This window comes from Pseudoalteromonas piscicida (assembly GCF_002744175.1).
Taxonomy (GTDB): Bacteria; Pseudomonadota; Gammaproteobacteria; order Enterobacterales; family Alteromonadaceae; genus Pseudoalteromonas; species Pseudoalteromonas piscicida_B.
The window spans coordinates 1-102,283 of sequence record NZ_NKHF01000041.1; the positions used below are offsets into that span (position 1 = coordinate 1).

The following is a 102,283-nucleotide window of genomic DNA, read 5'->3' on the forward strand; positions in this document are numbered from 1 at the left end:
TTTGTTTTTTACGGGCAGTCGCCATCGCTTTTTCCTCAATCCTTTGAGTTCAGAGTTAGAGCGTAGACGACATCTAAGAGGCTTGCAAATTTGAAAAAAGTTGAGGTGGGTGTCAGTTTAAAAAAGAAGCCGCTAAATGCTCATGATACCTTCTAAATTAGTTTTCGGTTTTATTTGATTTCAACAAGTTGAAGAGAGTTGAAGTGGGTGTCAGCTTTAAAAAGAGTTATGAGGATGCGGAAACCTGCTTTTAATTGCTGCTTGTTAAGTATCCACCATCCTTGGTGGTTTGTTAACTTACTGGATCTGTTGTAATGCGCTGTCACCGAAGCCGACTAACTGGTTATTTTTGAATACCAGCGGTGTGCACTCATCTTTGGTTACTTTACCATCTGAGTGTTTGCTGTTGGTTGCATAATAGAGTACTTGATAGTTATCACCGTCTTTAGACACAAGCTCGCTAAAGTCAGGAGTTGCGAACATATCTTTTACTGAAGCGTAAGATACGCCCATTTCTAGATTCGCAATCTTTTCACGGTTTTTACGTTGTTTGTGTTCCCAGTTAGACGAGTTGTATTCTGATGCCCAACCGTGCTCTACTTCACCGTCGGATACAGCAACGATACAGCCTGATAATAGAGTAGAGCTAAGCGCAGCAACTAACATTAATTTCTTCATTGTTGTTTTCCTTTTTTGAATTTTCTCGCCATGCAAATGATGCTATAAGCGGTTTTATTTTGGTCTTTATTTGCCTTGGATTTTGCAAGCTTTTTGCCAATTTAAAAAATATATTAATATCAAGTGTTTGTTGTTTTTTATTCAATTTTGATTTTAGTTTTTTCACTAAAAGTTAGTGATATTGCTCACTTAAAATATAAATTACACCACTCGATTTCTCGCTATGCCCATTACAAAACTATCAATATTGGTGGCTATCTCTGCAATTAGTCTTACGATTGCTTCTTTACTTGCCCAAGCCGTGTGAGGTGTTAGTAGTAGATTCTCGCCTTGGTACTGAATAAGTGGGTTACTTGCATTTGCTGGCTCTTGTGTGAGTACATCGACCGCGGCCCCTGCAATTTGATTGTTGCCAAGCGCTGCTACTAGCGCCTGTTCATTGACTATGCCACCTCTTGCTGTGTTTACAAGGTAAGCGTGATCAGGAAGAAGCGCAAAGGCATTAGCGTCAATAAGATCAGTGGTTTCAGGAGTCTGTGGGCAATGAATAGAAACGATATCCGCAGCACGCAAAGCATCTTCGAATGCAACTCGTCCAGAGCGAACCGTTGATGCTCCTTTTCGTTCAGCAATCATGACATGTGCACCAAAAGCTTGCGCTACTTTTGCTACCGCCTCTCCTAAAGTACCATGGCCAACAATCACGAAGTTTTTGCCTGAGATCTCTGCAATATTATAGTCCAAACGACAAAACATATCGCTCTGTTGCCAAAGTCCAGCACGACAGTCTTGTTGATAGCGATGAATATTAGTCATCAAATTACCCAGCATGGTAAACGTGTGCTGTACAACAGAAGGGGTAGAGTAACCAGCTACATTAGCGACGGCAACTTGATGCGCTTTCGCTGCCGCTAAATCTATATTATTCACGCCAGTAGCTGCCACACAAATTAACTTTAAGTGAGGTAAAGAAGCGATGATGTCGGCATTTAACTTTACCTTATTGGTTATAATCACGTCTGCATCTTTACTGCGCGAGAGCACGTCTTCACTAGAAGTGGTGTCGTAAGACGTTAAAGCACCCAACTTTGCGATCGGGGAAAGGTCGGTTCCGGCTAGCGTTTTAGCGTCTAATACCACGATTTGCATTATTTTTATCCTTTACTTGACTTTGGAGTTAACTCTAAGGTTTATACTTATCACGTCGACTAGGATAATCTTCAGGACTTGGGAGTGTAAAGTGGTAAAGATTGGTGAGCTAGCAAAGCGACTAAACGTATCAACTGACACGTTAAGGTATTACGAAGCAAACGATTTACTTCACCCTTGCACAAGGAGTGAAGGCGGCTACCGCTTGTTTGATGAGCAAAGTGAAAAACAGATGCGTTTTATTCTGCGTGCTAAAGAAGTGGGGTTTAGCCTCAAAGAAGTGCAGGATCTATTGAAAATTAAGTTTGAAAAGCATCAACACAGCTGTGAAGAAGTAAAAACGCTGACGATTACCAAGCGTGATTTAGTGAGAGCGCGCATAGCAGAATTACAAAAGTTTGAACGATCGTTATCGACGCTGGCAGAGCAATGTTGCGGCGGTAAGGAGGCGGCAGTGAGCTGCTCGATTTTAACAGCCTTGGAGGCTATCGATGAATGAACTGATATTAAATTTTTGGCAGCTATTTTTAGTGTCTGCCCCCTGGTTATTACTAGGCTTAGTATTGGCTGGGTTACTCAATGTCTTTATTCCAAAAGACTTATTACAAAAGCACTTAGGAAAAGAGGGGTTTTGGACCACGATAAAAGCCGCATTAATTGGCGCCCCTATGCCGTTGTGCTCGTGCGGTGTGATCCCAGCAGCGGTGGGACTCAGAAGAGCGGGGGGATCAAAAAGTGCGACCACGGCTTTTTTAGTCTCTACTCCAGAAACCGGTGTTGACTCTATTTCTGTCTCTTATGTTTTGTTAGGGCCATTCATGGCGGTGATTAGACCAATCGCTGCTGTGGCCAGTGCCATTGCCGCAGGGCTATTAGTCGGCAGTGAAAAAGACGACAAGCCCACAACAGTAAAAGACTTACACAACGCTGACGAAACAGAGAGTTGCTGTAGTTCAACCAAGGGGGCTGAGTCAAAACCGCAGCCTACCAAGTCCTGTTGTGAGAGCAAACCGGTCGCCATGCAATCTGCTAGTACAAGTTGCTGCGCCACCGCGGAGCCACAGCTAGCAATGGCTGGTGTAGGCGGGGGCTGTTGCGAGACTGCTACACCAGCAACTAGTAGCTGCTGCGAAGCAACAGCAGATACTTCAAGTTGTTGTGAACCCACTCCAGCCGGAGAAACACAAAGTGTATTTGCGAAAATAATAGAAGCGGTGAAGTTCAGCTGTAATAAGTTACTTTCAGACACCGCAGTATGGCTATTGATAGGCTTATTCTTTGCCGCTTTAGTACAAACTTTTGTTCCTGAGTCATTTCTATCACAATGGGGCGACGGCATTCTAGCTATGTTGGCGGTCATTTTAATTAGCATTCCTATGTATATTTGTGCCACAGCTTCTACACCTATTGCCGCTGGTTTACTTATGGCGGGTGTATCACCAGGTGCTGTCTTGGTCTTTATGCTTGCTGGCCCTGCGACCAACATCGCGACAATAGGGGTTGTAGGTAAAGAATTAGGGCGTCGAGCTGTATTTGCCTATTTAGGCGGTGTGATAGGTGTCGCGCTGTTCTTCGGCTATTTAACAGATTACTTAGTGACAACCTACGGCTTTGTCGTGACACCCATGATAGGCGAGGAGCATGAGGTGCTACCACACTGGCTTACGGTATCGATGGGCATGCTATTAGCGGCGCTCTTGCTCAGGTTGGCTATACTCAAAATCGGTAAAGTTGTTAGAAGATAGATAATTGTGGTACTTTTTACCGTATTACAATTGAGTTACGTCTAAGCATTTTATGTTCCAACATAACGCATCACTTCGGTGGTCAGACATGAAATGCTTAGCGTCTGTTTATCTGACACGATAGAATGCAACAAAGTATTCGTTAATCCGACAATTTGAGAAGTAGAGTGGATAAATACGCTGACATTAGACCGTATAATGATGATGAAGTAGTGCCAGCTTTGGCACGTCTGCTAGGTGATGACCAGTTTATTGATGTGATCGCTAAATATAACTTGCCTGCATGGTTGAATGCTTGGCCCGCAATCGCACGCCCACTAGTACGAATGAAGCTAAAAAAGAAGTGGGGAGACTTTTGTACGATTGAGCAAGTACAGAATGAAGTGGCGTACTACCTGCAAATCTTAATTAACAAAACGACTTCTAAAGTCACCTATTCGGGCCTTGAAACATTGGACTCGAACACTTCGTATTTATTTATTTCAAACCACCGCGACATCGTCTTAGATCCCGCATTAGTGAATTGGGGTCTGCATCAGCAGGATATGCGTACCGTACGTATTGCTATCGGCGACAACTTACTGCAAGTGCCTTATATCACAGAGCTTATGCGGCTAAATAAGAGCTTTATCGTGAAGCGGTCGGCAAAAGCGCCCAAAGAAATGCTAAAGGCATTAACGCAGTTATCGGCGTATATTTTTGATTCGCTCAGTGAGGGTAACTCAATTTGGATTGCGCAAAAAGAAGGACGTGCCAAAGACGGTGTTGACCTTACCGATCCAGCTCTACTTAAAATGCTACAATTGCATGGCCGCAAACAAAAGCTGGAGTTCTCTGACTACGTAAAGCATTTGAAAATAGTGCCTGTAGCGATTTCATACCAGTATGAACCCTGTGCTGTTGCTAAGGCAAAAGAGCTATATCATAAGCAGCAGTTTGGTCAGTATGTAAAAGCTCAAGGTGAAGACATTGCTAGTATTGTAGAAGGCTTTAGCTCGGACAAAGGACACGTACATATTGCCTTTGGTGACCCAATTACTGACGATGTAACAAACCCTGATGAGCTTGCAGCTGTCATCGACAAGCAAATTTTAGCTTTGTATCACCTGCACTCAACAAACCATTTAGCCGCCGGTGATGACGCACAGGTGAGCTCAAAAGACAAAGAAGACTTTATTACCAAACTTGAGTCCGTCCCTGAAGAGTTAAAGCAATTGGTACTTAGCATGTACGCAGAGCCGCTTCGTCGCAAAGGAATTTAATACCTTTGGGTACGTGCAATAACGGTATTATACCCTTCAAATTAATTTTCTCGTCAATTTGAAGGGTGAAATATCAATTTAGCTTCGTAAAAAGCTCCTTATTTAGAACAACTAAGTAGCAAAATTTTTGGCTTGCCTATACCTATATGGATATAGATACCTTGGCGCTAGCAGGACGCTGGAGTTAAGGTTATTTCCCCGCTTCAAAATAGCGAGTGTACTTAATACCATTGATATTAGAATGTTGTGCTTAACTGACAGGTTTGTGGTAATAAACAACCTCCATATCCCCTAGAATATCGGTGTGGATCCCTTTTTTAATATAGGTCATCCCGAGTTTTTTCATGATGTTGATAGAGCCAAGGTTTTCTTCTTCGGCAATTGCACTAAAGTGTGTCAGGTTGGGATTGGCGACAATTAGTTCTGACATGACTTGCTGCGCGGCTTCTGTTGCCAAGCCCTTCCCCCAGAATGCTTGTTTGAAGCGCCAGCCTAGCTCTAAATCTTGATCATTTCTTTGCTCAGTAAAAAAGTGGGCAGGGCGAACCAAGATCCAGCCAATAAAGTGCTCACCTGGCAATGCAAAGCAGCCCCATAGCCCCCAGCCTTTGGTATCATTCGTAAACTGCTTTAAGCGAGGTATATACACGGTCTTTACTTCTTCCAGTGAATTAGTTTGACCGCTCGTAATGTACTTCATGACTTCGGGGTCACTATCGAGATCGGCGAGTAGCTGGGCATCTTTTGCCGTGAGTAGGCGATAACTCAACCTTGCAGAGTCCTTTACTTGCATTTTTATATACTCCTAACAAAACCCTAGAGTACAAAAGGCGATGTGGGGAGTAAAGGTGAAAAAGGTTGATTAAGTTTACATAGACGCAGGGCGAGTGCTTTACTAAAATACGCCGGCATTTTTTGATGGGGAACAGAGTGAAAAATTCAGTATTAGCGCTTAGACAGCGCCAAATTGCCGCGGCTCAACGAGAATATAAAGCCAGAGGCTCTAAACTGGCGCGTTGTGAATGCTGCTTATTGGCGACCACTCTGTGTATTTGCGAAAAAGTTCAAATAGCAGACGCCAATTGTGCAGTGTGCTTGCTAATGTATCATAATGAAAGCTTTAAACCCTCGAATACCGGACGCCTAATCGCGGATGTGATCCCCGACAACCATGCTTTTCGCTGGGATAGAACCGAACCTGACGCAGCGTTATTGTCACTACTTTCGGACGAACAATACGCACCGATCGTGGTATTTCCCGAACAAGGCGTTGAGCCGGAGCGAGTGATCACCAAAATACAGCGACAGGAAAATAAAAAGCCTTTGTTTATCTTTTTGGATGGGACCTGGCGAGAAGCAAAGAAAATGTTCCGAAAAAGCCCCTACTTAGACAATTTACCTGTGTTATCAATTGCCCCTGAAAAGCTCTCAGATTATAAACTGCGAGTGGCACCACATGAACATCAGTTGGGTACTGCTGAGGTCGCTTGTGTGTTATTTGCAGAGTCGGGTGAGCAAGACGCCGCGGATAAATTGACTGCTCATTTTATCGACTTTAGAGATGCTTACCTAAAAGGAAAGCGTAGCAAGTTGTAGTCGGTTGTGGGTGGAGTCAGCCAAAGTTAGCACTTAAATGGATGCGGGGTGGACTTTATCAAGAGTTGTCCAACTCAAGTTAAACAAATAATCAAAGCAAGTAATAGCGATTAGCTTAACTAACCCGATAAATAAGAAGAGCGCGACCCATTTCTGAGCCGCGCTTACGGAATCTTCTAAATGCTTCCTGCAAAGTTGAGTGGTTCAACGTCCTGAATCTTTCCTCATCCATGGCATCGCTTGGTGTTCTCGTTTTGCGAATAAAGGCATCTTGCCCTGTGTCCATCTTCCTTTTACACGTCCGCTGTCTTAATCCTGTGCCGTCCCATTGCTAAGAACAAACCTTTGTTCTAATTGTCCCTGATTGCTACTTTCCAAAATAGCAGTGCCAATAATCACTTTGCTTACCTTGGCACTTGGTAGCCTGAACCTATTGCTTCAAGCTAGGGGTTGCGTTATCAACCGCAACGATTGGCATCTCCTAAGCCACTTGTTACTAGTACATCCGATGTACCTTCCTTCCTCATCCTTAACCACCTGTATATCCAATACAGCAACGCTAACCCTTAGCGTTTGGCTTCTCCCCTGAAGCAATCCCTCGGTTCATCATGAACCGCAATCATTCCTTGTCCTTACTGTTTCACTCCTTGTGAAAACGATCTCGCTCTATTTACCCTATTATCCTTTAAGTGGGTGCCTATCCATCGGCAAGTCCTGCCCTGAGCGTATTCCTGAAATCCTTTCTCTCTCTTCCTGAGATGTTGTTAAGTATAAGCAGACCACAAAAAATAGGGAGTGGTAAAATCCAATCTTTTTGTTGACGTCTTTTAGTAATAATTAATAACTTTATATTTATTAGTTGGTTAACCTTGTTTTGAGTGTTATTTCAGCGCTGCTTTACTCAATTTCTTGCAGCTAAGTGAGATATATCTCACAGCTGATTTTCCAGTTTTCTACAACACTAATTTTGTGGCTGCATCGAGATAAAGATTCAGGGTGTAAAACTGCACAATTACAGGTAGAATTAGTTGATAATAATTATTGTTTACTAAATGGAGTCTTTATGAAAAAAGCACTTGTTACTTTACTAGCGACGCTGACTTGTCTACCAGCAATGGCTGCAGGGGAGGTTAATATCTATTCGTTTAGACAGCCCTTCTTAATTCAGCCTATTTTGGACGATTTCACCAAGCAGACTGGTATTAAGACTAATGTGGTTTTTGCAAAAAAAGGCTTAATTGAACGAGTTAAGCGTGAGGGAAAACATAGCCGTGCAGATCTAGTTCTTACCTCAAACTTCAGTGCTTTGATTCAGCTTGAAGATGAAAATCTAACCCAAGCAATTAACAGCGACACAGTAACCAAGAATATTCCTGCTAACTTTAGAGATCCAGAAGGGCAGTGGGTTGCACTTACCAAGCGTGTACGTAATGTATATTCAGCAAAAGAGCGAGTGGGTAAGTTAGATACACTCACTTATGAAGCGCTCGCGGATGAACAGTATCGTGGCAAAATTTGTACGCGTTCAGGTAAACATCCTTACAATCTAGGTTTAGTCGCGTCTATGATTGCGCACCACGGTGAAGCAAAAACCAAAACATGGCTTGAAGGTGTAAAGAAAAATTTAGCACGTAAACCTCAAGGTAACGACCGCGCACAAGTTAAAGCGGTAAAAGAAGGGTTGTGTGACTTGGCTATCGGTAACAGCTACTACTTTGGTAAAATGATGGAAGATGAAAAGCAAAAAGCTTGGGCTGAAGCCGTGTATATCAACTTTCCAAATCAGCAAGATCGCGGCTCACATATCAACGTTTCTGGCGTTGTCTTAACCAAGCATGCTAAAAATACTGAAAATGCCTTGAAACTCATTGAGTTTATGACCGACAATAAGGCGCAAAATATGTATGCGTCGATGAATATGGAATACCCAGTTAAACCTGGCGTCGAGTTATCGAAACTTGTGGCATCTTGGGGTGAGTTTAAGGAAGACAGCCTACCATTGTCAGAGATCAGTAAATACCGTCCATTAGCACTTAAGCTAATCGATGAGGTAAAATTTGACCTTTAATGCAATTATCATTTTCACTGTCTAAATGGCAGAGTTTTGCGTGGCTGATAGGGCTTAGCCTATCAGTCCCGCTGATGTTTTTAATCTTTGAGTCGCTTCAACCTGACTCCGAAGTCTTTTCTCATCTATGGGATACGGTCCTTTGGGATTACGTTAGCAATACGGTTTGGCTTATTGTGGGTGTCTGTGCACTTTGTTCCCTCATTGCCTTACCACTTGGTTGGTTAACCGCCTATTGTGAATTTCCGGGCCGACGCTTCTTCGAGTGGTCGCTCATGCTGCCACTGGCTATGCCAACTTATTTGATAGCCTACGTTTATACCGATTTACTTGATTATGCAGGTCCAGTACAAATAGCCCTGCGAGAGTGGTTTGGTTGGCGCTCACCTGATGACTATTGGTTTTTTGATATTCGCACTTTGCCTGGTGCGATCACTATGATTGCATTGGTCTTGTATCCCTATCTGTTTTTGATTTTTAGAACGGCACTAAGAGAGCAGTCATTTAAACTAGTACAAGCAAGTCAACTGATGGGTAAGTCGCCGTCGCAAAGTTTTTTTAAGGTTAGCTTACCCCTATCGCGAGGTGCGATTGTGGCAGGGCTGGCGCTGATCGCCATGGAAAGTATGGCCGACTTTGCAACCGTCCATTATTTTGCCGTGAGTACGCTCACCACAGCCGTTTACGATACTTGGCTAGGTTACTATTCGCTTACTGCTGCGGCTAAAATTTCCGGTATTATGTTATTGTTTTTGTTTTTAGCTTTAACGCTGGAGCGAGTGAGCCGCCCAACGCAAGTTGTGCACGAACGCCAATCGAGTGTGAATAGCACCACTTTATACTATCTTAAAGGGCCGCAAGCTTGGCTCGCGAGTGCCTTTTGTTGGTTTATTCTGAGCGTTGCCTTTATTGTGCCTACTTGGGTGCTAGGGGATTACGCCATCGACTATTTTGACCAAGCCTGGAATGATGACTTTTTCTTGTACGCATGGCAAAGTTTGAAAATTGCGTGTTGGGTTAGCGTCGTGTTAATCATCATGAGTATGCTAGTGGTCTTTAACCAACGCGTGAGTAGTGGCAAACGCGTAACCTTGCCAGGAAAGCTTGCCAGTACTGGATATGCGCTGCCTGGTACCGTTTTGGCCATTGCGGTGCTGATCCCATTGACACTATTAGATGATAAATTGAACAAGTGGTTTGAAGGCACTTCATTTGAACCTGGACTGTTATTTAGCGGTACGATTTTCGCCTTGGTCTTCGCTTATGTGGTTCGGTTTTATGCCATTGCCCAAGGTGCGGTTGAATCGAGTTACCAGCGGATCAGCCCGAGCTTAGATATGGCCAGTTTTTCCCTAGGTCGCAATCGTTTTAGCACCTTGCTATCGATACATTTACCCTTGCTGCGTCGGGGGATTTTAACCGCAGCTTTATTGGTATTTATTGAATGTATGAAAGAGCTACCTGCTGCACTGCTCCTGCGACCGTTTAATTATGAAACGCTAGCCACCCATGTTTTTCAATATGTCAGTGATGAACAGCTGGAGCTGGCCTCAGTGTCTGCGTTATTTATTGTATTGGTTGGTTTAATTCCGCTTTATGTCGTAAACCGTTCTATGGAGCAGCGAAGTTAATGCATAGTCTAGTACTAGAAAATCTTTCTTATCGTTATGATGGTGAACCGGTTGTTGATAGCCTGAATCTATCTGTAGAGCAGAATGAAATTGTGTGTTTGCTCGGAGCCAGTGGCTGCGGTAAAACCACCACATTAAAAGCGATTGCGGGGTTAATTGAGCCATTTCAAGGCTCGGTGAGCATATTGGGCAAAGCCATGAATGGCAAAGGCGCTTTTGTCCCCCCACAAAAGCGTAATATTGGTATGATGTTTCAAGATTATGCGCTTTTTCCACATCTCACTGTGGCACAGAATGTGGCTTTTGGATTAACCGCAAAAAGCAAGCGTGAGCGCCAAGACAGAGTGATAGAGATGCTTCACTTGGTACAGTTGCAAGATTATGGCGAGCGCTTTCCTCATGAGCTTTCAGGGGGACAACAACAGCGTGTCGCGATAGCGCGTGCATTAGCGTACAAACCAAATTTACTGTTGCTTGATGAGCCGTTTTCAAATATTGATGCGCAAGTGCGATTTCAGCTCATTAACGATATTCGCCGTATTATTAAAGATCAGCAAGTTTCTGCAATTTTTGTTAGTCACTCCAAAGAAGAAGCGTTTGCTTTTGCTGATCGCTTGGCCATCATGGATAAAGGAAAAATTGCCCAAGTGGGTGAGCCACGAACGTTGTTCCAACGACCAAAGAGCAAAATGGTCGCCGAGTTTTTGGGTCAGGGGATTTATATTCCCGCGCAGCGAGTGAATGGTGCGTCGGTAGAGACTCAGTTTGGTGCCGTAAAATCCCTAGTTGAACTTGGTAATATCGACGCTAAAGGCGAGATGTATGTTCGGCCGCAGCATATTATCCTTGAAAACAGCGAGCAGGGCAGCGTGCAAATTCTCAATCAACGCTTTATGGGAACTGAGTATATTTATCGTGTTGCGATAGAGGGACAAGAGCTAGAGGTGCCACATCCTGCCCATGAGCCACTCGACTTAAATCAACCAATCTCTTTAAAAATTAAGGCACATGCTGTAAATTTCTTTTCTTAATAGCAAATGAATAAAGCAGGGAGTAGAGCATGGCGCTTGCCCAATCTGGTGTGTGTGCTGAAGCCAACTTACATGGCTTGCACTTGTTCTTCAATGTGCTTGAAGGGCAAGATGAAGCGTTAAGAGCGGCGCTTGCCAATTGTGGGCGGTTGCAAGAGGAGCTGGAAGACCGATTTTCTGAGTCTATGCTGTCGAGCTTTGTGGCCATTGGTGCTCAGTATTGGCCGCATATCTACCCCGAGTTTATTCCCAAAGAGCTTAAGAGCTTTCCACACATTGTTGAGGCTGAACACACCGTGCATACTCAGCCCTTCGACCTACTTTACGTGATCCGTTCCGACCGTGAAGATGTCAATCATATCTTTGCCCAAAGCGTGCTGCATATGCTCAATGGTTTAGTCGAGATGGTGGCCCATGTTCGCGCTTTTCGTTTTTTAGATGGTCGTGACTTTAACGGTTTTATTTATGGAGCAGATACGCCAAGAGGGCGCAGTAAGCGCGAAGTAGCCCTTGTACATAACCCAAACGCGGCTGATCATCTGGGTAGCTACATTCATGTGCAGCGAGTAAAATTTGACTTAATGCGCTGGCAGACATTGCCGCTTACAGAGCAAGAGCAACTGATGGGGCGCACACGTCTAGACAACGATTTGATTGAAGATTGCGACCCCTGCAACCATGCTGCGTTAACTGAATTAAAAGACGAAAACGGTCAATCGCTGTTACTGAATCAGAGTATGCCTTTTGGTGATGTATTTGAGCAAGGGAACTTGTATCTAAGCTGCAGTGCTAAAGGGGATGCGTTCGAGCAAGTGCTTAGAAGCCGATTGGGTGAAGGAGATGAGTACGACCCCATATTGGATTATTCCACGGCTGATATGGGATCTGCATTTTTTGCACCGTCTCTCGAGTTTTTGGCAGTCATGGCGAAAATGCCCGAATAAGAAGTAACCTGAGCTTCGAATAATTAATGCCTTTCTAGCAGCCAGTTTTAGCATTCGCCTTGCCTACAAGGATGTAGGTACTTGGGCGGTAGCAGGACGCCTCTCTGGCTAGATAAGGAAATAATGTAATGTGAATTAAAAAACAATGAGTTAGCTCATTTCTTATCCAAACCTCAGGTTAAGTTAGCTCGCCATTTTCCTCTTCAAATTGATTGCAGAGTTAATACAATTAGCATTACCTGCCATGTTAACTCTTTATAGCCCATCCATGGGCATGACTAGCTAACGGTCGCTACAGCATATACGGATTTTTTGCGGGCGAGCCGTTGCTAACAATCGGCCTTGATTGAATATCCTCAAGCTTTTGCAAAATGTCTTTGAGCTGTTGTTGCTGGGCTTGTTCAGCACTTGAGTTTGCTAAGGTATTCGCCAGCAGCGTAGTGATGGCTTCGAGTGCTTTTGCACTGCTGTCATCAACATGATTGTCAACTTGAACACTAGGTTGTGCCACCGCTTCTAGACGCTCAGTTAAATTTGCAAATAGCGTATTCTGCTGCTGACCTTGTTGACCCAATGCTTGCTGTATTTGCGCTTGCGTGCTGAGCAAGTCGTTAAGCTTGGTAAGGTTAGTGAGTAGCTGCTCATGGCTTGAGGTTTGTTTGATAGCCTGTTGCAGCTCAGTGACTCCTTGAGCGACTTGCTGCTGTGAGGCTATCAACTGTTTTAGTGGCGCAGCATAGCGCTGCTGCGATAAGGTTTCTCGCAAGGCGGTTAATTCTGGGGCTAATCCTTGCTCGTCTAACACTTGAGCCAGTTGTTGCAACAGCTGGCTATAATCAAAGCTAAGTTGCTCTTTATCTAGCTTAGACGCGATTTGGGAAAGATATTTATTAACAAAACTCAACTGCTCAACGGCAAGCTGTGCAGGGCTGCCTTCATCGCTGTTTCGATGTAGGCGCGCATACTCAGCCTTGATCTCACACCAGCGTGCCGCTTCTTCATCCGTTAGGGTGCCGCGTAATTCTGCCAATTTTAGTAGGTTTTCTTCGCTGCCTTTGCTAAGCGTTTGTGCTTCACCACGATAGTGATCTTGGATCAGGTTTTCAAGTTCATTGGCATTCATGGCAGCAACGACCTTTTCAGCCATCTTATTCATATTACGATAGCTGCCTTGTAACTTAAACGGCGGCTCTGTACGGTAGTTATCATCTTGTGCTGCAGAGGCAATATATTGCGCATTTACTTTTAAGATGGTGTCACGAATGGTGAGCAGCTTTTTCAGAACGCTGACAATCTCATTCACTTGTGCTTGAGAATAATTAAATTCCAATTCATTGATAGAAATGTCTTCGCCTTGGGCAATACGTACGAGCTTGTACAAATCTTCCATGCTACGGTTGGCAAGTGGCGCAAGCACCGCATTGGAGGTAAGCGTATTTTCAATAAAGCTCATGGCAAACTCTTGCTCACAGCCACTCAGGGTGTCACCAAGGTTATAAATATCGGCACGGTTGGCGAGCATATCTGGGATCTTAAATGACTCACCAGACTCGGTGTAAGGATTTCCAGCCATCACCACAGCAAATTTCTTGCCTCTTAAATCATAGGTTTTACTGCGACCATTCCAAACACCATCAATGCGTCTTGAACCGTCACACAAAGAGATGAACTTCTGCAAGAACTCTGGGTGGGTATGCTGAATGTCGTCTAGATACAGCATCACATTATTACCCATTTCAAAGCTTTGGTTAATCTTCTCAATCTCTTTTGCGGCAGTGGCATTGATGGCTTGAGCAGGATCTAAAGATACTTGGTCATGACCAATAGATGGACAGTTGACTTTAACAAAGGTAAGTCCCAAGCGGTTGGCTACATATTCTATTAACGTGGTTTTACCATAACCTGGGGGCGAGATAAGCAGCAACATCCCCATCAAATCGGTGCGCTTGTTGTTCCCTGCAGCCCCAATCTGTTTAGCTAAGTTATCGCCAATAATGGGGAAGTACACTTTGTCGATCAGCTGGTTACGCACAAATGAACTGAGTGGTCGTGGCTTAAATTCATCTAATTGTAGGCGCTGTTTTTGCGTCTCCAGTACTTGCGCTTTTAGCTGTTGATATTGTTTGTAGGCCGGAACATGAACCGTAAGATACTCATTACTACGGGCAAAAAAGTCTGCGTAATCTAGGCGTAGCACTTGGTTATCAATACGTGGGTGTTGTCCCATTAGGCCTGATATTTCAGTTGTTATGTCGACTTCTTTCACTTGGTAGACAATGTCTAGGTGCGTTGCCGCTAAAATACTGTTGGCTGCTTCGAGCAGCGTTTCAGTACTTTCATTTTGTCTACTGCCATAGGCGCGTAGCCAGCTGCTTAAAAGGCGGCATTTGTCAGCAAGTTTAGTTAAGTGTGTTAATGAGTCTTCAAGCTGTTGCCATACGCCTTTGGTTTTAGCCATTGAGATAAACTGCTCGCTGGCGTTTTGTGCGGTCGCAGCTAGATCAAACTGGCGTGGCTTGGCCTGTTGTGCAAGCGCTTTGATTAAATACGTTGCACTTAACTCCCCAGAAAAGCGGCTTAATTCGTCCATATAACTCGACAAGTTTTGCTGGCAAAAGGTACTGATCCGCTCGCTTAATTCTTTACTTAATTGTTGACTAAAGCTGTGATCATCGAGCTTAGTTGCCATCAGCTCCGCCTGTGTTGCCTGAAATGTTAGTTCAGACAATTGAGCTTGGCTTTGCTGGGAGTAAAATAATTGCGCCGCTATCCGACAACTAGCGGGATAGATGAGTAATCCAAGCTGTTGTTTTTGGCCTAATAAGTTAGCTAAAATTAGGCTAGCATCTTGATCATGAATGCCTTTTTCATAGCCTTCTTGGTATCTGGGTTCAGCAAACTTTTGTACGATAGCCAGTAAACTTCCATCATTAACGGCGAGCTCAAGATCGCTATGGGTAAAGTCGTTGCCGTCTTGCTCTGCGGCGGCCAATACTTGCGCTGCTAGATATTCTCCGCGATAGAAATGACGATTTTCTGAGATCAGATTTTGCTGCCAATAGGCACTTGCGTCATTAAGTAGTTGATTGGTTTTAGGATCAGCAATGGTATCAAAATACTCTGTACCGGTAAGATGTAGCATCAGTTGCTCATCACGCGGTAGCAAGGTCAAATCAAGGATCTGTTTGTTAACACTAAACGCATGCTTGCCGACTTTTACGGTATTGCCACCGTCAGTGTAAATATCTTGCTTGTCTCGCAAAGAGCGGATCGCTTGATCTTTACAGGCTTTAAGTTTGGCCTGAATATCATCAGCTTTCACTTCATCGCTGAGGCTTTTCAGCTCTTGCGTTAAGTCTCGAAGCTTGCCAATCATAGGGTCAGAGGCAAAGTAGCTGTTGATGTCGTCTAAGGTTTTAAAGCTTTGTGTGCGCCGTGTTACCCCTTGCAAAATACGCTCGGCAGCGCCTGCAAGACTCAACGCACGACGCTGTCTCTCGTCAATGAGCTGCTGTTTGTGGGCTTCAAAGCTTTCATAAACGTCATCACGCTTGGCTAAGATCTCCGTTAAAAACTCATCGTACTGACTAAATTGAGACTCTAACTCTTCTAGCTGAATAAGTAAGCGAGATAGCTGATCGTCACACTGCTCAGGGGTTTTAGCAGCACTTAAGCCACTGGTAATACTTTGACTGAAGAGCTTAAAGCGCGCTGCAAATTCAGCCTTAGCCTCAACACTGCCGACGCTTTTTTTCTGAATTTCCAGGGCCGCTTTAGCGCGATTTACTTGACCATAAATAGCACTGACATCTTCCAATATTTTGGTCCGAACCCGGCTATCTTCAATGTCGAGATCCAGCATAGTATGGTTGAGTAAATCCAGCTCAGCGCTTAAGGTTTCCAAGGTCGCTAAAAAGCCGTTTAGTTCCGTCACGCTCTCGGTTTGTGCTCTGGCTTCTTCTAAGCTCTCAAGTTGTGCGTAATAGGGCCCTAATGCACTGTCTTGTTGTAAGAATTCGGCAGTCTTATGGCTTAAATTGACAGTTTGTTCATCAATTTGTTGCTGCATGGCTGATAGCGCTTCAAGATTGATGTATTTCACCTCTTCAAGGCTTATTACTTTACCTTTTAAGCGTTTTAGCGCTTCTAAACTTTGCACAAACTGCTCAGCTTTTTTAAAGCTGTCTGGACGTACTTCTCGCAGTACATCTTGTAAAGACTTTTCTATGTCGGCTTCTGCACGTCTGGCATCGGCCTCAATTTGGCTTACCTTTTCAAATTCATCTAAAACCTGCTCAGAGGTTTCAAAAATCTCGTGCAGTTTTGCTGTTACGTCGGCGAAATCTGATTCGGCAAGCCAGTGGTAACGGTCTAAAATACTGCGAGTGAGGGCTATTAAATCTTCATAATGAAAGACAGTTGGGCTTTGCTCATTGATAGCTTTGAAGACACTGTATAAGTCGGAGATTGCACGTACTAAATCTGGGTTGCCGATACGCCCAAATAACCCTGTGGCTCGAGGGGCCTGTGCAGCAAATTCGCTGCCACAAAATGGGCTTTGCCAGATCTGAATAGGGTGCACGCGTTCAGGTTCAGGCTCCGCTTTAAAGGTCAGCGCTAAACCGTCGTCATAAATACCATAGCCATGACAATAAATAGGGTTTTGCAGGTTTTTCTCGATAATATTGTAAGAGAAGAGTGCATAACGACCATCATTTGGCTCATAGAAGATATACAGCACGTCTTCACCATTGGGCGATTTGATCTGACGATGAAAAATCAAATCATCCAGTTGGTCGTCAAAGTAGCGAGTTTGCCCGGATTGTAAATAATAGCCGCCAGGAAAAATAATCCCCTGGTTCTCAGGTAATTGCACACATGCGCCGCCCAGTGCATCTTGGCGTAATACCTGCTGGGTGCGGCAATTATAAATAAAATAACGCCACTGTTTTTCACGGTAAGGTAGTAGTTTCAGAAGCACCATTTCGCCCACTTCGGCAAAACGTAAGTCGCAGTCTGCGAGCGATTGGCTAGCATCATCGACCTCTTCTTGGTAAATCCCTTCACCGCTTTGGGTATTGTTTTCAACTTTAACGGTGAGTTTACCGCGAGAGACCTCAATAAAAACCTTATCATTTACATTAATATGCGGGTGGCGACCCTCAACATGATCAGCACGGTCGGTTTTTTGCCACTCAAAGTCGAAGTTTTCCACTTCGCCCAAGTCACGCTCCCCGCGGTTGTCGATATAATCTAAGGTTTCGTCTTTGGCGATTTGCCAACGAAATACACGAACATCAGAGAGCTTCTCACCAATTTGGAATAGCGCAAAAAGTTTGTTCGATTTGACAAACAGGTGCTGTAGCCGAGTCTCTTTGTAGTAAGTGTAAAGCTCATCAAAGTCCCGTAAGAAACGTTGGTCGGTAAGGAATTTAGTTTCCTGTGGGTAAGGCTCTATTTCGTAATGGTCGTCTTGCAGATGTAACTTTTGTACCGTGAATACATCGCTAACTTGGGTGTTTTGCTTAAGCCCCATAAACACATTATAAGCAAAGATAAGCTTGTCGCCGATCAATACTATGTCTCGCGGTACGCAGTTATGCTCAGTGCGAACTCTGGCCCGACCTTTCACCTTGAGCTCAGTACTGCCAAAAGTATCAACACGTTGTTGGTTGAGTTGGTCTATTTGGCTTTTTAGCTCATTACCAAAGTTGCTAAGTCGGCGTTTAATGAGTTGATAAGAGTCTTGTTCGAGCGTTCGCTCTGGCGCTTGTTGCGTTGCTTCCGTCATGTTTTGCTTTCCTATGTGCGCTGTCGCAAATGGGGAAAGGAGCCATTGTTGGCTCCTGTTATTTGATTACTCTAGTGGTTCGCTTTGTTTACTGCCGTTCAAAGAACCACCCAGTAACTTGAGTAATTGCTGTTTATCCGCATCTGAGCTATTGCTTAACTGTTGGAAAAACTTACTCATATTGATGTTTTTTAGTGTTTCAGAGGACGCATTGGCACCAGCAAGCACCCCTTTTAGGTCGTCCATTAAGTTTCGCTCACCATTCAAATGATCTTTGAATACCGTTTGCACTGTTTTGCTTTCACCAACTAAGCCATCGATTGACTTACCTACCGTAATGGCATTCATGAACTGGTTAAAGAACTGACCGTCGCCACCCATAAAGTTGATATCAGCACCACTTAGCGCTTTACCTAATACTTCCGCTTGGCTTGCAGAAACGTGCTTGTTCGCTTCGATATTCGCAAGCGTTAGCTCTTTTTGCTGATTTAGCTGTAGTGTAAAGGCTTCGTATTCACGGGCCTCTTTGTCCATCTTATTAAGTGCTTCAAGTTTTTCTGTAAGTCCCTTGGCTTCTGCGGACATCTTACGCTCAAGATTGATGGCTTCTGCTTCACCTTGTTTTTCAATTGCTTCGGCCATAGCGGATTGTATCTCAGCTTCAGCCATGCCAATTTCACGTTTACCTTGTGCTTCGGCTTCGCTTTGTTTCTTCGTCGCTTCTGCCATTGCCGCTTGTACTTCGGCTTCTGCACGGCCAATATCACGTTTACCTTGTGCTTCGGCTTCAAGTTTTTGCTGCAGCACTTTCGCGTCAGTCTCACCTTGTAGTGCGCTTGCTGTCGCTTTCGCTTTGATGATATCCGCTTCTGCTAGTCCAGGGGCTGCGGCTTCAACTTGTGCAGCTTCTGCAAGAATTTTCTTAGATTCTGCTGTTTGATTAGCAATGCGCAGTTCGGCCGCTGCCATTTTTTCCATTTCGCGTGCTTTGAATTCGGCTGCCTGCTCTTTGGCTTTAGCCGCTTCAATATCTTTAACCAGTGCTTCTTCGGCTTCTGCTTGCGCAAGGATAATTTTTGCTTGCTTCTCACGCTCGGCTTCGGCGATACATTGCACGTCCTTGATGCGCTCTTGCTCTTCGGCAACGGTTTTTTCAACCGCAACGCGTTCGCGCTGTACATCTGCAATTTCTTTTTGCTCGACTTCTAGCGCTTTGGCTTTTTGAATACGTAAAATCTCTGTTTCACGCTCGCGTTCGATGATTTCAATTTCACGAGAGCGTGCCACTTTTTCTTCTTCAATAGCTAGCAGGCGAAGGCGGTTTTGCTCTGCAACGTCGATTTCCCGCTGTTTATTATGCTCGGCAATCGCGATGGCTTCGTCTGCTTTGAGACGAGCTTCTTCGGCCTTTAAACGCTCTTCGTGTTTAACGCGCTCTGCTTCTGCTGCCTCTCGAGCACGCACTGATTCGATTTCTCTGCGTTGTCTTGCGCTGGCATCTTCTCGTTGACGCTCTACTTCCGCTGCCTTTTCAAACGCCGCTTGATTTTGGTTATCAATTTGCGCTTTCTCATCGCACTTAAGTTGGTTAGTTTCAACGTTTTGACGTGCAGTTTTTTCGGTAATACGTCGAATACCTTCAGCATCAAGGATATTATTTGGATCTAGTTTATCGATGGAAGTCTGCTCAAGATAATCAATCGCCACATCTTCCAATGTGTAGCCAGATAAATCCTGACCAATCACTTCTTTAATCGAATCGCGGAACTCATTACGGTGGGTAAATAGTTCCTCAAAATTCATCCGTTTACCAACGGTTTTAAGGGCCTCAGAAAACTTAGCCTCAAATAATGCTTGTAACGTTTCTGGTGCAGACGCGCGAGCACAGCCAACCTGTTTTGCAACACGGAGGATGTCTTCTTTGTTTTCATTTACGCGGATATAAAAAGTAATGGCAATATCAGCACGGATATTATCTTTACAGATAAGACCGCTGTTTTCGCGGCGCTCTAGTACCATGCGGTTAGTGGAAATGTCCATGACTTCCATTTTATGGATCACGGGTAATACAACACCACCTGTAGTTGTGACATCTGGCTCGTTTTTCATCTTGTTGATGATCAACGCCTGACCTTGTTCGACCTTACGGTAGAACTTTCCAATCAAAAGTAGAATGGCGAATATAATTACAATGGCTATCCCCGCGATTGCGAGTACCGGTCCGAGGTTGTTTAGAAATTCCATGCTTGTTCCTGCTTTTCGCTATATTATTTTGAGTCAGAGTTGCGTTGTACAACACTCACTCTTGCCTAAATTCAGTTATTTTTTGTGTTAAACCAATCACATTTAGTCAATCAGCGTATTCATCCAGCCAATCGAATAAATAAATAGGGCTACCAAGGTTTTGCGACGATGGTGTAGCTATGAGTTGACTCATCATGTTCGATGAGTAGCGCACTGTCTCCTAGGGTAAAGGTGTTGTCTTCATCTGAGCGCACTTCAATTAGTTGCTCAGTTCCTTGAATATAGACTCTGGCTTGGCCAAAGCTGTGACTAACTCTAGAGGTGGCGATGGTGCACTCGAGCCCGATAAGTGCATGTTTGGATGTCGTCTCTTGGCTTTCAAAAAAGCGTCGTAATGGTCTAACCAAGAGGGCTGTGAGTGGCAAGGCAGCAATAAGGCTTGCAATCATAAATGCAGTGCCCGTTAAATAATAAAAAAAGCCATCACCGAGTAAGTAGGCAAAAAACTGCTGGACATAGAGGCTGATAATCCAGCCTAATGAAATGATAATACTCAATGAGATGCTCAAAGGAACGCCACCAAATGCTAGTTCCCAATATGAGCTACTTGAAGCACTCTCGGCTTCAATATCGACGTCACCTTCTAACATATCGAGATCTGCTAATCCAAGTAGTGCGATTAACCAAAACAACAGCACAATGATTAGTAAGGTCGAAAAAATGACCGTAGGAAAGGTAAATGCGGTATTCAAAAACTCCATTTGCGCTCCTTAATTCCTTGAGTTTGCAGTTTGATCTGCGAGTGTTTAGCTTGGCTCAGCGTGATCAAGTGCAGGTTAGTTTCTCAACGTGGTTGAGCTTAGCATCATATTGATAATGGGATGATCTGGTAACGTGAGTAGCGAGTGCGCCGGTAAGAATTGTGACGCTGTAGGAACGAGTCCGAGAGGCTAATCATTCAGCTTAACAATCATCCATGCATAGGGGAAAAATTCACCTTGCGTATCTAAATTTGCCACAGGTAGACATATTATGTCAAACAGTTTTTGCTGTTGTAATAGCCAGTTTATTCAAGTCAGTGCAACAGTTGGTTTTGTTTGTAGTAAGCGCTAACAGGTGTCATTAGCGCTAAAAACATGGCAGCTATATTTATACGTTATCGAACAGGGTTTTCACTTTATCTAATGTAATATCAATTTCAGAAACTTTTGCTGGTGCGATAAAGATAGTGTCATCCCCTGCAATGGTGCCAAGCACGCCATCAGCAGTTCCAAGAGAGTCCAACAGCCTAGCAATAAGTTGTGCAGCGCCTGGACTGGTACGGATGATGATCATCATTTCATTATGCATGATATCAACAACTAACTGACGCAATGGGCTTTTCGCAGTAGGAACACTCATTTCAGCGGGCAAGCAGTAAACCATTTCTTGTTTGGCATTGCGTGTACGCACGGCGCCAAATTTACTCAGCATGCGCGACACTTTACTCTGACTGACATTGTCAAACCCTTGTTGTTTTAGAGCATCAACAATTTCACCTTGAGAACCAAAGTTTTCTTCTTTTAAAATCGCTTTAAATGCTTTGATCAGTGCTTCTTGTTTTTCTTGCGGCTGCATAGTCTGTCTTCTTTTACGGCTAATCTTTAAATTCTACACAAAACTACTGGGATTCCCAAATTTGCGCGACCAAAATGGCTGTCGTAAAGCGTAAGTGTACAAAGTGTCGCGATCTTTACACTTTTATTTAAGACATTAGTCAAAAAATCTCGAAAATAACCGTGATTAATTTGTGTTTAACAGCGCTTTTCATTATCTTTACTGCACACTCAATTCCACCTTCAAATTATGGAGAATTCAAATGAAAGTTGCTGTATTAGGTGCCGCTGGCGGTATCGGTCAAGCTCTATCTTTATTGCTTAAAAATGGTCTTCCAGCTGGCTCTGAGTTAGCGCTTTACGACGTTGCACCTGTTGTACCTGGTGTTGCAGTTGACTTATCTCACATCCCAACTGCGGTAAAAGTAGCGGGTTACGGTAAAGATGACCTAGACCCAGCTCTTGCTGGTGCTGACGTAGTGCTTATCCCTGCGGGTATGCCTCGTAAGCCTGGTATGGACCGTGCTGACCTTTTCAATGTTAACGCTGGTATCATCAAAACACTTGCTGAAGGAATTGTTAGAAACTGTCCTAAAGCTCTAGTTGGTGTCATCACAAACCCAGTAAACGGCACTGTGCCAATCGTTGCTGAAGTTTTCAAAAAAGCAGGCACTTACGACCCAGCTCGTGTATTCGGTGTTACTACACTTGACGTTATCCGCGCTGAAACCTTCATTGCAGAACTAAAAGGTCTAGATGTTTCTGAAGTTAAGATCCCAGTAATTGGTGGTCACTCAGGTACTACTATTCTGCCGCTTCTTTCTCAAGTTGAAGGCGTTGAGTTCACTGATGAAGAAGTAGCAGCACTAACAACTCGTATCCAAAACGCGGGTACTGAAGTTGTTGAAGCTAAAGCGGGTGGCGGCTCAGCGACACTTTCAATGGGTGCAGCAGCAGCACGTTTCTGCTTCTCACTCGTCAAAGGCCTACAAGGTGAAGAAGTACTTGAGTATGCATACGTTGAAGGTAACACAGGCGATGCAACATTCTTCGCTCAGCCAGTTGTTCTTGGCAAAAATGGTGTAGAGAAGCTACTACCTTACGGTGAGCTAAGCGCGTTTGAGCAAAAAGCAAAAGACGACATGCTAGCGACACTAGAAAAAGACATCAAAGAAGGTGTTGATTTCATGGCGTAAAAGCCAGATTGAAAAAAACCAGTCACTTTCCAGTGACTGGTTTTTTTATGTGTGATGCTTTTTAGTGAAGTATGCGGGCTCTTAGTGTGCCTTCCACAGCGCTTAGTTCTTTCAATGCAACTTCAGAGTGGTCGCTGTCTACATCAATAACAACATAACCAATTGACTCATCGGTTTGCAGGTATTGCGCTGCGATATTGATCCCGTGTTGAGCAAATGCTTGGTTAATCTGAGTGAGTACACCAGGGCGGTTAATGTGCACATGCAACAACCGACTTCTGTTTGATAGTTCAGGTAGTGAAACCTCTGGGAAGTTCACTGCGGTGACGGTGGAACCATTATCAGAGTACTTCGTCAATTTACCCGCTACTTCTACGCCAATGTTTTCTTGTGCTTCTTGTGTTGAGCCACCAACGTGTGGGGTGAGTAGTACGTTGTCAAACTCACGTAGCGGTGATACAAATTCCTCATTGTTAGACTTAGGCTCAACTGGGAATACATCTATTGCTGCACCGGACAATTTCTTGGCCGCTAATGCTTCTGCTAAGGCATCAATATCAACCACAGTGCCGCGAGAGGCGTTGATTAGGATCGCGCCTTGTTTCATGACTTCGATTTCAGCCATTCCAATCAGGTTTTTTGTCTGCGGAGTTTCTGGCACATGTAAACTAACCACATCTGCACGTTGCAGCAGTTGGGTTAGCGTAGGAAGTTGAGTGGCATTTCCTAAGGTTAGCTTGTCTTCAATATCGTAGAACTCGACATTCATACCGATATTTTCAGCCATAATACCAAGCTGAGTACCGATATGGCCATAACCAATAATACCAAGTGTTTTGCCGCGAGCTTCGTAAGAACCGTCGGCTGATTTATCCCACTCACCGCGGTGTGCCTTAGCATTGCGTTCAGGGATGCGACGAAGCAACAGTAAAATTTCGCCAAGTACTAGTTCTGCGACGGAACGGGTATTTGAAAATGGGGCGTTGAACACCGCGATGCCACGCTTTTTAGCCGCATCTAGGTCTACTTGGTTAGTACCAATACAGAAGCAGCCAACCGCAACTAGCTTTTCAGCTTGCGCTAATACTGCTTCCGTTAGATGAGTACGTGAACGGATCCCAACGAAGTGGGCGTCTTTGATCCGCTCGATAAGCTCAGGCTCCGGTAAGGATGTTTTAACATAGTCTATGTTGCTATAACCGTTGCGTTTTAGTGTTTCTACGGCACTTTGATGCACGCCTTCTAACAACAAAATTCGAATTTTATCCTTTGATAACGAAACCTTGCTCATCTGTAATCTCACTAGTTGATTTTAGGCCCTTCAGGAGTGCCTGTTATGACAATGTCGGCGCCGCGAGCGGCAAATAGGCCATTTGTTACAACGCCAACAATCTGGTTAATTTTTTCTTCAAGCGCTTTAGCCGCGCTAATTTCAAGGCCATGTACATCTAAAATAACATTGCCGTTATCGGTGATCACACCTTGGCGATAAACAGGATCACCACCGAGTTTTAGTAACTCTCTTGCCACGTAGCTACGCGCCATTGGGATCACCTCAACGGGTAATGGAAATGCGCCTAGTGTCTCGACGTGTTTGCTACTATCAACAATACATACAAATTTTTTCGCAACAGCAGCGACGATCTTTTCTCTTGTTAACGCTGCGCCACCACCTTTAATCATTTCATTGTGGCCGTTAATTTCGTCTGCACCATCTACATAAACTGCCAGCTCTGATACATCATTTAATTCAAATACTTCAATACCAAGTGCTTTTAGCTTTTCGGTTGAAGCTTCTGAGCTCGAAACCGCGCCCTTTATTTTGTCTTTGATGCTACCAAGGGCATCGATAAAGTGGTTAACGGTAGAACCTGTGCCAACCCCAACAATGGTATTTTCTTCTACGTAATTTAATGCTGCCCACGCCGCGGCTTTTTTCATTTCATCTTGAGTCATAACGCTACACTTAGTTGTTATTGAAGTTGCACAGAGTATAACTCAATCAAAGTGCTAGCGTCATGGTCAAAAGCAGCTCAAAAGGTGCTTAGCTTGTTGCACTTAATTATTTCTTTGGCCAAGTGTATAAGCGGGTTGGGGTAAGGATCATTGGTAATGGCACATCCCAAGCTTCTGTCGGCAAGCTTGAAACGCGCTGACAGTCATGAGCCAGACCTATCAACACTGGCTTATCTCGCTGCTCAGCATAATGCTGCGCCAATGTTCTATCATAATACCCGCCGCCCATACCTAAGCGGTTTCCATGCTCATCAAATGCAACCAAGGGCATCAAGAGAAAATCTAGCGATGCAAGAGGTGCTACTGCTGAGCAATCTAACTTAGGTTCCAAGATAGCATAGCGATTTGACTTCATGGGTGAGTTTTTTTCATATTTCTGAAAGAGCAAGTTAGCGCCATTGAACGGGTGTATTAAGGGGAGGTATACACTGTGATTTTCTGACCAAAGTGATTGAATTAAAAGAGAAGTGTCTAGTTCGCCATCGTTTTGTGTATAGAGCCCAATACGGGCCTTTTTTGGTGGTTTTATGTGTTGAAAAAAATTAAAGTTGAGTTGGGTTGCTGCTGTTGACTGCTCCGCGTCTGTTAGCGAATTTCTTAGGCTTCTTATCACTTTTCTCAACTCACCTCTTGTAAGTTGAGATTTATTAATGTTGGTATTAAATTTACTCATTCTAAAGTAAGCAACTCAGGGAAAAACAGACTAACGCCCAGTAAAATAAATAAAATAATCAGTACGGCAAGTAAATAATAAAGCCATGTTTTCGATTTAGGAGGTGGCGCTGGATCGTACTCTAGCTCGTCGAATAACTCTTTCGACTCCCACTCGTCTTCCATAGTGTCGTCTATTTCACTATTTTGATTTGTGCCAAGGCGTTGCTCAATATCTTCTAAGCGTTCTTCAATCCGAATTAAGCTGCTAGTGATATAGTCTAGCGCTTCAAAGACTCGCTCTTGATCTGGATTGGTGACAGCAGAGGGCGTTTGGCTTTGCAGCTTCGCATTAATGCCAACACTGGCAAGTAGTTTTACCTGCTTCAGTGCTTTTGCTTTATCTGCAGGAGCAAACAGTGTTTTACCAGCATAGAATTGCTGGATCTTGGAAGGTGAGGTTTTCAGCCGTTGCGCAATTGCGGCTGCTGCGCTTTGCTGATCCTTACCGTCGGCCATGCCAACGAAGACGACTTTAAACTGCTCGTTCATGGTGCGTGCCTAAGTTGTGGTTGATAATACTGAGTATATCTAGATTATAGGTAACTGTAGAAGGATAAAAGGAAATTTTTACGATTTAAGATAAGTGACCGCTTGCGCGGCCACAGGTTGGTGGGAATTTAGTACAACGCAGATTGTTCTGCTTTGGGTATTGTTTTTAAAATAAACTCACGCAAATCGTCATTCGACTTTTGTAAGTCTTCATGACGCAGGTACATCATATGTCCCGAACGGTAGCCTTTAAAGCTGAGGCGATCACGCATCTTGCCACTTGGATCGAGTTGCCACATGTTATATTTGGCATCAAAGTAATTCGTTGCCCCATCATAATAACCTGACTGGATCATGACATTGAGGTATGGGTTTTGAGCCATAGCCAAACGTAACTGTTCCCCGACATTGTTATCGCTACTATCCCATGGGTGAACGGAGCCAAACATGTTGTATTTTACGTCCGTTTTATAATTGAGCTCGGTGGCAAAGTAGTGGTTAATCGCCGGTGTAAATGAGTGAAGCCAAGATGTGAGCTCTGGCCAATAATCAGGGCGAGAGCCTGCATCTCTTTTATCAATACCAAGGTAACGAGAGTCTAGTCGGCCAAGCGTAACGCCACGATCACGCAATAGCTCTTTCCAAAACGCTGCGGTAGGAATATCTAGATTGTTTTGGGCAACAAATAATTCGCTCAAGCCACTATATTTCGCGACCGCTGTAATAACACTTTGCTTTTCTTGCTCACTGATAAACGAGCCCTTTGCTAAGGCAGGTAAATAGTGATTAATTGTGTATTGCTCAACTTCTTCTAATACTTCTAATAAGTCTTTGCGCTGAAGCTCGGTTGGTAATGCTTTATGATACCAAGCTGCGGCAGCGTAATAAGGTAAACGGTTCGCTGCTTTAACTGGGCCTTGGCGCTTGATCCCGATATCAGTAGGTGAGACTAAAATAACACCGTTTAGGTATAACCATTGGCTATTTTGCATAGCATGCGCAAGCCCTGAAACACGAGTGGTGCCGTAGCTTTCGCCGATCAAGTATTTAGGAGAGAGCATGCGCTGGTTACGGTGAATAAAGGTATTTAGCCATTCTGCTAAATACTTTACGTCAGCGTTGACACCAAAAAATAGCTTGGTTTGCTCTGCTTTACTTGGGTATTCACCCTCAGCATTTTTTAATACGCGAGAATAGCCTGTATTGACTGGGTTTACATACACTATATCGGCAACATCCAGCACTGAGTATGGGTTATCCTTTAAACCATAAGGCTGTAAAGGGTAACCTTCGTCATCAATTTTTAATACTCTTGGACCAGTATAGGCAATGTGCATCCAAACTGAAGCAGAGCCAGGACCGCCGTTGAATGAGATTAACAGTGGACGCTTACTCATGTCTTTTACTTTGGTACGTTTGTAATAGGTGTAATGTAGGGTTGCAATTGCATCACCATCTTCATTCCATACTGGTTGCGTACCAGTCGTTGCGGTGTAGTTGATGCGTTCACCCTTGATTTCGGCTCGATGCTCGGTTGTGATTTTATGATCTATCTCAATTGCGCGGTTGTGTTCATCAGCTATGCTAGGCATTGATAATAAAGCACAACTCACAAGCAATAGGGGTAGTAGTTGTTTCATTGCTTCCTCGGTATTGCATTAGTTATCTCTGCATTAAAGAAGTATTTCAGGTGAAATTCAAAGCCATTGAGACAAACTGGATGAAAAAAACGGCAAGCGTGAAAATGCTGGTTCTCATCTTGTTTATCATTGCGTAACAAATTTGAGCTGATTTGGTTTTTTTTAGTGCTAGATTCGCGTATATTTAATACTTAATTATGTAGTAATAAAGTATTTAGCTTCGTTAAATTCTTGTTTCACTGCGCTTCTCGTTGTACTTAAGAGATTTCATTCCATGCAAAGAATTTTAATTGTTGAAGACAGTAAGGTCGTGCAGCAGGTATTGCGACACCTTGCCGCTCAGCATCTAGATGTCGAAATTGATTTTGCTTGGTCACTCAAGGAAAGTAAGGCCTTCTTAGCTCAGCATCAATATACTTTGGCGCTGGTGGATTTAACACTACCCGATGCGATGGACGCAGAGGTGGTGCAGCTTACCCTTAGTCAGCAAATACCCACTGTTGTTTTAACTTCTAAAATTGATGAATATAGCCGGCAGCAAATGCTGGAGATGGGGGTAGTCGATTACGTGATCAAAGATAATCGCGACTCATACTTATATGCGGTTAAACTGGCCTCTCGATTGCTCAGAAACCAAGGGTGCAAAGCGCTTATTGCAGATGACTCAGTTATCAGCCGAGCGGTTATGAAGCAAATGCTAGAGAAGCAGCTGTTCACTGTACTAGAGGCGCAAGATGGTGAAGAGGCGCTAGATATGCTGCTCTCAGACCATGACATCAAGCTGTTGTTGACGGATTTTGCAATGCCAACGATGGATGGTTTTGAGTTGGTGAAATCGGTGCGAAATAGCCGTGGCCGCGATGAGCTTGCCATTATTGGCTTATCAGGGGCAGGCAGCCATGGACTGTCGGCTAAGTTTATTAAATATGGGGCAAACGACTTTTTAGCAAAACCGTTTATGAGCGAAGAGTTTCACTGCCGTATTATGCAAACGATGGAACAATTAAACCTGATCGCTGAAATTAAAGAATACGCGCACCGTGATTATTTGACCGGGCTTTATAATCGTCGCTATTTCTGTCAACAAGCGGAGCGTTTAATAAAAAGTAAGCCAAATCAGTATACTCTGGCGCTACTAGACTTAGATCATTTTAAATCAATTAATGACCAATATGGTCATGAGAGTGGTGATGATGTTCTCCAACAAGTTGCAGACTTACTACGTAGTGCTTTTGGTCATTATATTGTTGCGAGGATCGGTGGTGAGGAGTTCGCCTTGTTGATCCCAAGCTCAGATATTGCGCTTGCAAAACAAATGTTGGAAGATTTTCGCGAGCGTCTGGCAAAACAAGCCTTTGCTATCACACAAGGTCAGTATTTTTGCACTATTAGTATCGGCGTTGCCACCTGCCAATCAAAAAGCTTGAGTGAAGTGATGCGCAAGGCTGATAAAGCCCTATACCAAGCCAAAGATAAACAACGGAATTGCGTTATCGCACATTAGTTTTGCGCAAGGTGTCCATTTTTGCACCAACTCAGTTCAGGCTTTAAAACAATGCACCTTAATGGTGCATTTTTTATGCACAAAAATCGTCATTTGGTTTTAATTCATTGTTAATTAAGGACTAAAAAATTTGGCACAAAGGTTGGATTACAGCATGTAACAGGATCAACTGTCCTAAGGGGACTCAGCATGAAAATGATAAGTGCAATAATAAAACCATTTAAGCTCGATGAAGTACGTGAAGCTTTAGCCGATCTGGGGATTGAAGGGATGACAGTGGTTGACGTTAAGGGGTTTGGACGTCAACGCGGTCACACGGAGTTGTATCGTGGCGCCGAGTATCAAGTCGATTTTATACCAAAAATAAAAATAGAAATTGCGACATTAAGTGAAAACGCAGAGCGCGTTGTTGAAACGGTGACCAAAGCAGCCTTCACAGGAAAAATCGGTGACGGCAAAATTTTTGTGTATGACCTAGACCAAATCGTGCGGATCCGTACCGGCGAACTTGACGAAGAAGCAATTTAAGGGGATCCCAACGATGGAAAATGCAATCATAGAACTACAATTTTCGTTAAATACCTTTTACTTTCTGATCTCAGGGGTGCTGGTTATGTGGATGGCGGCAGGGTTCGCCATGCTTGAGGCCGGACTCGTTCGTTCTAAAAATACCACAGAAATATTGACTAAAAACATCGCCTTGTATGCCATTGCTTGCACTATGTATCTGCTCATTGGCTACAACATTATGTATGTTGATAATGCCGAGGGCGGTGTCCTTCCAAGTCTTGGCGCACTAATTGGCAGTGCTGCTGCCGATGCTGATCATGCCTTACAGTCTGACTTTTTCTTTCAAGTTGTGTTTGTGGCCACCGCCATGTCTATTGTGTCTGGTGCCGTAGCCGAGCGAATGAAGTTGTGGGCATTTTTAGCGTTTTGTGTGGTACTCACCGGTTTCATTTATCCGCTAGAAGGGTATTGGACTTGGGGGGGAGGCTTCTTATCTGAACTTGGATTTGTGGACTTTGCAGGATCAGCCATCGTTCATGGTGCTGGCGCTGCAGCGGCGCTAGCAGGCGTGTTGTTACTCGGGGCACGTAAAGGCAAGTATGGTAAAAATGGCGAAATCTATCCAATCCCAGGCTCTAACATGCCCTTAGCTACGCTCGGTACTTTCATTTTATGGATGGGATGGTTTGGTTTTAATGGGGGATCTCAATTATTCCTAGCCGATAAAGAAAACGCTATCGCGGTTAGCCAAATTATGCTCAATACCAATGCGGCTGCGGCAGCTGGTGCAGTAGCGGCACTGTTGGTGTGTAAAGTGATGTGGGGCAAAGCTGACTTAACCATGGTACTCAATGGTGCACTAGCGGGTCTTGTAACAATCACGGCTGAGCCTGCTTCTCCTACACCTGTGTTAGCGCTTATTCTCGGTGCGATTGGCGGGGCACTAGTCGTATTTAGTATTGTTGCGCTAGATAAGGCGAGAGTGGATGATCCGGTAGGAGCAATCTCTGTTCATGGTGTGTGTGGTGCGCTAGGGGTAATGATGGTGCCATTTTCAAATTCAGACGCTACATTCCAAGGGCAGGCTGTGGGCTTAGTGACTATTTTAGGGTTTGTTTTCATCGCATCTTATATTGTGTGGAGCGTGTTAAAGGCGAGTATGGGGATCCGTGTTGGCGAAGAAGAGGAATTAAGCGGAATGGATCAACATGACTGTGGTGTAGACGCCTATCCAGAGTTCGTGACAGTTCGCGGACAGTAATACCAATTGGCTCTCGGTCAATTATAAAGTTCTCGTTGTCTAAACAAAGTGAGTCCGGTGGGCTCACTTTTCTTTTTGAAATATTATTCTGCTTTCAGCAGTTGTTAATTTAGGTTACCCTACTATCTTGCGATTCATTTTTCAGTTTTACTTGGGTCATGACGGATAAAAAGAAAAAAACACCTACCAAAAAGTCAAACGTCAAGGCGAGCACATCGCGTAAAAACAATACCCAAAAAAACGTTTCTAAGGTGCAAAGAGTTAAAAGCCGCGTATTGAGCACGTTGTGGTCTTTATTTTGGAAAGGCACCATTGCGACCATCTTTGTGGTGGCGATCTACGTTATTTATCTCGACGCCAAAATTAGCAGGCAATTTGAAGGCAATAAATGGGAGTTGCCGGTCCAAGTGTATGCCCGAGCTATGCAGTTTTTTCCGGATCAATTCTTAAATGAAGAAGAAGTGCTTTGGGAGCTCAAACGACTAAATTACTCAAGAGTGAATCGTATAAGTAAAACGGGGCAATATACCGTTCAAGGCCGTACTATCACGATCCACAGACGAGCATTCGAGTTCTACGATGGTCCAGAAAGCGCGCGTATTTTTACCCTGAATTTCGGTGGTAAGAAGCTAGCCAGTATTGTCGATAATCAAGGAAGACGCATAGCGAACGCCCGTTTAGAGCCTGTACAGATTGCACGAATTGGCAATGAGACTCGCCAAGATAGAGAATTTGTACCGTTTGATAAATTTCCAAATATCTTAAAAGAAACGTTATTGGTTGTTGAAGACCGCAACTTTTATGAACATCACGGCGTTTCTGTTTTATCTATTTTGCGTGCGCTTTATACCAATATTAAAGCAGGCCGTACCGTGCAGGGCGGAAGCACGCTCACCCAACAGCTAGCCAAAAATTTCTACCTTACTCGTGAACGAACCTTGATACGTAAAATTAATGAAGCTTTTATTGCGCTGATATTAGATTTTCGCTATAGCAAAGATGAAATTCTCGAAGCATATCTGAATGAGGTCTTTTTGGGCCAAGCATATAATCAAGGTGTGCATGGTATGGGGTTGGCGGCAGAGTTTTATTTTGCCAAACCGGTTGATGAATTGGAGTTTGATCAAGTTGCTATGCTAGTGGCCATGGTTAAAGGACCTTCATTTTATAACCCCAGACGTTACCCTGATAGAGTAATGGAAAGGCGCGACCTAGTCTTGAGGTTGATGGTTGAAAATGGCTTGATCACAACCCCAGAATACCGTGCATCGCTTGCTAGGCCAATTGACGTAGAGCCACTAAAAGCAAGTCGCCTGCAGTCTTATCCAGGTTACTTAGAGCTGGTTAACCGTGAACTGAAAAAGCTTGTGCCGGATGATGATATGGTGGATTCTGGCTTACGGATCTTCACCTATTTGGATTTGCAAAAACAAACCGCGATGGAAGACGCAGTGAAAAAGGGGCTACCTTATCTTGAACGTCGTTTAAAACGGATGAATTAGAAACCGCAATGCTCTCGGTTAATGTCGAAAAGGCGGGAGTATCAGCGCTGGTTGCGGGACGACAGTTAAAGTTCTCAGGCTTTAACCGAGTATTAGATACCGAGCGAAACATCGGTTCGTTAGTTAAACCTGCTATTTATCTGAGTGCGTTGTCAGATCCAAATTATCACCTAGGCATGTTACTTGATGATAGTCCTCTTGAGGTAACAGATGGTTCTGGAAAGGTATGGTCGCCTGAAAACTTTGATCATAAATTCAGAGGCCAAGTGCCCATGTTTGAAGCTTTCAGTAACAGTATTAATATTCCGGCAGTAAACCTTGGCTTGGATGTTGGCGTAAATCGTGTGGCACAAACTCTGAATGAACTAGGGGTTGATAAGTCTATTCCACTTTATCCATCTTTGTTACTTGGCGCGCTGGAATTATCTAGCTTTGATGTTGCTGAAGCATACACTACCCTTGCAGCTGACGGTAAACACAGTGAATTGACGAGTGTTATGGCCATTACTGATTCGGTAGGCAAGCTACTTTTCGAACATTCAGCTCAGAAAAGTCAGACACTAGATAGTGATGCGGTGTATATGACCAAATATGGTATGAAGCGAGTAACAAAAAAAGGCACGGCTAAGCGACTCAATTTGCATTTCCCGTCTATTCAACTGGCAGGTAAAACTGGGACGAGTAATGACTTACGAGACAGCTGGTTTGCGGGCTTTGATCAAAACACGGTTACCGTTGCTTGGATCGGACGAGACGACAATACTCCCACAGGGTTGACGGGGAGTAGGGGGGCACTGGAACTTTACATTCGCTACCTGAAACCACTGAACCCTCAGGCGATTGTGGATGAGCGTCCAAGTTCAATTCGTTGGGCCTTTATTAACCCAAAAACAGGCAAGCAATCTCCACCTAGTTGCGGGCCTGTATTACAGTTACCTATCCGAGCTAGCATGTTTGAGCCAAGACCTGAGTGCTGAACAGGGTCTTGGCGTTTGCTCATGCTTTAAACTTGTCGATTTCTTGGTTTAAAGTATGGGATAACTGACCGAGCTTTTGTGCATCACTTTGGGTTGCTCTTGCCGAGCCTAAAGTATGCTGAGCCAAATTACTAATTTCTGATGACTCACTTAGAGCATGCTCAGTGGCCTGGGTTTGCTGCTGCACCAGCTGGCTGATCAACTTACCTTGGTCATCGATGTCGCGCATGCTTTGTTCTGCGTGCTGAAGCACTTCATTGGTTTCATTGGCTGCGATAACGCTTTGAGCCATATTATCTTCACTGCTTCGCATTTTATCTTGTGTGTCTCTCGACGCTGCCTGCAAAGACTGAATAATATTGTGGATCTCTTCAGTTTGTTGTTGGGTTCTTTGTGCAAGGGTACGCACTTCATCAGCCACAACTGCAAACCCTCTGCCTTGTTCACCTGCTCTAGCAGCCTCTATTGCTGCATTCAGTGCCAGTAAGTTGGTTTGTTCCGCTATCTCTCTAATCGCAGAGCTAACTTGGCTGATATTTTGTGTATCCTCTGCAAGTTTATCCAGCGCGGCACGGCTTTGTTGAAACTCGGCTTGTAACTCAGTCATTTGCCCTGCCAGCGCGGTGGTATTAACACTGCTTTGTTTCACTTGGGTTGCCGCTACCGATGCCAGCTCAGTGGCGCTGAATGCCGCTTCTTCAACAGAGCGAGCAGACTGAGCCATGTTTTCTAGCGAATGATGGATAGATTGAATTTTATTTTCCTGTTGCGCGACGTCTTTTTCGGTGTCTTGGCTTATTTTATTGAGAGTTGTTGTTGCTTGCTGCAGTTCATCGCTCGTCAGCCTGACATTGCCAAGCAACGAGATAAAGGCCGTAAGGACCGCATTAAATTGTTCAATAATTTGGCTTAACTCATCTGAGCCTGTTGTTGCGGCTTTGATGCTTAAATCCCCTCGAGAAGCGCTTTGTGCTGCCTTTGAAAATGTGGTGATAGTGCCCATAAACGATAAATAAAAACCAATCATGAGATAAATAGCTATTAACAGTGCAAAGACAGAGGCCAATGCGACGGTGTTTCTGATCCACTGTTGTTGACTTTGTTTTTCAGCAACTAACGTAGCTAGTGCCGGTGTGGCGGTATTAACAAACTGTTTGATGGCATCGCTGGCGCGTTGGTAATGACGCGTAAATTGAGCCTGTGAGAGTGCCAGTTCGTCTGGGTCGAGTAACCCAGTTTTAACGGCGTTTTGATAATCCAATAAGCTAGACTCAAGTTCACTCAACGGCAGGCTTAACAGCTTGTTGAGTCGCGGATTATCATTCATGGCGATGCTTAACTTACCAGTAAATTGTTTAGTAACCGCAGGTAAGCCCTTATGTAAATTGGAAAGTGCGATAAAGCTATCTGGTGTAAAGCTGCCTCGGCTTAGTACGGCGCTTGCTTGTACTTCAATTTGATTGATTTGTGCTATCAAAGTCGGTGTCGATTCAACCAGTGTTCGGTTGAGGTAACTACGGCCCAGATCATCGTCAACAGCTAATTGTGAAGCAATGGAAAGTTGCTCCAGCGCACTAGCGTTTGGCGCAGTGACCTTAGGGAATGTTGCCCGATTAAGTAAATTAGAATTATCGGCGATATTACCGTCTAAAATATTTTCCAGCATGTTAGGGTAGAGTTTAAGCCCTTGACGCTGTGTTTCACTCACAGTAATAGAGTGATTAAGCACACCATTTAGAAAAAATAAACTGAGGCTCAAGGGTAATAATAGCAAGCCAAACACCACCGCCATTTTGGTTTTATATTGCAACCTTGCCATCAAGCGAGTTGCAGGCTCTATGAGTGTATTAAATCCAGCCATCACTTCCTCTGTATGTTCCGTTTATCGTAGGTGCTGAAAAGCACGTTCTTATACCACTTAGTCTTGATACCTATTTAATTTGAGATAGCAAGCCAGACGCTAACTGCGTCTACATTTTTTATTTAACCAGATGTTTGGATAAGAAATGAGGTAACTCATTGTTTTTAAAATCACATTAAATTATTTCCTTATCTAGCCTAGGCAGAGCGTTTTGGGGATAACTCCGCTCTCGCGTCATGCTACCGCCCTGATACCTACATCCATGTAGGCAAGGCGGATTTACGCACCAATAGCTGGCTATTGGCAGTGAATTCAACGCATTTGTCGACAAGATTTTCTCGCCTCAAGCTAGATCACTTTATTAAGCAAACTGACATAAGTAGACCGAAGCTTTTAATAAGTTTATTCAAAGGGTAGCTGAAAAAACAAAAAAAGCCCTGAACGGGCTTTTTTTAATATGATTAATTTTGCTTATAGTTTGGCAAATGCACGCTTTGCAGCGTCGATGGTTTTTACAATTTCTTCGTCAGAATGCATTGTGCTTACGAAGCCAGCTTCGAATGCCGATGGTGCTAAATAAACGCCTTCTTCTAGCATTAGATGGAAGAACTTTTTAAAGCGCTCTAAATCACATTCCGTTGCCTGTTGGTAGCTAGTTACTTTTGTAGCTTCGGTAAAGAAGAAGCCAAACATGCCGCCTGCGTAGTTAGTCGTAAGCGCGATACCCGCTTCATCAGCAGCGGCTTGGAAGCCTTCACACAGTGCTTTACTCTTTGCTTCAAGCTCTGCGTGCAAGCCCTCTTCTGACAGTAGCTCTAGCGCCGTTAAACCAGCAGCCATGGCGATTGGGTTACCAGACAGCGTACCGGCTTGATAAACAGGGCCAACAGGGGCAATGTAATCCATAATCTCTTTTTTACCGCCAAACGCACCGACTGGCATACCGCCACCAATCACTTTACCTAAACAGGTAAGGTCTGGTGTGATATTGTAGTACTGCTGAGCGCCACCGAGTGCAACACGAAAACCGGTCATGACTTCATCAAAGATAAGCACACTTTGATTGTCAGTACATATTTCGCGTAGCCCTTCTAAGAAGCCTTCCACAGGTGGAATACAGTTCATGTTTCCAGCAACAGGTTCGATGATCACACAAGCGATTTGATCTTTGTACTGATCAAAAATCGCTTTGACTTCATCAAGGTTATTAAATGAAACCGTTAACGTATGTTTGGCAAAATCGGCTGGGATACCTGGTGAATTTGGTACGCCCATGGTCAGTGCACCAGAGCCTGCTTTCACTAGCAGTGAGTCAGCGTGGCCATGGTAACAACCTTCAAATTTTAAGATTTTATCGCGGCCTGTGTAACCTCGAGCAAGACGGATCGCACTCATTGTTGCCTCTGTACCAGAGCTAACCATGCGTACTTTTTCAATTGATGGTACAAGTGCTTTTACTTTTTCCGCCATCAGGATCTCGGTTTCCGTAGGCGCACCATAAGATAGGCCGTTTTCAACCGCTTCAAGCACAGCTTGCTTAATTTTAGGGTGGTTGTGTCCTAAAATCATTGGGCCCCAAGAACCAACATAGTCGATATATTGTTTACCGTCGGCGTCATAGGTATGAACGCCTTCTGCTTTGGTAATAAATAGTGGCGTACCACCAACACCATTAAAAGCGCGCACTGGAGAGTTTACGCCTCCAGGGATTGAATCTTGGGCGCGTTTGAATAAGTCTTGACTGAGAGTCATAGTCGATCCTTTTTAGCTTTCACGTTTGCGGCTAAACCAAGGTACTTCTACCTCGTATTTTTCCACTTGGTTTTCAACACCTAGCGTCAGGGCAAAAAGTGCCATACGGATCAATACACCATTTTGAACTTGGCGGAAGATAGCTAGGTTGTCGTTGTTATTTAGGTCATTGTCTAGCTCGTTTGCATCACTGCGGCTGTCGCGTGGTAATGGATGCATTAACACTGAGCTAGGTTTACAGTGGGCGTCATAAATCGCTTGGCTAATTCTAAAGCCGCCACGGTATTTATTTGCCTCTTCTTGAGAAGGGAAGCGCTCTTCTTGAATACGTGTTTGGTACACAATATCGGCAGCTAGGTTACCTTCCATCTTAGATACCACTTCGATACGGTGGCCGGCATTGTCAACCACATCTAAAATAGATTGCGGCATTTGTAAGCCATCCGGTGCAACCATAGTAAAGCGAATATTCTTGTAGTGACTGAGTAATTTAGACAGTGAGTGAACGGTGCGGCCGTATTTTAAATCACCAACGAGTGCGATATGCATACCATCAATGCCAGCCCCAAAGCGGCTAAGTTCTCGGTCAATCGTCAACAGATCTAGGAGTGCTTGAGTAGGATGTTCATTGGGGCCATCACCACCGTTGATCACTGGCACATCAGAGCCTGTTGCAAACTCGGCAACAGAGCCTGCGTCTGGGTGACGCATGGCAACTGCGTCGGCATAGGCAGAAATAACACGCGCAGTATCATAAAGAGATTCGCCTTTCGCCAGTGCAGAGCTTTGCATACCTGTAGTTTCACGTACTAAGCCACCTAAAAGGTTAAACGCAGTACCAAAGCTAACACGGGTTCTGGTGCTTGGTTCAAAAAACAGATTTGCCAAAATCGCCCCATCGAGTACTTGGGTACGTTTTTGCTTTTTTGCATAAGGTTCCATTTTTTTAGCAATGGAGAAGATGTGTTCAATAGAATCTCTGTCTAGTTGATTGACAGAAAGAATGTTTTCACCTTGGAAACTGAACATTTGGCGATTCCTAAAGACAAATTGACAACCGGGTTGCAAGGTTGCTCACCCAACCAGATAACACGCAGATTGTGGGCGGTTACTTGGGCGTATATTATACCCAAGTACCCCCAATAATGCACGGTTACAGTGCAGGTTTTAACACCGCAAGAAAGACGATGGCTAGCAGGATAAGTACGGGGAGTTCATTGAAATACCGGTAAAACTTGTCGCTTCTACGGTTTCGATCATGTTTAAAGTCAGCCAATAATTTAAAGCAAAACCCATGATAAATATAAAGCAAAATCACTAAAGTGAGCTTGTAGTGTAACCACATGCTGTGTCGAAACCATTCGCGTCCGTATTCAGTGATAGTTAACACGCCAAACACCGCAGTGAGAATGGCAAAAGGCGTAACAAAATAGAGTAAACGTCGCTCCATGATTTTGAGCATTGAGCTGCAAGACTTTTCTTCTGTCATAGCGTGATAAACAAACAAGCGTGGCAGATAGAAAATCCCAGCAAACCAGGCAATCATAAAAAAGATATGTAAGGCTTTATACGTTAGCAATAAGCTCATTATAAGTTCCACTTTTTAAACTAGAGTAAACTATTTCTGGTCGTGAGTATGTGACGAATTTGGTCCCATCGCAATAACCCAAGTATTTGTTTATCATCCTTTTGATTGTAAATGTAAACGGCGCCTGAGCGTTTGTCTTTAAGTACATCAAAGGCGTCGGCTAGCGTGGCCTGGGTACTTAATCCTTGCAACTCAATATAGGATACCGATACGCTTTCTTCAGAGATTAGGTTCAAATCGTACTCAGCTAAACGGTAGCCACTTTGTTCATCATAAACAATTAGCGGAGTTTGGCTGTCAACGGCCGAGAGCGTTTCTTTAATTTGCTCTTTGTCGTCGGAATAGAGCAGCTTAAAGTTTTCATCCATCTCGGCCACAATCCCCACCTTTTGTAACGCTTCTTTTGCTGGTGACACTTGGTAAGGCAAGCCCTGAAAATCAAGCTGTTGGATAAATATGGAGCGGTTGCCAAATGCTTGCAATGCGGTGACATAAGCGGTTGTGATCACAAGCATTGCAGGAACGATTATTTTTGGATTGGAAGTCAGCTCCATCACGGCGGTGAGCGCGGCCAATGGCGCGTGTAAAGTTGCGGCAAGCAGGCCAGCCATACCCAGTACGCCATAAGTCCCTGCGACATCAACACTCGGCTCAATAAATTGTGCAAAGAAGGACATCAGGGTGCCCATAATAACACCCAGCCCGATGACTGGGCCGATGAGCCCGCCTGGAATACCTAAACCGATAGCAAACAAGGTTGCCATGAGTTTCGCAATTAAAATTGTCGTCAGCAGCTGTAGATTGTGCGGAGACTCTACTGCTTGAGTAATGGCACTCATACCGGAGCCCATAGCTCCGGGCACGGCATACCCAATTAGTCCAGCAATGAGGCCTGCCAATAATAGGCGAGGAAACATGCTGATCGGCTTGAACGTCTTGATGATCATCATCAGGTTTTGATTAAAGGCAAAAGCAACAGCACCTAATGCGGCACCACAGATAATTAAATAGGGGTAATGCCAAAAGCTTAAGGGCGTAATGTGGATAAGCGCCAGCTCTGAGCTATTGCCAAAAACATATTGCGTACTCATCGCACCGATAACGGAAGCTAACATCACTGGAACAAAAATATGGATCTTGTATTCCCTAAGGACAACTTCCATCACAAATATAACGGCTGCAAGAGGGGTATTAAATGAAGCTGCGATACCTGCGGCAACACCACATCCAGCGAGTGTTCTTGCCGCATTTAATGGCAAATGTAAGCGCTCTGATAAGACGCTTGCAGCCGTTGCTCCCATGTGCACAGATGGCCCTTCTCGGCCAACAGAAAAGCCACTAATTAAGGCCACGGCTCCGCCAAAAAATTGGTTCGCAGAATTCCAGATTGGCATATGACCGTAATGATGCTTGATGCGATTAATAACGTAAGGAATACCGAGTCGGTAATGTTTAAACCCCGTTAAAGCGGCGAATACGGCAATCAGCAGGGCTGCCAGTACGGGTAAAAATAGCCGGTGTAATTCAGACAGTTCCGTAAAGTCATCTGGCTTATCTAAAAAAGTGCCTTGCACCAACTCTATCGTGAGACGAAATGCGATAATTAACATGGCCGCAAGCAAGCCCGCCCCGGCACCAAGTAGGCACAGTTGCGCTGAAGTTTTTGGTTTTGCTAGGCTTCGTCTTAGTGCATCCAGTGACATGAACGTCATTCCACAATAATTAACTTCATAAGAATACCAAATTTTTTACATTAAGTCCTTGTGCTGGCGCAACTTACACACAAACCATAAAGCCCTCTTGAAATTCTGAAACGGGATGGATGCTATACTTGATTAAAATACTCAGGTATTAGATAATTTAAAGATTACAGGATTAGGGGTCTAAATCTATGTCTGAACAGTTACCAATTCAGTTTTCTGACGCAGCAGCAAGCCGCGTAAAAGAGCTCATTGAGGAAGAAGAGAATACCAACCTGAAGTTGCGAGTGTATGTAACAGGTGGTGGTTGCTCAGGCTTTCAATATGGTTTCACCTTTGACGAAAAAGTAAATCCAGGTGATTTAGAAATCGTAAAAAATGGCGTTACTATGGTCGTTGACCCAATGAGTATCCAATACTTATTAGATGGTATTGTTGACTACACTGAAGGGCTTGAAGGTGCGCGTTTCTTTGTAAACAATCCAAATGCAACAACAACTTGCGGTTGCGGTGCGAGCTTTAGCGTTTAGTCAAGTTATACGGATTTTCTGAGTAAAGAGCCATGCTTTATGTCATGGCTTTTTTGTTTTTGCACTTTACCACTCACATCGTTTAAATTTGCCTACAGGCTCCCCGTTAAATACATCATCACGACAAAAAAGCCGAGCACAAACGTCGAAAACCCTAAGATGTAGATGAATCCTTTTTTGCCTTGTTTAAGCGGAACACCGTTAGAGCGCAGAAAATAGTACCAACCCAGACAGAGTAAAATTGGTAGCAAAAACAGTAATCGAATCATCTAACATTAGCCTCTTTTTTAACCTATTAGTAAATTCTAGCTGTAAGTTTTTATTTTTTAAAGAAAAATAATTTATTTCAAATACTGGTACATTTTTTAAAAATTTGATTAAAGTGTTACTGCATATTACAGCGCTTAATGAATTAAGAAAAAGTAAAAAATTAATTAGGTGTTACTGTTTTTTTAGTCTATACCTAATTGGGTACATAGGGACAAGTTAACATTTTGTCTACGTGTTACTATTTTTGGCACGAATTTATTCTGACTGCTGGTAACTTGTACCGTAAACAGGGTAAACTGTGCGCTTGATCTAAGTACTGACTAGTTTGGTTTTAAGTTCATAAGAATGTAAGGCCTTACATAGTATAGTGTTACGTTCAAGCATAGCTGTAATATTAAGTACAAAGCTAAATGAGACGGGCATATTTCATTTAGATAATTTTAGTCTTTCATCTAGTAGGAGATGTTTATATGATGGGTAAAACGGTTTCTTCTGAAGAAAACAGCAAGCTAACTAAGTGGCTAAAGTCAAAACGCCATGAGAAAGGCCATACAATGCGTAGCCTTGCTCAAGTGTTAGGTACACCACACTCGTTTATCGGTAAAATCGAAAACCAAGAGCGCCGTTTGGATGTGATTGAGTTTTTACGTTACTGTGAAGCGTTAGAAGTTGATCCGTATGAGGGCCTACAGCTAATTAAAGAAGAGCAATAAGCATTCTAGTTAGCAAAAACGCCTAGGGTGCAAGGATCTGCACCTCTAGTTTTTGTTAGCATGGTATGCCTTTTCAATAGCATAAAGCTTGTGCCTAATCAGATATAAGAATAATAACGATGGCAGCACCATAAGCGCAGTTAGCGCAAAGAAGAGTGCCCAATTACCTCCAAGCAAATCATCAATCACAAAACCACTATAACCTGACAGCACAGTTCTGCTAAGGCTTCCAAGGGAAGCAAGCAGGGCGTAGTGGGTTGCGCTAAATGCGCGGTCACATAGCATAGAAATAAATGCAACCATAGCTACCAATGACCAAGCCTGTGTAAAGCCATCGACCACAATTGCGAGTGCGTACAGATGCTCCTGTGGGCCAGCAACCGCTATCCAAGAAAACATCAAATTAGAGGCTGCCATAGCGACACCGCTAATAAACAAGCCTTTCACTATGCCGTATTTATGGTTAAAAATACTACCTAAAAAAGCAAAAATGATGGTGATAACACCTGTGCCTAATTTGGAGTATTGGCCAATTTGCGTATTGGTAAAGCCAATTTCTTTATAAAATACAATAGACATCCTAGCTAAAAAGGCTTCACCTATTTTAAATAAGAATATAAAGGCGAGTAGGGCTAGTGCCGTTTTTACCCCGTTATTTTCAAAGAAGCGTTTAAACGGTTCAACAATGGTAACGGCAAGCCATGCAAAGACTTTTTTCTGTGTAGATGAGGAGTTAATTTGGTTTAGCTTTTGCTCATAGCTTTGTTGCAGTTGAGCCTGAACCTGTTCTCGATGAGATATTGGCTCTTTTGCAAGTAGCGTAACGCACAACAACCCAAAAACAATGACACTGAGTATTTGGTATATCATTGGCCAACTAAAACCGGGCAAGTCGGCAATAAAAAAGGGGATTGCGCCAAGCAGTGCGTAGCCCGACCACCAACCCGATGTTGCCATCGCGGCAGCAGCGGTTGCTTTCTCACTTTCATTTTCTGGCAAAATATCAATGCGGTAAGCATCGATAGCAATGTCTTGCGTTGCTGAGAAAATTGCAATAATAAAGCAGAGTAATGCAGCATGCGATAAGTGATCTTTAATTGAAATACTCGCCAACAAAAAGGTGGCGATAATAATGATCACCTGACAGCTTGCTATCCAACTACGACGCTGCCCAAGCTTGCTATTCAACCATGGTAATTTAAGGCGATCTACCAGTGGAGACCACAAAAAGTTGATAGTATAAGCACCATAAACTAAACCAAAAAGCCCTATAGTACTGCGGCTTAACCCTTCATCTTTAAGCCAAGCTGACATCACCGAGCCTATCAATACCCAAGGGAAGCCGCTACTTATGCCAAAAGCAAAAACAGTTAATAGGCGTTTGTCTTTATAGTAACTAAGGTATTGTGAGAAACTAGATGATATCAACATAACAGCGCGTTACTCAGGCTGCTTCAATACTTCGATTGAAAGGATCACAACCGGCTCTTTAGGGATAAAGGTATAACCCAGCTTCTCGTTGTATCCTGTTTCAACCTTCATGATGGCATCTAGTGTTTCATATCCTTCCATAATATTACCAAATACTGCAAAGCCCCAGCCTTTGCCGGGATTCAAGTGGTCGTTGTTATCCATATTAAAAAAGAACTGCCTAGTTCCTGAATGTGGTTTGTTGTCTTGGTAGGCCATGGCAATGGTGTACATGTCGTTTTTTAGGCCATTACCACTTTCATTAAAAATCGCTTCACGTTCAAACATGCCATCATATTCTTTGTCGTAACCACCACCTTGAATAACAAAGTCTTTATCATTGGCTTCGTCACGCTCAACCCGATGAAACACCGAACCATTGTAGTCTTTGTTAATGACATAGGTCAGGAAGTTATTCACCGTGATAGGGGCTCTTGATCTATCTAGCTCAACGACAATTGGGCCTTTTGTTGTATTGATCTTCACCTGCGGGAATAAATTATTTTTCTGTACAAACTTGCCATTCATCTCGGCAAAAACATTCATACTTAACAGTAAGATGGTTAAACTTAGTATTATTTTTTTCATTAACGTCCTCTCACAAATTGAATAAATTCTGGATCTTGCACAACACGGGTAACCACTTGTTGAGCTAGGTTATTAAGTTGCTCTTCTACCTTGGCTTGGTCGTGTTTTAATGGGCCGGTTAAATTTGCACTTCCTTTATATTGCTTTTCGAAACTGCGGGACCCTTGTTTGATTTGTATTGTGACATCAGTGTGTGCATCGCTTTGATGTTGTGATAGCGATTCTTCAATGATGGCTTTAAAGCGGTTAATATTAACAATAATTTGGGTGTTGGCAATTGGAGTAACTTGCGCACCGTGGGCTGCCAGTGCTTGCTCGAAAACTTGATTTAAGTTTACCGGTAGATTGGCATCGGGCATATACAAAGCCGGTTCTTGATTTTTGACTCGAATAGTATATTTGGTAGTACGAAGGTCATTCACCTGAAGCGTGACATTAGTAGCCAGTGCATTCGATGATGGACCTTGATATTGTGGGTGCAGTATCACGCTTCGAGGCGTACTCTCACATCCGACCAATGCTAGAGTTAGCAAAGCAATGAGCAATGGAAAACGCATTTTTTAGCTCCTTTTTATCGCACTTAGTACAGTGAATTTCTTATTGTTGCCAAGTATCTTAGCGTTACCGAACAGGCGTTTTAGTTTGTCATCGTATTCAAGGTGGCGGTTTCCGATTATTCTCAGCTCCCCCCCTTGACGAAGTGTAGCCTTGGCTTGCATAAACATCTGCCAAGCAATGTGATCGGTAATTGCATTTGCTTGGTGAAATGGCGGGTTACACAGTACCAGATCCGCGCCTTCGTTTTCAAAGCCGCTAAGACAGTCGTTTTGTACAAAGCGACAGTCTTTGACTCGCTCTGGTAAGTTATGACTGATATTGTGTTTAGCACTATGTACAGCCATTGCCGATTCATCGATAAAAGTGACCGATGCATTGGGCATTCTCGCTAAAGTCATCAACCCGATTACACCATTGCCACAACCCAAATCAATGACCTTTAAGGGCTTTTTACCCATAGGTAAATAATTTATGAAAAACCGAGCCCCGATATCGAGAGAATCTCGAGAGAATACATTCGCTTCATTCGATAAAGTGAAATCCGTTTTCTCCAAAGGCCAAGACACTGGGAATTTACTATCGATTGCTTTCGCTGACGTTCTGCTGAATACCAAGCGTGATTTTTTAACCGCCAGACTGGTTGTCGGCTCAGTTAAAAAGTGAGTAAAGCTTTTGAGGGTTGAGGTGTGGATCTCTTTGGCTTTACCTGCTGCAATTACAGGAATATCTGCTGCCAGCTTGCTCAACTTAGCCAATTGCGATTGCAAGAGCCCTGAGTTTTTAGGGATCTTTATCAAGATAAGATCAAGGTCTTGCGGATAGGGGTCCATGCTAGTTAACACATTAATTTGTGTATTGCTTAGCGCGTTGGCGTGCAAATTATGTTGATACGCTAAGGTACTCACGTAGGAGTCAGTTACTACCGTGCAATGCTTGTCGGCGAGTGCACAGCATAATGCCCCGAAACTATCGTTAAGAATTAAGATTCGATTTGCGTCGTGGTGGTGTTCAAAGACATAATCTAGCAGGTATTCGTCGGCTGAATCCCAAGCTTGTAAGCTACGATTTTTTTGATCGAGTGGAAACCTGTGTAGCGTAAAAGGGTTTCCAGCTAGAATTGCATCAGTCGTCATGAGAGTATTCTGTAAATAAAAGCAGCGGGTAGTTTAACATGAGAGCAGTAGACAAAGCACGGAACTTGCCGACAGGTTTTAGCTACCAGCCGCAAGCCATTAGCTTTGACAAGAGTCTAGCTTTGTATGATGCGTTGCTTGCATCGGTGCCTTGGCAGCAAAATACCATCACATTATTTGGCAAAACACACCAAACTCCGAGGCTTGAACGTTTTATTGCCGACCCAGGTGTGCGTTACAGTTACTCTGGCAAGTTACTCGAAAATGCTCCTTGGCCCCCAATGTTACTGGGGATCAGAGCAACTTTAGAGCAGCGTTTCAATGTGACATTTAATGCGGTATTGGCAAATTTTTATCGTGATGGTCAAGATAGCATGGGCTGGCATAGTGATGATGAGCCTGAGCTCGGCCCCACTCCCGTGATTGCATCGTTGTCACTTGGGGCGACACGCAAATTTAAAATACGTCACAAAAGCAACCAATCGGTGACCGATATTTTGCTCGAAACTGGTAGTCTCCTTGTGATGCAAGGTGATAGCCAGCGGGACTATCAGCATGCGTTACCTAAGCAAGCAAAGGTCACCCAAGGGCGCATTAATCTGACTTTTCGAAGTGTTGGAAATACGGGGTGATAGGCGTATAGTAGCGACACGAATTGCTCTAGGAGACACAATACAATGTCAATGCAATCACAGATTTATGACAAAATAGCAGAGGCGCTTGCGTGTAAACACCTCAATGTTATCAATGAAAGCCATATGCATAGTCGCGGTGAAGACTCTCACTTTAAGGTGATTGTTGTTAGCGAACAATTTATTGGCCAGCGTTTACTCCAGCGTCATAGAAAAATCAATGAAGTGCTAAAAGATGAACTACAGAATCACATCCATGCTTTAGCAATTCACGCCTACACGCCAGAAGAGTTCTCAGAAAAAGAGGGGCAGGCACCGGCGTCACCTAAATGCTTAGGTGGGTCGAAGCTCGACAGCTGATCAGATGTGTATTTTGCATATCTACCAGTACACTACGCAGTAATTTTAATAAAGTGAGGGTAATCTCACTTTTATTTTGTATCAAATCAATGGATAGGATCTCTTATGGTCATTAAACCAAAAATTCGTGGATTTATTTGTACCAATGCACATCCAGTAGGCTGTGCTGAGCATGTAAAAGAACAGATTGACTACGTAAAACAACATGGGCAAATCGAAAATGGCCCTAAGAATGTGTTAGTGATCGGTGCATCAACAGGTTACGGCTTGGCATCACGTATTACCGCCGCTTTTGGTGCAGGCGCGAAAACCCTAGGTATCTTTTTCGAAAAAGAAGGTACAGAGAAGAAAACTGCTTCTGCTGGTTGGTACAATACCGCTGCATTTCAGCAAGCGGCTGAGGAAGCCGGGTTGTGGTCTAAGAATATCAACGGCGATGCGTTTTCTGATGAGCTAAAACAAAAAACCATCGAAACCATTAAAGCTGAACTTGGTAAAGTTGATTTAGTGGTATACAGCTTAGCGTCTCCTCGTCGTAAAGACCCTAAGTCTGACGAGGTTTATTCTTCGACACTTAAGCCTATCGGTTCTTCGATAACAACCAAAAACCTCAACACATCAAAGCGTATTATTGATGAAGTTACTGTTGAAGCTGCCAATGAAGAGGAAATTGCCAATACGGTTAAAGTGATGGGCGGCGAAGACTGGGAACTTTGGATCGACGCGCTGAAACAAGCTGATGTGTTAGCTGATGGCTTTAAGACAACTGCCTACACTTACATTGGTAAAGAACTTACTTGGCCTATTTACGGTCACGCGACGATCGGTAAAGCCAAAGAAGATTTAGACCGTGCAACACAAGCAATTCGTGAAGCAACGGCCGATATCAATGGTGAAGCTTATGTTTCTTCATTGAATGCTGTGGTAACTCAAGCAAGTTCGGCGATCCCGATTATGCCTTTATATATCTCTGCACTTTTCAAAGTGATGAAAGGGGATGGTACGTATGAAGGCACAATTGAGCAGATCCATGGCCTATTCACTGAAAACCTATACGGACAGTCACCACGCTTTGATGAAGGTGGTCATTTATTCCAAAACTATAAAGAGCTAGAAGACGGTGTTCAGGCTCGAGTGCAAACCATTTGGGATACCGTAGATACGGATACCATTGATGAATTGACGGATTATGTTGGCTATCACAACGAATTCTTGAAATTATTTGGTTTTGGTATCGACGGTGTTGATTATGACGCAGATGTGGATGCTGACGTAAAGATTAATCACATACTCTAAGGTTAGTTAGGGGGAGGGGAGAGTGCCCTTATTGTTTGTGACACTCACCTTTTATTTTCTCCATACTTGGAAAACTTGGTTGCCGCAGCGCAGGTAGCCAAGTTGAATATGCTGAATAAAAAAATGGGTGAGGTACTACCGTACTTCACCCATTTTTTTATTCGGTCATTATTATCATGCGTTAATAAAAATCTGAGTCACTATTCGAATTTTGCTTATTTTTCGATAATCGAGTAAGAAAAATTTTATCTATGCAACTTTGGTCTATACTCCTTCCAGTGATGGATTTTTCAACTAATCTAAATCCACGTTAAAGTCGTATTAATTTCATAATTCCACTCGCATACTCAGTACGATTAATGTTAAAATCAGAGAAATATGTGAGGACTTTTATCACGACGCTGCTTTTTTGTGCGCGTTGAGGGGTATTTTGGCAGGGCTTGTTTGGGAACCCTATCCGGACTCATAACTTACTGCTCTTTATACCTAATACTTAGTACAAACGAGGTGGCGCTGTGGTGACTAAAGATATTTTCAGTTTCTTTCCGTTAATGTAATGCAAGTGCGTATGATCAACATAAAAAAAGGTCTGGACTTACCAATAGAGGGCGCACCTCAGCAAGTTATTCATGATGGTTCTGCTGTCAAACGAGTGGCTGTGCTAGGTGAAGAATTCATCGGTATGCGTCCTACCATGCATGTTCGTGTGGATGACCAAGTCAAAAAAGGCCAAGTTCTTTTTGAAGATAAAAAGAACCCAGGCGTCAAGTTTACTGCGCCAGCTTCTGGTGTAGTTAAAGAAATCAACCGTGGTGCTAAGCGTGTACTTCAGTCCGTTGTGATCGAAGTTCAAGGCGACGAGCAAATCACTTTTGAGAAGTTTTCGGCTGCTGAACTAAGCAACCTAGACTCTGATAAAGTGAAGGAAGTGCTAATCGAATCTGGTCAGTGGCCAGCCCTTCGTGCACGTCCATTTAGCCGTGTCGCTGTGCCAAGTGCAACACCAAGCTCAATCTTTGTGACAGCAACAGATACTAATCCGTTGGCAGCAGATCCTGCTGTTATCATCGCAGAAAACGTGGAAGCGTTTGAAGCGGGTCTAGCGGTAGTATCACGTCTGACTGAAGGCAAAGTATTTGTGTGTAAGAAGGCCGGTGCTAACGTACCAAGCTCTTCAATCTCACAAGTAGAAGTACATGAGTTTGCAGGTGTTCACCCAGCAGGTAACGTAGGCACTCACATTCACTTCCTAGATTCTGTAGGCACAAACAAGCAAGTTTGGCACCTTGGTTATCAAGATGTCATCGCGTTTGGTAAATTGTTCCTAACAGGTGAAATCTATTCAGACAGAGTAGTTGCGCTAGCAGGACCTCGAGTTAAGAATCCTCGTCTAGTGAAAACTCAAGTCGGTGCGTCGCTAACAGATTTAGTTGCAGGCGAGCTTGAAGACGGTGATAACCGAGTCATTTCTGGCTCTGTGTTAGCTGGTAAAACAGCAACCGGACCTCATGCTTACCTTGGTCGTTACCATACTCAAGTTTCAGTATTACTTGAAGGTCGTGAGAAAGAGCTGTTTGGCTGGATCGCACCGGGTAGTGACAAATTCTCAGTGACACGTACATTCATTTCACACTTAGCACCTAGCCGTTTGTTCAAAATGACAACGTCTACAGGTGGCTCTAAGCGTGCAATGGTACCAATCGGTAACTATGAGCGTGTTATGCCACTCGATATTTTGCCAACACTATTATTGCGTGATCTTATTTCACGTGATTTAGACTCTGCGATTTCGTTAGGTGCACTAGAGCTAGATGAAGAAGATTTAGCACTATGTACTTATGTATGTCCGGGCAAATATGAGTACGGTTCAATCCTACGCGATTGCCTGACTACTATCGAGAAGGAAGGTTAAAAATGGCCTTAAAGAAATTTTTAGAAGACATTGAACCTCACTTTGAACCTGGTGGTAAACACGAGAAGTGGTACGCGCTTTATGAAGCCGTAGCAACTATCTTTTATACTCCAGGTTATGTAAACAAAGGTGCAACGCACGTTCGTGATAACATCGACCTAAAACGTATTATGATTTTAGTGTGGATGGCGACGTTCCCAGCGATGTTCTTTGGTATGTTCAACATCGGTCACCAAGCTGCGATGGCACTAGGTAATGGTTTTGAACTGGCAAACACATGGCAGGTAGCTATTTTCCAAGCGCTTGGTGGTGAGTTAACTGCTGATGCAGGTTGGGGCGCCAAGATGTTCTATGGTGCGTGTTTCTTCCTCCCTATTTATGCGACGGTTTTTGCTGTTGGTGGTTTCTGGGAAGTATTATTTGCATCGGTACGTAAGCACGAAGTGAACGAAGGTTTCTTCGTAACGTCAGTACTGTTTGCGCTGATCCTGCCTGCGACGATCCCACTTTGGCAAGCCGCTTTAGGTATTACGTTTGGTGTTGTTATCGCGAAGGAAATCTTTGGTGGTACAGGCCGTAACTTCCTAAACCCAGCACTTGCTGGCCGTGCGTTCCTATTCTTTGCTTATCCAGCTGATATTTCTGGTGATACAGTGTGGACTGCCGTTGACTCGTTCTCTGGTGCCACTTACTTAGGTCAAGCGACTGCAGGTTCACTAGACTATAGCAACATGGACCTTTGGTTTAACGCATTCTACGGCTTTATTCAAGGCTCTGTAGGTGAAACATCAACGCTAGCAATCTTACTTGGTGGTTTGTTCCTGATTTATGTTCGTATCGCTTCATGGCGCATCGTACTAGGTACATTCATTGGTATGGTTGTAATGTCATTCGTTCTAAATGCAATTGGTTCTGAAACAAATGCTGCGTTTGCTATGCCTTGGCACTGGCACTTAGTACTTGGTGGTTTTGCATTTGGTATGTTCTTTATGGCAACAGACCCTGTATCTGCGTCTTTCACAGACAAAGGTAAGTGGTTATACGGTGCGCTAATCGGTGTAATGGTTGTGCTTATCCGTGTTGTTAACCCGGCATACCCAGAGGGCATGATGTTAGCTATCCTATTCGCTAACCTTTTTGCTCCACTATTCGACCACTTCGTAGTGCAGTCAAATGTGAAGAGGAGATTGGCACGTGTCAACTAATAATGAATCAATGGGCAAGACGCTCGGCGTAGTTGTTGGCTTATGTTTAGTGTGTGCAATCGTAGTATCTTTTGCTTCGGTTCAGCTTCGTCCTATGCAGCAAGCAAACAAAAACGAAGATATTCAACGCAACATTTTAGCCGTTGCAGGCTTCGATAAAGTTAAAAATGTATCTGAAATTTTTAACCAAAACATCGAGTCACGCGTTGTTAGTCTTAAAACGGGTGAGTTTGTAGAAGACGTTAAAGCAGAGTCTTTTGACTTTGAAGCGACTAAGTTTGATGCCAAACGTAGTTACAAGCTTTCAAAAGAAGAAGATAAAGCGGGTATTCAACGTATCACGAATAACTCTCCGGTTTATTTTGCAAAAGATGACCAAGGTAAAGTGTCTACAATCATTCTACCAATCCAAGGTTATGGCCTTTGGGGTGTGATGTATGGTTTCCTTGCACTTGAAGCTGATGGTGAGACGATTAAGTCAATCAACTTTTATAAGCACAGCGAAACTCCAGGTCTTGGTGGCGAAATCCAAAACCCTAAGTGGACTGCACTTTGGGATGGTAAAGCGCTTCCTATTGACGTAGTTAAAGGTAGTGCTGGCGGAAACGAACACAAGGTAGACGGTCTATCTGGTGCAACACTAACGTCTAATGGTGTTGATCACACAGTTGATTTCTGGACAAGCGACAAAGCGTTTGGTCCATTCCTTGCGAAAGTACGTAAAGGAGCATTGAACTAATGGCTAATGCAAAAGAAATGAAGGAAGTCTTGTTTGGTCCTGTTTTTGCGAACAACCCAATTGCGTTGCAAGTACTGGGTATCTGTTCTGCACTAGCGGTAACATCAAGCCTTAAAAATGCACTTATCATGTCAATTGCATTGACTTTGGTTACTGCGTTTTCAAGTTTATTTATCTCAATGATCCGTAACCACATTCCTTCAAGTGTGCGTATCATTGTACAAATGACGATTATTGCATCTCTAGTAATCGTTGTAGACCAAGTGCTTCAAGCCGTTGTTTACTCAACAGCAAAAGAGCTATCGACGTTCATCGGTCTTATCATTACTAACTGTATCGTAATGGGCCGTGCAGAAGCCTATGCAATGAAGTCACCACCAACGATGTCATTCCTTGATGGTATCGGTAACGGTCTAGGTTACTCTGTTGTGCTTCTAACTGTTGGCTTTATCCGTGAACTATTCGGTGCTGGCACATTGTTCGGTGTTGAGATCCTACCGCTTATCTCTGAAGGTGGTTGGTATCAGCCTATGGGTCTACTAGTTATGCCGTTCAGCTCATTCTTCATCGTTGGTGCTTTCATTTGGGCACTACGTACTTGGAAGAAAGAGCAAGTAGAAGCGAAGGCATAAGGGGAGAGAGATGGAACAATATATCAATTTATTCATAAAAGCGGTTTTCATTGAAAACTTAGCTTTATCTTTCTTCTTAGGTATGTGTACTTTCTTGGCAGTATCTAAGAAAGTAACTACATCACTAGGTCTAGGTATTGCGGTAGTTGTAGTACTTGGTATTTCTGTACCAGTTAACAACCTTGTTTATCACGCAGTATTGGCACCAGGTGCGCTTGAGTGGTTAGGCTTCGCAGAAGTGGATCTTAGCTTCTTACGCTTCTTGACGTTTATCGGTGTAATCGCAGCACTTGTTCAAATTCTAGAAATGACATTGGATAAGTTCTTCCCTGCACTATATAACGCACTTGGTATTTTCCTACCACTAATCACAGTAAACTGTGCGATTTTTGGTGCGGTATCATTCATGGTTGAACGTAACTTAAACTTCGGTGAGTCGGTAGTTTATGGTCTAGGTTCAGGTGTGGGCTGGGCACTTGCTATCGTATTGTTAGCGGGTATTCGTGAGAAGATGAAGTATGCAGACGTTCCAGATGGACTACGCGGCTTAGGTATTACCTTTGTGACTGTAGGTCTGATGGGCTTTGGCTTCATGTCATTCTCTGGTATTTCACTGTAAGGTAGCGAGGAAACTATACGATGGAAACTATTGTATTAGGCGTAAGCATGTTCATCGCTATCGTTGTGATGTTAGTGCTTATTATCATTGCAGCGAAATCGAAGCTTGTAGCAAGCGGTGACGTGACAATTGATATTAATGGCGATCCTGAAAAAGCGATCAAGACACCTGCTGGCGGTAAGCTACTAGGTGCACTTGCAAACGCAGGTATTTTCGTATCGTCAGCGTGTGGTGGTGGTGGCTCATGTGGCCAGTGTCGCGTACATGTTAAAGAGGGTGGTGGTGACATTCTACCAACCGAACTTGACCACATCTCTAAAGGTGAAGCGCGTGAAGGCTGTCGTCTAGCGTGTCAGGTTAATGTTAAAAACGACATGGAAATCGAAGTTGAAGAATCAATCTTCGGTGTTAAAAAGTGGGAATGTACTGTTATCTCTAACGATAACAAAGCAACCTTCATCAAGGAGCTTAAGCTTGGCATCCCTGAAGGTGAAGTTGTACCTTTCCGTGCTGGTGGTTACATTCAGATTGAAGCACCTGCTCACCATGTTAAATATGCAGACTATGATATTCCTGAAGAATATCGTGCTGACTGGGAGCGTTTTGGCTTCTTTAAGCTAGAGTCTAAAGTTGACGAAGAAACGATCCGTGCATACTCAATGGCTAACTACCCAGAAGAGTTTGGCATCATCATGCTAAACGTACGTATCGCAACTCCGCCGCCAAATAACCTAACATTGCCTTGTGGTAAGATGTCATCGTACATTTGGTCACTTAAAGAAGGTGATAAGGTGACTATTTCTGGTCCATTCGGTGAATTCTTCGCGAAAGACACTGATGCAGAAATGGTATTCGTTGGTGGTGGTGCTGGTATGGCGCCAATGCGTTCACACATTTTCGATCAGCTTAAGCGTCTAAACTCTAAGCGTAAGATGTCTTTCTGGTACGGTGCTCGTTCTAAGCGTGAAATGTTCTACGTGGAAGACTTTGACGGTCTAGCAGAAGAAAATGATAACTTCGAATGGCATGTTGCACTTTCTGATCCTCAACCAGAGGATAACTGGGAAGGTTACACTGGCTTCATCCACAACGTACTTTATGAAAACTACTTGAAAGATCATGAAGCACCTGAAGATTGTGAGTTCTACATGTGTGGTCCTCCAATGATGAACGCGGCAGTTATTAACATGCTTAAAGACTTAGGTGTTGAAGACGAAAACATCCTACTTGATGACTTCGGTGGTTAATTAGGTTTCGGTCTAACAATGAACTTAAGTTAGAATATAAGCCCTCAAGCAAAACCTTTTGCTCGAGGGCTTTTTTATACCCGTTGCTACTAAACTCAGGAAGTTCTGATGCAAGCAAGTTACGCTTTTTTATCTCGATTTATTATCATTTCGTTTTTATTCGTTTTTTTAGCAGGATGCCAAGACGCAAAACCTGAAGCCAAGGAAATTGTACTGTCTGGTAAAACTATGGGCACGACCTACAACATAAAGGTATTTCCTGGTGAAAAGCCGCTTTCACAATCACAACTACACGATGAGGTTGAGCAAGCATTAAAGGTTGTTAACCAATCTATGTCTACCTATATTCCAGATTCTGAGATTAACCAGTTCAACCGTTTAGCCGCAAATACCGTTATGCCTATCAGTGAAGACTTTCGCTTGGTTGTTGCAGAATCTATCCGTCTTGGAAAGTCGACTAAAACGCTTGATGTTACGATGGGGCCGCTTATCGATTTGTGGGGATTTGGTCCTGACAAGAGACCAACAATGCGTCCGTCACAGGCTGAGTTAGACGATATGCGTACTCGTATCGGTGTCGATAAGCTTATTTTAAATGACCGTGGTCTTGCGAAAACAGTTGTGGGGCTTGAATTATCATTCTCTGCAACTGCTAAAGGTTATGGCATAGATAAGGTCGCTGAGGTGATTGAGAGTCATGATATTCATGACTATATGGTTGAGATCGGCGGCGAACTCCGCGTTTCTGGTAAAAAGCCGGATGGTGAGTGGCGTATTGCCATCGAAAAGCCCGACGCGCCTGTTGGTCAACGTCAAATTCACCGCGTTATCGAACCTGGTAATAATGGCATTGCTACCTCCGGTGACTACCGTATTTTTTATGAAATGGATGGTGAAACTTTTACACACCTTATTGACCCTACAACGGGTCGCCCAGTTAAGCATGAGTTAGTGTCGGTAACGGTACTGCATCCATCTGCAATGACAGCTGATGGCTTAGCGACTGCATTGACTGTGATGGGCACGGAGCGTGCAAAAGCGTATGCGCAACAGCACCAGTTACCTGTATATTTGATGTACAAGAGTTCTGAGGGCATAAAGAGCTACGCAAGCGACGCATTTCAGCCATACTTGAATTAAGCAGTGCATCACCCCATAATTTAATTGTGAGTGACGTCATGAAAGCGTATAATTTGTCCGTCGTCACTCAATTCAATGTAGTAATAAAAGGGGCTAGATAATGTCTTTATTCCTCCTTACTTTCGGTTTACTTATGCTTATCGCTGTCGCGATGGCTGTAGGCGTTATCGTGCAAAAGAAATCTATGGCCAGTAGTTGTGGTGGGTTAGGCTCAATGGGCATTGATAAAATCTGTGATTGCGACGACCCTTGTGACAAACGTAAAAAGCGGTTGGCAAAAGAAGAGATGTGGAAAGAAAACCAGATCCTTTAAGCATCGAAATAATCTAATCGAAAACGCAAGCTAAGCTTGCGTTTTTGCGTTTTGGTTAACGAATTACAGGAACAGTAGCAATGCAGCGACAGTTATACTTTGTTCGTCATGGTGAAACGACCATGCCTAGGCATTTGCTTGGTGTCACCGACCCTGAGCTTAGTCCCATAGGCGCCCAGCAATTGCTGCAATCGTTAACTGGCCTAGTTGGGGTGAAACGTATTATTAGTTCGCCACGAAAGCGCTGTCTAAATATCTCTAACGTCTTTGCAGCGCAGCATCAACTCGACCTTGAAATCGAGCCCAATCTTGCCGAATTTGACTTTGGATTATGGGATGGAAAACCCTACGATGTGCTTTGGCGCGAAACGCAATCTCCGAGTATTGGCGATTTTTGGCAAAACCCCTGGCAGCACACTCCCCCAAAGGGTGAATCAATGCATGAATTTCATCATCGGGTGACAAGTTGGTGGCGTGGTATTTTGAATTCGCCTAGTGAAGAGTGTGTCGCCGTCGTAGCACATGCAGGAGTTATAAAAGCGCTTATTGCTCTTATTCTTGGCTTGCCAGCTGAATTCACAGCACACCAATCAAGGCTAGATATCCCTTATGCGGGTATCGTAAAAGTTGAGGTATTTTACGACGACGATCAAACAGCTTGGTCAAAAGTTGTATTTTAGACGTCTAGACTTCATAATATTGCAAATTTCGTGATAGGCAGATATTGGGAATGAGGTGTGAGTCCTCAACTGTCCCCGCAACTGTAAGTGCTTGAGCCTAGTCTCTTGCATAAGTCAGATACCAAGGCCTATTTACATAGCCTGAGTTTTGGATGAAAAACGAGCTATCCGAAGGTCAGATTATTTACTTAAGCGGGCAGACTTAAGCCAAAGTAGCAGTTTCTTTTATAGCAATTTACTTCCTTAAATTGAGTAAGTTGATATAAGTGCTGTGTCTTTGCCGTGCCCAATCAGAGGTGCTATGGCAGTCACTCCCCAGTTTCAAGTCGATAAACTTAGCGTGCAGCTCGGTGGTAAAGCCATCTTAAAAGCACTTAGCTTTGCTATTAACAGTGGTGAATTTATTGGTTTACTCGGCCCTAATGGTGCAGGCAAATCGACGTTACTTCGCACCCTATATAGGTATATTTTGCCAAGCTCTGGGCTTATCAGCTTTAATGGCCAGCCATTATCTCACTATGGGCGAAAGGCTTATGCCAGTGATGTTGCTGTGGTACTTCAAGAGATACCAACAGAATTTAATTTACCCTTATTTGATATGGTGCTGATGGGCCTGACGCCAAACAAGTCACTATTAGCGACCATTACTTCGGATGAGCGGCAAGCGGTTTTACAGGCAATACAGCAAGTTGGATTAAGCCACAAAATTGAGCAATGCTTTAGCTCGTTATCTGGTGGGGAAAAGCAACGCGCAATGATCGCTCGGGCGATGGTACAAGCACCACAAGTCTTGATAATGGACGAACCAACAAGCCACTTAGACATTCAATACCAGATCCAAATTATGGAATTGGCTAAGCAGTTTGGCGTTACAATTATCGCCTCTTTTCATGATTTAAATTTAGCCAGCGCCTTATGCGATCGCTTACTTGTGCTGAATAAAGGTGAGCTTGCCGCTGAAGGGACGCCACTTGAAGTCATAAACGAAACCCTGTTGAGCCAAATTTTTGGTGTCTGTGCCGAAGTTTCTACAGTCCGTCACCCGCCAAGTAACAGCGAGATCCCACACATCCGCTTTCATTACGGGTATCAGTTATGATTGCACCACAGCGCATAGGGTTTATCTCTATATTGCTAGTGAGTCTATGCTGCTTCAGCATGCTCGCGGCACTCAAAATCGGCGCAATTGAAATATCTTGGCACATGGTGATTCAAGCACTGTTTGATTTCGACCCCAGTAGTTTGCAGCAACAAGTAGTGGTTGAGCTGCGTCTACCAAGAACTCTTCTGGCGATGAGTGCTGGAGCAGGGTTGGCGATTGCTGGGCTTATTTTGCAAACGGTTACGCGTAACCCACTTGCAGACCCTTATTTATTTGGAATTTCTTCTGGGGCTTCATTTGGTGTTGTGGTGCTTATTGCACTCTTTGGGGCACAGTCCAGCTTGATGATGTCAGGTGCTGCGTTTGTGGGGAGTTTATTGTCTATTTTGCTGCTGTTATTTGTGGCTAAACGAAGTGCTGTGCAGCAGGTAGAAACCATGTTGCTGGCAGGGGTGGCATTGTCATTTTTGTTTAGTGCACTGACCAGCTTATTACTGTATTGGAGCGACCCTCAAGCCATCAGTGCTATTTTGTTCTGGAATTTGGGTTCGTTTGCTCGTGCAAGTTGGCAGTGGCTATGGTTGCCATGTGTTGTCGTGGTGTTGAGCTTTATCATCCTGTTAGTGATGCGACGACCGCTTAGTGCTCTTCTGCTTGGAGATGAGAGTGCTACCACTTTAGGTGTGAATGTTGGTCGAGTTCGTATTGCGATGTTGTTACTTAGCTCCCTACTGACTGCCGTGCTTGTAGCGGCGTGCGGGGGAGTGGGGTTTGTTGGTTTGATGATCCCACATATCGTGCGATTCTTCATTTCTCAAGCTAAAGTCATCGGCCTTGTTGCCACAGCGCTTTGCGGTGCGTTGTTGATGCTGTGGGTCGATGTGTTATCTCGAACGGTGATCGACAATCAAGAACTGCCTGTTGGCGTGATCACCGCAGCTATCGGCAGCGTGTTCTTTTTGGCATTGCTTATTTTCAAAAAGCGCCGTGGCGCTGTATAGGAATAATTCATGATTAAACCGTTAGACACAAGCTTAAATGCGCGCATTCAACAGATCATCGATTTAAAAACTAAACCACTTGGCGCCCTTGGCAAACTTGAAGGGTTAGCTGCACAGCTAGTTCAGATCTTGTCACAGGGGCAAGCGCAATTAGACCTTCATCAATTGGCAATAACAAATCCAGCGATGTTGGTATTTGCCGGTGACCATGGCATTGCAAGTCAGGGAGTTTCTATCGCACCAAGTGAAGTGACAGGGCAAATGGTCGCAAATTTTGTGCAAGGTGGGGCGGCTATTAATGTTTTTTGTCGACAGCTTGGTTGGCAGTTAACGGTAGTCGACTGCGGGACCTTAGTGCCATGTGAACCAGCAGCTAACTTGCGTTTGCAGCGGCTTGGCGATATCACCCATGCTTTTCATGAGCGACCAGCCATGAGCGAAACGCAGCTCAAACAAGGCATGGAATTTGGTGAACAAGTGGTGACGTCAGTCATAGAAGCAGGTAGCAACGTGATTGCTTTTGGTGAGATGGGGATTGGTAACACCAGCTCTGCTGCGGCTATTCTAGCTGCACTTAGTGGGGAGAGTGTCTCGCTATGCGTAGGGCGTGGCACAGGCATTGACGATAAGGTGCTTAGTAAAAAGCGGGCATTGATTACACAGGCGTTAAATTATCATCAAGGCCAGTTATCAACACCTGAACAAATTTTGCAGCGTTTAGGTGGCTTTGAAATTGTACAGATGGTTGGTGCGATGCTGGCGGTAGCACGGGCACAAAAGGTGATAGTCGTCGATGGTTTTATTGCCACTGCAGCTGCACTTTTGGCGTACAAGATAGAGCCGAATAGCAAACAATATATGGTGTTTGCGCATGGCTCGATGGAGCAGGGCCATAAGCTGATGTTACAGCAGTTAACTGCTGAGCCATTGCTGCATTTAGAGATGCGATTAGGTGAAGGTACGGGCGCGGCCTTAGCCTTGCCATTACTGCAAGCTGCGCTGGGCTTTTTTACTGATATGGCCAGTTTTGCCGATGCGCAAGTAACACAGGTAGTAGACGCCTGATGCAATGGCAACAAGAATGGCGGCTATTTAAGCTTGCCATGGTCTTTTTAACCCGTGTGCCCATTCGTCTGCGTCCAGCTCCCTCGCCTGATGAACTTAACGAAGTGAGCGGTTACTTTTGTTTGGTCGGCGTATTGATTGGCGCGATCTCAGCTGCTTTTGGTTGTGTTGCCAGTGATTATATTTCGCCTATGTTTGGTGCGGTTGCAGCCCTTTCAGCCGGAGTTTTACTGACAGGGGCCTTTCATGAAGATGGTTTTGCCGATGTCTTCGACGGCTTTGGTGGTGGCTGGACTAAAGAACAAAAGCTCGAGATTATGAAAGACAGCCGCCTAGGCACTTACGGAAGCTGTGCACTGTTATTACTGCTACTTGCCAAGTTTTCTTTATTGACGATGCTATTCGAAGACCTCCTTATGGCATGGGTGTCACTGCTCTTGGCACACAGTCTGAGCCGCGCTTTGGCTGTTTCTTTGATTGGCTCGTTAGGGTATGTACAGGCGGATCAGCTCAGTAAAGTGAAACCGGTAGCGAAGCGGTTATCGGACGCCGCTTTGACTCGCACAGTAATTACTTCCAGTTTGATCTTAGTTGCTTGCTGGCCATGGCTGGCATTGTCATTGATAGATTTATTGGTATTGCTCGTTTGGCTGTATTTGCTGAGATTAGCATGTATTAAATGGTTTCATACTCAGCTTGGAGGCTATACCGGAGACTGCTTAGGTGCGGCGCAGCAACTCGGCGAACTGGTTATTTTGCTTTTTATTGTAGGTACTCTCTAATGGCACAAATACATCTAATTTTGGGCGGTGCGCGTTCAGGCAAGAGCCGATTTGCAGAGCAGTGCGCCACAGGCTTGTTGGAACAGGGGCAAGTGAAGCAACTGTATTATGTGGCTACGGCGAAAGCACAAGACAGCGAAATGCAAAGTCGTATATTTGCACACCAAGCTAATCGCGACCGTCGCTGGCAATTAATCGAAGAGTCATGGCATATCGATAAGTTGATTCGTGAGGCAAATGAACAGGCGTTGCTCCTTGTAGACTGTTTAACTTTATGGCTGAGCCATGGCTTGTGCGAGCAGGGCAAAGCTGCCGCCATAGATAAAAAAGCACAACTCCTCAGCGCACTTGAAAACACCAAAGCCACAGTCATTTTAGTGAGTAATGAAGTGGGCCATGGAATTGTACCTTTAGGTGAGCTGAGTCGCGACTTTGTGGATGAGTCCGGTTGGCTCCATCAAGATATAGCCCGTTTAGCGGATAGAGTTGATTTTGTTATTGCTGGTTTGCCGCAATGCTTAAAAGGTGAAAATGTATGAAAACCTTAATGGTGCAGGGCACTACCTCAGATGCCGGTAAAAGCACGTTAGTTGCTGGGCTATGCCGTGTACTCCAGCGTAGAGGGTTTCGCGTAGCGCCTTTTAAACCTCAAAATATGGCGCTAAATAGTGCCGTAACGCCCTGTGGAGGCGAAATCGGCCGGGCACAAGCGCTGCAAGCCGAAGCCGCGAAGGTATCACTTTCAACTGATTTTAACCCTATTTTACTAAAACCGAATTCAGACACCGGGGCACAGGTGATCATTCATGGTAAAGCCATTAGCAATATGGAAGCCGCCGCATATCACGATTACAAAAAAGTGGCTATGGATGCTGTATTGAGCTCTCATCAGCGGCTTAGCAAAGCATTTGAGTTGTGTATGGTCGAAGGTGCAGGGAGCCCTGCTGAAATTAATTTACGCGAAAACGACATCGCTAATATGGGGTTCGCCTGTGAGGTTGCTTGCCCTGTGATCATCATCGCTGATATCGACAAAGGTGGTGTGTTTGCTCACTTGGTTGGTACGCTTGCGCTGTTAAGTGATTACGAGCAGAGCTTGGTTAAAGGATTTGTGATTAATCGCTTCCGTGGCGATATTGCTTTGTTGCAATCTGGATTGGATTGGCTAGAGCAAAAAACGGGTAAGCCAGTGTTAGGTGTGCTGCCATATTTGCACGGTCTAGCGTTAGATGCAGAAGATGCAGTGACGATGGAAAATATCTGTGAACCGGGATCGTTACGTATCCGAGCTTTACTCTTTCCCCATATTAGTAATCACACGGACTTCGATACATTGCGCTTAAACCCCGAAGTGGATTTTCGCTATGTAAGCTATCAAGAGTCCATCGACCCCTGTGATTTAATCATCCTCCCGGGCAGTAAAAATGTGTTGAGTGACTTAACCTTCTTACTTAATCAGGGCTGGGACGAGGAAATAAAGCGACACCTAAGATATGGTGGCAAGGTGTTAGGAGTTTGCGGAGGATTGCAAATGCTTGGTCAGCTTATCAAAGATCCAAGCGCAGTGGAGTCAACACTAGGCGAAGTTGCCGGACTTGGCCTAGCTGATTTTGCAACGACACTGTCAACAGAAAAAGTACTAACACAGGTTTCTGGGACTTGCCGACTGAATGATCAACATACAGACATCAGTGGCTATGAAATTCACGCTGGAGTTTCCTTTGGACCTGCATTGGAAAATCCATTTTTATTTTTTGATAGTCACCCCAATCAGTGTGCAAAAGATGGTTTTATCTCTTTGGATAACCAAATTGCCGGCACCTACTTACATGGTCTATTTGACACGGTTGCTGCAACTCAAGCGATTTTAACTTGGGCAGGTGGTCAGCAGGCAGCCGCCACTGCTATTGATTTGGCTGAACACAGAGAGCGGCAAATAACGCGTCTTGCCGATAGCTGTGAGGCACATTTAGATTGGCAAAAATTGATGAACATAATTGAGGAATAGCATGAGCGAACAACAAGATAAACATCAACAACGACAACAAAAAGTAAAACAAAAAGTCGATGAGAAAATTGCAGCGGCGCAGCAAGAGCAAGGAATTTTGCAAGTGATCACGGGCAATGGTAAAGGCAAGTCGACGTCGGGCTTTGGTACGGTTGCTCGTTGTGTCGGTCATGGCATGAACGCGGCGGTCGTACAGTTTATTAAAGGAACTTGGGACTGTGGAGAGCGCAATCTGCTTGAAAAAGTGGGTGTCCCGTTTGCGGTTATGAAAACAGGCTTTACGTGGGAGACGCAAAACCGTGAGACCGACACCGCAGCTGCGCAGGCGACTTGGCAGCAAGCCAAACAGTGGTTGCAAGATGAAAGCATTGACTTAGTGCTACTAGACGAAATCACTTATATGCTAAGTTATGACTATCTTGATTTGGAAGAAGTGATAACAGCATTACAGCAGCGTCCTAAAATGCAATCTGTGATTGTAACGGGGCGTGGGGCACATCGACGCTTAACCGAGCTTGCAGATACCGTAAGTGAAGTGCGCAATGTAAAGCATGCCTTTGAGGCTGGTATCAAAGCGCAGAAAGGGTTTGACTACTAATGAAAAAAATAGCGCTGTTTATGCTGCTTGGCTGCACCTTAAGTCTTCAGGCCAAGCCCGCTGAACGGATCATTGCACTTGCCCCCCACATCGTTGAAAACCTCTATGCTATCGGAGCAGGTGACAGAATAGTTGGTACTGTAGCCTATGCCGATTATCCACAGGCAGCCAAGCAAATTCCACAAATAGGTGGATATCATGGTATTCAGTTAGAAAAAGTATTGGCCCTTGAACCAGACTTAGTAATAGCGTGGCAAACTGGCAATAAAAAGGCAGATCTTGAAAAGCTGGAACAGTTAGGGATCCAAGTTGTGTACAGCGAGACCAAAGCGATTGAGAAGGTGGCTGATGAGTTGATTAAGTTTGGTCAGCTCACAGGCCTTGAAGCGCCAGCTAGAGAGAAGGCGCAGCGCTTCACTCAACGCCTTACAGGGCTACAAAAACAATACGCACAAAGCAGCAGTATCAAGGTCTTCTATCAGCTTTGGCCTGCTCCTTTAATGACTGTCGGTGGTGATAGTTGGGTGCAGCAAGTGCTTGAAATTTGCCATGCAGACAACGTCTTTGCCGATTCAACCACTGATTATCCGCAAATAAGCATCGAGAATGTATTACTGAAATCACCAGAAGTTATGGTCATCCCAAATGAAAAAACCGAGCAAGATATCAAACCGATAGATTGGCATAAGTGGCCAAGTATTCCAGCAGTTAAACATCAACAAAGCATTTCCGTTGATGCAGACCTATTACATCGATATAGCTATCGTATGCTCGAGGGGATACTGATTTATGTGGTAAACTTGACAGCTCTCGAGCCTACTATAAAACGATGAAAAGGGTGAAACATGACAACGTGGAGTGACGTGTTAGGTCAGGAAAAGCAACAAGACTACTTTAAGCAAACTATGGACTATGTGGCTGAACGTCGTGAGCAAGGCGTGAATGTATTCCCGCCACACGAGCAAGTGTTTGAGGCGTTTAAAGTTACTCCGTTTGACCAAGTTAAGGTAGTGATTTTAGGTCAAGACCCCTATCACGGGCCAAATCAAGCGCATGGTTTGTGTTTTTCGGTATTACCTGGGGTAAAACCGCCACCGTCACTTAATAATATGTATAAGGAGTTGGTGCAGGATATTGCGGGTTTCACCATACCTAACCATGGCTACCTCATTGACTGGGCTAAGCAGGGCGTATTATTACTCAATACCGTACTCACAGTAGAGCAAGGACAAGCACATTCACACAAAAACCTAGGATGGGAGCGCTTTACCGATGTAGTGATCGATAAACTAAACGCCAATAGTGAAGGCGTTATCTTCCTACTGTGGGGAGCTCATGCCCAGAAAAAAGGCAAGAACATAGACAAAAACCGTCATCATGTTCTACACGCACCACACCCGTCACCGCTTTCTGCGCACCGCGGATTCTTTGGTTGTGGCCATTTCAGTAAAACAAACCAGCTGCTCACACAAATGGGTAAGCAGCCAATCGACTGGCGATTGACCGAGCTATAGCTGATAAAAACCAAAAAGAGCGCCGTGAAGGGCGCTCTTTTTAGTTAAAATCAAATTCGTCTAAATCAACATTGTCTGCGAAAATATCTAATTCCTGTAGTTCTTTGCGTAGTCGCTGTTTATCTTTTAGCGCTTCAATTTCGCGCCATTTTCGTTTTTTGCCCTTAGATGAAGTTTTTTTCTTAGCCTCTGGACTTTCTAATAATTCTAATAACTCGTCTAGGGTATCCATGAAAATCTCCTATTGATAAAAACAACCTAAAGTGGCATTTGCTTTGGCTGTTAGCACTACAACTGCAATGACACCGTTGATTTCTTCATACTATTTGGCAAACCTCTAATGAGGGAACCGTTAAAAGTCTGATAGCTAAAGTACGCTACAAGCAACCCCGCGCTGCTCGCTTTTTGCACCAAAACCAGAAAGTAGCGGCATCAATTTTCACTTCAAGTGACATTGATATACCACAGACGGAACAAAAATAAAACACAATTGTGTCTTTCGAGTTAAAACAACGTGACAGTTTGATGAAGGTCAATTAATACCAAATGTATGAAGTAAATGCGCTATTTCATCTTCCAAATTGATTAGAGAATTAATTCAATTGGTAGTTGAGGTGGAGTGAATTGATGGATATTAGTGGGTAGGGTTTCACCATGTTCTGAGGCTACAAAAAACGCCGCATAGCGCGGCGTTTAAGTATTAATAGCGTTACCGGGTAAACGCTTTATAGTGCTTTGAAACGAGCCACAAGCGTTTCTTGGGCATCGGCAAATGAGCGAATACCTTCGGCTAATTTTTCCGTTGCCATCGCATCTTGGTTATGTAACCAACGGAACTCACTTTCTGTTAATGGTGCAGGCTTTTCTTTGGTTTCGAAGTTTGCTTCTAACAAGTAATCTTCGTTTGCTGGCATGCTTGCAAGCTCTTCAAGTAGCGAAGGGCTAATCGTCAGTTTATCACAACCAGTCAGTGCTAAGATCTCGCCTGTATTTCTGAAGCTTGCACCCATCACAACTGTTTTGTAACCGTGCTGCTTATAGAATTCAAAAATACTGCGAACAGACTGTACGCCCGGGTCTTGTAGTGGATCAGTTGGTTTTTCTAGACCATTAGCGACATGCCAGTCAAGAATACGGCCAACAAACGGCGAAATTAAGAATACGTTAGCATCGGCACATGCTCGGGCTTGTGCTTCACTAAACAATAGCGTTAAATTACATTTTACGCCTTCTTTTTCAAGCGCTTCTGCTGCTTTAATACCTTCCCAAGTTGAGGCTATCTTAATTAAGATTTTATCTTGGCTCACACCTTGTGCTTCATATAAGCTCAGTAAGGTTTTGGCTTTTGCTATGGTGGCTTCGGTATCAAAAGATAAACGCGCGTCTACCTCTGTTGAGATATAGCCAGGTACTGAGTTGGCAATTTCTTTACCAATCACCACTGCAAAGTAGTCACACGCAAGCGCTAATTGCTTGTCAGCGTCACTTTCATTGGCTTTGGCATAATCCCAAGCTTCTGTTAGATAAGGCTGATAAGCAGGCATCTCTGCCGCTTTAAGTAAAAGAGAAGGATTAGTTGTTGCATCCTCAGGCTGTAGCTTGCGGATGGCTTCAATGTCACCGGTGTCAGCGACAATTGATGAATGTTGTTTTAGCCTATCTAATGCTGAAGTCATGTGTTCCTCATTCCAATATTGATAACAGCGAAGTGATATTAGACGCCTTATGTTGCAACACCATTAAATAGCTGGATAGGTCATATGTCCGTATCGGTTACATATCACCGTGTCTATTTGGGTTATTGTTATATAAGGTCGAGTTGTAAAGCGAAGCTACGTTTTTGTGTAGCGAATTGCTTAAGCCCAAGTCCAAAGCGGACAAACACTTGAAGTTACTTGGGGATAGTGTTGAAATTGACATTAATTACTAGCTAAGTCAATAGGCAAACCATGATCACAGTTATCTCTCCAGCGAAAAACCTAGACTATGAAACACCGGCACCAATTACGACTCATACCCAGCCAGAATTGCTGGAGCATAGCGGGTCATTAATCAACGTTTGTCGCGATTTAACGCCACAACAAATCGGTAGTTTAATGAAAATAAGCGATAAGCTAGCAGGCTTAAACGCGGCAAGATTTACCGAGTGGTCTGAGCCTTTTACCCAAGACAATGCTAAGCAAGCGATTTTTGCTTTTAATGGTGATGTCTATGTTGGGTTAGACGCTCAAAGTCTGAGTGAGGCAGATTTAAATTATGCGCAAAATCATCTACGTATCTTGTCTGGGCTGTATGGGATCTTAAAACCACTTGACTTGATGCAGGCCTATCGTTTAGAAATGGGTACAAAGTTAAGTAACCCACGTGGCAAAAACCTGTATGAGTTTTGGGGTAGTATCATCGCTGAAAAGCTCAATGAGGTCATGGAAGGGGCGCAAACACAATACTTGGTGAACTTAGCTTCAAACGAGTACTTTAAAGCCGTGGATAAAAAAGCCTTTAACGGTGAAATTATCACACCTGTCTTTAAAGATTGTAAAAATGGTCAATACAAGGTGATTAGCTTCTACGCTAAAAAAGCGCGAGGCATGATGGCCAGGTATATCATTGAGAACCAAGTGTCGGATCTAGAAAGTCTAAAAGCGTTTGATATTGCTGGTTATTATTTCAGTGAAGAAGCAACGCAAAAGGCACAAGAGCCGGTGTTTCTAAGAGCAGAGCAATGACAACAAAAATACTATTAGCCACGGCTGTCGCTGTGGTATTAATGAGCGGCTGTAGCGGAAAATTCACAACTAGAGTGAGTAATGTGCCAGTGGATTGTGAGAGTGATTCACGTTCTTGTTCACTTACTTGTCGCAAGGATTATTCGGATCCTATGCAAGTGCAAAACTGTGAAGACAGATGTTTCCAACAGCAGAATCAATGTCGAGTGGACAGACCAACACAAGACAAATGGGAAATTACGGACGAATCACCGACGTATCCCACTTCGTTTTAACTCATTAACCTGAATTCGGGAAACCGCTGCTAGAGTACCAGTTGTTATCCCGAGTTCTGGTTCATTAGGTTACGCGCCTTTTGGTAGGCTCATGTAAGCGCGTACTACTCTATCTCTAAACGCCATATCTCCAGCTTTTTGAGCATTTCTGTATAGTTGGCAAAAACCTTCTGGATTTCCTGTTTGCAGTAGAATTTCATCTGGTGACTTAATAGTTTCTAAAGTTTTCCTCCAACGCGATACAATACTGGCGTCGGGCTCAGGAAGTTGCTTTAGAATTTGTTCTGATAACTGGAATTCGCTGCTGGTGGCCACCTTGATCATGTCATCATTAGCTGCCGCTAACCAAGTTGCGCCTTTGGCGTCGACACAAATAAGCGGTAAATAGGGGGAAATCGCTGGAAATGCAGTATTTTTGTATACTTCGACCTGCCAGTAAGACTCAGCAATGTTAACGAATTGCTCAAAGCTAGTGATGGCCGAAAACCCTGACTGCGCAATCGGTTTGATTTCAACTCTTGGCTTATTTGCATTAACGGTATCGTTTGCAGTATCGATATACCACTCACCTACAAATATGGCATTTTGAAAGTATTCATCACGCAAAGAACCCCAGACTTTCTTGAGCTCTGCATTTTCTGCCATCATATATTTTTTTAGCACCGACAAACATTCTGAGTTTTGTTTGAGTTCAGCGGTGACGAGTTTAAACATTTCGTCTCGAATTTCTAGGCAACGGCCAAGCGGGTAGGGCTTATCCGAGAAATAAGGGTATTTAGGAGCGAGTGTGAGATCGGCTTTAAGTCGTAAGTTTGCGAGTTCAAAAGCGAGTAAATCTATTTCTTGTTGATCCAAAAGAAAACCACTGGGTCGATACGAGATAGTACTAGTATAACCGCAGTGGCAATTTTGACCTATTTAATTGAAGAAATTAAATAACTTAGGATCGTATCAGGCTCTGGATCTCGGCTGCTATCAGGAAGGTACTTGGGTCTTGTAAATATCCCTTGTTCCACCAATGCATCCAGTGCGTCTAAGTGCGCAATACCGGTTTTACCAAGATATAAATTATCTAAGCTGCGGCTATTAGCAAGCTGTACAATGTCTTTAAAGCCTTTTAAGTAAAGGTGATCTTTAGTAAAGCCGCCACCACGGAAGATACGTGTAGTAAGTGCAAATGCTTCGTTGACGTTCAGCACACCAGAATCAGCCAGAAACTCGTACACTTGATAGAACTTATCGCCCTTCAGCAGCATATTCACTGCAATTACCCTCAGCGCCAATACCTTGAGGCGTGTTAGGTTTATTTGTCCTGATTGATATTCGCGATAAATCGCCAATCCTTCTTGGGTATAGGTATTACCAGGTAGACCTAAATGTAGCACCTTAAGTTGTTGGGCGTCGGCATTTAAGGTTGTGAGCAAGTGGACCCCAATTTCATGTTCTATCAAGGCATTGATATCAAGCTCTGATAGCATTGCACTGCTATTAACGAGTAGTAACCGCTTACTGTTGTCGACCATTGCTTTAGCAACCAGTTTACTTGAAATTGCCACTTTGCAAGGTAAGCCCATGGTTTCAATGGCTTGATTAAAGCGTACTAGGGCCTGCTCTGCGGTAATGTCTTTTTTCGGCAGTGTTTCAGTTTCGCGCGCGTGCAGAAGGAAAGTCGCATTATTGATATCGTTATAGTCTGGTTCGCCATAATAACGCAGTGAGTTATACAAAAAAGCTTCGCGGCCAATTTGGGTGATCAACTCGATTTTAGTGGCGTAGCTGTCGATGACTTTGCGGTATAAATCCTTGACGATAGGGTCTTGAATTTTACCAACCGGTAAGCGGTAAAGCTGCTCTTTAAACTCATAAGGGTCAATTTTAAGTGGGCGATACTTAAATATTGGCTGATAATGACGTTTCGAGAAAAACCGACGTTTCTCTTGCGCAATATTGCTCGGGTTAACGTAATGCAGCGTTTCGAGGTTTTTAGCAATACGATACAGCGCAGCGTCAACGTTTATTAGTGCAGGGTCAAGTAGCGACGTTGATTTTGCTTTTCGAAGTGGCTTATAGCAATGATTCTTGGCAAATGTTTTTGCTGTTTTACTCAATGCGACATGCATATTACGCTGTAGCTTTTCAAATACTACAGGGAATAACTCGCCGCTATTTTCATCCATAAAGACCTTTTTCACTTCCAGCGGTATCACTAAAGTGTTGTCAAAATGGCGAGTAATATAATTTGCTTGATAACCATGACCCTGAAAAACCGTATTCTCCGCACAGTCCACCAGCTGGCCTGCGAGCTTTTTCAACCCAAGCTGTTTTTTTAGTTCGTCTAGTACGGTGCGAAAGCGCAGCGTGTCGAGTTGTGCTGTACCAATATTAAAGGTAGGCGCATAAGCGTGACTACGAATTTGATAGTTGTAACTATGGACATCAAATAGCACACAGGCACCAAACTTACGCTCAACAGTAGTAAGTAGGGCCGATAGCACCCGGTAATATGCTGCATGTTTCGACAAGCTGACGTCGACCTCCGCATTGGGTAATGCCTCCGTCCATACCTGTTTGCCCCACGCTTGTGTGTAGATTGCCTGCTCTGGTGCACGATTTAAATCATATTCATAACGGGAGTCTCGAGCGATTAGAGTGATAGGCAAAGACTCAATCATGCCATCGGTAAATGGGTCTTCTTCTTGCAAACGCTCGGCATCACTGATGGCGTACCAGCTCTTTAAGCTGGCACGAGTACGGTGTCCGGCGTGCACGGCGGTAGCAATATAGGGTACATACTCTCTCACCTCGAGATGAAAGGCGCCCTCTGCAAATTGTCCACTGATTGGTTTACCGGCCTCAAGTGCGGCAATAATGGCTTGTTCAGATAGCATGAGCGTCTTCTATTACTTGGCGGAATTGATTTTTGCGATGTGTTACAAGTTCTTTGGCATGTACGACACTCTCAACAAAGTCGATAACCTGTGTTTGCAACTTACACCGGTTTAAGCGGTTAATACGAGTGATCCCGCCAGGAGAAAGTACGTTCACTTCAATGAGTTTTCCGCCGATAACATCAATGCCGACAAAGTACAAACCGTCACGTACAAGCTTAGGACCAATATGTTTGCATAATGCCTTTTCTTGGCTGGTGAGTTTATGCTTCACTACTTTACCCCCTGCATGTACGTTGGCACGCACTTCGTTCGCCGCAGGTACTCGCTTCATGGCGCCAATTGGCTCGCCGTTGAGCATAAGAATACGAACATCGCCTTCGTCGGCGCCCTCTACATAGTCTTGTAAAATGACATAGTTGCTACCCTTGCCGGACTCGTCACCGCCAATATAAAACTCAAGCAATGAGCTAAAGCTTTGTTTTGCGCGTTTTTCCACTACAATCACACCACGACCACCAAAACCATCCAGTGGTTTTAAGATCATCTTCTCTTGTTCTGATTCAGAGAAAATACGCTCCAAATATTCTTTGTTTTTGGATACATGAGTATTGGGAATAAACTCTCTTGCGATACCTTGAAAAGAGGCGGTATAGAGCTTGTTATTTGCAATCCTAAGCCCATCAATATCATTCACAATAAAGGTATCATCACGTACCGAGTCCAGGAAGTTCATGGCAAGCGTATCTAGTGGTGGGTTTGCACGCATAAATATCGCGTCAAAGCCCGCCAGAGGTAGCTGTACTTTTTTAAAGCTGGCTTTATTGTAAAAGCTGACGAAATTGTCCGGTACTTTTTGTCCGGCAACAAATACATCACAAAAAGCACTGGCAACGCTTTCACGAATGGTGAGGTTGTTAACTGTGGTGATTGCAACCACATGACCGCGAGATACGGCTTCGTGGATCAGTCTAAGCGTGCTGTCGTTTTCGGCTTCAACGCGCTCCCAAGGGTACATAATAAAGCAAATTTTCACGGGCTATTTTTGGCTCAAGCAAATAATTTTGCAATATAGCGGTAAAATAGCCTTGATGCTCACGGATTATTTTTATCGACAAGATAAGCAATATCAATCATCTATACACAAAGGGCACAGAGCACATTGGCTGCGCTCTGTGGGTGTCCATCATACTTTAAAACGTGCCACTATGTCACTGAGCTCATGGCTCGCTTGAGTTAACTGCTCACTGGTGTTGTTAAGGGAGTGGGTGGTGTCTAGTGAGTGGTGAGTTGAATCGGATAATTGCGAAATCCGTTCATTCACTTCTTGTGCCGCTAGACTCTGCTCGTCGGTGGCTTTTGCGATATGGGTATTCATGTCTGAGATGGCGTCGATGAGCTTTTCTATCTCTGTCAGCGCAGTATCAGCGAGCTGGACTTGCTCTACCGTTTGCTCGGAGATCTGCTGACTGATCTTAACAGCAGCAACGGCCTGTTGCGCCTCCTTTTGTAGCCGTTCTATCATATGATGAATTTCGTCAGTGCTTTGTCCTGTGCGACTAGCAAGCGTGCGAACTTCATCTGCTACAACGGCAAATCCTCGTCCTTGCTCACCTGCTCGGGCGGCCTCAATAGCCGCATTAAGCGCCAGTAAGTTGGTTTGCTCTGCGATCCCCCGAATAACATCTAGTACTGAGCCGATATGTTGACTTTCTTGGTCAAGGCGAGTTGTGGTTACACTTACCGACTGAATTTGTTCAGACAGCTTCTTAATTGCCGAAATAGTCTCAGAAATAGTTTGTCGACCCTTTTCACTGTAATTTCGAGCGTCTGCCGCTGAGTGTTCCGCGGTGTCCGCATTACTACTAATTTCACGAACTTGCATAGTCATTTGTTCTGCGGCGGTGGCCACTTGTCTGCTATTGTCGTTTTGTGATTCGATAAAGGCTAAGTTTTCTTCTCCGGCGCTTTTGACCTGATTAGCCAGTGTCTCTACTTCTTTTGCGTTATGAGCGACGGTGGCGATGGAGTGGCGCATCTTTTCGGTGTAAAGGTTAAAGTATTTAGCCAGTGCGGTGATCTCATCTTTGCCGCTTTCATCAAGTTGCCGAGTCAAGTCGCCCTCACCTTGAGCAATGTCCTTCATCATGTCTTTGGCTTGGTTGATTGGGGCAATAATACTCTTACTGATAATGGCGCTGAACGGAAACAATAAAACAATCAGTACCAACATCTCAATCAATAGTAAGTTACGAATATGCGCAAACTCAGCTTCTATGGTATCTAGATAAACGCCAGATCCGATTATCCAACCCCAAGGTGTAAATGCTTTAACGTAAGAGATTTTTTCGACCGGAGCGTCTTTACCAGGCTTTGGCCAAAGGTAGGGGACAAACCCAGCTCCATGTGCTTTTGCTACTTCAACCATATCGATAAAAAGGCGTTTGCCATTGGGATCGGCAGATTGACTAAGATCTTTACCTATGAGTTCCGGTTTAAATGGGTGCATAACCATTTTGGGCTGATAATCATTGATCCAAAAGTAGTTATTTCCCTCGTATCTTAGTGCCGCAACGGCATCTAATGCCGCTGTTTTAGCCTCTGCTTCAGGCAGCTTCCCTAATGCGAACTGCTGATGAAAGTAAGCGACTAGGCTGTAGGCGTTTTCCACAAGATTTTGGGTCTTATGGTACTGCTGTTGTTCTAGTGCATCGTATTGTTGCGTGAGGCTAACCACACTTTGCACAATAACACCGATGATGACAACGGTAATCAATAATGCCAGTCGTTGAAAAATTGAAAGGTGCCTTAAAAACTGTTTGGACATAACGCAATCCTTATGTCGTTCTTATTATGTGGGTTGATAGCAGGCGCGAACGCTTTGTTGATACAAATCCGCAAAACTGTTTGTAATACCAGTTGAATTAATTCGCTAATCAATTTGAAGGATGAAATAGCATATTAGCGTCGTAAAAAATTCTCATTTAGCGCAACTAAATAGCAAAATTTTTGCCTAGCTACTAAAGCCATTTCTGTGCTTCAAATAGCACATTGACTTAATACATTTGGTATAAGAGCCCTGACGTATAGGTATCAGCTATATTAATTAACTTTTGCCGTAATAAATTGAGCTAGCACAATAATTTCAGTTTTTCTTAGTCTGAGGCAATAAACAATTAGACCAATGGATTAGAACCAAATGAAGAGATAAGGGAAAGAAACGCCCAGCCTACAGGAAGCTGGGCGTTATTGAGTGTTTACTTCGGTTCAACGTCAAAGTGACGGTTGAAAAAGTCAGTAATGGTTTGATGTAGGTGGGTTTGTACTTTTTTGCCCCGCAAGCTGTGCTTAGAGCCTGGATAAGTCATCATTTCAAATGGCTTTGCCTCGTCTTGCAACTGCTTAAATAGTTTCGTTGCATGGGTAAACAGTACGTTGTCATCCGCCATGCCGTGATAAATCATCAGTGGGCCTTTTAGCCCATCGGCGAATGGAAATACCGCGCTTTGCTCATAGCCTTTCGCATTTGTGTCTGGGTGACCCAAGTAACGCTCAGTGTAATGGGTGTCATACAAAGCCCAATCGGTTACTGGCGCACCAGAAACACCGGCTTTAAAGTAATCGCCAGCTTTAAACATCGTCATCAGCGCCATGTAGCCGCCATAGCTGTGACCATAAATACCAATACGCTCAGGGTCGACGTACTCTAGTGTACGCAAGAACTCAACGCCTTTAATTTGGTCAGCCACTTCTACTACACCTAAGTGCTTATAGATTGGATCTTCAAACTTTTTACCACGGTTATATGAACCTCGGTTATCTAATTGGAAAATCACATAACCTTGTTGTGCAAGGTATTGGAAGTACAAGTTTTTGCTACGCCAGCTGTTGGTCACGCGTTGTGCGTGAGGGCCGCCGTAAACGTTCACAATCACAGGGTATTTTTTACCGTCTTCAAGCTTTGCTGGCTTAAACAAACGGTAATACATGGTTTGACCATCTTCCGCTTTAAGTGTGCCATATTCTGGCGTGGCTAGATTGCTCAAATAAGGCGTTAACGGATGGTCGTTATTCAAGGCGTTTTCTTCAAGCCAAGTAACAAAGTCACCATTCACTTTGCGCAGCGCAACGGCTGGTGGACGGTTTACAGAAGAACTTTTATCGATAAAGGTACGGTTATCTTGTGCCAGTACGACACTATGATAGCTGCCTTTTTCGGTAATACGTTTTGCTTCACCATCTTTGAAAAGTGGTACGCTGTATAGGTGGCTTTCAAGCGGCGTGTCTTTGCGGCCCGAGAAGTATACGATACCTTTTTTCTCATCAACTCCCTGAAGGCTTTCAACAATCCAATCGCCTTTGGTTATTTGGCGTACCAGTTGGCCATTGGTTCTGTAAAGATAAAGGTGTTTAAAGCCATCACGCTCAGATGCCCATACGAAATGCTTTTTGTCCTTTAAGAATTTAAGGTCAAAGTGTAGGTTAATCCAAGTATCACTGGTTTCGGTCAGAGCGACCTGTTGCTTTTTACTTTTGGTATCGTAAAAGCGCAGTTCTAGTTTTTGCTGCGAGCGGTTTTGCCACTGGTATGATAACGTTTTGTTGTCTTTTAACCAATTTGCCCGAGCAATATAGATGTCTTTATCTTCGCCTAAATCAATCCAATCTACTTTTTGGTCATTGATCTTTACGACCCCTAATTCAATCTCAACATTGGCTGTTCCCGTGTAAGGATAACGTTGATTGAATAGCTTAACTTCTTCGGCATAGATTTCGTTACGAATAGCTTCTTGAACTGGGCTTTCATCAATGCGAGTAAAAGCAATTTGTTGCTCGTCACCCGACCACCAGTAGCCCGTCATACGGCTCATCTCTTCTTGGGCAACAAACTCAGCCATGCCGTTTTTAATTACGCCACCGCCGTCTTTAGTTAATTGCGTTTCTTTGCCTGATTTGAGATTAATGGTGTAGAGGTTTTGCTCACGAATAAATGAAACAAAATTGCCTTTTGGCGAGAAGCGAGCGTCGGTTTCGAACGCTTCAGTTTCTGTTAGTTTCTTGCTCTTGCCCGAAGCGATTTCATAGTAGTATAAATCGCCATTAAGCGGGAAAAGAAGCGCTTTGCCATCTTTTGACCATTTGTATTCTAAAATACCACGGCCAAAAATACGTTGACGCTCACGACGTGCCTTTTCTTCATCTGAGAGATTCTCTGGGCCAGAAAACAGCGCCGCAGAATCTACTAACAAGCGGTTGGTATTGTCTTTTAAGTTGTATTCCCAAAGGTCGTAACGGTTATAGTCTTCTTTTTTACCTTGAAGATACGTAACGCGAGAGCCGTCTGGAGAAAATTGCAGTTTTACAGGCGCTTTACCAGAAAGAGACGGGTCGTCAAAAAGTCGCTCAAGTGTTAGTTGCTCTGCGTTAGCGGCGACAGAGGCAAGTGCTAACGGAAGCGCGATGGTGTAGTGTTTGATGCGAGAGTGCACGATAGCCACCTTATTATATTTTTAAAGTCTGACAGGATGGTAATGAAGCCGCTTTGCAATAGCAACAAATTCGGATAGAGTGCCGAGTAATTAAGACTTAAAGTATCCAATTATGACATTTGAATTAGCCAAAGAATTACAACGAGATTGTATCTTAATTACCGAGTGGCCACTGTGTAGTGTGTTGTTAATGAATGATACTCAATACCCTTGGTTTATCTTAGTACCTAGGGTTGCGGGCGCGAGAGAAATTATTGATTTACCTGAGTCGCAGCAAGCTCAATTTTGGCAAGAGTCAGCCAAACTTAGTCAACTGTTACAAGATACCTTTGCGCCTGATAAATTAAATGTGGCTGCGCTTGGTAATATGGTGCCGCAACTACATGTGCACCACATCGCGCGATTTAAAACCGATATTGCATGGCCAAAACCGGTTTGGGGACTCTATCCAGCAAAACCCTATAGTGATGAGGAAATTGCAAAATTAAAAACAAATTTTGGATAGATGTATTATATCACTTAGTAACTACCGTTTAGCGTTAATGAATAATGGCGGGGGTACAGGTACACGTGGTGGTGTACGTTACGAATACCGAGAGAATTAATTCAATAGCTATTCAACATTGCGCAGGCCACTTAGGCCTGCGTATCAATTAATTGAGTTTCTTGAGCTTTTAAAAATGCTACCGCTTTTTCCTGATACTCTTTAAGGAAGGATTCGGAAGTGATGAGCGCTACAGTTTCTTGTTGCTCTTGAGCATACCCTAATACACCATGAAAAGAGCGGTAGTTCTCTTCTTCCATATTTCTGGCTTCATCTACTGACTGCCCATAAAATTGTGAAATGTTGATTTTTTCATCAGGCTTTATTCCTTGCTTCTCATAATTTACACCTTCCAAAGAGCCCTTAACAGACATCACATCATGCCAAAATGTATCACGTAAACTTCCCGTATTACCACTAGCACGTTCTATATCAAACTCTAAGGTTCGAATCGCATCAACAACATCGTAAAATTCATTGAGGGACATATTGTCAAAATCAAAACCTTCTGGGTTTAATAGTGCATTGTAAGGTGAACTATTGGGAATATCACCAGTGTAGGCTGCAATAGCATTTGACTTGTCTGATGGTTGTTGTGCTTCACCTCTTCTGGAAATGATAGCTTCTGACGCTGCTTTCACTTGTGTAGCAGCAGGCTTTGCGGGTGCCATAGTCAGTGATGCAGAATGGATGCGAAAGTTCATTGTCATAAAAACTCCTTTTTGTTTTAACACAATGTTTGTTTTCTATCGGCCTTGTTCCTAATTTACTTTAGGTGATGTCGCGATTTTTATTTAACTTGCAGTGTAATGGGGTAAGTCATGCCATAGGCGTTTAGCTTGCGCTTCAGTCACTATGGCATGGTGCGCTTGTTAGTACTAGAGTCCTAGCACCTGCTTACCTTGCTTAAAGGTAACATCGACAGGAATGTTTGCTTTAGAAAGCTTATCTAGGTCTTTTTGTAGTTCTGCTTTAATATCGCCGTGCGTGGCGATCAGTTGATCGACTTTTTGATAGTCGCCGTCACCTTGTAGCGTTAGGATAAGGTTAGACAGTTTCTCCATCGCTGCGCCCATCTTCTCCATGTTCACTTGATATAGACCGTCCGTGTTTTTAGAAAATGCGCCTTCTTCTTTAAAGAAGTTAAAGCGGATCATGTTCGCTTTACCATGTGCACTGGATGCGCCAAAACGTACTGAGCGGAAGATACCCGCCATAAAGGTGATGTAGTAATCCTCGAGCGTACCCTCAGTGATCTCGCCTTTTTTAAGCAATTGCTCGACCATATATAGGCCTAGAATATCTGCTTTGCCTTCTTCAAGTGCACTTGCGTGTTCTTGTAGTGACTGGCGCACGGTGCCTTTACCTGTAATGGTATTTTTAATGCCCAGACCATGGGCTACCTCATGGAACATGGTATTAGCAAAGAAAGCATCAAAGGTGATGTGTTTACGTTGCTCTGGGACGATAAGTTGATCGGCGATTGGTACTAAGATCTTATCGAATTTTGCGCGCATTGCGTTTTTAAGCTGTAGGCGACGCGTGCCTTTTTGGAGTTGCACTTCTTCGTCATTTGGTAGGTTAATCGCAATGGTTTTACTACCCGCGTTTGAATGGCCTGCATAATAAATGACGTCATATGCGTTTAGGTCGGCATCAGATCCAGGCACTTCTTGCTTGTATTTATCGTCAACTGGCAAGCCGGTTTGTAGCTCAGGTAAAAAAGCGGCAAATTTAGCGAGACGCTCACTCCATGCCAAATCTTTAACCAAAACATAAGACTCAAAAGCGGCGCGATAGCCAAATAGCTGGTCTTCATAGGTTTCAATTGGGCCAATCACTACATCAATTGGATTATTCTTCATGTCCATCCAAGCAAAATCAGACGCTTGGTAGCTATTATTGACTAATGCATCTGCGCGCAAGTTTAAGTAGTTTGCAAACTCTTTGTCTTGTGCCAAGTTACTTGCTTGACGTAAAAGCTCGGCGGCTTTATCCAACTCAGCTTTGTAGGCTGATGAATATGGGATGCTATAGAGTTGGCCATTTTCATCGCGACGGATCACAGAGTAAAGTCCTGTTTTGTCTTTTACTTCCGCGTTATTTAGCTCATCTTTGGTGATGTCGCTTGGATAAAACTCGGCACCCAGTGCTTTTTCTTCAAAGCCAGAAAGAAACACTTGGTCGCCATTTAAGCGATCCCAAGGCCCATAGTTAATGTCTGCAAATTGGCGTACTTTGTCGTCTGAGATTTTACCAAGAAAAGTCGCTCTATCTTCGCCAAACGCCTGTTGCCAGAATAAGTCGTCCATAATCACCGACGCATCGATAAGTAACCCCAGCATTTTCTTCTGGTTATCACTTAGGTGGCTTAGGTCGGTTTTGAGTGTAACAGGCGTATAAATATCGAGCCTATCTTGCGTTGCGTTGACCAACTGGTAACCAGATTTTGCTTTCTCGGTTTGTGTGTTGTTTGCTTTTGTGTTGGTGGCTTCAGCGGTATTTGTAGGCTCAGAGCAGCCAGATAGGGCTATGCCCGTTGCAAGTGCGATTGCAACATGAATCATAGTGTGTTTCATAATGCTCCCTTGTTGTCATTGTGTTCTAATTATGTGGTCGTTACCTTACACGATTTTTTAAAACTATTCTTAGTAAACTTTGAGTAATTTGATGCAATTGAGATGAATGGGCGAGAACAGAGTTTATCTGTTTTAGCCTGCAAGCACTGGTAAATTTGCACTGTAAAAAAGAGCATTAAGCTAGGACCTAGCTGGTACAAATATCAATTCAAACTGCTACAAAAACAAGCTTGGAATAACAATTAGCTCTAAACAAAGAGAGCGTGAATGAGCAGAGATAAAATAAAATTTTATTTTATCGGTTTTCTTAACTTTATCCGAAAGTTAGACAATACTTACAGCTATATTCTAAACATAATTTGTGTGACTAGTTGTAAGTAATAATGGTGCAGGCTGCATTAGCGCTCATTTGTCGACGAGTCTTTCATTCAGTTTTTAAGGGATTTGGTTTCATGTCTACAGAAAATGCTTTGCTCACAATTCTCACTGACAGAATTAACAACGATACACTGGTGCTTCCCACACTGCCAGAGATAGCAGTTCGTGTGAGGCAAGCTGCCGATGATCCTGAAATTAACTTGATGCAAATGGCTGATGTTATTTCTCATGATCCCGCGTTAGCCGCACGGATGATCAAAGTTGCGAATAGCGCTTTTATGGGCCGCTCTGTAAAGGTCAACACATTAAATCAGGCTGTAACACGCATCGGTCTTAGGCAGATAAAAAACATAGCGACAGCGATGGCGATGGAGCAATTGTTTGTCTCTAATAATAAGCTGATAAAAACGTATATGGATAAAGCATGGCAAAAAACCCTGAAGGTAGCATGCCAAGCTATCACCTCAATGGACTTTTACCTCCGGGTGAATAAACATACATCTCTTAATAAAGATACAATCACACTGGCTTCTTTGGTATTCAATATTGGTGTATTACCTATTCTGACTGAAGCTGAGCGTCACCCTGAGGTATTTGCCAATCCAAGCTTTTTAGCTCATGCCATCCAAAAATTAGGCGGTAAAATTGGGGGGGCAATCATGCGCGAGTGGGACTTTACAGATGAATTTGTAGAAGTCGCCGAGTCATGGGCTAACCCAAACTATAAGCCTGAGCATGTGTGCTACGTCGATTTTATTCGAGTAGGCGCGATTGTTGAGGGTATTTTACAGGTGTCAGATAAGTCGGCTGCTCTAAAGCTCTATGAGGAAAAGGGCGTGATCAGAGCGGTGAATATATTTGCAGATGAAGCTTACCTTGAAACGCTAGAAGATGTAAAAACGATGTTTGCTTAATTATTAATGCTTGAACATTGGCGGCAAGTAAAAGACCTCTTTTGAGGTCTTTTTGCTTTGTGCATCAAGATGGTAAGGCAGGTTGCGGTTTTACTAGTATTTTTAGCAGTCGTAAACCGATGACCGAAACCGTTAGACCAAAGAGGATTAATCCCGCGCCAATGATTTCCAACAGGGTGAGTTGCTCATCAAGCAATAAAGCAGAGCCAAGCATACCAACGATAGGGATCAGTAATGCAAAAGGAGTAACTGAAGCCGCTTTGTGCTCTTTCAACAGCCATCCCCAAATTGCAAATGCTATCAGCGTCGAAATATAACCGACGTAAGCAACAGCTAGCCAAGCTTGTGAGGTGGCTTTTTGTATAAGCATAAGCGGAGAGTCGGTTTCGATAAAATAAGAGAGGATAAAGAGTGGCAGTGGCGGTACGAGACTGGCCCAAACAATAAAGTGAAGTAAATTTACTCCTTGTAGCCGCTTCATGATGAGGTTTGAAAATGACCAAAATAGTGCAGCCCCGAGTATCAACATAGCGCCGAGTACTGTTGTTGAGCCAGAAGCATTGATAAAAAATAAACTGAATCCAACGGTCGCGATACCAATGCCCACCAGTTGAAATCTGTTCAAAGTTTCTTTTAACAATAAAACGCTCAGTAGAATCGTGAAAATCACTTGAGCCTGTAAAAGCAAAGAGGCAATGCCTGCCGAAGCGTTAGACTCCATTGCAATAAATAACAAGCTAAACTTAAGTACGCCCAAAAAGAGTCCAACGCCAAGTACGTTCCATACCGAAGTTTTAGGTAAAGGAATAAAAAATATGGCAGGGATCGCCACCACAAAAAAGCGCAAACCTGAGAATAAAATAGGTGGCAATTCCTCAAGACCAAATTTAATGACTGAAAAGTTGAGTCCCCAAATAATCACTACGATTAAAGCTAATAAAATGCTTTTTACATTCACTCGTGTCAAACTCCATTTAGCTAATTTTACTTACCTTATAATACCACTAAGGGCTGATACCTTTTTGCTTTAATACTCGTTCAATTTGAGACAAAAAACTAGACGAGTTTACGCACTAATAGCCGGCTATTGGAAGTGAATTCAACGCAAAACTTTCTGCTAGAAAGGCATTAATTATCCGAAGCTCAGGTTATTTAGCGCAACTAACATAGCAAAATTTTTGCCTTGCCGATATGGACGTCAATATTTGGTATGAGCAGGGGCAGTTGTGGGATTATTGACAAGATTTTCTCGCCCTAAAATAGCTCACTTTATTAAGCCAATTGGTATAACTTTTTACCTTTAGTTCAGGTTAAATAATGAATAAAGCGCGATAAATGCGTTGACCGCCGACTGGAAAAGACACTATGTGGAGCGCTGGGGCAAAATCAGCAAGTAGAAGAGGGGGGTAAGCGATATTAAAAATGCGGTTTAAAAAACACTAAAAGAGGAAAGGTGATTGCCCACCTTCCCTCGGCAAAACAATAGGCTAAGACTCTAGGCCTTCATCATCGCCAAGACCCTGAGTTAGCTCTTCGAGTAATTCTTTGATCTCTTCCGAGACCAAAATAAAGTCAGCATCAAGCTTAACGGCTAAGTCTTCTTTTGGAATATCTGCATTTTGGTCTTTAAGTGCTTCGGCATAACTTAAGCGTTTCAATGTGCCATCATTTTGTAAGATAAACTTCACGCGCTCACGCCAGTCGAGTGCAAGCTTTGTCACTCGCTTACCATTTTCTAGGTGTGTTTTGATTTCATCAGATGAAAGGTCATGTTGTTTTAACTTTACCTGCGCGCCGTTGTCGTCAGGCTCTTGCAACTCAGCGTCGGTTCCGATAGCAAAGCCCTCTGGTGCAGTAAACTCTGTTAGCCAGTGTGTTAGCTGTAAGTCTAAGTCATAGTTAGCAAATGCTGGTACTACAGGTAGTGTGCCCAGAGACTTACGTAGTAGTGCAAGTAGTTCTTCCGCTTTATTGAAGCTGGCGCTATTTACAATTACCCAACCTGATTTTTGGTCAATAAAAGCAAATTGTAGACTCGATTTTTTGAACGCTTGAGGCAATAAAGTAGCTAGGATGTTTTCTTTAATGTCGTCCTTTTCTTTTTTCTTTACTGGACGATTCTCTTGTTGCTCGATTTGCTCAATTTTCTCCGCCACCATTTCATTGACTACGGCGGCAGGCAGCACTTTTTCCTCGCGCTTAGCACAAACTAAGATACTGTCTTGAGAAAAGTGTGAAAGCATTTGACCATGTTTACCAAAGGCTTTTGTCCAGCCAAAAGTGGTCATGTCTTGGCTACCACAAGGACGAAAAATATCTTGTTCTAGCGCCTTTTCAAAGTCTTCTTGTGTGTAAGTTACATCTTGTTTGAATTTGTAGCAGATTAAGTTACTGAACCACATAGAATTATGCCCGTCTGGAATAAAATTGTGGTCATCATAGCAAAAACGTCAGGGCTTGTATTCCACTAGATGATGTTTGATGGAGGGGAAGATATCTCGCTCCAATACACCAATTACAAGCTTAGCGTATTGGAGGTGAATTCTACGCAGTTAGCGCTACAGCTGGCTGCTAGAAAGGCATTAATTATCAATGTTCGGGTTAGTTAGCTAAACATGGCCATTGGCTTTTGTAAGTCTTTGGGAAAACTAATGTAATAGGTTAGTCCTTGCCCTTCGTCGCTGGTCACTTCAATGTCGCCATTTAATGTTTGTTTGACTAGATTAAGTGTTATGTGCGTGCCTAGGCCACTGCCACCCTGATCACGTTTAGTCGTAAAGAATGGGTCAAATAGGCGCTCAAGTTGTGCTTTGGTTACCCCCTTGCCATTGTCTTTGTAGACAATATTGACCGTACCTTTATCTTCTTTAATATCAATATCAATCACACCCTGATCTTGATTCTCAAAGCCATGGATCAGCGAGTTCATAATTAAATTGGTAAAGATTTGGCTGATCGCACCCGCAGGTAAGTTCAGCGTCATATCCTCCGGACACTCGATATTTACTTGGTGATGGGTTTTCTTCAGCTTAGGGTGTAATGAACGGATCACTTCCCCTAGATATTGCTTAAGATTAATGGTCCGCACAGCCTCACTTGCCTGGTCCACAGCTATCTGCTTAAAGCTGGCCACCAATTCAGACGCTCGGTCTAGGTTAGTGGTGAGTAAGCTCGTGCTTTGTTTTGCTTCACTAATAAACTCTTCAAGTGCTTTTGGCGATAGAGTTTTAGCATTATATGCCGTCTCTAGTTGATCTAAACGTTCTTGTAAGAAAGAAGTCGCGGTAACTCCAATGCCAACGGGCGTATTAATATCGTGGGTGATACCTGCAACCAGCCCGCCCAGTGCGGCCATTTTCTCTGAGCCCACCAAACGCTCTTGCGCCATGTTGAGTTCATCAACGTATTTTTCTAACTCTTTTTGCTTGGTTAATAGCTCTTCTTCTGTTTGCTTTCTTAAATCGATTTCTTCGGTCAGCGTTAGTTTTTGCTTTTCAAGTTCATATTTTTGTTGCTGTAAATCCATCATAGCCTGGCTAAGATTGGATGTTTTACGTGCAACCTCTTGTTCTAGCTGAATATTATGTTGATCTAACTTCTCATTGCTAATAATCAACTCTTTTTGAGTTTGATCGAGCTTTTTGCGGTACTCAGAAATTTTATCAATTAGTTTATTGAAAGCCTCTTCCATGATTTTTAATTCATTCCGCTCTTTGGCATCAATATCGATTTTATGGCCATCGACATTATCTATTTCAAATTCCTCTATTTGCTCAGTGAGAGCCCCGAGTGGCTCAGTTAACAGTTTTCTAAAGGCGATTAAAAATAGGATGATCAAAAAGGTTGTCTTGATCATTGCGTTGCCGATCAAGAAGTAAATGGAAATCATGATCCGGCTGAGCACGACTTCTCGGCTTGAGAATAGTGTGACATCGCCAACTTGCGTGGCGCGGCCCGAGAATTCGAATATTAACGGAAAGGTATAACCAAACAAACCTGAGGGGGTATCTTCGATTATTGCTTCCTCTTGAACAAGCTGCTGGCTATACAACTCATGGATATCAAGCGAACGTCCCAGCTGAGAAATGATCTCACCGCTATCATCACGCACAATGATACCTTCAATCATCGGGATCGCTAGGAGCCCCTCTGCGGTGGTTACGGTTTGCTTTGTGTTCAATTCCCAAATCGCACGGGTTAAGCTGCGGCTGAATGTCTTTTGCAGCATAGTAAGCTCATTGCGAATGTAGTCTTTGGTGTTGACGTATTCAGCTACGATCTGTCCACATGTGACGACAAAGGTTAGAAGGAAGTAAACCGACAGCACATTGGTGAGCAATTTTTTTGAGAGGCTTTTTTGCAGCATGAATTAAGCTGAGCTCCTACGGTTAGTTCATCGCCTTTGTATAATCTGCTTATAAAGTTAGCCAATAAATGGTTAAAAATAAATAAATATCTTAATTAAATATGCTTTTTCGCGCCTTACTAAGCAAAGTTTAATGTGTTATAAGATAGTCTTATCCAGTGACCGTTTTATTAACAACAATACAAGACAGACCACTTTATGAGTTATTCCGTCTTAGTTTGCGATGATTCGGCTGTCGCCCGCAAGCAAGTCATTAAGCACTTACAGAGCCAGTTAGATCTGACGTTGCATCAAGCACAGAATGGTCAACAAGCGGTTGAATTGCTGAAAAAGCAGCAGATTGATTTATTGTGCCTCGACCTTACCATGCCCGTGCTTGATGGTATTGGTGTGCTAGAAGCAATAAAAGAGCATAAAATCGAATGCTTTGTTGTGGTAATTTCAGCTGACATTCAAGCGCAAATGAAAGAAAGAGTCGAAAGCTTAGGGGCGTTGGGTTTTTTAGAAAAACCGGCCAAAGCCGAGCAGCTTTTGGGATTATTGCATAAGTTTGGAATAAGATGACTTATCTATGCAAATTACAAATGTCACTATTAAAAAATTGCATAATCTATTTTTATTTTATCTATTGACAGTGAAGCTAAATTTCAGGCAATCTAAATTTATGAAAACGAATATCATCACTACGACCATTATTACAACCACCATCCTAACGGGATAGTGGCATAGGTCAGTGCGAGTTTGAAAAAGGCCTGTGTTCACTAAGAACACAGGCCTTTTTTGTTTTTGGAATGAGGAAAAATGATGCGAGTACTTAAATTTGGAGGGTCTTCCCTCAAAGATTTTGCCTGTTTACAAAGCGTAAGGTCGTTAATACAGAACCATGGTGGACAACAAGCGTTGGTCGTATTGTCAGCACCCGGTGGAATGACAGACAGTTTAGTTACGCTAGCTGATCTGGCAGCACAAGGCTTGGATTTTGAACCGCAATGGCAGGCACTTGTTGCCAGAAGTCAGAGTTTATACCAAGAGGTGCAGGCTGTTTACGGTAGTGTCGATGGTTGGCCCGATTTTGATTTATTGAAAAATAAGCTGGATGGTGCCAAGTTACTCAAGCACTGCCCAGATCAAGCAAGAGCCTATGTCATTAGTTTTGGAGAGCGTATCAGTGTTTCACTAATGAACACCATGTTGCAGTCAGACTCTGTGGCGTTAAGTGCTGAAGCTTGCGTAAAGACCCAAGGTGGATACCTAGATGCAGAAGTAGACCTTAAATTAAGTCAACTTTGTTTTGCTGAAATGGTGCGTGCGCAAGCTGCCCGTTTTTATATCATGGCTGGATTCACTGGTAGTAACGAAGCTGGGGAGTTAGCTACCCTCGGTCGCAACGGCTCTGATTATTCTGCGGCGGTGGCTGCAGCTTGTTTAGAAGCGGAAGTTTGCCAAATCTGGACTGACGTTGACGGTGTTTACAGTGCAGATCCTCGCCTGATCAAAAAAGCGACTAAAGTTGACGTGCTGTCATACAAAGAAGCTATGGAGCTGTCTTATTTTGGCGCTAAAGTGCTTCACCCTAAAACTATTCTGCCTTGCGCAAAAGCCGACGTGCCGTGTGAAATTAAAAATACTCATAATCCAGAAGTCTCAGGTTCACTAATTTGTGCCCAAGGCGGCGGCGAGGCGCCGGTTAAAGCACTATCAAGTCTCGATAAGCTCGCCATGCTAACGGTGGCAGGACCTGGCATGAAAGGCAAAGTTGGCATGGCTGCCCGGGTATTTTCAGCACTGGCAGCAGACAACGTATCCATTGTACTTATTACGCAATCGTCTTGTGAGTTTAGCATTAGCTTTTGTGTCCATGAGCAAGACTTAACACTCGCGCTGGCCGCACTTGAACAGGCATTTGAACTCGAAACTCAAGCGGGCTTAATCGACCCCATTGAAGTGCAGCGTAACCTTGCTATTGTCACCTTGGTGGGTGATAACATGAAGGCGCACAAAGGCCTAGCTGCTAAATTCTTTGCTTCGCTGGCTCAGGCTCAAGTTAATATTGTCGCCATTGCGCAAGACTCAACAGAGAGCTCAATTTCAGCGGTGGTTGACGGTGAATTGTGTCAAGATGCGGTGAAAGTGTGTCACGAAAACTTCTTCACTCACGTACCATCCATTGATGTCTTCTTGATTGGCTGTGGTTTAGTGGGCCAAGAATTAATGAAGCAATTTCATAAGCAGCAAGCATGGTTAGAAAAGCGTAATATCCGCTTGAATCTTTATGGCATTGCTAACTCAAGCAAGTGCTACCTTAATCCTGAGGGAGTACCGTTTGATAACTGGGCATTGGCACTTGAGCAAGCTGAATCGGGTTTTGACTTACAGCAGGTTAGTCAGTTTGTTAAGCAAAATCACTTAATTAATCCCGTGATTGTTGATTGTAGTGCTGCCCAATTTGTCGCAGACAACTATTTAAACTTCTTAAATGCTGGATTTCATGTCGTGGCGGCCAACAAAAAAGCCAATACTGGCAGCTATGAATATTATCAGTCACTCCAACAAGCAGCGCTGGCTAAACGCCGTCACTTTTTATATGAAACGAACGTGGGAGCCGGTCTACCAGTACTAGACAATCTTAAGCTGCTGTTTGGGGCGGGGGACGAATTACTTTCATTTAGTGGTATTTTGTCAGGCTCGCTATCGTACATCTTTGGTGTATTGTCAGATGGTTTATCATTATCAGAAGCGACAGAAAAAGCGAAACAAAGCGGCTTTACAGAGCCGGACCCTCGCGATGATTTATCTGGTACAGATGTCGCGCGTAAGCTGCTTATCATTGCTCGTGAATCTGGGCTACCGCTGGAGCTTAGCGATATTGAAGTTGAATCTGTATTGCCTGAAGGATTTGCGAAGGGCGCTAGTGTTGATGAATTTATGGCGCAATTACCACAATTAGATGACGCTTTTGCAGCGCGTATTGCGGCGGCAAAAGCACAAGGCCAAGTGCTACGCTATGTGGGTTCAATTGTTGATGGTAAATGCCGCGTTGGCATTGAAGCGGTAGACAAAGAACATGCTCTGTACGATATTCGTGACGGTGAAAATGCACTGGCAATTTTAAGCCAATACTATCAACCAAAACCCTTTGTGATCAGAGGATATGGCGCGGGCGCAGAAGTCACCTCAGCGGGCGTGTTTGCAGATATATTAAAAACGCTGTCGAGATAGGGGTAATGATGAAAACATTTTATGCACCAGCGTCTATGGGTAACTTTTGTGTTGGTTTTGATGCGCTTGGCGCTGCACTTCAACCTATTGATGGCAGTTTGCTAGGCGATCAGGTTAGCGTGGAGGCGGCTGAACGCGATTCGTTTAGTTGCATTGGTCCCTATGCCGATAAGCTGTCTTCAATACCTGAGGACAATCTAGCTTATCAATGTCTGCTTCACTTTAAGCAGCATGTTGCGCCCAGCATGCCAGCGGTAGCCATGACGCTGCATAAGGGGCTACCCGTTGGCTCTGGTCTTGGGTCGAGTGCATGCTCCGTAGTGGCGGCATTTGCGGCACTGAATGATTTTGCGGGCACGCAGTTAAGCCAATCGCAGCTGATTGAATTAATGGCTGATTTTGAGGCAAAGGTCAGCGGTGCTCGTCATTACGATAATATTACGCCGTGCTACCTTGGTGGGTTGCAACTGACAGCCGAGTGTATCGCTGATAAAGCAATCAGTGTTGCGCATGATGAAAGCTGGTTTTATGTGATTGCTTACCCAGGCTTTGCATTAAATACAGCTAAAGCAAGGCAAGCATTACCACAGCAGTTTTCTTTACATGATACGGTAGAGTTTGCTCAGCGACTGTCGGGGTTTTGTTTATTGATGCAATCAGGTCAGTTTGATAAAGCCCTAGCTATGATGCAAGACAGCATTGCTGAAGCCGCAAGAGCGCCGCTCATTGCAGGTTTCAGCGAAGCGAAAAAAGCGCTGCCAGATTTGGGGGCAGAGCTGGTGAGCATTTCAGGGGCTGGGCCTACGCTTTTTGCTATTTGTAAGTCTGAACAACAGGCAAATGCAGTGCAGCAATGGCTGCAACAAAACTATATTAATGAAGCTGGGTTTAGCCATATTTGCCGACTAGATACGCTTGGCACAAGAGAATTAAAGGATCAAAAGTAATGAAGTTAGTGAACTTAAAAGACGAACAGCAGATAGTCTCATTCGTTGAAGCGGTAAAAATTGGCTTAGGTCGCAATCAGGGGGTCTTCTTTCCACCAACATTTGACAAAATTGCAGATATTGACGCATTACTTGCATTACCTTTTGCTGAGCGTAGCGCCAAAGTACTGCATCACCTTATCGGTGATGAGTTACCGCAAGATACGTTAGATGCCATGGTAAAACGCGCATTTAATTTTCCAGCCAAGTTAGTTGAGGTGGCAGACAACCAGCATTGTTTAGAGCTGTTCCACGGCCCAACCCTTGCATTTAAGGACTTTGGTGGCCGCTTTATGGCAGAGTGCATTAGCATGTTTAATCAGGGAGAGCGCGTGACTATCCTGACTGCCACAAGTGGTGATACTGGTGCAGCAGTTGCCCATGCCTTTTACGAAAAAGAAAACGTCGATGTCGTTATTTTGTATCCTCATGGCAAAATTTCCCTTGCCCAGCAGAAGCTATTTACCACGCTTGGAAAAAATATCCATTGCTATGCGGTGGATGGCAGCTTTGACGATTGTCAGGCCATGGTGAAATCAGCGTTTTTAGATGATGAGGTGAAGCAAAAGCTAGGCCTGAACTCAGCAAACTCTATTAACATCAGCCGATTGGTAGCACAGGTTTGCTACTACTTTGAGGCTGTGGCACAACTGCCACAATCGCAACGTGAAAAAGTGCATGTTTCGGTGCCTAGTGGTAACTTTGGCAATGTTTGTGCTGCAATGATCGCAGCAGCGATTGGATTACCTATAGCTAAGTTAAGTGCAACCACCAATCAAAATGATACGGTGCCGCGATATATTGCGTCAGGCGAGTGGCAACCAAACTCCACATTGGAGTCACTCTCGAATGCGATGGACGTGAGTAAACCTAATAACTGGCCTCGAGTTGAAATCATGTTGGAAAGAGGTGATTTTAATAAACATGACTTTTATTCACGTTCAGTGTCGGAAGCGCGTACTCAGGCTGTAATGCAAGAATTGCATGGCAAAGGCTATCTAGCTGAACCACATACCGCGATAGCTTATGAAGGGCTAGCACTGGATTTGCAAGCAGGTGAAACGGGGATTTTCCTTGCAACTGCACATCCTGCGAAGTTTAAAGAATCTGTAGAAGGCGTTTTAAATCAGCAGCTTGAAATGCCTAAACCGTTAGCCGATGCACTACAAAAGCCATGTTTAGCTGAGCTGCTTAGCGCGGATTATGATGCCCTTAAAACAGCAATGTTGGCAAAGCTGAACTAAATCAGAATGAACATCTAAGTGGGTATTTGGCCCACTTAGGTATGTTCAATTTCGCAACTATATTAGCTTTTCAAATGCAACTTAGGTTGTCTTATTTAAAATATTAATGTTTAAATAAAAAAATATCATCGCGATAGGGGTGTGAAATAAATTCAATCCCTGCTTAAATATGCCCATGCTGATTTCATAGGCAAACTGGTCATCTCGCGGTGCTAGATTGTCTTTAAAAATACCCTTACGTTTACCTAGGAGAAACCATGTTAGAACGTAACATGAATATTGCAGACTTTGACCCAGAACTATTTGCAGCGATTGAAGCCGAAACTTCACGTCAAGAAGATCACATCGAGCTTATCGCTTCTGAGAACTACTGTAGCCCACGTGTGCTTGAAGCGCAGGGTTCTCAGCTAACAAACAAGTATGCTGAAGGTTACCCAGGTAAGCGTTACTATGGTGGTTGTGAACACGTTGACGTGGTTGAGCAACTAGCCATTGATCGTGCAAACGAGCTATTTGGTTCTACTTATGCAAACGTTCAGCCTCACGCTGGTTCACAAGCAAACTCAGCGGTATTCCAAGCGCTACTTCAGCCACATGACACTGTACTTGGTATGAGCCTTGCTCACGGTGGTCACTTAACGCACGGTTCACACGTAAACTTTTCTGGTAAAACGTACAACGCAATTCAATACGGCCTAAATGAAGAAACCGGTGAGATCGATTACGCACAAGTTGAAGCGTTAGCACTTGAGCACAAACCAAAAATGATCATCGGTGGTTTTTCAGCGTACTCAGGTATCGTTGATTGGGCTAAGTTCCGTGAAATCGCTGACAAAGTAGGTGCTTACCTACTTGTTGATATGGCGCACGTTGCAGGTCTAGTTGCCGCTGGTATTTATCCAAGCCCTGTGCCTCATGCACACGTTGTAACAACAACAACGCATAAAACGCTAGCGGGTCCTCGTGGTGGTCTTATCATCTCTGCATGTGATGATGAAGAAATCTACAAAAAGCTAAACTCAGCGGTATTCCCAGGTGGTCAAGGTGGTCCTTTATGTCACGTTATCGCTGCTAAAGCGGTAGCATTTAAAGAAGCACTACAGCCAGAGTTCAAATCGTACCAAGAGCAAGTGGTTAAGAATGCACAAGCTATGGTTGCGGTACTGCAAGAGCGTGGTTATAAAGTGGTTTCTGGCAAAACTGAAAACCACCTGTTCCTACTTGATCTGATTGATAAAGACATCACAGGTAAAGATGCAGATGCAGCACTTGGCCGCGCTAACATCACAGTAAACAAAAACTCAGTACCAAACGATCCGCGTTCACCGTTCGTTACTTCAGGTCTTCGTATTGGTTCTCCTGCGATCACTCGCCGTGGCTTTAAAGAAGCTGAGTCGAAAGAGCTTGCAGGCTGGATCTGTGACGTACTAGACAACATTAATGATGAGTCTGTACAGGCACAAGTGAAAGAAAAAGTAAAAGCAATTTGCGCTAAATTACCTGTTTACGCATAATTTCGCTCACAAAAAAGCAGTTTTTTGTTATGATTAAGGCCGCATTCAAGCGGCCTTTTTTGTTTTTTGAGTCAACGAGAGCGTCTATGCATTGTCCATTCTGTTCAGCCAAAGATACCAAAGTGATCGATTCACGTTTGGTTGCTTCCGGCCATCAAGTTCGCCGCCGTCGTGAGTGTATTCTATGCCACGAACGTTTTACTACCTTCGAAGGCGCTGAGCTTTTGATGCCGCGTGTTATAAAACAAGATGGCACTAGAGAGCCTTTTAATGAGGATAAGCTCTTAAATGGCATGCACCGAGCACTAGAAAAACGCCCTGTTAGCACTGAACAAATTGAAGAAGTTGTACATCAAATTAAATCGCAAATTCGTGGCACCGGTGAGCGAGAAGTCTCCAGCGACATGATCGGCGAGTGCATCATGGAAGCGCTCAAAAAGCTTGATAAAGTTGCTTATGTCCGCTTTGCCTCGGTATATCGCTCTTTCGAGGATATTCGTGAGTTTGGTGAAGAAATAGCGAGGCTGGGGGATTGAGCTTGTTCACAAAACAAGACCACGATTACATGAGCCATGCTATTGCACTTGCAAAGCGTGGTATGTACACCACTACACCGAATCCAAATGTTGGTTGTGTGATTGTAAAAGACGGTGAAATAGTCGGTGAGGGCGCACATTTAAAAGCGGGTGAAGGCCACGCTGAGGTACATGCGCTTAAGCAAGCTGGGGAAAAAGCGGCGGGCGCAACAGCTTATGTTACCCTTGAGCCATGCAGTCATTACGGACGAACCCCGCCTTGTGCTAAAGGTTTGATTGACGCAGGTGTGACTAAAGTAATAGCAGCGATGGTTGATCCAAATCCACAGGTCGCTGGACGTGGGTTAGCCATGTTAGAAGCTGCAGGTATCGAAACCGCATTTGGTTTACTTGCACAACAAGCAAAGGCCTTAAATAAAGGGTTTTTGAAGCGAATGGAGCATGATGTGCCATTCGTCACCTGTAAACTTGCGGCGTCATTAGATGGCAAAACCGCATTAAACAATGGGGAAAGTAAGTGGATCACTTCAGCCGCTGCGCGGTTGGATGTTCAGCGCCATCGAGCACAAAGCTGCGTGGTATTGACTGGAGCAGATACCGTCATTGCTGACAATGCAAGACTTAATGTGCGAGAAGAATTTTTAGAGCATACTGATTATCCGCAACCTCAACTGCGCCAGCCCGTGCGTGCCGTAATTGACTCACAAAACCGCCTTACGCCCGATCTTGCATTGTTTAACATTGAAGCACCGGTGATTATTTTTCGCCGTACTATTGATAATTCTAAGCAATGGCCTCATTTCGTAGAACAAATTGTCGTGCCTGAAGCTCATGGTAAGCTGGATTTGCACGCCGTTTTGAGCAAACTGGCAGAGAAGCAATATAACCAAGTTTGGCTAGAAGCAGGCGCCACACTTGCAGGTGTGATGCATGAGCTTGGGTTAATCGATGAATATATTGTGTATTTAGCACCTAAAATTATTGGTGCTGGGCGAGGGTTATTTAACACCACTGCGCTTAGCACTATGTCGCAGATACCAGAATTAATATTTGACGATATCAGCCAGGTGGGACCTGACCTTAAAATAACCGCGACCAAAGAGAAGTAACATGTTTACAGGTATTATCGAAGCTACGGGAACACTGACGGAATTGCAGCTACAAGGCGGTGATTTAATTGTGCGTGTAACCACTTCGTCTCTCGATATGAGTGACGTACAACTTGGCGATAGTATTGCAACCAACGGCGTATGTCTTACCGTGACTGAAAAGTTTAGTGATGGGTTTCGCGCCGATGTTTCAAACGAAACGCTAAGCTTAACGCGGTTTGCAGAGTATAAAAAAGGGCAGAAAGTAAACCTTGAAAAAGCGCTGCAGCCCATTTCTAGGTTAGGTGGTCACCTCGTTTCAGGTCACGTAGATGGCATCGCAGAGGTGGTAGAGATAAACCCCAATGCCAGAGCTACCGACTATTGGTTATCTGCGCCGCCATCACTGATGAAATATATTCCTTACAAGGGCTCTGTTGCAGTAGATGGTATCAGTTTGACGGTGAATGCCGTTGAACAAAATCGATTTAAATTGACCATTGTGCCGCATACGGCGCAAGAAACGACAGTTGCAGGTTTTCATGTCGGGTCAAAACTAAACCTAGAGGTTGACCAAATCGCCCGCTACCTCGAAAGATTAATTCAGGGTGAGTCAAGCGCTGCCAGCGAATCCACTCTCACAACGAGTCTGTTGGCGAAAGCTGGCTTTATAAAGTAGCCACAGACAAAGTAAAAATGGGAAAACTATGAGTTTAAATAGTGCTGAGGAAATCATCGCCGATATTAAAGCCGGTAAAATGGTAATTTTGATGGACGATGAAGACCGAGAAAATGAAGGTGATCTGATCATTGCGGCAGAGCACATTACACCAGACGCAATTAATTTCATGGCAACGTATGGTCGCGGATTAATCTGCCTGACCATGACGCAAGAGCGCTGCGAACAGTTGAACTTACCTTTGATGGTAAAAGCCAACGGTGCCCAGTTCTCTACCAACTTTACTTTGTCAATTGAGGCCGCAAAGGGCGTAACCACAGGTATTTCTGCGGCAGATCGCGCTCGTACTGTGCAAGCTGCGGTAGCTAAAGGCGCTGTTCCTGAAGATATCGTGCAACCAGGCCATATCTTTCCAATCATGGCACAGCCAGGTGGTGTACTTACTCGTGCAGGCCATACCGAGGCTGGATGTGACTTAGCTAGGTTAGCAGGACTTGAGCCTGCGTCTGTGATTGTTGAAATTCTTAATCCAGATGGCACGATGGCACGTCGCCCACAACTTGAAGTCTTTGCAAAAGAGCACGACATTAAAATTGGCACCATTGCTGACTTAATCGAATATCGTAACTTAAACGAAACCACCATAGAGAAAGTTGCTGAGTGTAGATTGCCAACTGAGTTTGGTGAATTTAATTTGGTTACCTACAAAGACACCATAGATAACCAGTTGCACTATGCGATGGTGAAAGGTGAGATCAAAACTGAAGAAGCGAATTTAGTACGCGTACATTTGCAAAGTACGTTTAACGACATTTTGCATTCTGACCGCAGTGCTGACAGAAGCTGGACACTGCAAAGCGCAATGAAACACATTGCGGATAATGACGGCGTATTGGTGATTCTGGGTAAACAAGAACACAGCGAAGAAATGGAAGCGCTGGTAAAAGCGTTTGCCGCAGAAGATGCTGGAGAGCAAGTTAATTACCGTAAATTCCAAGGCACCTCCCGTACAGTGGGAGTCGGATCGCAAATATTGGCCGACTTAGGCATCCAAAAAATGCGTTTAATGAGTTTACCGAAAAAATACCACGCACTATCTGGCTTCCATCTAGAAGTTGTTGAATACGTCGAACCAAAATAATTCCAAAATGCCAAATTGATCGCAATCGCCTATAGTCAGATAGTAGGCGATTGCCACAATACTGTGCTATCATGCGCCTCAATTTGGCAATTGCTCATACAGATTAGGAACATCTAATGAAAGTAATCGAAGGTAATAAATACGCTCCTGGCAAAAAATTTGCCATTGTCATTTCACGTTTTAACGATTTTATCGGTAGCAGCCTATTAGAAGGTGCTGTAGATGAACTTAAACGTACCGGTGGTGTTAGCGATGACGATATCACTGTAGTGTATGTACCTGGAGCGGTTGAACTACCACTTGCAGCGAAACGCGTTGCAATGAAAAAAGAGCACGACGCAATTATTGCGTTAGGTGTGATTATTCGTGGTGGTACACCACACTTCGATTTGGTCGCTAACGAGTCTAACAAAGGCTTGGCTAGCGTTTCATTAGATTATGACATTCCAGTAGCTTTTGGTGTATTAACCACTGAAAGCATTGAGCAAGCCATCGAGCGCGCGGGCACTAAAATGGGTAACAAAGGGGGAGAAGCCGCCCTTGGAGCTCTGGAAATGGTGAACGTGTTAGAGCAAATTTAAGAGGAATCTCAGTGAAACCAGCAGCTAGACGCAAAGCACGTGTACTTGCTTTACAAGCTATTTATTCTTGGCAGCTAAGTGGCAACCCAATTGCCGATATCGAGCAGCAAATGCTGATCGAAAATGACGTAACAAAAGTGGATGTTGAGTACTTTAAAGACTTGGCTCGTGGCGTTGTGGTAAATCAGAAACAGCTTGATGAAGCCGTTCGCCCACACTTAGCTCGTCCACTTGAAGAGCTGGATATGGTTGAGTTAGCTGTGCTACGAGTTAGCGCTTATGAGCTTAAGTTCCGCGAAGATGTGCCATATAAAGTGGCCATCAATGAAGGTATTGAGTTGGCGAAAATGTTTGGCGCAGAAGAAAGCCACAAATTCGTCAACGGCGTGCTAGACAAAGCGGTTAAGTTTATTCGTAAGTAAACTTTACTATAGGAATAGCCGGCCTAGGCCGGCTTTTTTGTGTATGAAAGAATTTGAGCTAATCAATCACTATTTCAAAGGTCGTGGGATCATTCGCAGAGACGTTGAGCTCGGAATAGGCGACGACTGTGCCTTAGTGTCTGTCCCTGAAGGTAATCAACTGGCGGTGACCACCGACACCTTGGTTGCTGGTGTACATTTTTTTGAAGATATTCCACCACGAGCACTTGGACACCGTGTTATTGCAGTTAACTTAAGCGACTTAGCAGCAATGGGGGCAGAACCTGCTTGGGTTTCCCTAGGTCTAACGCTTCCAAATGCGGACATGCAATGGCTTGAAGCATTCACTGAAGGCATGCATGAAATTGCAGAGTACTACAACGTTCAAGTTATTGGCGGCGATACGACACAAGGGCCGCTGACTATCACTGTGTGTGCTAAAGGGATTGTGCCGGCTGGAAAAGCTTTAAAGCGCTCAAGTGCACGAGTGGGTGATTGGATCTATGTAACAGGCCCCCTTGGTGATGCTGGGCTAGCAATTGAAGCTAGAAAACGTGATTTACAACTGGAGCCTCAGCACTACAAAGCCGCATTGGAAAAGTTTCACTTTCCGGCGCCTCGCGTTGCCGCAGGTCAAGTGCTTCGAGGTCTTGCTACCTCAGCTATCGACATCTCAGACGGCTTATTGGCGGATCTAAAACATATTTTACACAGCTCGCATGTGGGAGCAAAAATCCACGCTGACAAAGTACCGATGTCGAATGCACTGCGCTCGAGCCTTGATGAAGACGCTCGGATGCAATTAGCACTTGGCTTTGGTGATGACTACGAGCTGTTATTCACAGTGAATGATAATAATAAAAATGCTGTGGAGACTCGATTAAAGCAATACGGTGTTGAACCCGTGTGTATTGGTCAAATTACGGCGAATAATGGTGACATTCAATTGCTCAATCAAGGGCTGCCTTACCAGTTAACAGGTCAAGGGTTTGAACATTTTAGCTAGGAGTGAATTTGGCTAAGCAGTACAATTTTAATTTAAAAAAGCCGCATCAGTTCTTTGCGCTTGGGTTTGGTTTGGGGCTGGCAAAAAAGGCGCCCGGCACCGTAGGGACGTTTGCAGCACTTCCGTTTATTTTTCTGACTCAAGGCACGCCCATCTGGTTGCAGTGTTTGTTGGCAATGATAATGACGCTGTTTGGTATTTGGGTTTGTGGGAAAACCGCGGATGATGTAAATGTTCACGACCATCCTGCAATTGTATGGGATGAAGTGGCTGGTTTTTATATTACGATGATAGGCGCGGCAATTAGTTGGCAGTCGCTACTTGTTGGGTTTATTTTGTTTCGCTTTTTCGATATTTTAAAGCCTGGGCCAATTAAGTGGTTAGATAAGCGTTTGCATGGCGGCTCTGGTATTATGCTCGATGATGTATTGGCGGGTATTTTTTCGTTAATTTGCGTGCAAGCTTTGTTTAAAACTGGCATGTTAATCTAACTATATTGATGTGATGGAATCGAGATGATAAGGCTATTGTTTTTCATGTTCACTTTGCTGCTGTCTTTTACCAGCGTAGCGGCAATAGATGACTATGTAGTGAAACAGTGGAATATCCAAAGTGGATTACCGTCACAAAGTGTGAAAAGTGTCGTCCAAGATAATCAAGGTTATATTTGGCTCGGCACTCAGTTTGGTCTGAGTCGTTTTGACGGCCATCAGTTCCAAAACTTTAATACCCAGAATACCGAATTTTTAAGCAGCAATGCCATCAACAAGTTGGCTGTCGACCGCTTTGGCATGCTATGGGTTGGTACTCGCCGAGGATTGCTGCGACTTAACCCCAAAACCTTAGAAGCAAGGCGCTTTGACTTGCAAGGGCCAGTTAGAGATATTTTACAAGACGAAGACGGTGGTATCTGGATTGCTGCTAACGGGCTTTATTATGTTTCGGCGAAAAAGCTGATGCTGGCTGCAAATAACATTGAGCAAAGTAACCTCGATGTGACACAAATAAATCAGATCGTTGGTTCAGTGACCAAAATGGCCTTAGTGCCAGATGGTATTTGGTTAGTCAATGAACGTCACCTTCTTAAAATTAGTGAATCAAGTAATCGCAATGGCGACGGCGTGAGGCTGGAACTGGCAAGCAAAGTTTCTTTACCTGAGCAGCTCGCACAAACCATTATTCATGATTTGGCTTGGGTAGACGGTAAACTCTTTTTGGCGTCTGAGCTGGGGGCTTACTTTTTAGATTTTGATGAAGTACTGCGTCGGTATCAGGAAGTTGGCAATAATGCCGTTTATAAATTTCTGAATGACAAAGAGGGTGGCCTTTGGGTATCTACCTATGGTCGACTACTGTATCGCCAAAGTAACGGCATTTGGCAGGCGGTTGAGCCGATCCAGCTAGACCAAAGTATTTGGTTTGCGGATATTTTTATGGACAAAGATAGCAACATTTGGCTTGCCAGCCTAAACGAAGGCTTGTGGCTCGCACACTCAGGCAAAGTAGAGCGTCATCATATTGGACTGAGAACAAACCAAGCTATTTCTGCCATAACGCAAGATTCATCAGGCCAAATATGGGTGGCTAGTCGTGAGGGGCTGGGGATAATTGGCCTAAATGACAGTTATCAACCTATTCTTACCAGCGCTCAACTAAATCGCTCGGTGATCCATGATTTGGAGTTTATTGGTGAAAAGCTCATTCTGGGGACAGATCGCGGGGCACTTGTCTATGAAAATGGCACTTTAGAAAAAATAAATGAGCGCGAGTTACGCCAGAACCCAGTCTTCTCTTTAAGCCCTTCAAATCGAGGCGGAATGTGGTTTGGTACTGGCCGAGGCTTATACCGCTTAGACTACAAAGGGATCACGCCTTTTGCTTATAATGCTTTTCTTGGTAGTCAGTTTGTTACTTTTATAGAAGACTTTCCGAGATATGGGTTTATTGGAACCAATAAGGGCGCGTATCGTTACAACGAAAAAGGTATTGAAAAGATAGGCTCCCAAACCTCGCTCGATTCAGCCTATATCACAAGTATTCTTCATCTAGACACAGTAACGACGTTAGTTGGTTCGTTAAATGACGGGCTGTTTTATCGTACCTCTGAGGGCGATTGGTATCAGTTAGATGCATCTAATGGCTTGCCTTATGGCTCTATCTTTTCGTTGCACTTCGATAAGGTCAACAAGCTGATTTGGGTAAGTACCATGAAAGGGGTATATCGCATGCCCGTAGCTCAATTTGAGCAGGCGATTGAGAGCTTACAAGTTGAACAGGTGATCAGTCCTTTTGACCGCCAGCTTGATGGTAGACCAAGCCAGTGCTGCTCGGGATTAGGCCATGACGCTGTCATCGAAACTGAGTCTGCTATTTTCTATCCAAGCTTACAAGGGGTCGTTGAGATCCCTAAAAATGTGCAACTTTTTGGGGGCGGCGATTTACTGCCTCGACTTGAATCACTCTCAACCCATAACCGTATATTTAGTGCGGATTCGCTAAATCAAATGATCGAGCTTAATACCTCTGAGCGTGATTTAACAATAAACTATACTGCAATTGATTTTTACGCACCTCAAAGCATCGAGTTTAGATATAAGTTAAAAGGCCATGATACACAATGGCGCGATGCTCAAACACGTAGAGAAGCGATTTATACCAACTTACCGCCAGGCAGTTTTACTTTTATTCTTGAAACTAAGCGGCAAGGACAAGATTGGGAGCAAGCAAAGACGCTACAATTGCCTGTGACTTTGCCACGCCGCTTTGATGAAACCATTTATTTTAGGTTGTTTATTACCTGCGCCTTTATTTTTATGTTCTATCTCATTTTTTGGGTGTTTAGAGCACAAGAAAGGCGAAAACAAGCCGCGTTAGAAGACTTAATTGCTGAGCGTACCACTGAGCTTAGAAAAGCCAACGAAAAGCTGAATCAAGTTAATACCCAGCTTAAGTTAGTCAGTCATTCAGATGAGTTGACCGGCTTGCGAAGCCGTCGCTTCCTGTTCGATCAACTCCCTAAAGATGTCGAGCATTACCAGCGCAACGCACAATCATTACAGGCCCAGAATAAGAGCCTAGTATTAATGATCATGAATATCGACGATTTTAGTAAAATCAACGATTCTTACGGGCCAATTGGCGGTGATAGCTGCCTACAACAAATAGCCACATTGTTGAATACTCGAACGCAAGGCTCTGACTATGTAGTTAGGTGGAGCGGCGATGAGTTTTTGTTATTACTGCGTGATTTTAGTCGAGATGATATAGAAAGTTATGTCAGTGACTTATGTAAAGCCATTGCAGAAACGGACTACCGCCTGCCAAATGGCAAAACAACCAAATTGACCGTCTCGATGGGCTGGTCTTATTACCCGTTACCACTGCTAGGTGGTAAGGTGATTGGCTGGGAATCATCGGTGAATTTGGCTGATATTGCGCTACATCAAGTGAAGCAACGCGGAGGTGATGGTGCTGCTACGATTATCTTCGATGATCAGCTAGATGCCTTTGAGTTTGAACAAAGCGCGAACATAGAGTCGCAACTTCAGTTATTGCAAAGCAATGGACTTGCTGAAGTGAATGTATGGATGAGGTAATCGCTTGGTGTTAACACGTTTAAATTTAGTAGCTCTTATCTGATCTTACGGCTTAGGAGAATTAGTTTAAAACTCACCTGCCAAGCAGCTATGAACGTTCAAGGGACGGTCAAGCTAACTCATTTTTGGACAAAAACATTTTAGGCCTTCGGCTGTATTAGACGAATTTCGCATAAAAATTTCTATGGGCTAACGCCCGCAGAAGACGCGCCGTATTTTGGCGTCGCTCTTGCTGCGATTGTTATATGGTTTATTATTCAGGTCTAAGTGTCTCAAAAAACTGCGCATCCACCCAATATACATCGGAATCTTCTGAGCTAATCTTTCTATTAAAGAAAAAATATTTTCCGTCTGGCGATACGACTCCTCCAGTGTCCGGACCTTCTGTGTTTATCTTATCCCCTAAGTTAATGGCGGCCCCCCATGAACCATCTCGCTGTCGAAAACTTATATACAAATCCGAATCGCCGTACCCGCCTTCTCGTTCGCTGTCCCAAATTAAATAACTTTCATCTGGGGCAATGAAGGGGTGAGCTGTCCATTTTCCTGCGTTGATTTCTTTGCCAAATGCTTTTGGTGCTTCCCTATTTCCATCTATCAATCTGGAATACCGAATGGTGCCAACCTCTGTTCGTTCATCAAAAACGTAGGTGCCATTAGCGGAAGCTGTAAGGACCATGATAGGGATGCCCTCAAACGGGGGACCAAGACTTTTTAACTCTGACCAACCTTTATCGGTGCGCTCCCTATACTTATTTCCAGAGTGCATCGTTTTACCATCAGGCGAGATAGATCCACCCATCCGGGGGCCCAATACTGTCTCGTGCCATTGATTATTCTCGAATTTAAAAACAAGCGTCGTACTTTTTCTACTTTTTTTATTGTTCCTAGTAAAATAATACTCTTTCATGTCGGGTGAGAAGCGCCCGGTCCAATCACGATGCTCTTTCGATACAATACCAGGGGCGAAAACTTCAGGAATTAAGCCAGGAGGATGTTGCCCAAGATAAGGGCCCTCTAACACTGAAAAGTCATCCTGAGCATGACTTCCACTACTCATTATCAACACAGGAAGTAGCAGAAATACGAAACGGTAATTAGATTTCATGATTTTTGTCCTTATTTTATAATCAGCAAATTATTTCACATCGATTAAATTTGATAAAATTAGCTGTCAAATTAACCAAACTGACTTTTAAATACTTGACGTCCTAATGACTTTTAAATGATTTTGTTCTGACGGCGATAATCAACTTATTGAGTTACATATAACGCCTTGCTCACCGGAAAATAGCAAGCGCAGCGAGAAATTTTTCCGAGTGCAGCAACTTGTTAACTCTCTTTTTCTAAAGTTGAGATAAGCTCTTCTTTGCTCAATTCAATCTCAGTTGCTTTTCCAGATTTGCTCGCTGATGGCTCTTCAGCAATATTTACTTCTATGTAATAGATTATTTTATTCCCGACATTTAGATATGGAAAACTATCAAGAGTATCAAGCCCAAGTCTGATTCTAGTTGTATTGGCTACAAAATTAACTAAGAACCCCTCACTAACATCGTAA

The 102,283-nt window shown here is 43.8% G+C and carries 87 protein-coding genes, 2 pseudogenes and 1 riboswitch; of the genes and pseudogenes, 54 read left to right on the top strand and 35 right to left on the bottom strand.

The annotated features are described in order from the left end of the window. Positions 1-297 precede the first annotated feature (297 nt). Positions 298-678 (bottom strand): DUF3192 domain-containing protein, encoded by a 381-nt coding sequence (locus CEX98_RS09150; RefSeq protein WP_099641769.1) that lies wholly within the window; start codon positions 676-678, stop codon positions 298-300. Between the two features lie 201 nt (positions 679-879). Further along, on the bottom strand, positions 880-1,827 hold the full coding sequence (locus CEX98_RS09155) for a D-2-hydroxyacid dehydrogenase (protein ID WP_099641770.1): 948 nt from the start codon (positions 1,825-1,827) through the stop codon (positions 880-882). Between the two features lie 91 nt (positions 1,828-1,918). Here CEX98_RS09155 and zntR point away from each other — a divergent pair, with 91 nt between their 5' ends. The 3 genes from zntR (at position 1,919) to CEX98_RS09170 (ending at position 4,834) form a co-directional block, all read left to right on the top strand. Beyond that, positions 1,919-2,326, top strand: coding sequence for a Zn(2+)-responsive transcriptional regulator (zntR, locus tag CEX98_RS09160; RefSeq protein ID WP_099641771.1), 408 nt, complete (start codon positions 1,919-1,921; stop codon positions 2,324-2,326). Further along, positions 2,319-3,572: an SO_0444 family Cu/Zn efflux transporter gene (locus CEX98_RS09165; protein WP_099641772.1), complete on the top strand. Its 1,254-nt coding sequence runs from the start codon at positions 2,319-2,321 to the stop codon at positions 3,570-3,572. Before zntR ends, CEX98_RS09165 begins: the two co-directional genes overlap by 8 nt. A 167-nt stretch (positions 3,573-3,739) precedes the next feature. Then, the gene (locus CEX98_RS09170) at positions 3,740-4,834 is read left to right on the top strand and encodes a 1-acyl-sn-glycerol-3-phosphate acyltransferase (RefSeq protein WP_099641773.1); all 1,095 of its coding nucleotides are present in this window, start codon (positions 3,740-3,742) and stop codon (positions 4,832-4,834) included. Positions 4,835-5,084: 250 nt separating this feature from the next. On the opposite strand, the gene CEX98_RS09175 is transcribed toward CEX98_RS09170, so the two are convergent. Continuing rightward, on the bottom strand, positions 5,085-5,627 hold the full coding sequence (locus tag CEX98_RS09175) for a GNAT family N-acetyltransferase (RefSeq protein WP_099641774.1): 543 nt from the start codon (positions 5,625-5,627) through the stop codon (positions 5,085-5,087). Between the two features lie 137 nt (positions 5,628-5,764). Between CEX98_RS09175 and CEX98_RS09180 the strand changes: the two genes are divergently transcribed. The 5 genes from CEX98_RS09180 (at position 5,765) to CEX98_RS09200 (ending at position 12,104) form a co-directional block, all read left to right on the top strand. Beyond that, positions 5,765-6,430: a tRNA-uridine aminocarboxypropyltransferase gene (locus CEX98_RS09180; protein ID WP_099641775.1), complete on the top strand. Its 666-nt coding sequence runs from the start codon at positions 5,765-5,767 to the stop codon at positions 6,428-6,430. Between the two features lie 1,063 nt (positions 6,431-7,493). Next, positions 7,494-8,498, top strand: a complete 1,005-nt coding sequence (locus CEX98_RS09185) for a Fe(3+) ABC transporter substrate-binding protein (protein ID WP_099641776.1) — start codon at positions 7,494-7,496, stop codon at positions 8,496-8,498. Next, the gene (locus tag CEX98_RS09190) at positions 8,498-10,129 is read left to right on the top strand and encodes an ABC transporter permease (RefSeq protein WP_099641777.1); all 1,632 of its coding nucleotides are present in this window, start codon (positions 8,498-8,500) and stop codon (positions 10,127-10,129) included. Before CEX98_RS09185 ends, CEX98_RS09190 begins: the two co-directional genes overlap by 1 nt. After that, entirely contained in the window at positions 10,129-11,160 is a 1,032-nt protein-coding gene (locus CEX98_RS09195) for an ABC transporter ATP-binding protein (protein WP_099641778.1), read from the top strand. Before CEX98_RS09190 ends, CEX98_RS09195 begins: the two co-directional genes overlap by 1 nt. Positions 11,161-11,189: 29 nt before the next feature. Beyond that, positions 11,190-12,104 (top strand): Dyp-type peroxidase, encoded by a 915-nt coding sequence (locus CEX98_RS09200; RefSeq protein ID WP_099641779.1) that lies wholly within the window; start codon positions 11,190-11,192, stop codon positions 12,102-12,104. A 292-nt stretch (positions 12,105-12,396) separates the two neighbouring features. Here CEX98_RS09200 and CEX98_RS09205 read toward each other — a convergent pair whose 3' ends face one another. From CEX98_RS09205 to argR, 4 genes are all read right to left on the bottom strand, one after another. After that, complete coding sequence (locus CEX98_RS09205; RefSeq protein ID WP_099641780.1) at positions 12,397-17,895, bottom strand: DNA repair ATPase; 5,499 nt, start codon at positions 17,893-17,895, stop codon at positions 12,397-12,399. 66 nt (positions 17,896-17,961) lie between these two features. Beyond that, on the bottom strand, positions 17,962-20,139 hold the full coding sequence (locus CEX98_RS09210; protein ID WP_099641781.1) for a flotillin family protein: 2,178 nt from the start codon (positions 20,137-20,139) through the stop codon (positions 17,962-17,964). Positions 20,140-20,288: 149 nt separating this feature from the next. Continuing rightward, the gene (locus CEX98_RS09215) at positions 20,289-20,900 is read right to left on the bottom strand and encodes an OB-fold-containig protein (RefSeq protein ID WP_099641782.1); all 612 of its coding nucleotides are present in this window, start codon (positions 20,898-20,900) and stop codon (positions 20,289-20,291) included. A gap of 388 nt (positions 20,901-21,288) precedes the next feature. Beyond that, a complete protein-coding gene (gene argR / locus CEX98_RS09220; RefSeq protein WP_095729866.1) occupies positions 21,289-21,756 on the bottom strand; it encodes a transcriptional regulator ArgR in 468 nt (155 codons plus the stop codon). Positions 21,757-21,997: 241 nt separating this feature from the next. Between argR and mdh the strand changes: the two genes are divergently transcribed. Continuing rightward, entirely contained in the window at positions 21,998-22,930 is a 933-nt protein-coding gene (mdh, locus tag CEX98_RS09225) for a malate dehydrogenase (RefSeq protein WP_099641783.1), read from the top strand. Positions 22,931-22,991: 61 nt separating this feature from the next. Here mdh and serA read toward each other — a convergent pair whose 3' ends face one another. The 5 genes from serA to CEX98_RS09250 form a co-directional block, all read right to left on the bottom strand. Next, positions 22,992-24,221, bottom strand: a complete 1,230-nt coding sequence (gene serA, locus CEX98_RS09230) for a phosphoglycerate dehydrogenase (RefSeq protein ID WP_099641784.1) — start codon at positions 24,219-24,221, stop codon at positions 22,992-22,994. Between the two features lie 11 nt (positions 24,222-24,232). Further along, entirely contained in the window at positions 24,233-24,886 is a 654-nt protein-coding gene (gene rpiA, locus CEX98_RS09235; RefSeq protein ID WP_099641785.1) for a ribose-5-phosphate isomerase RpiA, read from the bottom strand. Positions 24,887-24,992: 106 nt separating this feature from the next. Continuing rightward, a complete protein-coding gene (locus tag CEX98_RS09240; RefSeq protein ID WP_099641786.1) occupies positions 24,993-25,619 on the bottom strand; it encodes a 5-formyltetrahydrofolate cyclo-ligase in 627 nt (208 codons plus the stop codon). Then, on the bottom strand, positions 25,616-26,149 hold the full coding sequence (locus tag CEX98_RS09245) for a hypothetical protein (RefSeq protein ID WP_099641787.1): 534 nt from the start codon (positions 26,147-26,149) through the stop codon (positions 25,616-25,618). Before CEX98_RS09245 ends, CEX98_RS09240 begins: the two co-directional genes overlap by 4 nt. Positions 26,150-26,277: 128 nt before the next feature. After that, positions 26,278-27,789, bottom strand: coding sequence for a S10 family peptidase (locus CEX98_RS09250; RefSeq protein ID WP_099641788.1), 1,512 nt, complete (start codon positions 27,787-27,789; stop codon positions 26,278-26,280). A 274-nt stretch (positions 27,790-28,063) separates the two neighbouring features. Here CEX98_RS09250 and CEX98_RS09255 point away from each other — a divergent pair, with 274 nt between their 5' ends. The 4 genes and pseudogenes from CEX98_RS09255 (at position 28,064) to mrcB (ending at position 33,543) form a co-directional block, all read left to right on the top strand. Further along, the gene (locus CEX98_RS09255) at positions 28,064-29,293 is read left to right on the top strand and encodes a diguanylate cyclase domain-containing protein (protein ID WP_099641789.1); all 1,230 of its coding nucleotides are present in this window, start codon (positions 28,064-28,066) and stop codon (positions 29,291-29,293) included. Between the two features lie 189 nt (positions 29,294-29,482). Further along, positions 29,483-29,821 (top strand): P-II family nitrogen regulator, encoded by a 339-nt coding sequence (locus CEX98_RS09260; RefSeq protein ID WP_099641790.1) that lies wholly within the window; start codon positions 29,483-29,485, stop codon positions 29,819-29,821. Positions 29,822-29,834: 13 nt separating this feature from the next. Continuing rightward, complete coding sequence (locus CEX98_RS09265; RefSeq protein WP_099641791.1) at positions 29,835-31,064, top strand: ammonium transporter; 1,230 nt, start codon at positions 29,835-29,837, stop codon at positions 31,062-31,064. 158 nt (positions 31,065-31,222) lie between these two features. Further along, positions 31,223-33,543 (top strand): annotated as a pseudogene (gene mrcB, locus CEX98_RS09270) (penicillin-binding protein 1B). A 19-nt stretch (positions 33,544-33,562) separates the two neighbouring features. On the opposite strand, the gene CEX98_RS09275 reads toward mrcB, so the two are convergent. From CEX98_RS09275 to CEX98_RS09295, 5 genes are all read right to left on the bottom strand, one after another. Continuing rightward, complete coding sequence (locus CEX98_RS09275; protein WP_099641792.1) at positions 33,563-35,404, bottom strand: methyl-accepting chemotaxis protein; 1,842 nt, start codon at positions 35,402-35,404, stop codon at positions 33,563-33,565. Positions 35,405-35,875: 471 nt separating this feature from the next. Continuing rightward, positions 35,876-37,156 (bottom strand): glutamate-1-semialdehyde 2,1-aminomutase, encoded by a 1,281-nt coding sequence (gene hemL, locus CEX98_RS09280; protein ID WP_099641793.1) that lies wholly within the window; start codon positions 37,154-37,156, stop codon positions 35,876-35,878. 12 nt (positions 37,157-37,168) lie between these two features. After that, positions 37,169-38,185, bottom strand: a complete 1,017-nt coding sequence (locus CEX98_RS09285; protein ID WP_099641794.1) for an aspartate carbamoyltransferase — start codon at positions 38,183-38,185, stop codon at positions 37,169-37,171. A 124-nt stretch (positions 38,186-38,309) separates the two neighbouring features. Then, positions 38,310-38,744: a CopD family protein gene (locus CEX98_RS09290; RefSeq protein WP_099641795.1), complete on the bottom strand. Its 435-nt coding sequence runs from the start codon at positions 38,742-38,744 to the stop codon at positions 38,310-38,312. A 20-nt stretch (positions 38,745-38,764) separates the two neighbouring features. Beyond that, positions 38,765-40,447 carry a chloride channel protein gene (locus CEX98_RS09295; protein ID WP_099641796.1) on the bottom strand — a complete coding sequence of 561 codons (1,683 nt, stop codon included), beginning with the start codon at positions 40,445-40,447 and terminating at the stop codon, positions 38,765-38,767. Positions 40,448-40,635: 188 nt separating this feature from the next. Here CEX98_RS09295 and erpA point away from each other — a divergent pair, with 188 nt between their 5' ends. Beyond that, on the top strand, positions 40,636-40,974 hold the full coding sequence (gene erpA, locus CEX98_RS09300; protein ID WP_099641797.1) for an iron-sulfur cluster insertion protein ErpA: 339 nt from the start codon (positions 40,636-40,638) through the stop codon (positions 40,972-40,974). Between the two features lie 740 nt (positions 40,975-41,714). After that, positions 41,715-41,957: a helix-turn-helix domain-containing protein gene (locus tag CEX98_RS09305; protein ID WP_099641798.1), complete on the top strand. Its 243-nt coding sequence runs from the start codon at positions 41,715-41,717 to the stop codon at positions 41,955-41,957. Positions 41,958-42,002: 45 nt separating this feature from the next. Here the strand turns inward: CEX98_RS09305 and CEX98_RS09310 are convergent, their stop codons facing one another. From CEX98_RS09310 to CEX98_RS09325, 4 genes are read right to left on the bottom strand one after another with little or no spacing between them, the layout of a single operon-like run. Then, positions 42,003-43,388 carry an AmpG family muropeptide MFS transporter gene (locus tag CEX98_RS09310; RefSeq protein WP_099641799.1) on the bottom strand — a complete coding sequence of 462 codons (1,386 nt, stop codon included), beginning with the start codon at positions 43,386-43,388 and terminating at the stop codon, positions 42,003-42,005. A 9-nt stretch (positions 43,389-43,397) separates the two neighbouring features. After that, a complete protein-coding gene (locus tag CEX98_RS09315; RefSeq protein WP_425334947.1) occupies positions 43,398-43,973 on the bottom strand; it encodes a peptidylprolyl isomerase in 576 nt (191 codons plus the stop codon). Positions 43,974-44,014: 41 nt separating this feature from the next. Further along, positions 44,015-44,572 carry a YajG family lipoprotein gene (locus CEX98_RS09320; RefSeq protein WP_099641801.1) on the bottom strand — a complete coding sequence of 186 codons (558 nt, stop codon included), beginning with the start codon at positions 44,570-44,572 and terminating at the stop codon, positions 44,015-44,017. 3 nt (positions 44,573-44,575) lie between these two features. After that, positions 44,576-45,706: a methyltransferase gene (locus tag CEX98_RS09325; protein WP_099641802.1), complete on the bottom strand. Its 1,131-nt coding sequence runs from the start codon at positions 45,704-45,706 to the stop codon at positions 44,576-44,578. Between the two features lie 38 nt (positions 45,707-45,744). Here CEX98_RS09325 and CEX98_RS09330 point away from each other — a divergent pair, with 38 nt between their 5' ends. The 21 genes and pseudogenes from CEX98_RS09330 (at position 45,745) to ung (ending at position 64,551) form a co-directional block, all read left to right on the top strand. Further along, positions 45,745-46,338, top strand: a complete 594-nt coding sequence (locus tag CEX98_RS09330) for an alpha-ketoglutarate-dependent dioxygenase AlkB family protein (protein WP_099641803.1) — start codon at positions 45,745-45,747, stop codon at positions 46,336-46,338. A 45-nt stretch (positions 46,339-46,383) separates the two neighbouring features. Further along, positions 46,384-46,698: a BolA family protein gene (locus CEX98_RS09335; RefSeq protein ID WP_099641804.1), complete on the top strand. Its 315-nt coding sequence runs from the start codon at positions 46,384-46,386 to the stop codon at positions 46,696-46,698. A 105-nt stretch (positions 46,699-46,803) separates the two neighbouring features. After that, the gene (fabV, locus tag CEX98_RS09345) at positions 46,804-47,994 is read left to right on the top strand and encodes an enoyl-ACP reductase FabV (protein ID WP_099641805.1); all 1,191 of its coding nucleotides are present in this window, start codon (positions 46,804-46,806) and stop codon (positions 47,992-47,994) included. A gap of 568 nt (positions 47,995-48,562) precedes the next feature. Beyond that, on the top strand, positions 48,563-49,906 hold the full coding sequence (locus tag CEX98_RS09350) for a Na(+)-translocating NADH-quinone reductase subunit A (RefSeq protein ID WP_099641849.1): 1,344 nt from the start codon (positions 48,563-48,565) through the stop codon (positions 49,904-49,906). A 2-nt stretch (positions 49,907-49,908) separates the two neighbouring features. Continuing rightward, on the top strand, positions 49,909-51,111 hold the full coding sequence (locus tag CEX98_RS09355) for an NADH:ubiquinone reductase (Na(+)-transporting) subunit B (RefSeq protein WP_099641806.1): 1,203 nt from the start codon (positions 49,909-49,911) through the stop codon (positions 51,109-51,111). Continuing rightward, positions 51,101-51,850, top strand: a complete 750-nt coding sequence (locus CEX98_RS09360; protein WP_099641807.1) for a Na(+)-translocating NADH-quinone reductase subunit C — start codon at positions 51,101-51,103, stop codon at positions 51,848-51,850. The genes CEX98_RS09355 and CEX98_RS09360 overlap by 11 nt, the downstream gene beginning before the upstream one ends. After that, complete coding sequence (locus CEX98_RS09365; protein ID WP_010372200.1) at positions 51,850-52,482, top strand: NADH:ubiquinone reductase (Na(+)-transporting) subunit D; 633 nt, start codon at positions 51,850-51,852, stop codon at positions 52,480-52,482. Before CEX98_RS09360 ends, CEX98_RS09365 begins: the two co-directional genes overlap by 1 nt. A 10-nt stretch (positions 52,483-52,492) precedes the next feature. After that, positions 52,493-53,101 (top strand): NADH:ubiquinone reductase (Na(+)-transporting) subunit E, encoded by a 609-nt coding sequence (gene nqrE, locus CEX98_RS09370; RefSeq protein WP_099641808.1) that lies wholly within the window; start codon positions 52,493-52,495, stop codon positions 53,099-53,101. A gap of 20 nt (positions 53,102-53,121) precedes the next feature. Continuing rightward, positions 53,122-54,348 carry an NADH:ubiquinone reductase (Na(+)-transporting) subunit F gene (gene nqrF / locus CEX98_RS09375; RefSeq protein ID WP_099641809.1) on the top strand — a complete coding sequence of 409 codons (1,227 nt, stop codon included), beginning with the start codon at positions 53,122-53,124 and terminating at the stop codon, positions 54,346-54,348. Between the two features lie 108 nt (positions 54,349-54,456). Next, positions 54,457-55,488, top strand: coding sequence for an FAD:protein FMN transferase (locus CEX98_RS09380; protein ID WP_099641810.1), 1,032 nt, complete (start codon positions 54,457-54,459; stop codon positions 55,486-55,488). 100 nt (positions 55,489-55,588) lie between these two features. Then, the gene (nqrM, locus tag CEX98_RS09385; RefSeq protein WP_010372193.1) at positions 55,589-55,801 is read left to right on the top strand and encodes a (Na+)-NQR maturation NqrM; all 213 of its coding nucleotides are present in this window, start codon (positions 55,589-55,591) and stop codon (positions 55,799-55,801) included. Between the two features lie 80 nt (positions 55,802-55,881). Then, positions 55,882-56,481 (top strand): histidine phosphatase family protein, encoded by a 600-nt coding sequence (locus CEX98_RS09390; protein ID WP_099641811.1) that lies wholly within the window; start codon positions 55,882-55,884, stop codon positions 56,479-56,481. An 18-nt stretch (positions 56,482-56,499) separates the two neighbouring features. Continuing rightward, positions 56,500-56,627: riboswitch (cobalamin riboswitch) on the top strand. A gap of 155 nt (positions 56,628-56,782) precedes the next feature. Beyond that, positions 56,783-57,580 carry an ABC transporter ATP-binding protein gene (locus CEX98_RS09395; RefSeq protein WP_099641812.1) on the top strand — a complete coding sequence of 266 codons (798 nt, stop codon included), beginning with the start codon at positions 56,783-56,785 and terminating at the stop codon, positions 57,578-57,580. Next, positions 57,577-58,584, top strand: a complete 1,008-nt coding sequence (locus CEX98_RS09400; RefSeq protein WP_099641813.1) for a FecCD family ABC transporter permease — start codon at positions 57,577-57,579, stop codon at positions 58,582-58,584. The genes CEX98_RS09395 and CEX98_RS09400 overlap by 4 nt, the downstream gene beginning before the upstream one ends. 9 nt (positions 58,585-58,593) lie before the next feature. Beyond that, the gene (cobT, locus tag CEX98_RS09405; protein ID WP_099641814.1) at positions 58,594-59,649 is read left to right on the top strand and encodes a nicotinate-nucleotide--dimethylbenzimidazole phosphoribosyltransferase; all 1,056 of its coding nucleotides are present in this window, start codon (positions 58,594-58,596) and stop codon (positions 59,647-59,649) included. Then, on the top strand, positions 59,649-60,431 hold the full coding sequence (locus tag CEX98_RS09410) for an adenosylcobinamide-GDP ribazoletransferase (protein WP_099641815.1): 783 nt from the start codon (positions 59,649-59,651) through the stop codon (positions 60,429-60,431). The genes cobT and CEX98_RS09410 overlap by 1 nt, the downstream gene beginning before the upstream one ends. Then, positions 60,431-60,970 (top strand): bifunctional adenosylcobinamide kinase/adenosylcobinamide-phosphate guanylyltransferase, encoded by a 540-nt coding sequence (gene cobU, locus CEX98_RS09415; RefSeq protein ID WP_099641816.1) that lies wholly within the window; start codon positions 60,431-60,433, stop codon positions 60,968-60,970. The genes CEX98_RS09410 and cobU overlap by 1 nt, the downstream gene beginning before the upstream one ends. Then, positions 60,967-62,439 carry a cobyric acid synthase gene (locus CEX98_RS09420; protein ID WP_099641817.1) on the top strand — a complete coding sequence of 491 codons (1,473 nt, stop codon included), beginning with the start codon at positions 60,967-60,969 and terminating at the stop codon, positions 62,437-62,439. The genes cobU and CEX98_RS09420 overlap by 4 nt, the downstream gene beginning before the upstream one ends. A 1-nt stretch (position 62,440) precedes the next feature. Continuing rightward, positions 62,441-63,037 (top strand): cob(I)yrinic acid a,c-diamide adenosyltransferase, encoded by a 597-nt coding sequence (gene cobO, locus CEX98_RS09425; RefSeq protein WP_099641818.1) that lies wholly within the window; start codon positions 62,441-62,443, stop codon positions 63,035-63,037. Continuing rightward, positions 63,037-63,899: pseudogene (locus CEX98_RS09430) on the top strand (cobalamin-binding protein). Before cobO ends, CEX98_RS09430 begins: the two are co-directional and overlap by 1 nt. Continuing rightward, on the top strand, positions 63,883-64,551 hold the full coding sequence (gene ung, locus CEX98_RS09435; protein WP_099641819.1) for a uracil-DNA glycosylase: 669 nt from the start codon (positions 63,883-63,885) through the stop codon (positions 64,549-64,551). The pseudogene CEX98_RS09430 and the gene ung overlap by 17 nt, the downstream one beginning before the upstream one ends. Before the next feature lie 40 nt (positions 64,552-64,591). On the opposite strand, the gene CEX98_RS09440 is transcribed toward ung, so the two are convergent. Together CEX98_RS09440 and tal are read right to left on the bottom strand one after the other, a co-directional pair. Next, positions 64,592-64,783 carry a DUF3545 family protein gene (locus tag CEX98_RS09440; RefSeq protein WP_099641820.1) on the bottom strand — a complete coding sequence of 64 codons (192 nt, stop codon included), beginning with the start codon at positions 64,781-64,783 and terminating at the stop codon, positions 64,592-64,594. 493 nt (positions 64,784-65,276) lie between these two features. Further along, a complete protein-coding gene (gene tal, locus CEX98_RS09445) occupies positions 65,277-66,227 on the bottom strand; it encodes a transaldolase (protein WP_099641821.1) in 951 nt (316 codons plus the stop codon). 273 nt (positions 66,228-66,500) lie between these two features. Here tal and yaaA point away from each other — a divergent pair, with 273 nt between their 5' ends. Together yaaA and CEX98_RS22775 are read left to right on the top strand one after the other, a co-directional pair. After that, on the top strand, positions 66,501-67,277 hold the full coding sequence (gene yaaA, locus CEX98_RS09450; RefSeq protein ID WP_099641822.1) for a peroxide stress protein YaaA: 777 nt from the start codon (positions 66,501-66,503) through the stop codon (positions 67,275-67,277). Next, positions 67,274-67,552, top strand: coding sequence for a hypothetical protein (locus CEX98_RS22775; protein ID WP_143484338.1), 279 nt, complete (start codon positions 67,274-67,276; stop codon positions 67,550-67,552). The genes yaaA and CEX98_RS22775 overlap by 4 nt, the downstream gene beginning before the upstream one ends. Positions 67,553-67,621: 69 nt before the next feature. Here the strand turns inward: CEX98_RS22775 and CEX98_RS09455 are convergent, their stop codons facing one another. From CEX98_RS09455 to CEX98_RS09475, 5 genes are all read right to left on the bottom strand, one after another. Further along, a complete protein-coding gene (locus tag CEX98_RS09455) occupies positions 67,622-68,407 on the bottom strand; it encodes a hypothetical protein (protein WP_099641823.1) in 786 nt (261 codons plus the stop codon). Positions 68,408-68,466: 59 nt separating this feature from the next. Further along, complete coding sequence (locus tag CEX98_RS09460; protein WP_099641824.1) at positions 68,467-70,440, bottom strand: flavohemoglobin expression-modulating QEGLA motif protein; 1,974 nt, start codon at positions 70,438-70,440, stop codon at positions 68,467-68,469. After that, a complete protein-coding gene (gshB, locus tag CEX98_RS09465) occupies positions 70,430-71,476 on the bottom strand; it encodes a glutathione synthase (protein ID WP_172439745.1) in 1,047 nt (348 codons plus the stop codon). The genes CEX98_RS09460 and gshB overlap by 11 nt, the downstream gene beginning before the upstream one ends. Before the next feature lie 150 nt (positions 71,477-71,626). Then, on the bottom strand, positions 71,627-73,267 hold the full coding sequence (locus tag CEX98_RS09470) for a methyl-accepting chemotaxis protein (RefSeq protein WP_099641826.1): 1,641 nt from the start codon (positions 73,265-73,267) through the stop codon (positions 71,627-71,629). A 430-nt stretch (positions 73,268-73,697) separates the two neighbouring features. After that, positions 73,698-75,929, bottom strand: a complete 2,232-nt coding sequence (locus tag CEX98_RS09475; protein WP_099641827.1) for a S9 family peptidase — start codon at positions 75,927-75,929, stop codon at positions 73,698-73,700. Between the two features lie 112 nt (positions 75,930-76,041). On the opposite strand from CEX98_RS09475, the gene CEX98_RS09480 reads away from it, so the two are divergent. Then, a complete protein-coding gene (locus CEX98_RS09480) occupies positions 76,042-76,434 on the top strand; it encodes an HIT domain-containing protein (protein WP_099641828.1) in 393 nt (130 codons plus the stop codon). A 131-nt stretch (positions 76,435-76,565) separates the two neighbouring features. On the opposite strand, the gene CEX98_RS09485 is transcribed toward CEX98_RS09480, so the two are convergent. Then, positions 76,566-77,183, bottom strand: coding sequence for a hypothetical protein (locus CEX98_RS09485; RefSeq protein WP_099641829.1), 618 nt, complete (start codon positions 77,181-77,183; stop codon positions 76,566-76,568). A gap of 168 nt (positions 77,184-77,351) precedes the next feature. Next, on the bottom strand, positions 77,352-79,052 hold the full coding sequence (locus CEX98_RS09490) for a dipeptidyl-peptidase 3 family protein (RefSeq protein ID WP_099641830.1): 1,701 nt from the start codon (positions 79,050-79,052) through the stop codon (positions 77,352-77,354). Between the two features lie 452 nt (positions 79,053-79,504). Here CEX98_RS09490 and CEX98_RS09495 point away from each other — a divergent pair, with 452 nt between their 5' ends. Next, entirely contained in the window at positions 79,505-80,344 is an 840-nt protein-coding gene (locus tag CEX98_RS09495; protein ID WP_099641831.1) for an HDOD domain-containing protein, read from the top strand. Between the two features lie 64 nt (positions 80,345-80,408). On the opposite strand, the gene CEX98_RS09500 is transcribed toward CEX98_RS09495, so the two are convergent. The 3 genes from CEX98_RS09500 to CEX98_RS09510 all read right to left on the bottom strand — a co-directional run bounded on the left by CEX98_RS09500 (position 80,409) and on the right by CEX98_RS09510 (position 84,710). Continuing rightward, complete coding sequence (locus tag CEX98_RS09500) at positions 80,409-81,302, bottom strand: EamA family transporter (protein ID WP_099641832.1); 894 nt, start codon at positions 81,300-81,302, stop codon at positions 80,409-80,411. Positions 81,303-81,831: 529 nt separating this feature from the next. Next, on the bottom strand, positions 81,832-82,746 hold the full coding sequence (gene rdgC, locus CEX98_RS09505; protein ID WP_099641833.1) for a recombination-associated protein RdgC: 915 nt from the start codon (positions 82,744-82,746) through the stop codon (positions 81,832-81,834). Between the two features lie 203 nt (positions 82,747-82,949). After that, positions 82,950-84,710 carry a sensor histidine kinase gene (locus tag CEX98_RS09510; RefSeq protein ID WP_099641834.1) on the bottom strand — a complete coding sequence of 587 codons (1,761 nt, stop codon included), beginning with the start codon at positions 84,708-84,710 and terminating at the stop codon, positions 82,950-82,952. 198 nt (positions 84,711-84,908) lie between these two features. On the opposite strand from CEX98_RS09510, the gene CEX98_RS09515 reads away from it, so the two are divergent. From CEX98_RS09515 to CEX98_RS09580, 14 genes are all read left to right on the top strand, one after another. Next, on the top strand, positions 84,909-85,274 hold the full coding sequence (locus CEX98_RS09515) for a response regulator (RefSeq protein WP_099641835.1): 366 nt from the start codon (positions 84,909-84,911) through the stop codon (positions 85,272-85,274). Positions 85,275-85,514: 240 nt separating this feature from the next. Then, complete coding sequence (gene thrA / locus CEX98_RS09520) at positions 85,515-87,929, top strand: bifunctional aspartate kinase/homoserine dehydrogenase I (RefSeq protein WP_099641836.1); 2,415 nt, start codon at positions 85,515-85,517, stop codon at positions 87,927-87,929. 8 nt (positions 87,930-87,937) lie between these two features. Further along, positions 87,938-88,876: a homoserine kinase gene (thrB, locus tag CEX98_RS09525; protein WP_099641837.1), complete on the top strand. Its 939-nt coding sequence runs from the start codon at positions 87,938-87,940 to the stop codon at positions 88,874-88,876. Beyond that, positions 88,876-90,159: a threonine synthase gene (thrC, locus tag CEX98_RS09530; RefSeq protein ID WP_099641838.1), complete on the top strand. Its 1,284-nt coding sequence runs from the start codon at positions 88,876-88,878 to the stop codon at positions 90,157-90,159. Before thrB ends, thrC begins: the two co-directional genes overlap by 1 nt. 257 nt (positions 90,160-90,416) lie before the next feature. Then, on the top strand, positions 90,417-91,673 hold the full coding sequence (gene glyA / locus CEX98_RS09535) for a serine hydroxymethyltransferase (protein ID WP_099641839.1): 1,257 nt from the start codon (positions 90,417-90,419) through the stop codon (positions 91,671-91,673). A gap of 86 nt (positions 91,674-91,759) precedes the next feature. Beyond that, positions 91,760-92,209, top strand: coding sequence for a transcriptional regulator NrdR (gene nrdR / locus CEX98_RS09540; RefSeq protein WP_099641850.1), 450 nt, complete (start codon positions 91,760-91,762; stop codon positions 92,207-92,209). Further along, a complete protein-coding gene (gene ribD / locus CEX98_RS09545) occupies positions 92,206-93,318 on the top strand; it encodes a bifunctional diaminohydroxyphosphoribosylaminopyrimidine deaminase/5-amino-6-(5-phosphoribosylamino)uracil reductase RibD (protein WP_099641840.1) in 1,113 nt (370 codons plus the stop codon). The genes nrdR and ribD overlap by 4 nt, the downstream gene beginning before the upstream one ends. A gap of 1 nt (position 93,319) precedes the next feature. Beyond that, positions 93,320-93,976, top strand: a complete 657-nt coding sequence (locus CEX98_RS09550; RefSeq protein ID WP_099641841.1) for a riboflavin synthase — start codon at positions 93,320-93,322, stop codon at positions 93,974-93,976. Positions 93,977-94,004: 28 nt separating this feature from the next. After that, positions 94,005-95,117 carry a bifunctional 3,4-dihydroxy-2-butanone-4-phosphate synthase/GTP cyclohydrolase II gene (gene ribBA, locus CEX98_RS09555; RefSeq protein WP_099641842.1) on the top strand — a complete coding sequence of 371 codons (1,113 nt, stop codon included), beginning with the start codon at positions 94,005-94,007 and terminating at the stop codon, positions 95,115-95,117. A gap of 116 nt (positions 95,118-95,233) precedes the next feature. Next, positions 95,234-95,698, top strand: coding sequence for a 6,7-dimethyl-8-ribityllumazine synthase (gene ribH, locus CEX98_RS09560; RefSeq protein WP_099641843.1), 465 nt, complete (start codon positions 95,234-95,236; stop codon positions 95,696-95,698). An 11-nt stretch (positions 95,699-95,709) separates the two neighbouring features. Further along, positions 95,710-96,120, top strand: a complete 411-nt coding sequence (nusB, locus tag CEX98_RS09565) for a transcription antitermination factor NusB (RefSeq protein ID WP_099641844.1) — start codon at positions 95,710-95,712, stop codon at positions 96,118-96,120. A 43-nt stretch (positions 96,121-96,163) separates the two neighbouring features. After that, entirely contained in the window at positions 96,164-97,126 is a 963-nt protein-coding gene (gene thiL / locus CEX98_RS09570) for a thiamine-phosphate kinase (RefSeq protein ID WP_099641845.1), read from the top strand. Between the two features lie 8 nt (positions 97,127-97,134). After that, positions 97,135-97,617 carry a phosphatidylglycerophosphatase A family protein gene (locus CEX98_RS09575; protein ID WP_099641846.1) on the top strand — a complete coding sequence of 161 codons (483 nt, stop codon included), beginning with the start codon at positions 97,135-97,137 and terminating at the stop codon, positions 97,615-97,617. 24 nt (positions 97,618-97,641) lie between these two features. Next, entirely contained in the window at positions 97,642-100,722 is a 3,081-nt protein-coding gene (locus tag CEX98_RS09580) for a ligand-binding sensor domain-containing diguanylate cyclase (RefSeq protein ID WP_099641847.1), read from the top strand. A gap of 253 nt (positions 100,723-100,975) precedes the next feature. Here CEX98_RS09580 and CEX98_RS09585 read toward each other — a convergent pair whose 3' ends face one another. After that, positions 100,976-101,830, bottom strand: coding sequence for a PD40 domain-containing protein (locus CEX98_RS09585; RefSeq protein WP_099641848.1), 855 nt, complete (start codon positions 101,828-101,830; stop codon positions 100,976-100,978). A gap of 224 nt (positions 101,831-102,054) precedes the next feature. Then, the coding region (locus CEX98_RS22850) for a hypothetical protein (RefSeq protein WP_197707200.1) at positions 102,055-102,283 on the bottom strand (229 nt) is incomplete at its 5' end.

What these genes read in the sequence shown, in the direction of transcription:
- CEX98_RS09250 (WP_099641788.1), bottom strand. Translation starts at nt 27,789, where the DNA reads ATGAAACAACTACTACCCCTATTGCTTGTGAGTTGTGCTTTATTATCA.
- nqrE (WP_099641808.1), top strand. Translation starts at nt 52,493, where the DNA reads ATGGAACAATATATCAATTTATTCATAAAAGCGGTTTTCATTGAAAAC.
- hemL (WP_099641793.1), bottom strand. Translation starts at nt 37,156, where the DNA reads ATGACTCTCAGTCAAGACTTATTCAAACGCGCCCAAGATTCAATCCCT.
- CEX98_RS09515 (WP_099641835.1), top strand. Translation starts at nt 84,909, where the DNA reads ATGAGTTATTCCGTCTTAGTTTGCGATGATTCGGCTGTCGCCCGCAAG.
- CEX98_RS09265 (WP_099641791.1), top strand. Translation starts at nt 29,835, where the DNA reads ATGGAAAATGCAATCATAGAACTACAATTTTCGTTAAATACCTTTTAC.
- CEX98_RS09585 (WP_099641848.1), bottom strand. Translation starts at nt 101,830, where the DNA reads ATGAAATCTAATTACCGTTTCGTATTTCTGCTACTTCCTGTGTTGATA.
- CEX98_RS09290 (WP_099641795.1), bottom strand. Translation starts at nt 38,744, where the DNA reads ATGAGCTTATTGCTAACGTATAAAGCCTTACATATCTTTTTTATGATT.
- serA (WP_099641784.1), bottom strand. Translation starts at nt 24,221, where the DNA reads ATGAGCAAGGTTTCGTTATCAAAGGATAAAATTCGAATTTTGTTGTTA.
- CEX98_RS09205 (WP_099641780.1), bottom strand. Translation starts at nt 17,895, where the DNA reads ATGACGGAAGCAACGCAACAAGCGCCAGAGCGAACGCTCGAACAAGAC.
- mdh (WP_099641783.1), top strand. Translation starts at nt 21,998, where the DNA reads ATGAAAGTTGCTGTATTAGGTGCCGCTGGCGGTATCGGTCAAGCTCTA.
- CEX98_RS09355 (WP_099641806.1), top strand. Translation starts at nt 49,909, where the DNA reads ATGGCCTTAAAGAAATTTTTAGAAGACATTGAACCTCACTTTGAACCT.
- CEX98_RS09305 (WP_099641798.1), top strand. Translation starts at nt 41,715, where the DNA reads ATGATGGGTAAAACGGTTTCTTCTGAAGAAAACAGCAAGCTAACTAAG.
- cobO (WP_099641818.1), top strand. Translation starts at nt 62,441, where the DNA reads ATGAGCGAACAACAAGATAAACATCAACAACGACAACAAAAAGTAAAA.
- CEX98_RS09580 (WP_099641847.1), top strand. Translation starts at nt 97,642, where the DNA reads ATGATAAGGCTATTGTTTTTCATGTTCACTTTGCTGCTGTCTTTTACC.
- CEX98_RS09485 (WP_099641829.1), bottom strand. Translation starts at nt 77,183, where the DNA reads ATGACAATGAACTTTCGCATCCATTCTGCATCACTGACTATGGCACCC.
- CEX98_RS09150 (WP_099641769.1), bottom strand. Translation starts at nt 678, where the DNA reads ATGAAGAAATTAATGTTAGTTGCTGCGCTTAGCTCTACTCTATTATCA.
- CEX98_RS09165 (WP_099641772.1), top strand. Translation starts at nt 2,319, where the DNA reads ATGAATGAACTGATATTAAATTTTTGGCAGCTATTTTTAGTGTCTGCC.
- CEX98_RS09315 (WP_425334947.1), bottom strand. Translation starts at nt 43,973, where the DNA reads ATGAATGTTTTTGCCGAGATGAATGGCAAGTTTGTACAGAAAAATAAT.
- CEX98_RS09495 (WP_099641831.1), top strand. Translation starts at nt 79,505, where the DNA reads ATGTCTACAGAAAATGCTTTGCTCACAATTCTCACTGACAGAATTAAC.
- thrA (WP_099641836.1), top strand. Translation starts at nt 85,515, where the DNA reads ATGCGAGTACTTAAATTTGGAGGGTCTTCCCTCAAAGATTTTGCCTGT.
- CEX98_RS09190 (WP_099641777.1), top strand. Translation starts at nt 8,498, where the DNA reads ATGCAATTATCATTTTCACTGTCTAAATGGCAGAGTTTTGCGTGGCTG.
- CEX98_RS09470 (WP_099641826.1), bottom strand. Translation starts at nt 73,267, where the DNA reads ATGTCCAAACAGTTTTTAAGGCACCTTTCAATTTTTCAACGACTGGCA.
- CEX98_RS09350 (WP_099641849.1), top strand. Translation starts at nt 48,563, where the DNA reads ATGATCAACATAAAAAAAGGTCTGGACTTACCAATAGAGGGCGCACCT.
- CEX98_RS09210 (WP_099641781.1), bottom strand. Translation starts at nt 20,139, where the DNA reads ATGGAATTTCTAAACAACCTCGGACCGGTACTCGCAATCGCGGGGATA.
- rpiA (WP_099641785.1), bottom strand. Translation starts at nt 24,886, where the DNA reads ATGACTCAAGATGAAATGAAAAAAGCCGCGGCGTGGGCAGCATTAAAT.
- glyA (WP_099641839.1), top strand. Translation starts at nt 90,417, where the DNA reads ATGTTAGAACGTAACATGAATATTGCAGACTTTGACCCAGAACTATTT.
- CEX98_RS09510 (WP_099641834.1), bottom strand. Translation starts at nt 84,710, where the DNA reads ATGCTGCAAAAAAGCCTCTCAAAAAAATTGCTCACCAATGTGCTGTCG.
- ribBA (WP_099641842.1), top strand. Translation starts at nt 94,005, where the DNA reads ATGAGTTTAAATAGTGCTGAGGAAATCATCGCCGATATTAAAGCCGGT.
- CEX98_RS09295 (WP_099641796.1), bottom strand. Translation starts at nt 40,447, where the DNA reads ATGTCACTGGATGCACTAAGACGAAGCCTAGCAAAACCAAAAACTTCA.
- CEX98_RS09380 (WP_099641810.1), top strand. Translation starts at nt 54,457, where the DNA reads ATGCAAGCAAGTTACGCTTTTTTATCTCGATTTATTATCATTTCGTTT.
- CEX98_RS09365 (WP_010372200.1), top strand. Translation starts at nt 51,850, where the DNA reads ATGGCTAATGCAAAAGAAATGAAGGAAGTCTTGTTTGGTCCTGTTTTT.
- CEX98_RS09410 (WP_099641815.1), top strand. Translation starts at nt 59,649, where the DNA reads ATGCAATGGCAACAAGAATGGCGGCTATTTAAGCTTGCCATGGTCTTT.
- yaaA (WP_099641822.1), top strand. Translation starts at nt 66,501, where the DNA reads ATGATCACAGTTATCTCTCCAGCGAAAAACCTAGACTATGAAACACCG.
- CEX98_RS09480 (WP_099641828.1), top strand. Translation starts at nt 76,042, where the DNA reads ATGACATTTGAATTAGCCAAAGAATTACAACGAGATTGTATCTTAATT.
- CEX98_RS09390 (WP_099641811.1), top strand. Translation starts at nt 55,882, where the DNA reads ATGCAGCGACAGTTATACTTTGTTCGTCATGGTGAAACGACCATGCCT.
- CEX98_RS09320 (WP_099641801.1), bottom strand. Translation starts at nt 44,572, where the DNA reads ATGCGTTTTCCATTGCTCATTGCTTTGCTAACTCTAGCATTGGTCGGA.
- CEX98_RS09185 (WP_099641776.1), top strand. Translation starts at nt 7,494, where the DNA reads ATGAAAAAAGCACTTGTTACTTTACTAGCGACGCTGACTTGTCTACCA.
- thrB (WP_099641837.1), top strand. Translation starts at nt 87,938, where the DNA reads ATGAAAACATTTTATGCACCAGCGTCTATGGGTAACTTTTGTGTTGGT.
- CEX98_RS09330 (WP_099641803.1), top strand. Translation starts at nt 45,745, where the DNA reads ATGAGAGCAGTAGACAAAGCACGGAACTTGCCGACAGGTTTTAGCTAC.
- CEX98_RS09245 (WP_099641787.1), bottom strand. Translation starts at nt 26,149, where the DNA reads ATGAACGAGCAGTTTAAAGTCGTCTTCGTTGGCATGGCCGACGGTAAG.
- CEX98_RS09335 (WP_099641804.1), top strand. Translation starts at nt 46,384, where the DNA reads ATGTCAATGCAATCACAGATTTATGACAAAATAGCAGAGGCGCTTGCG.
- fabV (WP_099641805.1), top strand. Translation starts at nt 46,804, where the DNA reads ATGGTCATTAAACCAAAAATTCGTGGATTTATTTGTACCAATGCACAT.
- CEX98_RS09255 (WP_099641789.1), top strand. Translation starts at nt 28,064, where the DNA reads ATGCAAAGAATTTTAATTGTTGAAGACAGTAAGGTCGTGCAGCAGGTA.
- CEX98_RS09155 (WP_099641770.1), bottom strand. Translation starts at nt 1,827, where the DNA reads ATGCAAATCGTGGTATTAGACGCTAAAACGCTAGCCGGAACCGACCTT.
- CEX98_RS09460 (WP_099641824.1), bottom strand. Translation starts at nt 70,440, where the DNA reads ATGCTATCTGAACAAGCCATTATTGCCGCACTTGAGGCCGGTAAACCA.
- cobU (WP_099641816.1), top strand. Translation starts at nt 60,431, where the DNA reads ATGGCACAAATACATCTAATTTTGGGCGGTGCGCGTTCAGGCAAGAGC.
- thrC (WP_099641838.1), top strand. Translation starts at nt 88,876, where the DNA reads ATGAAGTTAGTGAACTTAAAAGACGAACAGCAGATAGTCTCATTCGTT.
- erpA (WP_099641797.1), top strand. Translation starts at nt 40,636, where the DNA reads ATGTCTGAACAGTTACCAATTCAGTTTTCTGACGCAGCAGCAAGCCGC.
- CEX98_RS09325 (WP_099641802.1), bottom strand. Translation starts at nt 45,706, where the DNA reads ATGACGACTGATGCAATTCTAGCTGGAAACCCTTTTACGCTACACAGG.
- nrdR (WP_099641850.1), top strand. Translation starts at nt 91,760, where the DNA reads ATGCATTGTCCATTCTGTTCAGCCAAAGATACCAAAGTGATCGATTCA.
- CEX98_RS09440 (WP_099641820.1), bottom strand. Translation starts at nt 64,783, where the DNA reads ATGGATACCCTAGACGAGTTATTAGAATTATTAGAAAGTCCAGAGGCT.
- CEX98_RS09195 (WP_099641778.1), top strand. Translation starts at nt 10,129, where the DNA reads ATGCATAGTCTAGTACTAGAAAATCTTTCTTATCGTTATGATGGTGAA.
- CEX98_RS09490 (WP_099641830.1), bottom strand. Translation starts at nt 79,052, where the DNA reads ATGAAACACACTATGATTCATGTTGCAATCGCACTTGCAACGGGCATA.
- tal (WP_099641821.1), bottom strand. Translation starts at nt 66,227, where the DNA reads ATGACTTCAGCATTAGATAGGCTAAAACAACATTCATCAATTGTCGCT.
- nqrM (WP_010372193.1), top strand. Translation starts at nt 55,589, where the DNA reads ATGTCTTTATTCCTCCTTACTTTCGGTTTACTTATGCTTATCGCTGTC.
- CEX98_RS09200 (WP_099641779.1), top strand. Translation starts at nt 11,190, where the DNA reads ATGGCGCTTGCCCAATCTGGTGTGTGTGCTGAAGCCAACTTACATGGC.
- CEX98_RS09175 (WP_099641774.1), bottom strand. Translation starts at nt 5,627, where the DNA reads ATGCAAGTAAAGGACTCTGCAAGGTTGAGTTATCGCCTACTCACGGCA.
- CEX98_RS09310 (WP_099641799.1), bottom strand. Translation starts at nt 43,388, where the DNA reads ATGTTGATATCATCTAGTTTCTCACAATACCTTAGTTACTATAAAGAC.
- CEX98_RS09275 (WP_099641792.1), bottom strand. Translation starts at nt 35,404, where the DNA reads ATGGCTGGATTTAATACACTCATAGAGCCTGCAACTCGCTTGATGGCA.
- CEX98_RS09240 (WP_099641786.1), bottom strand. Translation starts at nt 25,619, where the DNA reads ATGAGTAAATTTAATACCAACATTAATAAATCTCAACTTACAAGAGGT.
- CEX98_RS09285 (WP_099641794.1), bottom strand. Translation starts at nt 38,185, where the DNA reads ATGTTCAGTTTCCAAGGTGAAAACATTCTTTCTGTCAATCAACTAGAC.
- ung (WP_099641819.1), top strand. Translation starts at nt 63,883, where the DNA reads ATGACAACGTGGAGTGACGTGTTAGGTCAGGAAAAGCAACAAGACTAC.
- rdgC (WP_099641833.1), bottom strand. Translation starts at nt 82,746, where the DNA reads ATGTGGTTCAGTAACTTAATCTGCTACAAATTCAAACAAGATGTAACT.
- CEX98_RS09215 (WP_099641782.1), bottom strand. Translation starts at nt 20,900, where the DNA reads ATGGAGTTTTTGAATACCGCATTTACCTTTCCTACGGTCATTTTTTCG.
- cobT (WP_099641814.1), top strand. Translation starts at nt 58,594, where the DNA reads ATGATTAAACCGTTAGACACAAGCTTAAATGCGCGCATTCAACAGATC.
- thiL (WP_099641845.1), top strand. Translation starts at nt 96,164, where the DNA reads ATGAAAGAATTTGAGCTAATCAATCACTATTTCAAAGGTCGTGGGATC.
- nqrF (WP_099641809.1), top strand. Translation starts at nt 53,122, where the DNA reads ATGGAAACTATTGTATTAGGCGTAAGCATGTTCATCGCTATCGTTGTG.
- CEX98_RS09260 (WP_099641790.1), top strand. Translation starts at nt 29,483, where the DNA reads ATGAAAATGATAAGTGCAATAATAAAACCATTTAAGCTCGATGAAGTA.
- CEX98_RS22775 (WP_143484338.1), top strand. Translation starts at nt 67,274, where the DNA reads ATGACAACAAAAATACTATTAGCCACGGCTGTCGCTGTGGTATTAATG.
- CEX98_RS09395 (WP_099641812.1), top strand. Translation starts at nt 56,783, where the DNA reads ATGGCAGTCACTCCCCAGTTTCAAGTCGATAAACTTAGCGTGCAGCTC.
- CEX98_RS09420 (WP_099641817.1), top strand. Translation starts at nt 60,967, where the DNA reads ATGAAAACCTTAATGGTGCAGGGCACTACCTCAGATGCCGGTAAAAGC.
- argR (WP_095729866.1), bottom strand. Translation starts at nt 21,756, where the DNA reads ATGCAGCCGCAAGAAAAACAAGAAGCACTGATCAAAGCATTTAAAGCG.
- ribH (WP_099641843.1), top strand. Translation starts at nt 95,234, where the DNA reads ATGAAAGTAATCGAAGGTAATAAATACGCTCCTGGCAAAAAATTTGCC.
- CEX98_RS09400 (WP_099641813.1), top strand. Translation starts at nt 57,577, where the DNA reads ATGATTGCACCACAGCGCATAGGGTTTATCTCTATATTGCTAGTGAGT.
- CEX98_RS09550 (WP_099641841.1), top strand. Translation starts at nt 93,320, where the DNA reads ATGTTTACAGGTATTATCGAAGCTACGGGAACACTGACGGAATTGCAG.